We start from the raw sequence: 115,343 nt of genomic DNA, 5'->3' as shown, positions 1-115,343 counted from the left end.
ATCGCTGCCAGAGCCGGGGCTGGCGGTGCTGGGGTTTGGTAAACGCGATGCCGCCTTTGACGCCGGCTTGCCCCAGGCCATTGCCATTTACCGTAATGGGCAATTGCTAAGCGATAAACTCAGCCAGTGTGAAACCACCAAAGTAATGGATCAACATGCCTTCTGGTGCTACGACAATACCGTTCAGCCTCAGGTTGGTGACATGGTATTGCTGGGTACTTCACACCCCTGCCTGACATTTGATAAATGGCGTAGCCTGTGGCTGGCAGACGATAACTACAACCTGCTGCAAAGCCTGGAAACCTGTTTTTGATTTTTAATTAAGCAGCATACCGGCGCTAAATACCGGCTCTGCCAGTTGCGCCGGGTTAAGCATGCATAATTGCCGGGCTTGTTCTTCACCCACCAGCTGACAACTGTGCTGGTATGCCTGCTGTAGTTTAGGCGGACGGCGTTTAACAGAGTGAGCATCGCTGGCAATAACATGGTACAGCCCCTGTTTTAGCCATTGCTGCGCTAAGGCTTTAACATCCTGCCCCATATCACCGTCAAGCGCTGCAGCGGTTAACTGAAACAGGCAACCAGCTTTGATAAAAGGCTGAATTTTATCCGGTGCGGCCAGCAAATCGCGGTTTCGCTCCGGGTGTGCCAGCATAACTGTAATATCGTGCCGTGCCAGCCATGCCAAAAGTTTATCGCTCCCTGCCGGAATATGGCTGTGCGGCAACTCCAGTAATAACACCTTATTGCCCTGATAACGGCCAATAAAAGGCATTTGTTGCTGTTCAATCAGTGGCAATATTTCTGCGCCGATCCTAACCTCAGCAGCAGCAGCCAGCGTTATGTCGATACCGGCCATCGTTGCTGCTTGTTGCAGCGCTGCTATGGCTTCGTTTATCGAGGCAGCACTGTTGTTATAACGTCCGGCATGCAGGTGCGGAGTCGCCAGCATATGGCTGATCCCCTGCTGCTGTGCCAGTTGCAGCAAAGCCAGCGCTTCGGCCATATCTTTGGCGCCGTCATCAACGCCGGGTAATATATGGTTATGCAGATCAAACATACAGCCTGCCGACAACGTGTTTATACGCCATAGTTGGCATAATAAGGCTCGGCTTTATTCATTTTCATCTGGTTTAACACTACACCATACACCCTTGCATGTGCCTGATGTAATTGTCCCAGCGTATGTTGCACCAGCGGAATGCGAGTATGATCCGCTTTAACTACCAGCACCACGGCATCAGCGTGCGGTGCTACCAGCAGCGGATCGCTAACCGCCTGCACCGGTGCGGTATCAATAATAATTTTGTCGTAGCGCCCTTTTAACTCAGCCAACAAGCTTTGCAAGCCATTACCAGCCAGTAGCTCCATTGGGTTTAACGGTATGGCGCCAGCTGGCATAACATCGACGCCTTCCTGTACATTTTTAACAATACATTCGTCCAGTGTTGCGGTGCGCGACAATATATTCGCCAAACCACTTTGATACAGTGGTAAATTAAACCGTGATCCCACTGAAGGCTTACGCAAATCGGCATCAATTAACAGCACCCGCTCCAGCGCAGCAAAGGCAAACGCCAGATTGATACTCACGGTGGTTTTACCTTCCTGCGGCTGCGACGAGGTAATTTCAATCACCTGTAAAGGTTTATCCAGTGCCATTAATGATAAGGCAGTACGGATATTGCGCACCGACTCACTGTAACGGCGTTGTTTCGGATCAAAATACGCCAGGCTGCGCTGTTGATCATTTTTCTTTTTATGGCCTTTAGGTAAGTAACCCAACGCACATTGGGCCAGAGCTTGCTCTACGTCTGCAGTATTTTTAATGGTGTCGTTAAACATATCCTGCAATAAAGCGATGATGGCGCCAAGCAATAACGTTGTAATAAAAGTTAGCATCACTATCAGCTTTTTATTCGGCTTAACCGGCTCTGACGGTAATACGGCACGGTCAGTAAAACGGGCGATAGGCGCGTCAAAATCTCCGGTTACTTCAGTTTCTTTTTGCCGGGCGAAAAAGCTGTCAAACAGCAGTTGATTGGTTTCTACTTCACGCTGTAACCGGCGATAATCTGATTCCACCGAGCCCAGGCTGGAGAATGCCGTTTTGGTGCGGCTAAATTGCTGCTCCAGCGAAGACAAACGCCTCGCAGCGCTTTGTGCTTCTTTCTCAATACCTTCAATCAGGCGGTTTATTTGTTGGCGCAGGCTGTTATTTACCGTTAGCAGTTCGGCTTGTACAGCAATCATTTTCGGGTGTTTAGGCCCGTATACCTTATTCAGCTCCGAATACTTACGCTCTACCGCCATAACCTCACGCTTAACGTTTTGTACCGACGGGTGCGAGGTGATCTCTGGCAGGCTTTCCAGGCCCGATACATCATGTTGGTCAAACTGACGCACCAGCGCTAAAAAGCCTTCAGCTTTGGCTTTTTTTGACCGCGCATCGGTCAGCTCTTCATTCAGCCGCTCCAGCTCGCGGGCATCCAGCGCAGTTACGCCTTCTACATCAACCAGATTATGTTGTGCACGAAACGTTTCAAGCCGGGTTTCTGATTGCTCTAAGCGCTCACGCAGCTCACCAATGCGGCCACCCAGCCAGCTACTGGCTTTTTGCGTAATACCTAATCTGGCATCAAGCTGGCTGGCAATATAAGCATCGCCGATAGCATTCGCCACAGCCTGTGCCAGGCGTGGATCAGACGACTGATAACTCAGATTAACCAATTGGGTTTTACGTACCGGATTAATCTGAATGCCGCGGCTAAACTTGTCCAGCCTGCGTTTATGCGTTAAAGCACTGCTGAGCTCACTGTCAACCGGAGCTGCTTTTGGCGGGCTTAACAGCGATTTAATGTAGGCTTTGGCTTTGTTACTCCACGACGGTTTGCCCTGCAGCACAGGATGCCCGGCCAGTGACAGCTCATCAAATACCCGTTCAGCTATAGAGCGTGATTTTAAGATTTCAAACTGCGTCAGGTAGTATTCCTGCTGCGCCGAGTTAAAGCCGTACACTTCTTCAATTTTTATCGCTCTGGCCTGCTGTGCCTCAATAAGCAAGGTGGCAGTAGAGCGGTATATTGGTGTCATATTTTGCGCAATGCTGGCGGCTAAAATTGCGCTACTAACCGCCAGTATTAATATACGCCATTTAAAGCGGCCAATTACGCCAAACAGCTTACTGACATCAACCAGTTGCTCACCGGATGCCAGCGGTTTTTCATTCGAATATACAGCCATAATCAGAAAAATCTCTGTTCGATAGTAATAGTATCACCCGCCAGAATGCGGCTGCTCAGGCTGCCGCTTTCGTGCTGGTTTTTGTTACCTTCACGTGAAATACGGATTTTTTCTCTGGATGCACGCTCTGTCATGCCGCCAGCCAGCGCAATGGCCTGGTTTACCGTCATTCCCGGCTGGTATGGATAGGCGCCGGGCTGTTTTACTTCACCGTGAATATAAAACGGCCGGTACTCCACCATGCCAACAAACACATTAGGTTCAACCAGGTAATCGCCTTTGAGGCCCTGATAAATTAACGTTTCAACCTGTTTGATGCTTTTTCCGCTTAGCTGCAACTTACCCAGAAACGGATAGTTTATTGTGCCGCTGTCGGTTAACCGGGTTTCCAGCTCCAGATCATCCTGCCCATACACTTTAATGACGACGAGATCACCAGGCCCCAGCACGTATTGCTCTTGCGCACTTAACGGCCAGCCAATAAACAAACACAGTAGTACCGCGGCAATAACACGATTTGACATCTTTATCCTCATAACGCGAGCTGCACAGCGAAAAACACTTCATTTTTATCAAATTCAATGTTCGCCACTGAAGAATTGTTACGGTGTAGCCGGATACCGGCATTAAGCAGCAATTGCGGCAACAGCGAGTATTTACCACTTAATTGGTAGCTGGTTAGCCTGTCACGCCGATCAAAGCCGGTATAGTCGTCGTTTGTCCGTTTCACGCCAAGGCTGCTGCTGAACAACGGTTGCCACTGGTGAGTCCAGAACAGGCTGTAATGGGTTTCTTTAACAAAATCACCCTGGGTATCAGGCTCTTTTGACTGACGGCCGGTACTAAGATTAAAACGTGAATAACTTAGCGGCGCCCACTGCACGGCCATTTCCCAAGCCAGGCCAGAGAAATCCTGGCGCTGCGGGTTATCAAACTGGCGGTTCTGGTAGCCCAGCCGCAGCTCTGCGGAAGTTAGCTCACTGGGCTGCCAGCGCGCGCCCAAACGGTAATTCATGGTATCGCTATCCCGGCTGCCACTGATATCGGTATTATCGTACCGGGTATGTAAACGGCTGATTTCGGTGATCAGGCGGGTGTTGGCACCTGTGTTGTAATACAGCTCGGTGCCGAGTTTGATACTGTGGTAAGTACGAAACTGTGTCAGCGCTTCGTAGTTGCGATAATCCTTATCAAAATAGGATGTTGATAGACGAAGCCGGGTGCGGCTGCTTTGGGCGCCATATTCATACGCGCCCTGCACACTTAGCAGGCGTACATCGGCCGGTTCAGTAAGGGCATTACCCTGCCCTTCAGTTATGCCGGTACCTCTGGCCTCGTGTGCTGCAGCGTAACGGCCTTTAATATCAAACCGATGCCGGTCCGATAATTCTACTAACGCCGCTGTACTGAAATTCCAGTCCAGATAGCTATCATCACTGCTGCTAAGATAGCTGCCAGATGCCAATTCCAGTGCAGCCTGATACTCGTTGGGGCCAGATAATAACTGCGCAGTAAGCTTGGGCGTTAACAACGAAATCCAGCTACTGCGCTCAGCTTCGGGCGCATTGGCGATATTGTCATCGTGGCGCAGCTCAAAACGCAGCTCCGGAATAAAATCGATACCAGATTCAGTTCTGATGGCATTGCGTACCAGCTCTTGTGCAGATAAATCTATACTGCTAAACAACAACACCGCCAGCACCGACCGACACAAGATCACATTACAATACATCTGTCTTCCTGTTAGTACGCATTTTTATCAACAAAGCCTTTAAACACCGTTTTAAATACAATACGTACATCAAAAAACAGTGACCAGTTACGGATATAATCCAGATCGTATTTTACCCGCATCTCCATTTTTTCCAGGGTGTCGGTTTCGCCACGCCAGCCGTTGATCTGTGCCCAGCCGGTAATGCCAGGGCGAACTTTGTGGCGCAGCATGTAATACGCCACCTGCTTGCGGTACTCTTCGTTATGCGCCACAGCATGAGGCCTTGGCCCGACAACCGACATTTCGCCCAGCAGCACATTGAAAAACTGCGGCAGCTCATCCAGCGACGTGCGGCGTAAAAAGGCTCCTACAGCAGTAACCCGACTGTCATTGCGTTTGGCCTGGGTTACGGCACCGCCATTTTCCATCACTTTCATTGAGCGGAATTTGTATACGCCAATTCTCTTACCGTCCAGGCCGTAACGGTCCTGACGAAACAATACCGGCCCTTTGGACGTGAGCTTAATGGCTGCGGCAATCATCAGCAGCAGCGGCGAAATAAGTAACAACACAGTACCGCTGAACAACACATCGAAACTGCGCTTGTAAAAGCTCTGAAAACCAAACATGGGTGATTCAAACACACTGATGGTGTCAATACTGCCCACGTTACCGATACGGGCATGCATCAGGTTTTTAAACAGGAAGTCCGGCACTATTAGCACATCAGAAGTGGTGTCTCCCAGGCGGCTGATAATGTCGGCAATGCGTTTTTCCGCCATCATCGGTAAACAGATATAAATTTTAACCAGTTTACCGGTCCGGGCCATTTGTACCGCATCTTCCACACTGCCCAGCAGTGACTCTGTTGGCAGGCCGTCCAGACGCTCTGGCGCGCGATCATCAAAAAAGCCGATACAGTTAAAACCCAGTTCAAAGTGTTGTGCAATTTCATTATGCAGTGCTACGCCAGACGGGGTTAAACCAATAATCGCTACCTGTTGCAGGCTTAAACCGCGCTTACGGCGCCAGGTTTTTATCGCCCTGGCCGACACCCGCCACAACAGCAGTACCACCAGGCCGCCCAGATACCAGCTAACTAATGCCAGACGCGAAAAACTCTCAGCTTCTTTTAACAAAAACAAGCCGGCGACAATTAATAAGAATGACACAGTGTGAATCGTAGCAACGTGCATCAGCATCTGCGAAAACCGGCCCGCCCGCCACGAGCGGTAAAGCTGAACCGATTCTGCCAGATAGGAATATATTGCCAGCGAGACGCTGAGCAATATCAGATAATCTTTATCAAGTGGTATGCCATACAGATGCATACTGGCGAGAAATACGCCGCACAAAATCATCAGATCAATAAAACGGTATACCACTGATGAGCCCGGTTGCTCATAATGTAATATTGAGTTAGTCATCTCTGGTGCTCCGCATTCGCTGTTGTAGAAAGAAAAGTAACACGCCGCTACGGCTGGCAATTCACTTTGCTATTTTTACTAAACTACTGCGTCTGCGCTGCCTGTTACAAACGAACATTTATAACCCATTGGGTTAGAAAAATTCACCCGTAATTAATACTTTATTAATAGATTGGTTCACTTTTGATTCAGTTAAAGCATGCTACTACTTTGGTTTTTAGCAGGTGTTTTGGCGGTCAGATCACAAAACAGCAGCACCGTCATAACTAAGGCAGCACTTAGCATGATGGTTTTACCTGATATGCCGGTGCCAGAGCTCCAGGCGATAAAGGCATACAGCCAGGCAAACAGTAATAACGGCGACAACCGCTGATATAACTGCTGCAGGCAGCAATACAACGCATACAGTAACAACCCCGATAACACTGCACCATAAGTAAGCAGTAACGCAATCCAGCCTATTTCAATGCCATAGCGCGAGCCAAACAACAGCACTTTGCCGGACAAACTGCGATCAATATCTCCCAGCAGCAGGTTAAGCCAGGATGTATCCAGCATCAGTTCAATAGCAATCAGCCGGGTAGACGCACTGCCCTGATCATCTTCCAGCCGGCTAAGCACAGGTTCAAGCAAGCCAATACTGTATGCCAGATAAGACAGCAGCGGCAGCAACACCAGCGACAATAATAAGTACAACAGCGCCCGCTGTGTTAGTACGCGCCGCTGCATACTTTGCAAAGCTTTAAGCAGCAGCAGAAGCACAATAACAATGACCGCCGCCAGAATAGAGCCGCGCCCGCCAAATAACGGTAAAGCCGTTAACAGCAGCAAGGCGGTGACACTTTCGCTTAAGCTCACCCTGGCAAACAGCGCTCTGGCAACATAACAAACCAGATAAAAGCCGCTTAACATAGTGCTGATGAGCGGGTGACCAAGCAAACCGGCAGAGCGGATTTGCCCCCATTCTGAGGTGTCAATCACTTCACCACTGGCGGCATCAGTTAATACCAGAGGCGCAATTAAACCACCGCCGGCATACTCATAAATACCCACCAGCGCATTAGCAGATAACAATACTAACAGCAGCAATTTCAGTTGCTGCAACCGCGCCGGGCTAAGTGCCTTTAACAGCAACACAAATAACGCCGCGCTGACATAACTGACAATGGCCGACGATAACGGCCGGCCCAGCACCACATCGTGCAGCAATAAACACAATGCCGCAGCAAAAAGTAAAAAGTGGCTGCGCACAGTAAACAAATAATACAGTTGCGCCACCCCGCCCTGATACAGCGTCCAGCTGGCCAGCGACAACAGCAGCAGATAAAACGACGGGTGAATTTTATGCAGCGGATTACCGCCTGGCGAATCGTAAAAAATACCGGCCTGATACAATACATTGCCCGACAAACTAAACAGCGCCACTATCGCAAGCAACAGCAGCATAAAACTCAGTGCCGGCATCTGCCTTTGCATGATCAACCAGCCCCTGACTGACGCTGGCGGATAAACCCGGCCACGTCAGCACGAAACAACAACAACATTACGGCAATATAGGATAAGGCCCCAACGCCAATTTTCAGTAGCAACGACATTAGCGGCTGTGCTGCGCCCACTTTTTGCACCAGCAGATACATTACGCCCACCGCCAGCAGCATTTTTATAATACTCAGATAAGGCAGCGTTACACGTTTAGTGAGCAGCAGCCACAAGCCGATAATGGCAATACCCAGAGCCAACGCTACAGTACTGGCCATAGCGCCACCTTTAATACCAATAGCGCTGACTAAAAAGTAACTTAGCACCACAGCGGTAATCGCCATAGCGGCATCGTAGCCCAAAATGGCACCGGTGCGTTTGCGGATAAAAAAGTAATGGTTTAAATAACCGTTTTTAATCGCCTCAATACCCCCGGCCAGCAATGCCCATGGCATAACCAATAAGGCCGCATCAACAAACCGCTGTTCCACCAACAGCGGAATAAGCACCGGCATTACTGCATATAAGCCCACTAAGCCAGGTAACAACACCAGCAGCAACAACAACAGGTTTTGCTGCAGCTGCGCCACAGCAGCCGGCTCACCTTTTTCGTGTACCAGTTTAAACAATAAAGGTAACGCGGCCGGGGTCACCATCATGGTGATCAATGAGGCAATACGCAGGCCAAGGCCAACGCCGACAGCATACAGGCCGGCTTGTTCCAGGCTCATGCTGCTGGCAATAAAGTAACGCGGGTATTGCAGAATAAGCCAGGCAAACAGTGCCGAACCTATCATCGGAAAACCGTAATGTAGCGCCTGCATCACCGTACTGCGGTTAACGGACCAATGGCGCCAACTCACGCTACTGCGCCGGTACGCCAGAATGCTGGCCAGCATTTCGCCCAGCACATAACCCAGCAGCGGATAGACTGGATCAGCGCCAAACTGCTGTAATAACGCTACACCAATAAAAAGCCCGACAAAAGGCCCGACGCTGGTAAGAATGGAATACCGCACAATTTGCTGCTCAAGCGAAGCAATAGCAGCGTTAAAGTTATTGCTGGCCCTGAACATGGCGTAAAGTGCCACTAATACACAGGTAGTTAAGCTGGCTGCCTGGTCAATAAACAGCAACAGATTGGTAAGCGCGGCAATAACCATCAGCACAGATGAAATAGCAATAACACTGCGTGAACTTTGCCAGAATGCCGGCAGATCATTTTGCTGTTTAAAAGTGCCGTACTCGCGCATGGCGTAGTGCATCCACCAATTGACAAACATCGCCATCGCCAGCTCCTGAAACGCTGTGATTAACGTGATATAACCAATTAGCTTTTCATCACCAAAGTACGTCCACAAAATAATGGACAGAAATTGCGACAGCGGCGCCAGCACCTGGGAGGGTAAATATTTAAGCGTATTAGACAACAACATTATCTGGCAGCCTTCACACGAACTACACCGGGTTCAAAACAGTAACGCAATAACACTACCCGACGGATAAACCAGCCTGCAGCAATCGACAACACTATGCTGCCAAGCAAAATTGCCAGCTGCAATAATACCCCGCCCGAACCTGCCAGGCGCTGCAATACTTGCTGCAAAAACACGTGAAAAATAAGAATGTACAGGCTGTAACGGCCGCACAGAATAAAAGCATCGCTTAGCAGTGGCAGCTTACTGAGCAGTAAAGACCATTGCAGCAACATAAAGCAGCCGGTAACAATAATAAATGGCAGCCAAAGCGGCGGCGTATATAAGCGCAGGTTAAAATCAACAGCAGCGTTGAGTGTAAACAGCAGCACAGAAAATAACGCCGTTAACCCTAACAGCAGCAACGGGTTAAAGCGGGCATGAGTAAAGTGCTTCTTCAGCAGATACCCCAGGGCAAAAAAGCCCAGCGACAGCGGTAAAAAATCTATGCCCCACGGCAGGCCACTGCGTAATAACAATGATGCCGATTGCGAAAACTGTGGCTGCAAATAGGCCAGCACCACACCAAAGAGCATTAACCACAACAAAATAAGACTAAACTGCAAACCTCGTTGTAATGCGCCAAAACCGCCGGGGCGCAGCAATAGTGCCGCCGAGGTGTAGAGTAAAAACAAATGCGGTAAAAACCATAGCGGTGTCCAGGCTATGGTCTGACCATTGCCGTACAGTACACCGGCCATATAGGCAGCAAATTCGCCACCTGACAGCCATTGTTTAACGCCTATCGCCGTTAAAACAAAAAAATACGGCGTTAAAAGCGCGATACTTTTTTGTTTGCTGTAATGCAATACATCATGTTGCGAGCTGAAAAACAGCCCGGCCAGCAAAAAGAAAAATGGCATTCTGACCACACCCAATACATCAGCTGCAGCGTGCATATCGGCCAGAGCGCTGTGACCAAATGCTACCAGCACTATGCTCAGGCCTCTGGCCAGTGCAATATGTGGATAATGAGGTTTTGCCACAGCTTTGGCCAACATTTCAGCCATGGCGTGGTATAGCCAGCGTTGTTGCCAGCGCCTGATAAGCTGGTTTGGCACGCATATCGCGGTCAAAAGGTAATACTCTTACCAGCCGTTCCTGCCGGCCCTGATAAAACGAGTATTTGTCACTTAATTGCCAGGTTTGTACCATTTCTACCATAGGGTTTTGCAGCACTTCCTGTAAAAAATCGCGGTAGGTACTGGCAACCTGCTGATCCCGTTGTGCTTCATCATCGACAAAGCTCTGATCATTAACATCAAGCTCAGTAATGTAAACCGGTAGCTGGCGTTGTTGCAGCTGTTCGACTAACTGCAAAAATGCGTCCATATCAAGGTTGCCCGGTGCCAGATGGCATTGCAGACCAATAGCATCAATAGGTGTCCCCTGATCAAGCAATTTGTCCAGCAAGGGTAAAAAGGCCGCCCGGAGCCCGCGGCCCCAATGATCGGCGCGATCAAGCCAGGCTTCATTGAGTACCCGCTTTGCCGCAGGATCGGTACGTGCCGTGACATCAAAAGCCCGTTTTATATAATCCGGCCCCATTGCACGTAACCAGGGCCCTGCGCGCAAGCCAGATTCGCGGTTATGCCCCGGCCACATCGGCTCGTTTACCACATCCCAGGAGTGAAATTGCCCGGCATAGCGGCCAACTACTTCTTCAATATGGCGATCAAGCCAATAGGCTACCCGGCTGTCAGACGCTTGTTTTAGCCAATCCGGGTTCCACTCGTTCCAGATCAGCGTATGGCCCCGCACCGGTATACCTGCTGCACGGGCAAATGCCATTAGCTGATCGGTTTTAGTGAAACTGATCTCATTTTCGCGCCATCTTAAGGTGCCAAATTTAAACTGATAATCTGTCGTCAATACACCGCAGTGGTGTTTAAGCAAACTGCCGTATTGCGGGTCATTAATTGATGCCATATCAAAAGCGCTACCAAATAAGCGCCCGGCGGCACTGGCAATCTGGTTGAGCGAGGGCACCTCTGTGCCTGGCAGTAACGCTGCCATAGAACTGTTGCCTGGCAGCGTTGCGGCGGGCTTAGCCAGAGCAGCGGGCATCGCTGCCGCCACACCAAGCCCAAGCAGGCTCTGTACAAACTGTCTGCGCGATAACATAACACTATTCCTGTAACGGTTTATTTAGCGAATTGGTGCTTAACTTTGGGCAACCAGCCCGGCTGAGCGGCTTTGTAACTGAGCATGCTTATCAAACAGCACTCTCATCTGATTACTGGCTTTATAAGGTGCAACCTTCTGGTTAACCTGCTCTGGCTGGATCTGGCCACTGCGTATACTGTGCCAGGTGGCCAGCATCTGCTGCGCCAGTTGTTGCACCAGTTCAGCTGAGTCATTGTTTTGCTCCAGCAGCACACCGTTAACCGTGTTGTCTATTACCAGTGATAGTTGTGGCAGGTTAACCGAGCATACCGGGCGCCCTGCGCATAATGCTTCGAGCACATAAACCGGCATACCTTCAAATACCGAGGTAACAATGCCCATATGCCAGCCCTGCCACAACTGCGCTACCTGCGCCGAAGTTTTAAAGCCATGACACACAGATAGCGGTTCTATCGCGGCAAACTCGGCAAAGCTTTGTGGCTTAGCAGCACCGACATAATGAAATTCAACCTGGTTGTTGGTTTGCTTTGCTATTTCGGCAATAACCTTAAACATCATGCCCGGGCGTTTAAACGTATCAAGCCGGCCAACAAAGGCAATTTTTAACGGCCCTTCCAGGTTCTGGTAGGCTGTGGGTTTAAATAACTGATCGTCCACGCTTACCGTCATAAAGTCGGTTTTTGTCGCCACTTCCGGGTAATCACGGCGGATACGGTCTGTTTGCTGCTGATTGACCGAATAAACGTGGCGGGCGCTGCGCACGGCATGTTTTTCATTAAATTTATGCAAAAACCAGTAGCGGCTGAGTAAAGAGTCCATCGGTTGATCCGGATTGGCATCACCGTGCGTGGTTAACACATAGTCAAAGCCATATAACCGGCATAGCCAGGCAAACTCGTAACGCTGAATATCAAAGCTGCTTGGCATCTCTTTTGCCAGCGCCTTAATGCGTGAGCTAAAGCGGATAAAATTAACGAAAAACCTTAATGTCGTAGATTGAAACAGTGATTTGGCCGCCGCATTTACCTCGGCTTCATGGCAATGTAATATCGGCATAAACAGAAAACGGCCACCAAACATTTCTACTTCGGCCAGCTCACCCAGTTTGCGTTTACCACTGTCGTCTACCCCGATCAGGACAAGACGCATACCTGCAGGGCAATATTTCAGTAATTGCCGTACATGGGTTTCAATGCCCCCTACTTTGCTGCCAAAAGGGTCTATCGGGTGCACGGAAAAAAAAGTGGTTTTGTAAGTCATAATGGCACCTTAAATTAGTTTAACTGGCTTTGCGCTGCCAGGCTGTCACAAGCGAGCTGCTCAAATACCTGCTCGGTTTGGCGCGCGGCTTTAGGCCAGTTAAAACGCTGCTGATTTTGCAGGGCTTTAACTGACAGCGCACTGAATAGCGCATCATCATGCAACAGCGCATACATGTGTTCAGCCAGAGCGGCAGCATCTTCGGGGGCGAAAAATAACGCACCATCTCCGGCAACTTCACGCAATACCGGAATATCTGCGGCAATAACAGGAGTGCCGTGAGCCTGAGCTTCAACAACCGGCAAACCAAAACCTTCGTAACGGGACGGAAACGCCAAAAACCGCGCACGGCTGTATAATTCGCTAAGCTGACCATCGCTTAAGTATCCCAGCGAAACCGGCGCCGCTCCATGCGGGATTGCTGCCACAAAGCGGGCAAAGTTACCCTGGGTGTCAGCACCGACATGCTTAACGTCAATGTTGCGGCCGCTATGGCGTAATAGCCCAAGCGCCCTCACCAGGGTGTCGGCACCTTTATTCGGCGAGACATTGGCAACAAAAAGGCCAAAACTCTGGCGTTTTTGTACATCACTGTCGATATTTCCCGGTATTGTCAGGCAAGGCCCCTCACCAATGACTACCGTTTTATCGGCAAATTGCGGATAGTAACGCGCGACATCATTACGGGTATTTTGTGACACACAAATGATCTTGCTGGCACTGCGGCACGTCAGCGGATAAAACAACTGCCACCATAAGCGATGGTGCCGCTTGTAAGATGCCGGTGAGACATTGAAATACAGATCATGCGTTACAGTAACTCTGGGCCAGCTGCCGATAAAACCACCCAAGGGGTTGCAGTTAAATTCGGCATCGGCCTGGTGCTGCTTCATCTGCTGCGGCACTAACCAGAGCTGGCGTAACAGATTACGTGGTGTAGATTCAATATAAGGTACCGACACCACTGTTAACCCCGGATTGCGCAGCGCTACCGGCAGACATTCCTCTGACCAGGAGGTAAGCAGCACATACTGATGCTGCTCGGATTTAAGCAACTCGGCCAGTAACGAAAATAAATATTTGCTGATGCCGGAAATACGGTTGGATGGCTCCAGCAAATGATTTATCAGGATTTTCATGACGCCACCAGCAAGGCACTGATTTGCTCAGTGTAATAGCTCATCAGGGCTACATCGGCGCGGCTTTCCACGTTTAAGCGCACTACAGGCTCGGTGTTAGAGCTGCGCAGATTAAAACGCCATTCAGCAAACTCAAGGCTGATACCATCGGTGCGGTCAACCACCAGCGCCCCGGCAATATAATGTTGCAGTACCCGCTCAATAGCGGCTTTGGGATCAGTAAGTGTAAAGTTAATTTCGCCCGATGATGGAAACGCGGCAATACGTTCATTCACTAATTGCGATAACGGCTGTGCTTTAAGGCAAATTAGCTCTGCTACCAGTAACCAGGGGATCATGCCGCTGTCGCAATAAGCAAAATCGCGGAAGTAATGGTGCGCACTCATTTCGCCGCCATACACGGCATCTTCCAGGCGCATCCGCTCTTTAATAAAAGCATGGCCGGTTTTTGACTGGATGGGTTTACCGCCGGCCTGAATGGCCAGATCGATGGTATTCCAGGTTAACCGCGGGTCGTGGATCACACTGGCGCCTGCGTGCTTTTGTAAAAAAGCTTCAGCCAGTAAGCCGACAATATAGTAGCCCTCGATAAACTGGCCGCGTTCATCAAACAAGAAGCAGCGGTCAAAATCGCCGTCCCAGGCAATACCGAAGTCGGCTTTATGCTCCAGCACAGCAGCACGGGTGTCGGCACGGTTTTCTACCAACAGCGGGTTAGGAATACCATTGGGAAACGTCGCATCCGGCTGATGATGTACTTTAATAAAGCTAACAGGCACCTTTAGCCGGGCAAAAGCCTGCTCCAGCGCATCGACAACATGGCCGGCCGCACCGTTACCAGAGTTGGCAACAATGCGCAGCGGTTTAATATTTGCCAAATCGATATAGCCGAGTAAATGTTCAATATAGGCGTCAAGTACCGACTGTTTAGTGTAACTGCCCTTTTTCGCAACCGGCTGAAACTCGCCCTGCTCGGCCAGTTGCTGAATAGCAAACAAACCACTGTCGCCACTAATTGGCCGTGCGCCGCTTTGCACCAGCTTCATGCCGTTATAATCAATAGGGTTATGGCTGGCAGTCACTTCAATACCACCGTCTACCTGTAGATGAAAAGTGGCAAAATACACCTCTTCAGTGCCGGTCATACCGATATCGATAACATCACAACCGGCATCCATCAGGCCTTCAGCCAGTGCCAGTTTCAACTCCTCTGACGTAGCACGCACATCTGCGCCAAGCACAACCTGGCGCGGTTTAAGATAGTCGCCAAAAGCACGGCCAATACGATAAGCCACGTCGTTATTAAGCTGCTCGCCCAGCTTGCCGCGAATATCATAAGCTTTAAAACAGGTTATTTTTTGCATGGGCTTAAGCCCTCCCGTAGCGGTCGGCAAAACGCACAATATCGTCTTCGCCCAGGTAAGAGCCCGACTGCACTTCAATCAGCTCCAGTGGCACTTTGCCGGGATTCTCCAGCGCGTGTACAGCCGTGATGGGGATATAAACTGACTGATTTTCTGTGACAAACTGCTCTTTATCATCAATCGTGACCCGGGCCGTGCCCGATACCACTATCCAGTGTTCAGCGCGGTGATGGTGCATTTGTACCGACAGCTTGGCGCCGGGTTTTACCGTAATACGTTTAACCTGAAAACGCTCGCCATTATCGACAGAGTCATATTTACCCCAGGGCCGGTATACCTCACGGTGGAATACCGCTTCACTGCGACCCGCCTCGGCTAACTGGTTAACAATCTGTTTTACCTGTTGCGCTTTGTCTTTATGCGCCACCAGCACTGCATCTTTGGTGCTGATAACAATTAAGTCTTCAACCCCGATTGCCGCCACCAGCTTGTCTTCACTGTGAATATAAGTGCCATGGCTGTCCAGTGCCAGTACATCGCCGTTTAACACATTATCCTGGGCATCTTTTGCAGACACCTGCCACAGCGCCGCAAAGCCACCGACATCGTTCCAGCCGGCGTCCAGTGGCAATACCACTGCATGCTCTGTGCGCTCCATCACGGCATAATCAATCGAGTCTGCCGGGCAAGCTGCAAAGGCCGCTTTATCAACACGGACAAATTCTAAATCGGGAGTTTGCTCGGCCATCGCTGCTTCACAGGCAGTGTAGATATCCGGGCGGAACTGCTGCAGCTGCTGTAAATACACATCGGCGCGGAACATAAACATGCCGCTGTTCCAGTAATATTCACCGCTTTGCAAATACTGCTCTGCCGTGGATTGATCGGGTTTTTCAACAAAACGTTGCACTGTAAATGCCTGGCCTACCTGCTCGCCACGCTTGATATAACCATAACCGGTTTCGGCACTGGCAGGCACTATACCAAACGTCACCAGTTTGCCATCTTGTGCCAGCGGCAAGGCTTGCTCTGTCGCCTGCTGAAATGCTTTGGTATCGGTAATTACATGATCGGCTGCCAGTACCAGCAGTACCGTATCGGCATTGTTTTGCTGGCGCGCGCGCATAGCCGCCAGGGCAATAGCCGGTGCAGTGTTGCGGCCTACCGGTTCCAGCAGAATATCGGCTTTTTTCAGCCCGAGCTGGCGCACCTGCTCAGCGGCAATAAAGCGATGATCTTCGTTGCAAATAAACAACGGCGAGGCATGCTCAAGCCCCTTTAAGCGCAATACCGTTTGCTGCAACATCGTGTGTTCGCCGGTAAGTGGCAAAAACTGCTTGGGGAAATTACCACGAGACAACGGCCACAAACGGGTTCCTGAGCCTCCAGCCATAATTACAGGTGTAAACATAACAACTCCTTTAACATAATGCGTTACCAACCAATAACCCGTCTGCTGTATGAACCCAGAACTTTTTTTATGCTCCAGGCCAGCAGTAAGGTGGCAGAAAATACTGCCAGGGTGAGAATGTGCCAGTACAAAAAACCAGAAAATGTATTATTTAACAATCTCTTGAAAACAGCTATAACAATTGGATGTAAAAAGAAAATGGCAAAGCTGGCCGATGCAACCAAATCTATCAGCCGGTGGCGCTGCTGCCAGTAGCGCTCAAACAGCAACAGAACCGCTACCGCCTGCATGGTTTTTTCAATCACCTTTAAATCGGCACCGCCATAGGTAAAGAAGTATTTATGCGCATTGTGGGCAATGCCCAGATAAGCGCTCTGATACACCGATAACAGTATAGATGCCAGCAACAAGCACCAAGGCAACCATAAATAGCGTTCACGCAGCAGCGCAAAATGGCGGTTAAACACCATGCCAAACATAAACACCGGCAAAAAATAGACGAAGCTTTGCAGCGGGTTAAGATTATCTTCAGCCCGATGCACAAACATTGCCAGCAGCAGCAACAGCGCAACCATCATCAGTTGTACCCTGCTGGTAAGGTGATAAAACCGGACCAGCAACGGCGAAATAGCAAACACCAGCAAAATAAACGGAATATACCAGTAGCCGGTAAATACGCGGCCGGTTAGCAAATATTTAAAAAACGGCACCAGGTACTGATAATAAAAGCCGTCTCTGCTATCAACAAAGTACCCCGGATACTGCACGACTACCGCAAAGCAGATCACCGGCACCGATAACCACAAATAAGGTGATGCAATATTACGCCACTTTCTGGCGATAAAATCGGCATAGCGGAACGAGGTAACATTAAGATGGGCAAACAAAAAACCACTGATAAAGGCAAAAAAGAACGTGCCGCCTGGTATCATGTACAGATAGACATTTTGCCAGGTTTTATCCGGATACCAGTTTGAGATCCAGAAACAATGGCCAAACACGATCAGGAAAATAGACAACGCCCGAAAATTATTAATACCGTGATAAAACACTGGCGCTCCTACTCTCTGAAAAGCACACTGGCTGCTTGTTTATCTGCAGCGGCTAAAGCATTCCAGCGCTGAATATTTTGCCTGGCAAGCTCGCTTTGTCGCTGTATCTGCGCAGTATCGCTACAAAAGTCAATAATTTGCGTCGCGGCTTGCTCAGCGTCACTAACATCGACCAGCAACCCCGACTCGCCCAGCACTTCTGCAAACACCGGAATTTTTGCTGCCACTACGGCAATGCCGCTGTACTGTAGCTCCAGCAGCGGTAAGCCAAGCCCTTCATCATGAGAGGTAGACAGGTAAAATGTTGCGCTGTCGAGTAGTGTTTTTATCTCTTCGCCTGACAAATAGCCGCGGCAAAATACACCGGCGGTGTTTTGCAGTAAGCTGGCATCCGGGCCCCAGCCCAGCCGGCCAACAATATGCAGCTCAATGCTGTCGCCAAGGCGCTGTTTAAGCGCGTTAAAAATAGCGACAGCAGCAGTGTAGTTTTTGCGTGGCTCTACTGTGCCTAGCATGACAATTTTCAGTTTGCTTAAATCGACACTGTTATAACGCCCGCTATTGTGCGGCAACGCAAAAACGTTACGCACCTGTGGCCGGAACATAATAATGCGCGCATCGCTCTGGCAAAACTGCTGTAAATCCTGTTTGGTTTTTACGGAGTTAACAAAAAAGCTGTTAAGCCGCTTTACCGCAAAAGCAAATGACGGCCGCATATAGTAACGGGCGCGCGGGTTAAGTTCCTGCTCACGGGTTAGTAAAAATACATCGTGAATATAAGGCACCAGGCGTTTTTTTAATAACAATGTAGCCAGAATAGAAGGCGGAAAACCCGGCGTTATGATCAAGCTTTTCGGGTACTTAATTGCCGCATACAAAATACCGAACCACTGCTGAAACAACATGCCGCCAATGCTGCTGGCTTTTAACCGCACAACCTGACAACCACCCAGGGCTTCATCAGAAAACAGCTCTTCGGTAATGCGCTCAATACCCGTGGTTTTGCGCCCCAGATGAGAGCAGTCAATAATCGCGTCTGGCAGAGACATCTCAGGTGCAGACATCAACGGCTCTCCTTCACGGTAAGGCGGTGTTCTGTTAAAGCAATGCGTACAAAGGCCCATGAATCAATTAAATAGCGTTTGGCCAAACGACGCGGATCCGACAATAACCGCCATAGCCATTCCATACTGACACGTTGCACCCACTGCGGGGCCCGTTTTGCTGTACCGGCGAAGAAATCCAGCCCAGCACCAAAACCAAACCCGTACATACCCGAGAGCTGATCGCGGTGGCGTTGCATCCATAACTCAGACTTAGGCGCACCTACGCCAAAAAACAGATGCGTAGTACCCATAGCAGTTATTTTCTCCAGCATCTCGTTGCTATAAACACTGTCTTTTTCAAAACCAAACTTTGGTACCAGCACGCGTTGCTCTGGTGTGCTGTAACCCTGCTGTGCCAGCCAGTGCCGTAAATAATCGGCGGTAGCTTCATTTGCACAAACAAAAAACGGTGCATGCTGGCCCGGTATTAAGGCCGCTAAAATTGCCGGAAACAAATCAGCTCCGGTAATACGACCTGGCGTGGCAATACCAAGGGATTTAAGCAAGCGCACAACCGGAAAGCCATCTGCAGTTACCAGCCAGGCATTAGTACAGGCGTGTTTAAATTCATGATGCCGGCGCATGGTTACCATATGATCGACATTGGTTGTCACCACTAAGCGCAGCGGTTCATGTGACGGCGTTACTTGCCTGAGGCTTTGCACAATCTCGTTTTGTGGCAGCAGGCAAAAACGCAGCCCGGCTACCGGCTGGCTTTTTTTGAGCTGAATGGAGTGTTGCGTCATGGTTGCCACCTTTACACCGTTTTTAACAGTTGCAGGTGTTTTTTGTCTTTATTCAAATCAGCAAAGATACGCTCGATGCTGGCACGCAAAGGTTTGGCGTATAAGTCATGCTGCAGTGCGTATTCCAGATTGGCCTGAATTAACCCCAGCTTGGTGCCGCAATCATGGCTTTTACCGACGATATGATAGGCTTCAATCGTCTCACGCAGGCACAGTTGGTAAATGGCATCGGTCAGCTGAATTTCATCACCGGCACCGGGTGTGATATGCGCCAGTAAATCCCAAATGTGCTCTGACAACACATAACGGCCGGTAATAGCAAAGTTGCTTGGTGCCTCATCAACAGCTGGCTTTTCTACCATATCACTGATCACAGCACTGGTACCGGCACGCAAATTAACGTCTTGCAAATCTACCACACCGTACTGATCGACCATGTTGTGTGGCACTGGCTCTACCATAATCTGGCTGGCACCGGTTTCGCTGTAGCGCGCCATCATCGCCGCCAGGTTATCGACTTTAAGATTACTCTGATGCTGATCAATCAGCACATCCGGCAACAAAATAGCAAAAGGGTTATGCCCCACTACCGGATACGCACACATAATGGCGTTACCCAGCCCCAGCGCAACCGGCTGACGTACTGAAATCAGCGTGACATTTTTTGGCACTATACTGCGTACTTCATCGAGCAGCTGACGCTTTACCCGCTTTTCCAGCGTAGCCTCAAGCTCAAAGCTGGTATCAAAATGGTTTTCAATACTGTTTTTTGATGAATGGGTTACCAGCACTATTTCTGTCATGCCTGCGGCGATCGCTTCTTGCACCACATGCTGAATCAACGGTTTATCCAGCACCGGTAACATTTCTTTCGGAATAGCCTTGGTAGCGGGCAGCATCCGGGTGCCTAAACCGGCTACCGGGATCACCGCTTTGGTGATTTTAGCGCGACGAAGATCTGTGGGTGGTGTGACAGTTTTCATAGCCTGTGTGTCCTGTTTCTGACAGTAACAATTTACTGATTAATGCTTAACAGGGTTAAGCGTTCAGGGCAGACTACAGGCTAGCGAAGTTCGAAGTCAATTTTGTACAGGTGAAGTTTTTGTGATTAACGCGTTATGAAATTTCATCCGTAATATTCAGCAAGCGTTCAAGATAGTGCTGCTCTATACCATAAAATTGTTTTATTTCAGCAACTTGCTTCAGTAGATTTTCGCGGTTGTATTTTTGTTTACTTTTTGTTGCAAGTATCATCTTATTTTTACTGGTATGTTCCAGCGAAACGAACTCAAATACCTTGGTGTTATAGCCGGATGCCTCAAGCAATAAGGCGCGCAGACTGTCTGTTACCATTTCCGCTTCCTGGCCTAAATGTATACCATGTACCAACATGGGGGCCAGCACAGCAGGCATTTTCATTTGCGGGCGGATCTGTTTATGGCAGCATGGCGAGCACATAATAATATCTGCGCCAGTAGCAATGCCCATATGAATGGCGTAATCCGTAGCAATATCACAGGCATGCAACGCTATCATCACGTTAATACCCCGGGCTTTAAAATGCTTGACATCGCCCTGCTCAAAATCGATGCCGTTAAGGCCCAGCTTTGCTGCCGTTTCATTACACAGATCAACCAGATTTTGCCTTAGCTCCACCCCGGTAACTTTGGCATCCAACCCCAGCGTACCGGTAAGATAATCGTGCATAGCAAAGGTTAAATAGGCTTTGCCTGAGCCAAAATCAGCCACGTGCAGCTGTTTTTGTTTACTCAGGCCAGTGTCTTGCACAGCACCGGAGAAAATTTCAATAAACTTGTTAATTTGCTTCCACTTACGCGACATAGCAGGTATCAGTTGCTGCTGTGCGTCGGTAACGCCTAACTGCTGCAAAAACGGCCGTTCCAGTGTCAGATAGCGCTGTTTTTGCCGGTTATGGCTGCTATCCTGCTGCGGTGCAACCGGCGCGGTTAAACGTTTTTGCTGATACAGTACTTTGCCCTTTTTACTGATACTCAGCTGTGCTTCAAGCGCTGCAGTAAATAAATTAGCCGCATAAAACTGTTCACCTAACAGCGTTTTAATTTCAGCAATGGCCTGCTCAGGGCTGAAATTTCGGGTGACATCGTTGGTTTGATATTTATAGGTAAAACTAAGCTGCCATTGCTGTTTCAGCTCTACCGGCCTTATCTGCAACTGTTTTAACGGCTGCGGGCCCTGGTATTTACTCAGTACCAGTTTATGCAGCTGTTTTGCTGCAATAGCACTGCTAAGCTGGGCTAAAAAAGGCTCAAGTTCGGCTGAAGGAGTTTCAATGGCAGACATACGGGGTTCCGCGACAACAAAAATTGCCGCTAGTGTAGTCGGATCTGCACTGAAGAGAAAGAACGCCGCTAAAAATCAGGCGCTGTGACGATAAGGTAACACCACATCCAACGCACTGATACGATTGCGCAGCACACGTATTACCTGCAAACGTGGCAACACTTTACCGGCCAGCGTATTTATTTCACCCAGCAATAAACAGGTTACACAATCAGGTTCAGCAGCCAGCACCAACGCATATTGGTTAGTTAGGCCACGTAGTATTACCACATCCGACTGAACCGCATTGCACTGACTACCCTGCTGAAAATACCAGCTTTTATGCGCTAATTGCTGCAAAAACGGCGCGCACAGTGCGCTCAGGCATAATTCCAGCCGCACGGCTGCTGGCATATCCAGTTGCTGCAAACTCTCATCAATAGCCCAGAAAGTCTCAGCCTCTGCCATAGACAGCGCCTGCTGCTGAGGTTGCTGTATCAGCTGGCTTGCAGTAAAAGGCGAACAAAACTGTGCCTCATCGCTGATATCCAGCAATAAGCGGTCTTTGGATGGACAGTAAGTCCAGAACCAGCGTTCTGATGGCCTGAGCATAGGTTTCCTGTGGTGTATTAAGTCGGTTATTTATCAAACAGTTATAGGAATACACTAAGCTGATCAAGATGTTAAAGACTATTTTGTTCTAACAGAATAAGATCAGCTACTGATCCTTATAAGCTGGTTACGATCTGTTTTAGCAGTTGCGGACCTTTATAAATAAAGCCGGTATAAACCTGCAGCAAATTAGCCCCGGCATTCAGTTTATCCTGCGCTGACTGGGCATCGCTAATACCACCCACGCCAATAATCGGCATAGCTGTACCTACAGCGGCGCGTAACTGGCGCAGCACTTCAGTGCTTTTATCCCTTACCGGTAGCCCACTTAAGCCGCCGGCTTCATCGGCATAACGCTGGCCCTGCACCAGGCTTCTGTCCAGCGTGGTATTGGTAGCAATAACACCGTCCATTTTGCTTCTAAGCAGAGTTTCTGCCACCTGATTTACCGCCACCAGATCCATATCCGGCGCAATTTTTACAAACACCGGCACATATTTATCCTGCTGCGCCTGCAAATCCAGTTGTTCATTTTTTACACTTTGCAATAAATCGTACAGTGCATCGCCAAATTGCAGATCGCGTAAACCCGGCGTGTTGGGTGATGAAATATTTACAGTAATATAGCTGGCATGGGCATACACTTTGCGCATACAGTGCACGTAATCATCTTTACCCTGCTCGTTGGGTGTATCTTTATTTTTGCCGATATTAATGCCAAGCACGCCCTTATAACTGGCTTTTTTTACGTTTTCTACCAGATAGTCGACGCCTTTGTTATTAAACCCCATCCGGTTAATAATGGCTTGTGACTGCGGCAGGCGGAAAATACGTGGCTTATCATTTCCCAGTTGTGGTTTTGGCGTAACGGTACCCACCTCAATAAAACCAAAGCCCATCTGGCCAAAGGCATCGATACATTCAGCATTTTTATCCAGCCCGGCGGCTAAACCCAGCGGGTTATCAAAATGGATACCGGCCACGGTAACCGGCTTTAATGGCAGGGTCTGGCGCCATAACCCGGCAGCTGGCGTATGGGCTAAGTGTTTTAAGCTGCCAAGGGCAAAATTATGTGACCATTCGGCGTCACAGGCGAACATCAATTTCTGTGCTATTGGATAAAACATAAACAGCCTTATAAAAAAACAAAAAAATACCCCGGACAAGCCGGGGTATTGTAGCCACTAAGGTTATTATTTTACAGGGTCACAGTGGTGACTTAACAACATTAATTCACGTAATGCTACTGAGAACTTAGCAAACTCGTGGTTTTTCGTGGTTTTAAACTCAGCCAGCATCAAGCGCCAGCGTTCCAGTATCGCTTCATGCTCGGTCAGCCAGCTGTTAATCACCTCATCTGCGGCACAGGCTTTACCACAGCTGCGCACTACTACGGCAGATAATGCACGTTGCTGCCAGTCCAGCTCTTCACGGTAAGAAGCACGCGCCAACGCCTGCCAGTGGTTCGCCACCGGCTGATTGGTTATTTGCTCCAGGAACCAGTGCAGATCCAGTTTATCGCCCAGTTTAAAGTAGATTTCTGCTGCCATAGCCAGTGGTACTTTCTCGGCATCTACCACCTGAGCAATATCCATTACCGAGAATACCGTGCTCAGTTGTGCCAGGTATTGCGCGATATCTTCCGGTACGCCCTGCTCTGTCAGTACAGTTTGCTTTTGCTGTAACTGCTCAACTTCAGTTTGTGCCAGATAATTACTCAGTTCTTTATTCAGCTGCTGATAAGCAGGTTTGAAAAAGTCCAGTGTCTGCTGAATATCCAACGCCTTGTTGCGATGGCGCAGGAACCAGCGGGTAGCGCGGCGCATAGTACGGCGTAGCTGATGGAACAGTTTACTTTGTAGTGAAGCCGCAATAATGTTGTCCAGCTGTTCAATCTTGCGCCACATAGCCGATACATCAAACAGATCACGGGCAATAGCGTAGCACAATGTGACTTCACCAACACCGGCGCCGGTTTCTTCCAGCATACGCTGGGCAAAGTTCGGCCCCATTTCATTTACCATCATATTGGCCAGTTTAGTGGCAATAATTTCGGCTTTCAGTGGGTGTGTTTCCATCTCTGCTGCATATTTATCCTGCAGCATTTGCGGGAAAGCAGCAAACAACTGGCGCTTGAAGTAGTTGTTTTCATAGATTTCAGGCAGTACCAGGCGCTCTTTTAGCACCATCTTGCCGTAAGCTGTCAGAATAGACAGTTCTGGCCGCGTCAGGCCCTGGCCTTTTGCCATCCGATCAGCCAGCTCGTCGTCTGAGGGTAAAAACTCCAGCTCACGGTTTAACTTACCTTCTTTTTCCAGCGTATGAATAAAGCGGGTATATTCTTTTAACTGCTCAGCGCCCAGTAGCGACGACACACTGATGCTCTGTGTTTGACGGTAGCAATCTTTAATAACGATAGCGGCAACGTCATCTGTCATCTCAAACAGTATTTTGTTGCGCTGCTTAAGTGTCAGATCGCCGCCGGCAACCAGGGTGTTCAGCAAAATCTTAATGTTTACTTCGTTATCCGAGCAGGTTACGCCACCGACGTTATCAACGAAGTCGGTGTTAATCTGGCCACCATTCATGGCAAATTCAATACGGCCGCGTTGGGTACAACCTAAGTTACCGCCTTCACCGAAGATTTTTGCCTTAAGCTCTTTACCATTCACCCGCAACGGCTCTGAGCCACGATCACCTACTTCTGCATGGCTCTCGCTGGTGGCTTTAACGTAAGTACCGATACCGCCGTTCCAGATCAGATCAACCGGCATCATTAATGCCTCGCGGATCAGCTCATTCGGCGTCATGCTGGCTTTAGTCGTGCCAAGCATTTCTTTCATTTGTGCTGAAAGTTTAATGGCTTTAGCACTGCGCAGGAAAATACCACCACCGTCTGAAATCAATGACTTGTCATAGTCATCCCAGGTTGAAGTGGGCAGATTAAACATGCGGTTACGCTCTTCCCAGCTTTTTGCCGAATCCGGATTCGGATCAACAAAGATGTGCATATGGTTAAACGCTACCTGCAAGCGGATGTGTTTAGACAGCAACATACCATTACCGAATACGTCGCCGGCCATATCACCTATACCGACACAGGTAAAATCCGTGGTTTGGCAGTCAATGCCAATTTCGCGGAAGTGGCGTTTAACCGACTCCCAGCCACCGCGTGCGGTAATACCCATCTTCTTATGGTCATAACCGTTAGAGCCGCCGGAGGCAAAAGCGTCACCTAACCAGAAGTTATACTCTTCTGAAATACCATTAGAAATATCTGAGAAAGTAGCCGTGCCTTTGTCTGCTGCTACAACCAGATACGGGTCATCTTCGTCATGGCGTACCACCTCTTTTGGCGGCACTATAGCGCCTTGTACGATGTTGTCAGTAACATCCAGCAAACCACGGATAAAGGTACGGTAGCAGTCTTTGCCTTCATTGAGGAAAGCTTCACGGCCACCGGTTTCAGGCAGTTTTTTACAAACAAAACCACCTTTAGAGCCGGTGGGTACTATTACCGTGTTTTTAACCGTTTGTGCTTTTACCAGCCCCAGCACCTCAGTGCGGAAATCTTCACGTCGATCAGACCAGCGCAAACCGCCACGGGCAACCTTACCAAAGCGCAGATGCACACCTTCAACTCTGGGCGAGTACACGAAAATTTCAAACATTGGTGTTGGCAGTGGCATATCCGGAATTAAACCGGACTTAATTTTAAAAGAAATATAGGGTTTATCGTTACCCTCGGCATTCTTCTGGAAATAGTTGGTGCGCAGTATGGCTTTAATCATGTCGACAAAACGGCGAACAATGCGGTCATCATCCAGGTTAGCCACGTTTTCCAGCTGAGATGCGATCTGCTCTTCCAGTTTATCGGCCACTTTGCTGCTGGCCTTGGATTTGGGATCAAATTTGTTGTTAAACAGCTGCACCAGCAGATTAGCCAGCTCGGCATAACGGGCAAAAGTGCTTTCAACATAAGACTGGCTGAAAGTGCCGCCAATCTGACGTTTGTATTTAGCTAAGGCACGCAGTAAAGATGCCTCACGCCCGCTTAAACCTGCTCCCAGGATCAAACGGTTAAAGCCGTCGTCTTCCAGCTGGCCAGCCCATACTTTAGCAAAAGAATCCTGGAATGACTGCTGTGCGGCTTCAAAATCGGCCGGTATAGCGCAGTTAAGCTCCATAGCGAAGTTTAAAATCCAGCTTACACTGCCATCGGCACATTTAACTGCGTAGGGTGTTTCACCAATAACACGCAGGCCAAAGTTTTCCAGCATCGGCAATACATCAGATAAATGAATAGGATGATCTTTATGGAACAGGTTCAGCCGCACCGCTTTGCTATCGGCTTTTTCTTCCTGTGGCCGGTAAAACAGCATTTCCAGCTTGTGATCATCATTTAATGCTTCAAGTTTGCCAATATCAACCAGCGCGTCGTTTGGCAGCATTTCTTCTTTGTAGCTGCGCGGGAAAGCATTAACGTATTTGCCAATCAGCTCACGGCCGCGGGCTTCACCATAGACACCTAATAAGGCGCTTTCTAATTTATCTTCCCAGGTGCGGGCCGCTTCAACTAAATTACGCTCAATTTCTTTCACTTTATACTCGACATGGCTATCGTTGATCCGCACCAGATAATGGGTACGTGCCAACACAGATTCAGAGAAATAAGTTGTAAACTCAACCGGTTCTGCGCTTCCAAGCGCGCGTTGCAATATGGCCTGGGTTTCTTTACGCAGTTGGGTGTTGTAACGCTCGCGCGGCACATACACCATAGCAGTAACAAAGCGGCCAAAGCTGTCTTTGCGCATAAACAGGCGTGTCATATCACGCTCTTGCATTTGCAGCACCCCCATAGCCACATGCAGCAACTCATCTGCGGTTGCCTGAATAAGCTCATCGCGCGGATAGGTTTCCAGAATATTCAGCAGTGCCTTATAAGCGTGCGTGCCAGTGGCAAACTCAGACTTTTGCATTACGGTGGCAAGCTTGTTTTTCAGCAGAGGAATGTCTGCAGCACTGTTGTTATATAGCGAGGATGAGTACAAACCAATAAATCGGTCTTCACCAATTACCTTGCCGTCTTTATCAAATTTTTTCACACCGATGTAATCAATGTACGCCGGGCGGTGTACGCGTGACTTGTTATTAGTTTTAGTCAGAATCAACAAGCCGTTACTGATCGCTTGCTTACGGCCGGTTTCTGGCAGTTCAGACAACATCAGATCGCGCGCTGCGGAGCGGCGCATTAAACCCAGTGACGTGGCATCAATGCCACTGATTTTATAGTCACCCTTCACCGGGCCAATGGTGTATTCGCGGTAACCCAACAATGTAAAGTTATCTTTGGCCAGCCAGTTTAAAAACTCGCTGACGTCTTTAACATCATCGGCAGAAGCTTTACCGGCTTGCTTAGGCAGCGCTTTAATAACCTGTTGCAGCTTGTCCCGTGCGGGTTGCCAGTCTTGTACTGCCAGCGACACATCTTCCATTACCGAGTGCAGTTCATCGGTTAAGCTGTCAATGGCCGCTTTGCCTGTCAGGCGGTCAATTTCAATATGAAATACCGTTTGCTGGGTGCTGGCTTTAGCTTTGCTACCCAGTTTAAAGAAATCGGTGATTTGGCCTTTGCTGTCACGCTCAGTTTGCAATGGGTAGTGCAGCAGCAAGTGCGCGGCTATAGACTGGCGGTTTAATGCCATGCGTACCGAGTCCACCAAAAATGGCATGTCTTGTACCACTATTTCTACGATAGTGTGTTTAGACTCCCAGCCATGCTTGGCAATTTCCGGGTTAAAAACGCGGATCATCGACGCAGGTTCAGCATGACCGTTAAAAGTCTGCCATAAACTCAGCGCCGCGCCGTATAAATCACTGTCATTACGCCCAACTAAGTCTTCATTCGACATGTTGCCGTATAGGGTGTACGCGAATTTTTCGACCAGGCTCACCTGGTCTTTCACTTTTTGTTTAATCAGTTTGCTTACATTTTGTAGTAGAACAGAGGGTTGACCGTCTATCAGTGCCATTTTTATATCCTTTTTGCAGTCACCGCTTTAGCAGCAGGATGTACCGAACATACCGGATCGTGTCAGCTGCGCAGTGTAGTGCCAATTGTAGCGCTTTTCGAGTACTATTTGGGGCTTTTGTGCTGGTTAAACCAGTGATTTTTAAAGGCTCTGACAACTTATTCATCTACTTTAAATAGAAAATGGCCTTTCGGCCATTTTCGTGTTTATTCATGCAATAATTATTTAGTCTTATCCCGCCATAAAAACGCAGCCAGTGCTGGCAACACCAAAATGGCACCAAGCATATTAACAATAAACATAAATGTCAGCAAAATACCCATATCTACCTGAAACTTCAGTGCCGAAAATACCCAGGTGCTTACGCCGATGGCTAAGGTGATACCGGTAAATAACACCGCACTGCCGCGCTCTTTTAAGGCTTCAAAGTAGGCCTGGCGCACTGGCATACCGTCGCGCAGCATCTGTGTCATATTCGACAGGATATAGATGCCGTAATCAACACCGATACCAACCCCCAGCGCAATCACCGGTAATGTTGACACTGTTAAGCCTATCTGTAGTTTTGTCATTAATGCAGTAGCCAGCACAGACACCACATACAAGGGTAAGATCACTGAAATAGTGGCGCGTAGTGAACGGAAACTCAGCAAACATAACAAAATAACCGCACCATACACATACCACATCATCGGTTGCTGGGCTTCTGAGACCGCCTCGTTAGTTGCAGCCATTACCCCTGCAGGACCAGATGCCAACATAAAGCGGGTTTGCTCGTCACCGAGCTCAGCGCCATATTTCTTAGCCGCCGATACCACCCGCTCAATCGTCTCGGCTTTATGGTCTTGTAAAAACAGAATAACCGGCATTACAGAACAATCTGCATTTAGCAGGCCTGTGCTGGTTTCAACACGGGCTGATGCCTGAACCAGACTTTGCGTATTGCGCGGCAGCGATCGCCACTTAACATTGCCCTCATTAAACGCTGCGTTAATGGTTTTAGACACTGAAGGTAATGACACCGCTGACTGCACGCCTTCAACGTTTTCCATCAACCACTGGAAGGTATCAATTTTTGCCATAATGTCGTGTTCAGTGCAAGCACTGGGAATAGTCTCTACCATGACATTTAAGTAATCGACTGAAATGGCATAACGATCCGTTATTAAAAACGTATCTTGGTTATAGCGCGAATCTTCATGCAGTGCCGGCGCGCCTGCATGTAAATCCCCAATTTTAACCTGCTGGCTTTGCAGATAACCAAATACAAACAATGCAGCAGTAATCAGCAAAATAACAGCAGCATATTTACGGGTAGCAAAAGCCGACAGCGCAAACCAGATTTTATCTGTTTTAGGTGTTGGCGCCGCAGCACGCTCTTTATAACGGTTGCTGAATTTAACAAAAGACATTAGCACCGGCAGCAAAATCAGGTTAGTCAGGATAATAACTGCCACACCTAAGCTGGCGGTAATCGCTAATTCGCGGATAACCCCAATTTCAATAATCAGCAGAGTTAAAAAACCAACGGTATCAGATAACAGCGCCACCCCACCTGGGACCAGCAATTTTCTGAAGCTGGCCTGAGCCGCTGTTTTGGCGTTCATACCGGCAGCAACCCGTTTGCCGGTAGAGTTAATCATCTGTACGCCATGGCTGACACCAATGGCAAAAACCAGAAATGGCACCAATATAGACATTGGGTCAATGCCAAACCCGAGTGCTGATAACAAGCCCATTTGCCAGACTACGGCAATCAACGAACAGGCTATAGGTAGGATGGTCAGCATTACTGAACGACAGAAAAACAGCACCATTATTGAAGTTATAGCAATGGCGATGGCAAAGAACACCAACACACCTTTGGCGCCATCAGCCACATCGCCTACCATCTTGGCAAAGCCGATAATATGCACACTGGTGCTATCGCTTTGGTATTTACTGCGGATATTTTGCTCCAGCACTGACGCAAAATTAATAGTGTCCAGCTTTTCGCCGGTATCGGGGTCAACTTCAAGCAACTGGGCAGAAATCATGGCACAGCTATAATCATCAGCCACCATACGGCCCACTACACCGGCTTTTTCGGTATTTTCTTTTACTTTGGCCAAACCTGCTGCATCGGCGACAAAATCGGCGGGGATCACTGGCCCACCGGCAAAACCGTCCTCAACAACTTCAACAAAACGGGTGCTGGGGCTAAATAACGACTTTACCTGTACCCTGTCCACGCCAGAGGTATAAACCAACTCATCGTGGGTCTGGCGTAAAGTATTAAAAAAGCCGGCATTAAAAATATTTCCGCTTTCGTCGCATAATGAAATAAGAATATTATTCGCACCGCCAAAGTCTTGAGCATGGCGCAAATAAGTTTGCATATATTCATGTTTTAACGGGATATTTTTTGTAAAAGCTGCATCCAGCTTAATGCTGGTAGCTTTAAACAGTAAAAACAGTGTTGCCAGCAAAAACGCGACAATGACCAGAGCACGATGACGAAACAACGTGTACTCAAACTTATTAACCAAACGATTTAAACTCATCTTATTTCAGTTCACTCAGGTTGACTGTTCTGACACCGGTTTCGGTTACTAATATCAGCTGATTGTGCCATACCAGACCGTTGACTATGGCTTTACCATCAGCTTGGGAGTAATCAGTAAAGCTTGTTGCACCATCATGGCTGATAAACAGCGTGCCGGCGTTACCAACCAGATAAACCGAACCGTTGTCATCGGAAAACGCGCTGTTTAAGGTGGCATTTTTACTAAGTGTGATTTGTTGCCAGTGCATACCCTGGTCCTGGCTGATAAACGCATGCCCACGCAGGCCAACCGCCAGCAGCGCCCTTTGTGGCGTGCGGGTTATATCAAACAATGAACCATTATAAAACTCGTCCAGCCGCTGCCAGTTGTCGCCCAAATTAACACTTTTTGCCGCAAAGCCTGCTTCGCCAATCATATATAACGCATCACCATCGGCATAAAGCCGGTTAAAATGCGGCAGTAAGGCTTCGGTTTCAATTTGATAACTTTCGGGGTCTGTTTCTTTCAGCTCAGCTAAATACTCACGGTCTGCTTCAAGTAGTAACTCTTCATGAAAGTGCTTATGCCAACTTTCACCACCGTCATCCGTGCGATAGAAAATACCGTAGGCGCCTACGGCTATACCTTTTTTAGCATCCGCAAAGTAAATATCAAACAGCGGCTTATCTGTTTCTGGCGAGTAATGTTGTAGCTGCCAGCTTGCACCACCGTCTGCAGTTACCAAAATAGTGGCATCATGGCCAACGGCCCAGCCCTGCTGCGGATTAATAAAATAGACGCTGTTTAAATTTGTCTGCACCGGTACTTGTGCCTGTGTCCAGCTCTGGCCATCCTGACTAAGCAGAATATGTCCGCGTTCACCCACTGCAACCAGTTTCTGTCTATCCACCTTCACAAGATCTGTCAGCAGTGCCTTGCTTGCCTGCGGCATCTGATATGCTGCCTGGGGCTCTGTTGGCTGCGCTTGCAACATAAATGGTGTAACAGCAGCTACAGCACTGGCTGCCAATAACCAGATGAATTTATTCAACATAATCTGAGCATTTACTCTATTAAACTTTCTAAATAAAAACGGTTGGCACTAAGCCAACCGTAACCGGGTATCAACTTAACTTAACGTGTACCTTCACGACGCAGTGCTGCAGGCGTAAAATCAGCATCTGTCAGGTTAACGGAGAAGTTATACATTTTATCTTCGTTATCTAGACCCAAAGCAATATAACGCCGTGAGTTAAGGTCGTGATATACCTCTAACGTACTCCAGTGCGTTGGCACTTCATAGTAGTTTAGGCCATGAGCCACAGCGACACGGTACAATTCGTTGCGGTTGTCATACAGATCCGCAACGTGAATTTGCCAGCTGTCTTCGTCAATGTAAAACACACGTTTGCCATAGACATGACGGGTACCATCTTTCAATGCGGCTTCAACCACCCAAACACGGTGCTTTTCCCAGCGCACATATTCCGGATTAACATGACCGGCCATCAATAAGTCAGCATACTTCACGTCATTACCGTGTAGTTTGTAACTATTATAAGGAATATAAAGTTCCTGTTTACCTTTCAGCTCCCAGTTATAACGATCCGGTGAGCCGTTAAACATATCAAAATCATCTGTTGTACGCAGACCATCAGACGCTGTGCCCGGCGCATCATACGCAACGTTAGGCGCCCTGCGCACACGGCGTTGGCCGGTATTGTATGTCCAGGCCTGGCGTGGTGTTTTCACCTGATCCATGGTTTCATGCACCAGCAAAGCCGTACCGGCCAGGCGTGCCGGCGATGTTACACCCTGCTTAAAGCGGAACAGTATATTTTCGGCGGTCAGTGCTTCAGCAGTTGCGGTAGGCTCTGAGTACTTGAACATAATTTGCTCATCAAAACCGATAATCGTATAGGCTCCAGCTGCAGTAGGTGCGGCCTGGCCACCATTACGGCTGGCAGCTACACCACGAAAACGCAGCAAGTGGTTCCATACTGCTTCTAAACCATTTTGTGGTATTGGAAACGGAATACCAATAGCTGCGTTAATAATGCCGTTACCACCTTCAATCAGCTCGGCTTTAGTGGCAATATTTTTTGTTGCATCATAAACATACTGCGGATAGGAAGCAGTGCGGCGTGTTTGATAAATATTCATCTTGTAGGTATCAGGATAAATTTCAAACAGTTTTATCTGGCCCGGGCTTAACAAGCTTTTATGCTGTTCCAGATTAGATTTGTCGATAGTTAATACGATCTTGTCATCGGCAAATGGATCCGGATGGTGCATACCGGCAGAATAACCAGCAGGTGCAGCAGTAATACCACCACTCCATGCTGGGATAGAACCATCGGCATTACCTGCCTTTTCTGCACCAAGCGGTGTTAAGTCATTGCCCAGTCTGGCGGCCTGCTCGGGGGTGATTTTTGCTGTAACTGAACAGCTTAATACCAGAGCAATGGCTGACGAAATTAGGGTGAGTTTCTTCATAATTAGTGCTCGTCCCTTAAATAGAGTACTTAATGTTAAAAGAGATAAAGTCACGGTCTTCTACGTTATTTGTTGTGCCCTGACCGCCCCAGAATAGGTTATATGACACCTCACCTGACCACTTACTCAGATAGTCAAAACTGACGGCATACGCAAGCGATTTACGATCTTCAACAAACAAAAATAACGGATCAGGTGTAATACCGTTAACATCATGCGAAAACACAACACGTTGCGACAGGTTTACGCCGGCAAACACGTTGTTATAATCGGCTTTGGCCAATAAACGATACCCCCAGGCAGATGCCGTTGGGAACGGGTTGGTTTCAGCACCATTTGACAAACCGGTGTGTAAACCATCTTTATTAACCAGATTGCCATTGGCATCCAGACCTAATAATGGACCACCGCTACGATCAGTATTCGGGCCATTTAAACGTAATACGCTTTCATCCGGCATATCCTGAATGCGGATACCGCCTACTTCAGCCAGCATCGACAGGTTGTCAGCACCCAACGATGGGCCGAATAAATGCGTGAACGTCATCTGAGCCTGAACAGTGTCTCTCAAGATAAAACCATTAGCTTTCTGACCCGGCTGAACCTTAACGCCAATGTCACGGCCAATTTGAGAGATACCGGCTAAATCCGGGCGTAAGCCCGCGTTAGCAAGTTGCTCTGGCATACCGGCATACAAAATTTCTACATCGTCAATTTGTAGCGGCTCATCCTGACGATAAGCCAATTCACCGGCAACAGAGGTATTGCCTAAGGTAGTGTTAAAGCTAAAACCATAAAGCTGAATATCTTCAGGATATTCAACCAGCGCTTTTGAAAACGCCGCCAGGCTGGCAATGTTGTCTTTAGTTACACCACCGTTTGCAGCCATATTTACTAACCGACCGATATCGTCAGAAACCTTTGAAAAGTCTGAAGCGATACCAGAGATAACAGGAACCCGGCTATGGTAGTTCATATAATACAGAGCAAATTCAGTGTCATTCAGGTTCGGTGCGAAATACTCGAACTTGATACCATACTCACCACCGTCTTCAGGCTCTACTTCACCGGCACTGCCATAAGGGCGCAATGTCACTTTAGTTGGGTAAGCTAAATAAGCCTGCCCAGCCTGTGTAGGGCTAAGTGCACCGCCGGCAACAGCAGAGCCCAGCGCATTAAGATTGGCCAGTACATGAGCGAGATCAATATCCGGGTTACCGGCAAAACCTAACTGCACATTTTGTAAATAACCACCTTCACCGGCAAAATCATTGGTAGAGAAATAAGTGCCCGGCACCGGCAGATAGCTGTTTACCCACTGGTACTGATAAAACAACTCTGTTGACAGATTGTCGGTTAAACCGATATTGATTGTGGCCATACCAACCGGAATGTAGGCTTCTTTTAACTCGGCACCAGGCGCTCGCGCCACACCGACATCAATAGGCGTAATATTAATACCGTGCTGGATCAGCGTACTTTCACCCCAGCTTAACACCTGCTGGCCAACTTTAACCGTGACCGGGTTCATACCGTCGTTAAAACTGAAATTACCGTAAACGTAAGCATCCAGTAAGCGGATATCGCGACAGGTTAAATCACGGGCATCTTTGTCAGCACAAGGATCAACTTTCTGGTTGGATACCGGGTTGGTGTAAGCACCGTCTTTATCCATCAGCGCAAAGTCGTAAAAATACATAAAGCGGGTAAACAGGCCGATATTGTCTTTAGTAATAGACAGTTCATGCAAACCTTTAAACAGGCTGCTAAACATATCACCATTATCATAATTCAGATTACCTGCATCACCATTACTGGAGTAAGCGCCAGGCTCCTGCCAGATTTGCGAAGGCAGATAAATATTGTTCGTTGCGGCGTTATATCCGTCCCAGTCGAAACGGGGGTGATTAACTTTACTGATCGTATCCCAATTTCTGTCTTCGGCACGCCAGCTGCCGCCGTATGAAAATGTGGAATCGAAGGTAATATTTACGTCACCCAGACTCCAGGATGCTGCATGCACCGGTGCCATTGACAAGGCAAACAGCGCTGATGCAACACCTAAGGCTAAGGGATTCTTAGCAAAGGTTATTGACCTTTTATTCATCTCGTTATCTCCCCCTGTCCCGCAGGTTTTTATAAGTGTCTTTTTAGTTATATTATCAAGCCAACTGATCAGAGCTCAGCTTACTTCATTAAAATAATTACATCATTTCAAGCTGCAAGCAAGGCTTGCTGTTACGTAAATCTGTTGATTTTTATTCAGTTTTTTTCAAAAACGGCTATGTTTTAGGCTTTTTCGCTATGCTCTGGTTTAACCTTTATAGCACCGTACAGAATAAGCAGCTATAAGCTAATGAAATTAAAGGTCAAACCAGCAGTAACTGCAAGCTATTGTTTTAATTCACCGTTTAAAGTACATACTCTAATTAATTTTTTCCAACGCCACAAAACTATCATTGTCTGCCAGTGTTAAACGAAAACGCCCGCGCAAACCGTTCATGTCGACATAACGCTGAAAATGCCTAAACTGCAGCTGAATTCGCTCGCCGTTATCTGCAGTCACCACCACATACTTTATATCTCCGCGATAGTAACCATAGCACTGTTCAGCACTGAGGCTGGCATTAAAAAAATATCTGCGCATCAATCCAGACTTCGGTTAACCTTTTCATACACATCATTGCTAATGCTGCTTTGCCCTGCTATCAGCTGCAATGCACCACGCATCAATTGCTGACGTTCAGCGTCAAATCGCCGCCAGCTTAATAAGGGGGTTATCAGCCTTGCTGCGACCTGCGGATTCAGCGGGTCAAGCCGCACTATGGTATCTGCGAGTAGTTGATATCCTTTGCCATCAATACGATGAAACTGCTGCGGATTGCGTAAACTGAAAGCCGAAAACAATGCCCGTACACGATTAGGATTTTTCCAACTGAATAACGGATGAGTCAGCATGGTCTCTATAGCATCAAACACTTGTGCAGTCGGTTGCGATGCCACCAGTGCAAAACATTTATCCATCACTAAAGCATCGTGCTGCCAGCGCCTGGCGAAGTCAGTAATTAATTGGTTAAACAACGCCGCTTGTGACTGCTGAGCTGCAGCTAAAGCTGCCATAGTGTCGGTCATATTGTCTGAATTCAAATAGTGCGTATGCAGCAGTGGCTGGTTGGCATTGAGTTGTGCCAGATAACTCAGACAGATAGCGCGCAATCTGCGCAGGCCAACATCATTATCCTGATACTGATAAGGCCCGGTGTTAAGTGCGCGATAACAGCTGCTCAATGGCTTCGCCAATTGCTCTGCCAGCAACTGTTTAAACTGATTAAGGCTGCTGAGCAGTTTATCTACCGGAATAAGCTGATACTGCTCTGCCAGCGTATCAAAATCCGGTAGAGTCAGTAATTCTGCGGTCATGGCCATATCTGTGCCGGGCTGTTCCAGCCAGTGCTGCATCAGTTTAAATAGCGCTGCGGGCAATGCTACATCACTGGCTTTTGATGCTACTTGCTGCGCTATCTTGCGGCTCCAGAACTGTTGCATTGCATCCCAGCGCGCAACGCCGTCAGTTGCCTGGCTGGCAATTAATAATAAGTCGTCATCACTGTAATGCGCTGCCAGTTTCACCGGCGCGGAAAAATGCTCCAGCCATACTACAACTGGCGCCTCTGCTATCCCCTCGAACAGATACTGTTGTTCACTTTTGCTCAGCAACAATAAATGCCGCTGTGATGCCTTGCTGCTAAAGAGCAATTCAATTTGTACTGGTATCAGCAGTGGTTGCTTTTCGCTCTGATCAGCTGTTGCCGGAGTTTGCTGCGCAAGCGACAGTACCAACTGTGAGTTAACCGCATCATAATGCTGCACAGCCTTTAGCAGCGGAGTGCCAGATTGGCTGTACCATAAACGAAACTGTGATAAATCCTGCGCTGCAACGTCTTGCATCGATTGTAAAAAATCGTCACAGGTTGCCGCCTGGCCGTCATGCCGTTGAAGGTAGAGTGTCAGGCCTTTGGCAAACGTATCGCGCCCCAGCAGGGTTTGCAGCATACGGATCACTTCGGCGCCTTTATCGTACACAGTAACAGTGTAGAAGTTGTTCATCTCCAACACTTGCTCAGGTCTTATCGGGTGCGCCATCGGGCTGGCATCTTCAGCAAACTGGGCGGTGCGTATCAGCTTAACCGCATCGATGCGACACAACGTGGCAGAGCCCATATCAGCGCTGAATTCCTGATCGCGAAAAACCGTTAAACCTTCTTTCAGGCTAAGCTGAAACCAATCACGACAGGTAACACGATTGCCGGTCCAGTTATGGAAATATTCATGGCCGATAATTGACTCAATATTAAAGTAGTCGCGATCAGTAGCACTGGCGGCATCGGCTAAAACATATTTACTGTTAAAAATGTTCAGGCCTTTGTTTTCCATGGCTCCCATGTTAAAGAAATCCACCGCGACCACCATGTAGATATCCAGATCATATTCCAGACCGTAACGCTGCTCATCCCATTGCATGGCGCGTTTTAACGACTCCAGTGCAAAACTGCCTTTGGTTATCGCACCTTTATCGACAAACAGCTGTAAACTCACCTTACGGCCGGATTGCGTAATAAACTCATCCGTCAGAACATCAAAGTCTCCGGCAACCAAGGCAAACAAATAGCAGGGTTTGGGAAAAGGGTCGTGCCACTGCACTACTCTTAAGCCTTGTTCATCGATATGCTCAGATACCTTATTACCATTAGATAACAAATACGGATAACGTTTGGCATCTGCTTTAATGGTAACTTTGTATTCTGCCAGCACATCTGGCCGATCGGGGAAATAACTGATACGGCGAAAGCCTTCTGCCTCACATTGTGTGCAGTAAGTGTCGCCAGCCATATAGAGGCCTTCAAGCGCAGTATTGTGCAGCGGTGCAATATCACAAATGATTGTCAGCTCGCACTGCTGCCCAACAGTAAATAGGGTTAAGCTTTCAGCTTCAAGCTGATAATCGGCTGCCCCCAGTAACTGGCCGTCAATTGCCACACTGATCAACGTTAGCTGCTGTCCGTCCAGTTTTAATGGCACATCAGGCTGATTGCGGTTAATTTGCAGTACGGAAGTTACCCTGGTGGCCTCTGCGTCCAGTTCAAAACACAAATCAACGTGGCTAATGTTAAAGGCAGGTGCAGTGTAATCTGCCAGGCGCTTGGCCGTGCGCGGTAAACTATTCTGAGACATAGCAGGCTTCCGGTAAAATAAACAACGATACAGCTAAGTATAATGACGAAAAAGCCTGAACAAATCAGGCTTTTTTCCGGTTAAACTTTAGCAGTTTGTGGCCTGACTGAATCAGGAGGCGTCAGGCGCAATATTTTAATACCGCAATAAGCATAAATAATAGCTAACAGCGGGTTTATAAGGTTAAAGAAGGCATAAAATGCGTAATCCAGCGGGCTAACCTGCAGCACACTGTGCATGTAGGCACCACAGGTATTCCATGGGATCAACGGGCTGGTAATAGTACCGCCGTCTTCCAGAGTGCGGGACAAATTCACTGGTGCCAGGCCACGGCGCTCATATTCCTCTTTAAACATCCGTCCTGGCATAACAATAGACATATATTGATCAGCCGTTAGTACGTTAGTTACAAAACAGGTGGCAATGGTGCTGGTAATTAATGAGCCAGTACTGCGGGCAAAAAACAAGATTGATGTAACAAATTTGCGCAGCAGGCCTATTTTCTCAATAGTGGCACCAAACATCATCGCACTGAAAACCAACCACACGGTGTTAAGCATGCTGGACATGCCACCACCGCTGAGTAGGTCGTTCAAACTGGCATTGCCGGTATCAATACTAAAACCCGCATGCAGGGTATGCCAAAGCAATTTGGTAATGCCTAAAGCAGCAGGTATATCCTGCTCAACCAGCCTGCTTAATAATTCAGATTGGAAAAACACAGCCCACAAGCCACCTAACAAGGCACCGATAAATACGGTTGGAAACGCCGGCACCTTCTTTATAGCCATAACTAACAGCACAAACAGCGGCACCAGCGATACGAAGCTGATAGAAAAGTTCTGTTGTAGCACATTGCTGATTTGATCAATCCGCATTAAATCAGAGCTGACATCAGAGTTAAAACCAATAATAGTAAACAGCAGTAACGCCAGCACAAAACTGGGAATAGTTGTCCAGAGCATATGCCTGATATGGTCAAATAAATCAGCACCGGCAACCGCTGGAGCCAGATTGGTTGTTTCACTAAGTGGCGATAATTTGTCACCAAAATATGCGCCAGACACTATGGCACCTGCAGTAATCGCCGGAGAGAGCCCCAAACCGCCGGCAACACCAATTAAAGCAACACCGATAGTGGCTGCGGTAGTCCAGGAACTACCAATACTCATTGCGACTATGCCGCATAACAAGCAGCTTGCAGCATAAAACCAGCTTGGGCTTAAAATTTGTAAACCGTAATAGATAAGCGTGGGCACGGTACCGGACAGCATCCAGGTGCCAATTAATGCTCCGACCGACAACAGGATCAGTACCGCACCTAATGACAGTGAAATACCCTTCACCATGGCCTTTTCCATCACTGACCAGCGATAGCCGTTTTTAAGACCTATAACAACCGCGACGGCTGTTGCCATAAATAAAGCGATCTGGTTAGGACCGTAAGATGAGTTATCAGCAAACAGATATACCGATGCAGACAGCAACACGATCAGCACGACCAGAGGAATGGCAGCATCGAGAAAGCTGGGTTGTTTTTCAGACATGAATTGTGGCTCCCATTGGTAAAAGGCGCCCGAAGCGCCTCCCACTTTTATTATTGTTGTAAATGTTAGTCAGCTGAAACTTACAAAGACCGGTAGAACATCACCACTATAATCAGTGGGCAGACAAACTTAACGTACCATGGCCAGATCCGCCAGAACCAGCGGTACTGCGCATGTTCGTCTGCTTTTTTCAGCTCTTGCAAAATTTCGTTACGCTTCCATACCCAACCGGCAAATATACATAGCATCAAGCCAAGTAAAGGCTGACTGTAACGGGTAGTTAATGTGATAACGAAACCAAACAAGCTGTCAAAGTTGAAAATAATAACAAGGCTGGCAGCAAAAATGATGGCAGCAACTAACCAAACAGACTTTTGCCTGGCAATTTTACGGTGCTCCACCATGTATGACACCGGAACTTCCAGCATTGAGATAGATGAAGTCAGCGCAGCGATAGACATAAGTAGAAAAAAAGCCAGTGATACCAGCAACCCAACCATACCCATGGTACTAAATAATGACGGCAACACAGTAAAGATAAGCGTATCTTCGGCCAATAACTGCCCGCTTTCACTGAAAATTTGCACACCGTTATGCAAAGCAACGTACATTGCCGGAATAATCAGCAAACCTGCTAATACCGCCACACCAATATCAACTAAAGATACCGCAGCACCTAAGCGGGGTAGGTTTTCTTTCTGGCTAACATAAGAACCATAAATCAGCATAGTGCCAACACCCAGCGACATGGAGAAAAAAGCCTGCCCCATCGCACTAATCAGCAAATCTGGGTTCAGCGCTTCTGCAAAATCAGGTAAAAGATAAACTTTCAGCCCTTCCATCGCGCCTTGCTGAGTCATTACATAGGCAAATAGCAGCACCATAATAACAAACAGGGTTGGCATCAGCCTTACAGACCAACGCTCAATCCCGTTAACAACCCCGCCACTGACAATACCAACAGTGAGAAACATAAACAGTGCACAAAAAATGATATTGCGGCTTAGCGAAAACGAAATAAGCCACTGAGCTAGACTAGTAAAGCCCCCCAGGCTAGCAAGAGCCTCCAGTGCATGGGCCAGCATCCAGCCACCGACTATGCCATAAAAAGCCAGGATTAGTGATACGGTAATCAGGCCACAGATACCCACAAAACGGCCTGACCGGCCTTTGGATATCTGCCCCAGCGCATCAACTACATTAGACTTGGTTGCACGGCCAATCAATAACTCGGCCATCAGTACCGGATAGGCCAGTAAAAAAGCCAGGATTAGATACATCAATACAAAAGCAGCACCGCCATTGCTGGCAACCTGAGAAGGAAAGCCCCATATATTACCAAGCCCAACGGCAGAGCCTGATGCCGCCAGAACAAAGCCGATCCTCGATGAAAATTCACCGCGTGCACTCATAGTTAAACCTTTATAATTATTATGTTTTTCAAATTAACAAAAGGCGGTAATTAATACCGCCTTATAGGGTGTGTTATAGCTTAAGCTTATTTTTTAGCCAGCCGGGTTGCAGCTTTAAAATCTGCAGTAATGCTGGCAGCCTCTTCCAAAAACGCGTCTATTTTCTCTACCTGCTCCGGTACATCATCCAGTGACGTGACTTCTGGTAAGCCCAGACGTTTTAGCCGCTCGTTCGTGCGTACCAACTGCTTTGCTTTATTCTCATCACGTTCTGTAACGCGGTTAGCTTCACGCAAAGATACCGTTTTATCGTTCATCTGCTGCTTATAGTCAGTAATGTCCTGCATCAGATACTGAAATTCCACTTCTTTACTAATGCGGGCCTGATGTTTTTGCTGCAATGTAGGTATCAGCTGAGAAATATCGTTCATTGTGGTGTAGTTTGCCGCATTAATCGAATCCCATGGTAAAGCGTATTCCTCTTTACTCTCACCCCACTCGGCAGGATCTATGGCCGTAGGGAACTGAATATCGGGGATCACGCCTTTGTGCTGCGTACTGCCACCGTTAATACGGTAAAACTTGGCAATAGTGTACTGCACGCTGCCCAGCGGGCTTTCAAACATATCGTAAATACGCCCCAGCCCACGGTGTTGCTGCACTGTACCTTTACCAAAGGTTTGCTCACCAACAATTAACGCCCGGCCATAGTCCTGCATAGCTGCAGCAAAAATCTCTGAAGCTGAAGCACTGTAACGGTCGACCATCACGGTTAACGGGCCATCATAGTAACTGACACCGTCATTGTCCTGCGAGACTGAAACCTTACCATCGCCTTCGCGTATTTGTACTACCGGCCCCCGGTCAATAAATAACCCAGTCAGTAAGGTAGCTTCCTGTAAAGAGCCCCCGCCATTGCCGCGTAAATCGACAATAATGCCGTCGACTTTTTCTGTATTTAACTCAGCCAATAGCTTTTTAACATCGTCAGCAAGGTTATTATAAAAACCAGGGATGCTGATCACGCCGATTTTCTGATCCAGCTCAGATAACACCGGCTTAAGTACTTCAGCTTTTGCTGCACGATCCTCCAGCCGGATTTTGTCGCGCACTATGGTAATAACCTGTGCCTGACTGGTACCAATATCGTTTGCACCCACCACCTGCAGCCGCACTGTGCTACCTTTGGGGCCTTTGATAAGATCAACCACATCATCCAGACGCCAGCCGATAACATCAACAAATTCAGTTTTATCCTGCGCCACACCAATAATTTTATCTTTCGGTTTTAATTTTTGCGTTAAATCAGCCGGGCCGCCGGGTACCAGGCTTTGTATTACAGTGTAGTCTTCATCGGCACGCAACACAGCACCGATACCTTCAAGAGACAGGTTCATCTCCTGCTGAAAACGATCTGCGTTTCTGGGTGATAAATAAGAGGTGTGAGCTTCAATGCTGCGGGCAAAAGAATTCATTACCAGCTGAAATACATCTTCACTCTCGGTTTGTGCCAGACGCTTTTGTGTGTTGCGATAGCGCTTAGCCAGAATAGTGTTAATCTCCTCTGCTTCTTTGCCTGCCAATTTCAGGTTCAGCGCATCGAATTTAACTCTTTGCCGCCAAATTTCATTTAGCTCAGCGTCGTTGGCTGGCCAGGCTGCGTCTTCACGATCATAGGCGTACTGATCTTCAACGGTAAAATCAAAGCCTTTATCAAGCAGTTGCAGGGCGTAGTCGAAACGTTCTGAGCGCCGCTTTAACGTAAGGTTAAACATATCGAAAGCAAAACTCAGGTTACCTTTATTAATACCATCATCAAACTGATCGCGGTATTTCTCAAAGCTATCAACATCGGCTTTAGTTAATACGTTACGGTAGTAATCGAGGTTTTTAACATAGGTATCAAACATTCTGGAAGACAGTGCATCATCCAATTGCACATTTGTGTAATGGCCACGGGTGAACAGTGCGGAAATCCGCTTACTGGCAGTGGCATGTTGTGTATCCTGCGCCATAGTGGGCAGTACCAAAGGCTCTTGCGCTGCATCAGGAGCGGCATTAAGGCCAAAGGCAATAAGAAGTGCAATTGCTAGTGCTGAATGTTTTTTCATAAGCTACTCTGTGTTGTTCAGGCCAAAAACAAACTGTCCTGACGTGTTTTCACAACCATACCAGAACCCAGTTGCACAGTCACATCGTCTTTGTGTACTTCCAATACCGTTGCCGGCATTGGATTTTGTCCAAGTTTTATCAGCACTTTACTACCAACTATAACCTGGCCCGTTACCACCGGCTGCAAGGCAGTTGCTGGTGCAGGAGTTTTGTCTGTCTGTGATTGAGAAACAGGTTTCTGATTAACCTTAGTGCTTTTAGAGGGAAGAATTGCTTTTTTGTTCGGTGTTTTTTTGTAAGCAGGTTTGTCTGTCGTTACTGGCTGAGGATTTTTGGCCTTAGCTTCAGCCAGTTTGGCTTTACGCTTTTCAGCCGCTTTAGCCTTACTTTCATCCAGTAATTTGCTGGCATGTTCGGCCTGAGAAGCGTCAATCGGTTCGCCGGCTACACCATCTAAATCTACCCGGGTAACCCCCTCTTTAGTCGCTTCCAGATAACGCCAACTGGAAGTATAAATTCTCAGTGCCTGACGTAACTGGGTTTTACTGACAGTAGCATCGTTTTGCAAGCGCTCTGCCAGGTCCTGAAAAATACCAATTTTCAAAGGCTTGGCTTCGCCGGTCAGGCTAAAACATGCTGGAAACTGTGTTGCCAGATACGCCAGTACATCTTTTACTGTTGCCGCTTTTACATTTTGTTCAGTTGGGGTGGTCATTAACGCTTCACTCTTCTTCATCTGCGGCATCCGCATCCGGCTTGCCTTCTTCCAGCTGTTGGCGAACATAAGCCAACGCCCAATCTATTAGTTCATCTTCGTCCGCTTCCAACAGCACAGTGCCGCCGCGCAGTTCATCCCAAATAGCGGGTAATAACTGCTCAACCTGAGTGCTGCTGATATCCTCGGGTAAACTTTGCCATACAGCATGATAAACAGCGTTTATCTTATCAGTTACCAGTTCTTCTTCACCTTCCCAGTCACCGATATCTGCCTGGTCGAACAAATAGTCGTGAATAGAAATTGTATCTTTCATAGTGTTGCAGCCAGGTGCTGTTCAAACAATTCAATTAACTGTTCCAGCCCGGCTTGATCTTCTGCGTCAAACCGTTCCAGGCTGGGGCTGTCTATATCCAGCACAGCAATAATGTCACCGTTGTGGCGCAGTGGTAATACAATCTCTGAATTACTGGCGGCATCACAGGCAATATGGCCAGGAAATTCGTGCACATCTTTTACCAGTTGCACTTGCCCGGTTGCCACAGCTGTGCCGCAAACACCCTTTCCCACAGCAATACGCACACAGGCAACCTGGCCCTGAAATGGCCCTAATACTAATTCACCTGCACGCATAATATAAAAGCCAGCCCAGTTTAAATCCGGTAGCTGATTAAATAACAATGCACTGAGGTTTGCCATATTGGCAATCAGATCGGTTTCGCCGTCGATCAACGCCTGCGCCTGCTGGTTTAGCAAACGATATAACGCGGTTTTATCGGTAGACATGAAGTATAGGTTTCTGACTAATGCTCAAAACCCGTACATTACTCGTTTTACCCGAGAATTTAAACCACTTCAGGGCAAAGATTTCCCTGCCTGAGCTGTTTTAGCTGTGGACTGAGCCTGTTTGGCTGAGATTTATACAGTTAGCCAGCTGTCAGCTCATTATTTTATGTGGATTTGACGGATAGTAACACACCGGTTGCTGCGCCTGATGGCTGAAAAAACGGGTATCTTTATAAGGCAGCTTCATAAAGCCGCCAACCCCTTCACCACCAATTAACGTTACTTTTGTCAGAATACCTTGCAATAAGCGGTTAAATTCTGCCTCTGCTGCCGGATCCAGCAAACGGTAATAGCTATGGATTTTCATATACAAGGCGGTAACTTCAAAAATAATACAGCCGGTATGGCGGATTAAATTAAGCTGGGCAATGTCAGCCATAATGGCATCGGGCAACACTAGCTGCTCGTCAGGATCTCTGCCATCTTCAAAGTATGAGTGCTGTTTACTGGCATCTTCATTACTTAACACTGGCGCCAGCTGATAAGGAATAACCGCATCTGCCGGTGCCGTAAACGGCTCTGCAACACTGCTACGGCTGATATGAATAGTATTGCGGGCATTAAATAAACAGGCTTTGAAAATACCCACCTTGGCAATAGCACGGGCCAGCGTAACCACATTATTTACCGACAAAGCAAAAGACTGCGCCAAACGCTCGTCATACAAATTCAGACTGGAATCTATATAGATCCCGCCGGCTTGCCAGTGAATGGCCAGGCCTCCTACCACCGGAAAACGCGCCAACCGGCTTACCGCTGCAACAAAGGCTTTTTCTGTTTCGCCCATGCCCTGCAAATAATTTTTGTAATAGCGCTCCAGTTGCACATCGTCGACATAAGCAATGCCTTCTTCTTCGCTGTGCTCACGCAAAAACGACTTACGCGAAGAATAAACCACGGTATCCAGCTCCCGAACCTGCGGGCTTACCCAAACCGGCAACAGAGCAGTATCGTCAAATAACGCTAAAGCCGGCAATACCAGATGCTTTAGCCGCGGCATATGTTGTAAAAAATAATCACCAGCCTGGGCTCGTAACTGAGCATCGTCTGACAGCATACTGTCCAGCATCGTAGCAAACTCGACCGGCAAGCCGAGGCTGCGTGCAGGTATCGCTTTGCTACCAAAACGGCAAGACTGGCCGGAGGCCAGCGCATACAAAGTGCCAGCAACGCCCTGCTCATCAAAGCGCGGGCTGGACAGTGCGCCGACACGCTGCTCCGGGCCGATAAAATACACATCGCCCATCCGGGCATTAGTGCTTTGTAAGTCGGCCGACATCAGCTGCATCACGTTGTTGGATAAATACTGGCCCTGCGCATCAAGCTGGGCAAACACCGACGAGCCCCAATCAATTAAACTGACCAGGCCGCTTTGCTCGTCAAACACCAAATTCGACGGCTTAACGTCGCCGTGTACTATTGGTATTAGCTCGCCGTCTTTAACATGGCTGCGCAGCGCCAGCAGGACGTCTGCCAACTGGCAGGCAATATTAATTAACAGCCTGGCAGTTAAACGGCCGTGCTTTAAGCTGTAATGCTCCAAATCCATGCCCTTGCCGCGCTGCATCATCAGGATACCCTGCTTCTTTACCACCTGATAGGTGATATAGCGCGGTACATTCGGGTGTTGCACCTGTGACAACATATAGGCTTCATCGGCCAGTCGATCCTGAATATGCTGCGGCAAATTAATGCGTGAAAACTTAAATACACAAGCCTGGCCGCTGCCATCCAACCCGGCAAAGGCAAAACCATAAGCGCCCTTGCCTATCAGCTCTATTTGGCGATACCCCAATTTTTCCAGCTCAGAAATACACAGCGCCACCCAATCTTTCAGCTTTTTGGCATCATTGGCGTTAAGCAGATAAATTGACTGCTCTTCCGGAATATAGAAGTTTCGCAGCTGGTTTTTATATTGCATCTGCACTAGGCCTTAACACAGCGCTCAAGCGCCCATTGGCGCAGCGCATTTATCTGCTCTGCCATGACCACAGATAGCGGCTGGGTAGCAGACAGCTCTGCCACTAAGTGCACCAGGCTGAATTCAGCATTATCCGCACGGGCACGGAAACCGGCACCGACTACCGCCTGCTCCAGTTCCGCGCCGGAGAAACCACGGCATAGCGCCAGCGCCGACTGCAGCGCCTCGTCAGTTAAGTTAAGCTGACGTTTTGCCAGGTGCAGTTTAAGCAACTGTAAACATTCTTCTTCAGTGGGTAAATCAACAAAGAAAATTTCATCGAAGCGGCCTTTACGCAGCAGCTCCGGTGCCAGTTCATGAATGTTATTGGCCGTGGCAACCAGAAAAACCTGCGACTTACGCTCAGATAACCAGGTCAGAAAACTGCCCAGTAAACGCCGGGTAACGCCGTTATCGCTATCGCCACCGGACAAGCCTTTTTCAATTTCATCTATCCATAACACACAGGGCGACATCGCATCGGCCAGCGCCAGCGCCTGGGCGAGGTTTTTCTCTGTTTCGCCAATGTATTTGTTATACAGTCCGGCCATATCCAACCGCAGCAGCGGCAAGCCCCAACTGCCGGCAATGGCTTTGGCCGCCAGACTTTTGCCGGTGCCTTGCACCCCGGTTAGCAACAGCCCTTTGGGCGTGTCGGCTTGCTGCGCCACAAAGGCCTGATGGCGCTGCGCTATCCAATGTTTAAGGCTGGCCAGGCCAATCACGTTGTTAAAGCTAACGCTGTCAAATACCTGCGACAGCACACCGTCGGTTTGTAGCAAGCTGAACTTGGCACGGTTAATCCGCGGAATATCTGCGGCAGTAACAGCACCATCATCAGCAATGGCTTTGTAGGCTAAACGCTTTACCTCTTCAAAGGTTAAACCACGCAGATTTTGTACCAACAGCGTCAGATTATCCGGTGTCAGCTCTGCCGTTATGCCCTGTTTAACCGTATAGCTATCGGCCATTTCATGCACTAACTGGCGGATTTGTTGATCTGACGGCAAGCTTAGCTCAAAGCGATAACATAAACGGGCCAACTCAGACGGCACCGCTATCGCGTGGCTTAACAGCATAATAGTGTGGCCCAGTTGCTCATGCGCCTGAGCGATTTCCTTGATATAGCGTACATGCTTAGGCTCGACTAAAAACGGATGGAAATCGCACAACACAAAGATGCCGGGGTTGCGGGTAGCTTTAATTTGCGCCAACAAATTGGTCGGATCCGCATTAAAGGCCTGGGCACTGTGCTCAGTATCTAGCCGCTGCAGGCCTTCGGTGATGGTCCATTTAAACACCGGGCGCATTAAATTTACCGCCAGCCGTTTTATCAGCAACAGCGCGCGGGGTTCTTCATAACTTTCAATTACAATCAGCGGGCTGTGTGCCTGCACCAGTACCCGTAAATCATCAAATTCGTGCATAGCTGTCTCTGAGCAAAGAAAATAAAAAAACCCACTACAATGAGTGGGTTTTAGCAGAAAGCAGCTTAGCTGCCAAGTACAAACGGTTGTCTGTCAGCGCATTGCTACCAGCATGGCTGAAGGTTGCTCCAGATACTGTTTCCACAGGTTGGTAAAGCGCGCTATGGTGCCACCGTCGATAACCCGATGATCGCCCGACCAGCTGATTTGCATTAGTTGGCGTGCTTCCACCTCACCTTTAGCATTAAAGCGTGGCAAGGTTTGCACCTTACCCAGTGCTACTATCGCCAGCTCCGGCTTATTGATAATGGGCGTAGCAACAGTGCCGCCAATGGCGCCGATATTAGAGATACTGATAGTACCGCCTTTTAAATCAGCCGGGCTGACACGGCCTTCACGGGCTTGCTCGGTTAAGCGGGTTAAATCGTTAGCAATATCAATAATAGATTTACGCTGACAACCTTTGATATTCGGCACCAGTAAACCAATTTTCGAGTCTACTGCTATGCCGATATTGTGATCGTCAAAATAGGTCAACTCAGTGCAGTCCTGGTTCACTTTGGCATTCATAATCGGGAACTGATTAATCGCCAGCGACAAGGCCTTAATAAAAAACGGCATCATGGTCAGCTTGACGCCCTGTTTGGCGTACTGATCTTTTAAACCGGCACGCAGCGCTATCAGTTCAGTTAAATCAATCTCTTCACAGTAAGTAAAATGCGGAATGGTTGAAACCGACTCTACCATCTGCCGTGCCATCGCCGCTTTAATGCCTTTAATCGGCTCGGTACGGCTACCGCCTGATGTTACAGTTGCAGAGGCTGTTACTGTAGTTGTTGCAACATTGATTGATCCATTCTGCGCAGGTGCAGTTTGTACTTTGCCATCGGCAAAAGCACGGACATCGTCTTTATATACGCGGCCTTTGTCACCAGTGCCCGGTACTTTGCTGATATCAATACTCAGCTCACGGGCCAAACGGCGTACTGCCGGGCTGGCCAGTGCTTTACCATTAGAGCTGGCATTAGCGCTAACAGCGTCATTTTTTTGCTGTAGTGCACAGGCAGCTTTAGCCGGCGCAGCAGTTGCCGTTGCAGTAACAGCAGCTGCTTGCGGCGCTGATGCCAGGCCGGCATGTTGCATAGCAAACAGCGGCGCATGCACCTTGGCAATCTCGCCTTTGGCGTAATACAGCTTAGTCACTTTACCTGAGTACTTGGCCGGAATTTGTACCAGCGCTTTGTCGGTCATCACATCGCATACCGGCTGGTCTTCTGCGATGTCGTCGCCTTCTTTAACTAACCAGTCGACAATTTCACACTCAACAATGCCTTCGCCGATATCCGGCAAAATAAAATCTTCGCTACCGGCAGCAGCTACGGGCGCAGCAACAGCTTCCGGCTGCGCGATAACCGCTGTGTCGTCAGTGCCGGCCAGTTGCATTTCAAACAGCGGCGCATGCACTTTGGCAATATCGCCTTTGGCGTAATACAGCTTAGACACCACACCGTTATGCACGGCCGGAATTTGCACCAGAGCTTTATCGGTCATCACATCGCATACCGGTTGATCTTCGCTGATGGTGTCACCTTCAGCAACCAGCCAGTCAACAATTTCACACTCAACTATACCTTCACCGATATCCGGCAGAATAAAATCTTTTTTCATTGCTGCCTCCGTTAAAAGTTAACTGAGCGTTTTATCGCTTCATAGGTTTTTAAATGATCCGCCACATACTCTTTTTCCAGCGCCAGCGGGTACGGCGTGTCCATACCACAGACCCGTTCAATCGGACTTTCCAGGTGCAGGAAGCACATTTTTTGGATAGTGGCAGCAATTTCACCGGCAAAACCACCGGTTAACGGCGCTTCATGGTTAATCAGCAAACGGCCGGTTTTCTTCACCGACGCCGCTACGGTATCTGCATCCCACGGCAAGATGCTGCGCAGGTCTATCACTTCACAGGAAATGCCGTCTTTTTCGGCCATCTCAACCGCTTTTTGCACAATTTCCATCTGCGCGCCCCAGGCCAGCACGGTAATGTCTTTACCTTGCTGTGTTACCTCGGCTTTGCCCAGTTCAATTTCGTAGTACTCTTCCGGCACTTCGCCGGTGGAGGCACGGTACAGCTTTTTCGGTTCAAAGAAAATAACCGGATCCGGGCAGGCAATAGAGGCTAACAGCAGGCCTTTGGCCTGATACGGGTCACGCGGGATCACCACTTTTAAACCCGGCGTATGAGCAAAATACGCCTCCGGTGACTGGCTGTGATAATGACCACCGGCAATACCGCCGCCGTATGGGCTTCTGAACACCAAACCACCGACATTAAATTCATTACCTGAGCGGTAGCGGAACTTGGCGGTCTCGTTAACGATCTGGTCAAAGGCCGGGAAGATATAGTCGGCAAACTGAATTTCCGCTACCGGTTTCATGCCCTGCGCTGCCATACCGTTAGCAAAACCGGCAATGCCCTGCTCGGTTAACGGTGTATTAAAGCAGCGTGCTTTGCCGTATTTTTCCTGCAGTTTGCTGGTAGCACGAAACACGCCGCCAAAGTGGCCCACGTCTTCACCAAAACACACTACGCTGTCGTCTTTGGCCATGGCTAAATCAAGCGCATTATTAATGGCCTGCAACATGTTTATCTTTGCCATTAGTCTAGTCTCCCCGCCGTTACCGGATACGCTTCCGGGTAATTACGGATATGCGCTTTTAATTCATCTAATTGTTGTTGTAATGCTGGTATTGGCTCGGCGTATACGTCAGAAATAAGGTGCTCTATGCCGGGCTTAGCCACTTTTTCCGCCACTTTTAACGCATCGAGAATTTCGGTACGCAGCGCTTCAATAGTGGCTTTATCGTCGGCTTCGTTCAGCCAGCCTTTTTCTACCAGCCATAAACGGAAACGGGCGATAGGGTCGTTCTGACGCCACTTTTCTTCTTCTTCTTTTGAGCGATAGCCACTTGGATCGTCAGACGAAGAATGCGCGCCCAGGCGATAAGCAATAGATTCAATTAACACCGGCTCGTTATGCTTAAGTGCATGGTCACGCGCCATCTTAGTGGCCTGGTACACCGCTAAAATGTCGGCACCATCTACCCGCAGTGCTTTCATACCGTAACCGACTGCACGACAGGCAATACCATCGCCGACAAATTGCTCACTGGCCGGCGTGGAAATGGCATAGCCATTGTTGCGACAGAAGAAAATCACCGGAGCCTTGTGTACCGCGGCCATATTTAAGCCGGCGTGGAAATCGCCTTCTGAGGCCGCACCTTCACCGAAGTAACAAATAGTGGTGTTAGGTAAACCGCGCAGCTTTTGTGCATAGGCATAACCACTGGCCTGGGGGATCTGTGTGCCCAGCGGTGACGAAATGGTCATATAGTAAATGTCTTTACTGCCGTAATGCACCGGCATCTGCCGGCCTTTACCCAAATCCTTTTCATTGGAAAACAGCTGGTTCATAAACTGCTCCAGCGTAAAGCCACGATAACGCAACGCGCCCTGTTCGCGATACTGCGCCATGATCATATCTTGCTCTGCCAATGCCGCGGCGCTGCCTACCGTAGTAGCCTCTTCGCCTAAACACTGCATATAGAAGCTGATGCGGCCCTGACGCTGGGCAGCTAACATGCGTTCATCCAGTACACGGGTAAACACCATCGTATCGTACATTTTAATGGCGGTGGCTTTATCCAACTCCGGCGCTACCGCTCCTTCGTACAGGCTGCCATCGTCACGTAGAATGCGTAGTGTAGGAATTTTTAACGCATCACCGGCGGTAAACTCCGCAGTGTGCACCGTGGTAATGGTGGCGTTATTTGGGTTAGTCATAGGGTGTCTCTTGTTTGTTATACGTGTCAGACAGGTGGCAGCTCCGCCAGCCCGGCCTTGGTATCAGGCTGGCGGAACTTAGCTTCTACCGTCCAGTATAGCGGCTTTAACCGCTCTCCCCGTTTTGTGCCTGGCGTTAGCTGGCACCGGTGTGTTCTGATTATTATCGGCGGCAACTTTACCTTTACGTAAACTGCATTGCAACCGCCGGCCGGGTTTGGCCCGGCTGGCAGCGTCGACGACTGTCAGCTTAAATTTACTCTTTACAGCAGTTTATTACTGCGGTAATCAGCCGTTAAGCGATATTGTGCGCCACTGTAGTGGGCACTACCATCAACATAGCGCGCTGGCCTATGGCCACTTTGGCATTGGGGAAAATAATGGCTTCACCTTCGCGCTCTACTCTGTACTCAATATCACCGTCTGTTGCCAGTAAGGTGCCTTGCGGATAAGCCGTGAAGTTTTCTACGTCATCGGCAAAGTGCAGTTTAAACTCCTGCGTTTGTTTATTGATTGCGCGATACACCTGATACAGCTGAAATTGTTGCTCATCAAAATCTACTGTGCTCACCGCTGCTTCGCTAACCAATTGGCGCAGCGCGGCACGTGCTTTGCTAAAGCGGCGCATATTGTTCTGGCCAAACGGCTGCACCTTGCCCAGCTCAATGGTAAAGGCATTGGCACCATGCGTATTAGAAGCGTAATAGCTAAAAGTAGAAGCCGGGGTTTGCATTAACAGCACTGTCGTGACATCACAGGCCTGTAAAAACTCAAACTCAGCCTTTTGCCACGGTTTATTATGCAAAAACGGGTAAACCGCGAATTTCTCAAAACGGGAGCCGCGAATAGCGGTGTGTAAATCATATAAATAGCGGTTACGCGGCACCGAATTAGTTACGCGTGCCTCTTGATAGAAACGGCTGACATACACCTCCAACGCCTTAGCGCGCTTGCGTTCGGCGTTAATCAGGCCTGCCCCCATGCTGTAGTGGCCGGAAAACAGCCTGTTCAGGTTTTCGCTAATTTCGCGTGTACCGGCGTTGATAGCCGCAGGGTTGCCAAACAGCACTAACAGACGGTGTTTAAGTTGAAGTTGGCCGGTTAGCAGGTCTTTTACCAGCTCAGCGCAAATCTCTATCGGCGCCGTTTCATTGCCGTGCACACCACAGGACAGAACGATATCTTTGGTATTGCTTTCACAGAGTACCGGCTCAAAGCATATTACGCCGGTATCGAAAATACTGACGGCCGTGCCATCAGGTAAAGTAAACTGTGATGACGGCAAGCCATCAGGGTTTGAAAGAGTCAGTTGCAGAAATTCGCCATGTTGCAGCAGTTGGGCGTGTTGGGTAGATAATTGCGCCATGCGCCAGCTCCGGATTGTCATAATGCACTGATTCTACCGCAGTTAACGCACTCAGCCAAACCTGACGCTTGTTACACAGTAAATCAGCCCAGCTCTTCTGTATACATTGATACCTGATCCCGCCCGGACTGCTTCGCTTTGTACATTGCAAGATCAGCATCAGCCAGTAACTGTTTAAGCTGATAGCCAGACGTATCGGAAGAGCTGACACCAAAACTGGCACTAAGAGGAAACGTACAACCGCTGGCTTTTGTATCGATAGTAGCAATGGCATCACGGCATATTTCGGCCATCAATGCAGCTTTATCAGCATGGCAGCCCGGTAACACCACAGCAAACTCTTCCCCGCCAATGCGGCCAAATACATCATTATTGCGCATAAAATTACGACAGGTTTTTACCACCTGTTGCAGGGCCCAATCGCCTGTGGCGTGGCCGCATTGATCGTTTATATTTTTAAAGTGGTCCAGGTCAAACAAAATCAGTGCTGCAGGTTTCGCATCAAGCTCACAATAGTCCAGCGCTACTTTGGCCTGGTTGTTAAAGTGATAACGGTTACTAATACCGGTTAACTGATCATATTCGGCAATTTTTTTAAAGCGACTACGCCCGGACATACCGCGGTAAGCCATAAAACTGGCCAAAGCTACGATTAGCAGTAGCAACAGCATAATAAGACGGTTTTGTTTTACTTCTTGCTGATACAGGTTTTTTTGTAAAAAAAGTAATTCGTTATCTTTATCGAGTAAGGCTAAGCGCTGATCTTTCACTTCTATTTCCGCTTTAGCAACATGATAGGCTTGTTGTCTTACAAAGCGGTCATCGCTATTCGCTTTTAGAGCAGAAGTATACTTTACATGATATTCCAATGCCTTATTGAAATTTTGCCGTGTATAGTTAACCTGATATAACACATAATAAGCATTTAACACCGGTAAACTAAACTCTGAGGCGCCCGAGTGCTGTAAGGTGCGATTAGCCCGCTCTTCTGCAATGTCGTATTCTGCCAGTGCCAGACTGTTTTGCGCCCCTGCGCCTAAAACTCCTGCTAGCAGAAATGGGTAATTTGTTTTAGTAACTGAATCTATGAATGAATCATAATACTTGTCAGCCTGCTGGTACTGTTCTGTCTGTAATAAATAGTTAAAGTATTTAAGGCGGATAAGGTTAGCAAAAATCAGCTCCCGGTTATTAACACAATGACTTACTGATGATTCCACCGTAGTGCTGAAAAGCTCCCATTGCCCTAACCCGTACAACGATTCGATTAAATGATGCCTGCCATGGCACAGTGTTTTTTCTGATGTTGCGCTATCGATCAATACCTGAGCATAAAACCTGGCAATATCAAACTCTGACAGCTGATTATAAGTATAAGCCAGCACGCTCAGGCCGTGCTCTTTTGCCCGGGTTGATGTTACAGACTGAACTTCGCGGCTTATTTGTTCAAGATAAGAAAACGCATTGCGGTAATTTCTGGTTACTGCAAACACATTCACCAACAGTGCTTTAACCCGAAAAACAATTTCCGCTTCAGTATCACGGGCAAGCATTGACTCCAGCATCGCTGCTGCTCCGCCGAAATCACCACGCAGCGACATTTCATAGCTTTGCAGTAACTCTACATAGTCTTGTTCATACTGTGTCAGCTTCCCGGGGCTTTCAGCAATAGCTGCCAGTTTTTCACTAAACTGTGCTACATCAACGACTTTAAGATCATCCAGTGCGTCCAGTCGCTCGGTCATTTCACTGGCTGGTGCAATAGCAACGAAACCAGCAAAGATTATCAATGCTGGTTTTATAAGTTTAATTAGCAGTGGCTGAGCCAATCTAAAAGTTAGCGGCAACCGATGACTTTTCCTCAGTCTCGTCGTCATTCTCGGGCACATCTTGTGGCGGTTCTTCTGCCGGGCAAATTGCACATATCACTTTGTTCCGCACCTGTAACAAGGCTTCTAACTGAACGTGATCCCTGCTCAAGATAGCCTGCTGCACCTGAACATCCATATCTAACGGGTTAAATACTTTTTGTAAAGCTGCAGTATCCAGGCTGTGTAACGCAGCATTCTGGCCTAAAGTTTCAAGCAAGCTAATCACTTTATTCATTGTTAGTCCCTGTATAGTTGTTATATCACGGTGAAAGGTTTTAAATTAAATCAGAATTTAAATACCATCCTGCACCCGGCCGTAACGAATTACAACTACTACAGTAACGTTATAATACAGAACGACAATAAATTTTTAGTCTGCTTTATCCATAAGGTGGGTATAAGTTGCAATCTGATCCCGTCCTGATTGCTTGGCTCTGTACATTGCCAGATCTGCATCAGCTAACAACTGTTTAAGCTGATAGCCCGATATATCGGAAGAGCTGACACCAAAACTGGCACTAAGCGGGAACGTATAACCGCTTTCTGTCGTATCTATAGTAGCAATAGCATCACGGCATATCTCCGCCAGTAGTGCGGCTTTATCGGCGTGGCAGCCCGGCAACACCACAGCGAACTCTTCACCGCCAATACGGCCAAATACATCATTGTTGCGCATAAAGTTACGACAGGTTTTTACCACCTGTTGCAGCGCCCAGTCTCCGGTAGCATGACCATAGTTGTCATTAATAGTTTTAAAGTAATCCAGGTCAAACAGAATTAGTGCAGCGGGCTTAGCGTTAAGCTCGCAGTAATCCAGCGCGACTTTAGCCAAATTGTTAAAATGATAACGGTTGCTGATACCGGTTAATTGGTCAAACTCAGCAATTTTTTTAAAGCGTTTACGACCGCTCATACCGCGATAGGCTATAAAACTAGCGATAAGCAGCACGACAAATAGCAATAACATAAGTAACCTGTGTTGCCGAACCTCTTGCGCGTATATGTTTCTTTGTAATGATAGTAACTCGTTGTCTTTATCTAACAGCGCTATGCGTTGATTCTTAACTTCAATTTCTCCCCGAGCCAGGTGATAAGCCAGAAGCTGTGAAGATAACTCTTTTTCATACGACGTTTTAGCTGCGTTTAACAACTCCAGATATTTTAGTGATTCTTGAAATCTGTTTTGAGATTTAGCTATTTCATACAGCGACTTAGCAGCCAAAATAACAGGCAAACTAAAGGGGTGGGTATCTGAAAATAGCAGCGCTTCTTTTGCCAACGACTCTGCTTTTGGCATATTGTTCTCAGCAAAGTAGGCTTGTGATACTAACGCATTTACCTTGGCTATAAGGAAAGAGTAATTTGTTGTATTAAGTGTTTCGCGATAGTTCTCATAGCTGTTTATTGCAGCTGTAAACTGCTTTTGATTAATATTGTAACGAACGATTTCGGCAACAATAAAACCAGCAGCTATTTTCTCACCGGTACGTTGGCAAAGACTAAAACCAAACTCAGATTCTTTATCAAAATCCTGCTGTTTAGCCTGAGCAGACATTGCTTCAATTTTTTGCGTATACAAACGACAAAGGTTGATGTCAGATAAAGCTAAGGAGTGGATATCACGCAAGTAATACTGGGCTAAATCAAACTTTTCTAACTTAATGTATAGCAGCGCAATTACGCCAAGACGCTGCACCAGTGCTTTTTCATCAGTTAGCTGATGTCCTTCAGCCTGTAAGATTTCAAAATACTCAAAAGCATTAGCGTAGTTCTGAGCAAGAACATAAGAATTTACCAACAATGCCAGAGCTCGAACCCGAAGTACATCGTTCGCAGGACGGTAAAGCAGGTTTTGTAGTAAGGCCGGCGTTTCATGATAATTGCTAAGCAATGTCGCTTCGCTGGCTTTTAGTAAGTTCAGATAATCAGATTCATCTGCATCAAACCTGGAACTATATTTATCTAGTCTCTTTAGTTCATGCTGAAAGGCTCTAAAATTTGATAGTCTTAAATCATCAACTTTCTCAAGCTGGGGCAGATACCCATTCTCGGGAGGAGGCTCTGTCGCATAAAGAAAATTAGGGGCAAGCAATAACATTGCCCCCAAGAACATTTTTCGCAAAAAAAAGACCATAAATCTGATCGAATCAAACAGCTACACGCATTTTTACATCACCCGGCTCGTCATCGTCAGCTGGTTGGTTAGGTTGATCTTTAGGCTCTTCAACAGGAAAAACCATACAAACAATTTTATGCCTTACATTGAGCAGCATTTCCAGCTCTTCAATGTTCCCCTGGCTAATTAACGTTTTGGCTTCTGATAATGCCAAGCTAGTCTCATCAAATGCAGATTTAGCGCTGTAGCGTAGTTTACTGTCTGCTCCCAACCGCTCAATTAAACTGATAATGTTGTCCATTTCCCATCCTTGTTGTTATTAGGTTTAAGTATTACCTTGCCAAAATAAGCTGAAACCGATAAAGACGCAACTTTACTTCGCGTCCAAAACGCGGGTGGCTAATTTCAACTGATATTGCTCTGTTAATGTAGCCGGACAGGACTGCGATACGGCTTTAGTAAAACCTAATTTTTGAGCAGAGCAAACTGCGGCAAGATTACCAGCCTGGATCTGTTTAGTGATTGTCGTAATGCCCCACTTAGCTGCCAGCCAGCGGATAAGCATGCCACTAAGCTCTGTGCCCAGGCCTTTACTATGCCACTTTGGTAGTAACATCCGGCCAATTTCTGCGTATTTTTTTTCCAAATCCAGCTGATTAACAGAAGCAATACCAATACTCTGATTATTACTTTTTAAAGCTACCCTGAAATAACAACGTTGAATATGCCTTTGTTGGTTAGACTTAAGTGCAGCTTCAAAGCTACGGTGAGCTTTGTCTTCACTTAACGGGCTGCTGACATAACTCATACTTGCTTTATCCGTCATCAGCGAACAGTACAATGTTCTATCGCCTTCAGACAACAACGTCATGTGTAATCGCACAGAGCTGCTACAAATAGCCTGTAGTTTGGTAACATCCTCACCTTGTTGCACCTTATTGCTGCCTTGCTGATAATTTTTCCAGACGTTCCAACAGAGCATCGTTGAGTTGCATCGACATTGCAGGGGGAATTACTAAAGTAGTTTTCAAATCCATTAGCGCGTCAGGTAAAGCTGATAACGGCATCTGCTCGATACGTGTTTGTTGAATTGGTAAAGTAACAGCCTCGTACAAAATGACCTGATGCTCTGCCGGATAATATTGCCTCAGTAACTCGACCAGTATTTGCCTGTAAGCCGCGCTGGTTGAGAACTTTGCCAGCGATCTGTCGCCTGCCACACCAATTTGCCATAAGATCAGATAAGCAGCAGTATCGATATTACGTTTATAAAACATAAACTGGCTGGCTTCATAGTGCTGGCAGCCGTAAGTACCGGGGTCGATGCCTAAATCGGCATACAAACAATCTTCTGCAGAAATACCCGGCTCCATATGGGCGGTAAAACCCAGTTCACGGGCTTGCTTGATGGCATTGTGCGGCACCCAGGCAAATACGCCCGGATGACCGTAAAAGGCCCCTACCACCTTTTTGCCTGCTTTAACTTCAACCAGCATAGCAGCAACCATCTCGCGATAAGTAAGCATGCGGGATTTGCCTTCCAGATAGTAAGGCTGGAGTGAACGCACATCAGCATTCATCTGCTCTATCCACTTTTCGGTGATGCCATCGGCCACCAATACAAACACCACATCAGCCTGTTCGATATAGCTGCGGGAAAGTGGGCTGATATGCGAGCCCAGAGTCATGCCTGTGCCGACACAAACTAAACTACCTGTTTGCAAAATTACGTCCTTGATACTTTTTTTACACTATAAGGCGTTGCTAGCTTTGCTGGCAAGCCTATATTGCAGCCATAAAAAAGCCTGTCACTGACAGGCTTTTCAACAATAGCTTAATCGCGTCTGATATTACACTTCTCTAAATGCCATACCCGGCTTACATAGTCCTCGATGGAACGATCAGAGGTAAACTTACCTACCGAGGCTGTATTGAGTATGGCTTTTTTAGCCCACAGTGATTTATCGCGATACCACTGATCTATTTTCTGCTGGGCTTTAACGTAGCTTTCAAAATCTGCCAGCACCAGATAAGGGTCACCACCCTCCAGCAAACTACGTTTAATGGCCGCTAACTCGCCAGGTTTACCGGGTGTGAAATAGTCTGTTTCCAGCCAGTCCAGAATGGCTTTAATTTCCGGATTAGCATAGTAGTAATCCATACTGTTGTAGCCATCGGCATGTAAGGCTTTTACTTCATCTACCGTTAAACCAAAGATGGCGATATTATCGTCGCCCACTTCCTCAGCAATTTCGATATTGGCACCATCCAAAGTACCCACCGTAATAGCGCCGTTCAATGCCAGCTTCATATTACCGGTGCCTGATGCCTCTTTACCTGCAGTAGAAATTTGCTCAGATACGTCAGCAGCCGGTATCATTTTCTCGGCCAGAGTTACCCGATAATTAGGCATAAACACCACTTTTAAGCGGTTTTTCACCCGCTTATCGTGGTTAATTTTCTCAGCGACTTTATTAATGGCATAAATAATTTCTTTGGCTAGCTTATAACCCGGCGCAGCCTTGGCACCAAACAAAAATACGCGCGGCACCATGTCGTAATCCGGCTCCTGCAGAATACGGCGGTACAATGCCAGTATATGTAACAGGTTCAGGTGCTGACGCTTATACTCATGCAGCCGCTTAATCTGGATATCAAAGATGGCATGCGGATCAATATCAATATGCGTCAGCTTTTTCACCACCGTTGCCAGGTCAGCTTTATTCTGTTGCTTAATCGCCATAAAGGCGTCCTGAATTTTGGCGTCATCAGCAAAGGCAGCAAATTTAGACAGTTGCTTTAAATCAGTTGGCCATTCAGTGCCAATATTGTCGTCCAGTAATTTTGCCAGTTTCGGGTTACAGGCTTTTAACCAGCGTCTTGGCGTAACACCATTGGTTACATTAGTAAATTTATCCGGCCACAAGGCCACCATTTCCGGGAATAAATCTGACTTAACCAGTTTTGAGTGAATTTCAGCCACACCATTCACCCGGAACGACCCCACTACTGATAAGTGGCCCATCCGTACCATAGGATCATGGCCTTCTTCGATAATCGACAATTTACGCTTTTTATCGTTATCGCCCGGCCATAACACATCAACCTGTTCTACCAGGAAGCGACGGTTAATTTCGTAGATAATTTCCAGATGGCGCGGCAGTACTTTTTCGAACAACCGTACCGGCCATTTCTCCAGAGCTTCGGGCAACAGGGTATGGTTAGTGTAAGCAAAGACCTGCTGGCAGATATTCCAGGCTTGATCCCATTGCATTTCAGCACGGTCAACCAGAATACGCATCAGCTCCGGAATCGACACTGCCGGGTGTGTGTCATTCAGCTGAATAACCACCTGTTTGGCAAAGTCGCTCCAGTCGTCAGCATGAGTGCGTTTATAGCGGCGAATAATATCTTTTAATGAACAGGAAACAAAAAAGTACTGCTGAATTAAGCGTAGTTCTTTGCCGGCCTCGGTTTCATCATTCGGGTACAGCACTTTGGAAATAGTTTCTGCTTCGATATTCTCGCGCGAAGCGTCGATATAACCACCAGAGTTAAATACGTCCCAGTTAAAAAAGTCACTGGCCCGACTTTCCCATAATCGCAACACATTCACTGAGCTGCCGTTATAGCCTACAATCGGAATATCCCATGGCACACCTTTAATAATACGACCAGGGTGCCATACTTTCTTCATTTTACCCTGCAGGTCGTATACCGTTTCAACATAACCGTATACTGAAATTTCCTGCACAGATTCCGGCCGACAAATCTCCCAGGGGTTAGCATATTCGCGCCAGCTATCTGGCCGCTCTATCTGACGGCCGTCCTGAAAACTTTGTTGAAACAGACCATGCTCGTAATGAATACCGTAGCCAATTGCCGGATAATTCAGTGTGGCCAGAGAATCAATAAAACATGCCGCTAAACGCCCAAGGCCACCATTACCCAGCGCCATGTCTTCTTCCTGATCTTCCAGATCAGCAATATTCAGCCCCAGCTCGGACAGTGCCTGCTTGGCTTGCTCATACAACCCCAGGTTATGCAGGTTATTGCTGAACAAACGGCCCATCAGGTATTCCAGGCTGAAATAATGCAAAGCGCGGGTATTGTTTTCATAGTGCGTACGCTGAGTATTGCGCAGACCATCGTATACCTGCTCGTTTACCGCAGCACAGGTAGCACGCCACCATGCCTGTGGGCTGGCTTTATTTACATCGGTACCTAAGGTGGAATGTAGATGACGGATGATCTGATCTTTCAGCTGTTCGGTGTTAATTTGTGTTACACCAGTACTGGCAGTTGAGGTATGTTTTTTCATTACAAATCCTGATAGTTTTCTGCCTGTGATAGCTACATAATATCGCCAAGCGTAGAATTATTACAAAAAAATACCCTATCACAGTGCTCAAGGCAAAATCGAAGGCTATAAATGTAATTTAATTACAATGTAGATCATAGCCTTTTCAGCGCCTTATATCTGACTGAATACGTATTCAACAAATGCCTTAGCATCGTGCTCCAGTTGCAACAGGTGGCCCTGATCAACAAAGCTCTCCAGATAAATTTTATACGAGTTTTCCGTGCCTGATGGCCGGGCAGCAAACCAACCATTGCGGGTGACCACTTTTACCCCGCCTATATCAGCATTATTTCCGGGCGCTTTGGTTAGCACCGCTAAAATATCATCACCGGCTAAGGTGGTTTGCTTAACACTTTTTACATCGAGTTTTTTCAGGGCGGCTTTTTGCTCACTGCTGGCTGGGGCATCTAAACGGCGATACAATGGCGAACCAAGCTCTCGTGTAAGTGCCTGATACTGCTGATAAGGGTCTACGCCGGTTTTTGCCAGCATTTCTGCTGCTAATAACCCCAAAATAATACCGTCTTTATCGGTAGACCAGGCGCTTCCATCAAACCGTAAAAAACTAGCCCCTGCACTTTCTTCGCCACCAAAAGCAACGCTGCCGTTATGCAAACCCTCTACAAACCATTTAAAACCTACCGGTACTTCCAGTAAATTACGGCCGCGTGCAGCAACAACTCTGTCAATTAAAGCGCTGGATACCAGCGTTTTACCAATTGCCAGCTCTGCAGCCCAATCTGGCCGGTTAGCAAGTAAATAATTAATCGCCACTGCCAGATAATGATTAGGGTTCATCAGGCCGCCACTACGGGTAACTATGCCGTGGCGATCGAAATCCGGGTCATTACCAATGGCAATATCGAACTGATCTTTTAGCTGTATCAGATTAGCCATGGCATAGGCAGAGGAGCAATCCATACGAATTTGCCCGTCTTTATCCAACGGCATAAAGGCAAACGCCGGGTCAACCTTTTCATTTACCACAGTAATGTTCAGGCCATAGCGCTCAGCAATACGTGGCCAATACGCAATACCAGAGCCACCAAGCGGGTCAACACCAATTTTTATGCCTGCTTTGGCTATCGCGGCCATATCGATAACGTTTGCTAAATCATCAACATAGTGCTGAATATAATCAATATGCTGACAATAGCCAGATTGCAGCGCCAGAGCATAAGGCATCATTTTTACGCCTTCCAGATCTTTGGCTAGCAATTCATTGGCGCGTTGCTCTATCCAGTTAGTGACATCGGTATCCGCCGGGCCGCCGTGTGGCGGGTTGTACTTAATGCCGCCATCCTGTGGTGGATTATGTGATGGCGTAATCACAATACCGTCTGCCAGTTGGCTGGTTGCACCTTTATTTTGTGTCAAAATAGCGTGCGAAATAACAGGCGTTGGCGTGTAGCCCAAATCTTTTTGGATGCATACCTGAATTTTATTGGCAATCAGCACCTCAAGCGCCGTGGCAAATGCCGCTTCAGATAAAGCGTGGGTGTCTTTACCCAAAAATAATGGCCCGGTAATCGCATTTTTTTTACGGTAATCGGCTACAGCCTGACAGATTGCCAGCACATGTGGTTCATTAAACGAGCAGTTCAGTGCACTGCCGCGATGGCCCGAGGTACCAAAACTGACTTTATGCTCAGGTTGCGTATGCACATCGGGTTCCAGCACATAGTACGCCGTCATCAGACGGCTGATATTAGGCACTAACGATGTGGGCACCTGCTGCCCGGCCAGTGGGTGTAAAGACATAACTTTTCCTTTTATAACAAATCGCGAATACGTTCTGCATCCTGTTCACTATAGCCGAGTTTAATGGCTGTCTCAGTCAGCATCATTTTTTTGCGTGTGGTATTGGAGTTAGTGATCACCCAAAATTCAGTATTAGGAATTTGTTTTGGGTTGGTGCTGCTGCCAGCCTCTGACAGCTCTTCTGCACTGCGGCCAAAATACAGCCGGTTACGGCCCTTAATATCCAGCACTTTGTTGAACTGCTTTTTATGCGCCCGGGCCAGCGCTGACAAAATAAACAAAAAGCGGCCGACGACACTCGATTCAGCCGGTAAGTCCTGCTTATTTATTAAGTCGAAAATACTACTGCTGACTGGCGATGCAGGTGCTGATGCAGCAGGCTCAACGGCCTGTACTACAGTAGCAGTATCGTCACCAAGTAATAAGCGCCTTAAGATCTCTGAGGCACTCTCACCAATTTTTTGAGTCTGACCGGCAATGTATTGGTATAGCTCGTCATCTATTTCGATGGTTTTCATATATTTATTCCGCGCGCTAAAAGTGACCTCATTATATAAAGCCTTATCGACTGACGCCAGCGGCATGATTTGGTAGACTAGCCTGCCCGTTAACCAAATGAGCTTTCTATGCTTTTACATACCCATATCAGCGGCCTGCAAGATAGCAGCAAAGAGCCGGTAGTGCTTATTCATGGCTTATTTGGCAGTTATGAGAACCTCGGCGTTATCGAACGCAGTTTAAGTGAGCAATACCAGGTAATTAATGTTGATGTGCGCAATCACGGCCGCTCCGGCCATAGTGCCGACATGAATTATCAAATGATGGCTGAAGACCTTGCACAAACGCTGGATTCTCTTAGCGTTAGAAAAGCAGCAATACTCGGCCACTCTATGGGGGGCAAGCTCGCCATGGCCTATGCCGTTACCTACCCTGAGCGTGTAACCAGGCTTATTTTGGCTGATATTGCGCCAGTAGGGTATCCGCCGCGGCACAACAGCATTTTTACCGGCTTAAATTCAGTTGATTTAACACAGATTGAAAACCGGGCCGACGCCGATAAGCAACTGGCACAACACGTTAAAGAAAGTGGCGTATGTCAATTTTTGCTAAAAAGCCTGATAAAAGAGAATGACACGTTTCAGTGGCGCTTTAACCTCAGCGCACTTTACGACAACTATGCCGCGTTAATTGGTAATCCAATTGACAGCGGCAGTTACCATGGGCCGGTACTCTTTATTAAAGGTGGCGATTCTGATTACATCCTACCAGAACATAAAGCCACAATTACAAAAGTGTTTCCGGCAGCGCAGGCGAAAATTATCCAGGGCACCGGCCATTGGCTGCATGCTGAAAAACCGGCAGCCTTTACCAAGCTGGTGAAGGACTTTTTATTGAGCTAACGCACTAAATTTTGGTGAAGTTATGCTATAGTGCGCGCACTTTTTTTGCAGGTCAGGTAACGTGCTATGGCTATAGAGCAGTTTGAAGCGATAGGTTTGTGGCTTGGGCTTGGTATTTTGTACCTGTTTATTATAATGGCCATACGAGACGTGCTGAAAAAAAGTAACGCACCGAAGCTTGGACAGTTTTTTGTCTGGCTGGTGCTGTTTTTGTCGCCGGCGGTATTTATTATCAAAAGCGTAGTGCCCTATTTTATTGAGTAGTAAGGTTAGGATTAATGGCGAAGATAGCCACTGATCGCACCACGATTGATTTATTTGCCCAGGAAAAGCGCCCTGGCCGGCCGAAAACCAATCCGCTGCCCCGGGAAGAACAGCTGAAACTAAACAAACGTAATCAAATCAAACGTGATCGCAGTAAAGGTTTAAAACGCATTGAATTTAAAGTGTCTGACCAGCTATACGCAGCGCTGAGTCAGCAGGCAGATCAGGCTGAGATGACACGCAGTGCGTATATCGAACATATTTTGACACAAGCGTTAACCAGGTAAGAAGGTTAGATTAATGGCAACTGTAGGCATTTTTTTCGGTAGCGATACCGGTAACACTGAACATATCGCCAAGATGATCCAGAAAGAACTGGGCAAACACTTGTTCGACGTGCGTGATATCGCCAAAAGCAGCAAAGAGGACATTGCAGCCTTTGATTTGCTGTTACTGGGTATTCCGACCTGGTATTACGGCGAAGCACAGTGCGACTGGGATGATTTTTTCCCTGAGCTGGAAAACATCGACTTCAACAACAAATTAGTGGCTATTTTTGGCTGCGGTGATCAGGAAGACTACGCAGAGTACTTCCTTGATGCCATGGGTACCCTGCGCGATATTATCGAGCCAAAAGGCGCCATTATCGTCGGGCACTGGCCAACTGCCGGCTACAATTTTGTTGCCTCTAAAGCTCTGGTTGATAGCAACCACTTTGTTGGCCTGGGCGTAGATGAAGATCGCCAGCCAGAACTGACAGAGCCACGGGTTAAGCAGTGGTGTAAGCAGATTTATGAAGAAATGAGCTTAAAAGAGTTTGAAGGTCTATAAATAATCACCACAGCAAAACCGGCTTTACAGCCGGTTTTTTTATGCTGCAAAATTTAAACCGGCCGGTATTTGGCTTTTTTACGCACATAAACAGTACGGTTTACCTCTGCCACAATGTTGTTCTGGCTGTCTTTAATATGCACACTAAACTGAGGAAAATGCTTGTCGCCACTCTCTGTTGCGACCTTGATGGTATTAACGGTATCGTCTGACAACCAAAACTCTGCTGTTAGCCTGCCCTTGCCCGGTGTAATAAAATCAATATCTGCCTGTTTATCCCATACCAGATACTCTTTACCTAAAGCTCCCATCAGCATCAGCGGGTAAATAGGATCAGTCATAGCAAACATGGTGCCGCCAAATTGGGTATTATTAATATTCCGGGTCCACGGCCGCGATTTTAACTCAACACGGCAGTAGCGATAATCGCTGCTTAGCGCAGCAACCTTAATACCCGGAAATAAAAACGGCGGCCAAAAATTCAGTAAGTGGCGCATCACCGCCGGATTAAATGCCCATTTCATAAATACACTCTGGTATGACCTGTTTGAGCTATTGTACTTCGCTGTTTGCCAAGTACAAGCTTTGCTTTACGCACAACAGCGGAATATTGCCATTTCATTCTCGGGCCAATGTCTTTATAATCCTTTGCATATATAAGCCAGAGTTAGAGTTTTTATGTCAGATCACAATAGCGAATTACGTAAAGCCGGCCTGAAGGTTACCCTGCCACGGGTAAAAATCCTTGAGATCCTGCAGGATCCAAAGCACCAGCATATCAGTGCGGAAGACGTGTACAAATTGCTGCTGGAGCTGGGTGAAGATATTGGCCTGGCCACGGTTTACCGGGTACTGAACCAATTTGATGATGCTGGCATTTTAACCCGCCACCATTTCGAAGGTGGTAAGTCGGTGTTTGAGTTAACCGGCGGCAGTCACCACGACCATCTGGTGTGCTTAAAATGCGGCAAAGTCATTGAGTTTGAAGACGATGTGATTGAAGCAAAACAACTTGAGATTGCGCAAAAGAATGGTATTAAGCTGACACATCACAGTTTGTACCTGTATGGTGAATGTAAAGACACGGTGCAGTGTAAGAAAAACAGTGAAATGAATTAACAAATTAATCAGTTAATAGCTAATGGCAGTCAATGCTGACTGCCATTAGCTTCAGATACCTGCGATATAATCCAGTATTACTGGTGCCCTACTCAGCTTAAAGATACGAAAAGTACTCTGCCGGATCGGGTGTATGTCTTTTGGCTGGTTCTCCACTGGGTGTACCCAGGTATAAAAAGCCCACTATCTCGTCGTCCTCCCCCAGCTCCAGTGCTTGTTTAACAAAATCAAGCTGAGCGTAGGTACCAGTACGCCAAATTCCGCCAAACCCCTGAGCAAATGCAGCCTGCTGCATCGCCATGACTGCGCAGGCAGCTGATTGCTGTTGCTCAGTTAACGGTACCTTAGCGTGTGTTACAGCTTTGGCAATACACACCACCACCATAGGCGCTCGTAAAGGTAACTGGCGGGCACGTTCTAACAGTTCGTTAGCGATGGCAGGATCATCTTCTACAGCAGCTTCTGCAAAAATATCGCCTAAGCGGCATAACGCCTGACGCCCCTCGGCAATAACAAAACGCCAGGGCCGCAAATTACCATGATCCGGCACCTGCAATGCTGCGCGTTTAATGTTATCCAGTACCTCACCTGCAGGTGCAGGTTCAGTTAAACGGGCTGAAGAAAAACGGCTGGTGAGTAAAGTCAATGCATCCATAAAAAACCCCGATGGTGTTAGCTGTGAGCAGCCTAGCAAATTAACAGTAACCTTTACATCAGATTATGGCAAGGTCACGCCCGTATGACCGCCTTTCAACCATTCTGCTGATTTTTAATGCGCTTTTGCCCACAGCGCTTGCTGATACAACGCCTGATACTGCTCTGCAGCTCTGCGCCAGCTAAAGTTTTGTGCCATACCATTTTGTTGCACTCTTTTATAACTGGCCGTTTTAGCAAACAGCTGTTCGGCCTGTTTTAATGCTGCATCCACTGCAGCAATATCAGGTTCAGCAAAACCTATACCGGTTGCACTGCGGGTTGGCCAGGGTTTTACCGTGTCTTTTAAGCCGCCGGTTAAACGCACCAACGGAACAGTGCCATAGCGCAGACTGTATAGCTGGTTTAGCCCACAAGGCTCGAACAACGATGGCATCAGGAAAAAGTCTCCGGCAGCTTCCAACTGATGCGCCATTGCATCACTAAAGCCCTGCACAAAACGAAACTGCTCAGGATACTGCTGTTGCAACTGCGCCAGTGCACGGCAATAACGGCCTTCACCAGTGCCCATAACAACGACCTGAGCCTGTGTTGTGCCAAGCCAGTGTTTAAGCGCGGGGATCAGATAATCATAACCTTTTTGTCCGGTTAAGCGGCTTACTGCAACAAACAAGGGGGCTTTGCTGGATGCCAGCTCCAGCTGAGTGCGGATTATGGCTTTACACTGTGCTTTGCCAGTGAGGTTGTCGGCGTCATAATTAGCAGGTAAATATACATCCGTTGCCGGATGCCAGATATTGTAATCACAGCCATTTAAAATACCGATAAAATCAGCTGCGCGCTGCTGATACAGTGCTGACAACCCGGCGGCTTCCGGTTCATGCATTAACTCATCGCGGTAACCACGGCTTACGGTGTTAAGTTTATCGGCATATTGCAGTGCTATGGCCAGAAAATTAAGCTCATCATGGCGCTGCGGTTCAATGTCCAGCTCCTGATGCCAGTGAGGTGCGCATTTTTCCTGATAAGCACCGTTGTGAATGCTAAAGATAAACGGCACCTTTGCCAGCTCAGTTGCAGCATAATGCTGTTTCAGATAATAGGCTGCCGCTGCACTTTGCCAGTCATGGCCGTGGATCAAATCAAACTGTTGCCCGCTTTGCAGCGCCCACTCCAGCGCGGCTTTACACAGAAAAGCAAACCGCAACGGGTTATCCGTGTAGCCGTGCTCTCCATCGTCATAAGGCCGCTCACGGCGGAAAAAGTCGTGATGCTCTACCAGCGCAATATTGACGTTATCCAGTGCAAGCTGATGCACCGCACAACCAAAACCGCGCCCCGCCAACTGGAAATAAACCGGTTGCAGCTCTGTAGTAGGCTGCTGATACAAAACACCATAACGCGGTAATATCACTGTTACCTGATGGCCCTGTGTAACCAGGCTTTGTGCCAGACCACGACAGGCATCAGCCAGGCCACCGGTTTTAATCAGGCCTTCATACTCACTACATATAAACAGTATCCGCACTACTTATCCTTACTCAGCTTTATCAAAACCAATCATCGCGCCTTTGGGGATCACAATAACGCCACTTGCAGAGACATGAAAGCGTTGTTTATCCAACACCGGATCTTCACCAATGATAGTACCTGGCGCAATTTTCACATCTTTATCAATAATGGCGCGGCGGATGCGACAACCACGGCCAATATCGTTGTTGCCCATCAGCACACATTTTTCAATATAGCTGTGGCTGTGTACATGCACGTTATAGCCCAAAATAGACTGATACACGATAGAACCACTGACAATACAGCCTGACGCCACCATAGAGCTTATCGCCTGGCCGGTGCGGTTTGCTTCATCATGAACAAATTTTGCCGGCGGTACCGGGGGGGTATAGCCACGTAACGGCCAGTACTTATTATATAAATCAAATGGTGGCTCTACTGAGATCAGATCCATATTGGCTTCGTAGTAAGAATCTATCGTACCCACATCGCGCCAGTACCCACTGCTGCTCTGGCTTTCACCACGAATAACGTTAGATGAAAAATCATAAACATAAACATCTCCCGACGGATAAAGGCCAGGAATAATGTTGTGACCAAAATCATGCTTTGAATCAGCTTGCTTTGCATCTTCTTCCAATACATCTACCAGCGTTTTGGCTTCAAAAATGTAATTTCCCATAGACGCCAGTACAAAACCCGGCCTACCCGGAATGGTTTTAGGGTTAGTTTTGGGTTTTTCTTCAAAGCCGATCATGCGGCCACTGGCGTCTACTTCTATCACACCAAACTCATGTGCCTGCTCTACCGGTACCGGAATAGCTGCAACAGTAAGCTTAGCATTATGATGGCGGTGATAATCCAGCATCTGGCGCACATCCATTTTATAAATGTGGTCGCCACCAAACACACAGACATGCTCAGGATCTAAGCCCTGAATTAAGTGCAGGTTTTGATAAATAGCATCTGCCGTGCCCAAATACCAGTGTTTACCGGTCTGCATTTGTGCCGGTATCGGGTCAATAAAGCGGTTTGTCAGGCCGGTTACACGCCAGGCCCGGCTTAAATGCTTCATCAGAGAATGCGACTTAAACTGTGTAATAACAAAAATCTGCAGTAAATCTGAGTTAACAAAGTTATTCATAACAAAGTCAATAATGCGGTAATTACCGCCAAACGGTACCGCTGGTTTTGCTCTGATGCCGGTTAAAGGTGCCAAACGTGTACCTTCACCGCCAGCCAGAATCATGGTTAATACCCCGGACATAGAAACTCCCTGTTGTGATTGCTGTGTGTGCTTTTTTTATGCAATTTGCAAAGCTGATACCAGAATAGCAGCCTGCATGATGAAAAGACTAGCAGTCAATATGCATAACACTTTGCGCCAGCACAAGATAAAAACAGTAAATGTGTTAAACAGACCAAAGGCACCAAAATGGTGCCTTTGTTAGCAGCGGTTGCTAATGAGGTGCAGTACCGGCACCAGATAAGTGCCAGTGTTTAAATGGGTTCAGATAACTGCGGCTAGCTCTGCGCCTTGCCGGATAGCGCGTTTGGCATCCAGCTCTGCGGCAACATCAGCGCCGCCAATCAGGTGTGAGACTATGCCATGCTGCGCCAAACCTGCCACCAGCGTACGCTGTGGCTCCTGCCCGGCACAGATCACCACATGATCAACATTCAGGCAGCGCTCTTCACCGGCTATCTCAACCCAGAGGCCATTGTCATCTACTTTGAGATAATTAACTCCGGCGATCATTTCCACGCCTTTTTTCTTCAGTGAAGAACGGTGGATCCAGCCCGTGGTTTTGCCAAGGCCAGCGCCCACTTTGCTGGTTTTACGCTGCAGTAAATACACTTTGCGCTCTGCTGGTTGTGGCCGCTCATCAGGCAGCAACGCACCGCGGGCCTGATAGCTTTTATCAATGCCCCAGTCCTTTAACCAGGCTTCTGGTTGTAAAGTCAGTGAATGCTGCTCAGCCAGATACTCTGCAACATCAAAACCGATGCCACCAGCACCAATAATAGCGACATTTTTACCAACGGCTTTATGGTCGCGCAGTACATCTAAATAACTCAGTACCTTGGCATGCTCACTACCAGCCAGGCCAATATCACGCGGCACTATACCCGTTGCCAGCACCACTTCATCAAAGCCTGCCGCTTTGAGGCTGTCAGCGGTTTGCTCACTATTTAAAAACAGCTTTACTGCGTGCAACTCCAGCATACGGCCGAAATAACGCAGCGTTTCATGAAATTCTTCTTTACCGGGAATTTGCTTGGCGTAGTTAAACTGGCCACCTATTTGATGCGATTTATCAAACAGATGCACATCATGGCCACGCTGTGCAGCATAAACACTAAAAGCTAAACCGGCTGGGCCCGCGCCTATTACAGCAATTTTTTTGCGCTGTACTGCAGCAGTGAAATTTAATTCAGTTTCATAGCAGGCACGAGGGTTAACCAGGCAACTGGCGCGTTTATTCTGAAACACATGATCAAGGCACGCCTGATTACAGGCAATACAGGTGTTGATTAGCTCAGCTTTATTGGCCGCTGCTTTGTTAACAAAGTCAGCATCAGCCAGAAACGGCCGTGCCATACACACCATATCTGCCTGGCCGTTGGCGAGGATATCTTCTGCTACTTGCGGATCGTTGATACGGTTGGTAGCAATAACCGGAATATTCACCTGTGCTTTAACGCGCTCGGTGATCCAGCTAAATGCAGCTCGCGGCACCATAGTGCCGATAGTTGGCACCCGCGCTTCATGCCAGCCGATACCTGTATTGAGCAGCGTGGCACCGGCACTGGCAATGTCTTTCGCCAATGCGACTACTTCATCATAGCTATTGCCGTCCTCGACCAGATCCAGCATCGACAAACGGTAAATAATAATAAAATCATCACCACAAGCCTGGCGCACAGCTTTTACCGTTTCAATGGCAAAACGACAGCGCTTTTCAAAGCTACCGCCCCATTCATCTGTCCGCTGATTAGTGCGTGAACAAATGAACTGATTAATTAAATAGCCTTCTGAGCCCATTATCTCAACCCCATCGTAACCGGCATTTTTTGCCAGTTTGGCGGAGTGAGCAAAATCTTTAATTGTGCCGCGTACCTGACGGGCTGACATTTTCGCCGGTTTAAACGGCGTAATGGGCGACTTAATTTTACTTGGCGCCACACTAAACGGGTGATAACCATAACGGCCGGCATGTAATAACTGTAAGCAGATCTTCGCGCCGTGCTGATGCACAGCCTCTGTTACCTGCTTATGCTTGCCTGTTTGCCACCAAAAACTTAACTGGCTGCCAAAAGGTACCAGATTGCCGCGAAAGTTGGGGCTAATGCCACCGGTAATAATTAACCCCACGCCGCCTTTGGCGCGCTCGGCATAAAAAGCCGCCAGCTTGGCAAAGCCGTGCTTTTCCTCTTCCAGCCCGGTATGCATAGAGCCCATAATGACGCGGTTTCTAAGCGTAGTGAAACCTAAATCCAGTGGTTGTAATAATTTTTGGTATGCCACATCACCCTCTCTGGTCGTACCTGTTGTCCATGGCAGACTTTAGCTGCTTTGTCAGCCGATAGCAAGCCACCCACACTATGCCTGCAAGTGTTACACATTTACTTACAAATTCCACTTAGCCTTTATAGCCAAATTGGTTAGCATACCAACATGCACATACGCTGATCTAAAACAGGATACTTCCATGACTGATAAAAAACCCGGCCTGATCCGCCGGTTATTTGGGGCGATTGCCCGGGTTTACCGCGGTTTTCGCTCGGTAATTCTTAATTTGCTGTTTATTTGTATTGTTGTGCTGATTGCTGTCTCCATTTTCAGCGGTGACGATAAAGTTGACGTGCCCCCTACCGCCGCGCTGGTGCTTAATCTTACCGGCGATCTGGTAGAGGAAAAGCGCTGGACAGATCCTATCGCTACAGCAATAAACGAAAGCCTGGGTGGCCAGGAAGATGCACCTGAAGTACTGGTAAGCGATGTTGTTAGCGTAATTAAAAACGCCACCAGCGACAATCGCATTCAGGCGCTGGTGCTGGACTTATCTATGCTGGGCAGTGGCTCACTGGATAAAATGCAACTGATTGGCGCTGCCATTGAAGAATTTAAAGCCAGTGGTAAAAAAGTACTGGCATACGGTGGTTACTATGGCCAGGGCCAATATTATCTGGCCAGTTACGCCGATGAAATCAGCTTAAGCCCGATGGGCGCAGTTATTTTAGAAGGTTATGGCAGCTATCCGATGTATTACAAAAATGCGTTGGAAAAACTGAAAATTAATACTCATGTGTTCCGTGTTGGTACCTATAAATCTGCCGTAGAGCCTTTCCTGCGTAACGATATGTCAGACGAAGCCAAAGAGGCCAACGTTGCCTGGTTAAATGAGCTGTGGTCTGATTACAAACAGCAGGTTGCTGCCCGCCGTGGTTTCGCCGCAGACAACTTTGATGAAACCTATGCTGCTTTGCTGGAAAAACTGCAGGCCGCTGAAGGTGATTTAAGCCAGTATGCTGTTAATGCCGGTCTGGTGGATAACATTAAAACCCGTGAGGCTTTCCGCCGGGATCTTATTGCTATAGTCGGCGAAAATGACGAGCACACTTACAACCACGTGACCTTTGGCGACTACGCCGATTTAGTGATCCCCTCACAGCAATTTGATAACCCGCTGACAGACAAAGTCGCCATAGTGGTTGCCCGCGGTGTTATTGTTGACGGTGTAGCCAAAGCCGGCTCTATTGGCGGTGATTCAACTGCAGCGCTTCTGCGCCAGGCCCGCCATGACGATAAGGTAAAAGCCGTGGTATTGCGCATAGACAGCCCAGGCGGCAGTGCTTATGCCTCTGAAATTATCGGCCAGGAAATTCGTTTACTGCGCGAAGCAGGTAAACCTGTTATTGCCTCTATGGGTTCAGTTGCAGCTTCAGGCGGTTACTGGATTGCCGCGCCAGCCAATGAAATTTGGGCCGCTCCTACCACCATCACCGGCTCTATTGGTATCTTCGGTTTATTACATACCGCAGAAGACGCTCTGCCGGCGCTGGGCTTAAATGTCGATGGTGTTGGCACAACCGAACTGGCCGGATTATCAGCAGGCTTGCCGTTGTTTAAAGGCCTGGATCCAAGAGCTAAAGACTTATTTCAGTTACTGATTGAACGTGGCTATACAGAGTTTTTAACCATGGTCGGCGAAAACCGTAATATGACCAACACTGAAGTTGATGCTGTGGCACAAGGCCGGGTATGGACTGGCACCAAGGCACTGGAGCTTGGTCTGGTCGATAAACTGGGCAACATTGATGATGCCATTAAAGCCGCCGCAGACAAAGCCGGCCTTAGCCAGTACGACGTAAAAGTCGTTAAACAACAACTGACACCAAGTGAGCAGATGATTAAAGACTTGCTGGGTGAGGCAAAAGCACAGGGCTGGTTACCACAGGGTAGCGTAAGCGCCGAACAAAAACTGCTTGGCAAGCTGACAAAACAGCTGAAGCAGGATTTTGTATTGCTAAACCAGTTTAATGATCCAAACGGTGTTTATTCATACTGTGTCAGTTGCAGCATTAACTGACAGCAATAGCTAAGTCTATTACAATGCCCGGCTACTACCGGGCATTTTTATTTGAAATTTATGAGCAGAAAACGTATTTATGTCGCCTACACCGGCGGTACTATTGGTATGCAACATTCCGCACAGGGCTATGTACCAGTGCCGGGCTTTTTAACTGATACTGTAAAGCGCATGCCTGAGTTTTACCGGGCAGAAATGCCGGAGTTTGATATCCATGAGTATCACCCTGTTATAGACTCCTCTGATATGACGCCCGATCACTGGCGTAATATCGCCGAAGATATTCAGCAGCAATATGCCCGATATGACGGCTTTGTGGTGCTACATGGCACCGACACCATGGCTTACACCGCATCTGCCTTATCATTTATGCTGGAAAACCTGCAAAAGCCGGTGATTATTACCGGCTCACAAATCCCGTTGGCGCAAATGCGCTCAGATGGTCAGGTTAATCTGCTTAACGCACTTTATCTGGCGGCTAACTACCCTATTGCAGAGGTAGCACTGTTTTTTAATAATCAGCTGTTTCGTGGCAACCGGGCGACCAAAGCCGATGCTAATGGCTTTAACGCTTTTGCCTCACCCAATTTCCCGCCGCTGCTCGAAGCCGGTATTCATATTAATCTGGTGGCCGGCCGCCTGAGCCAAACTAAGCTGGCAGCGCCGCTGACGCTGGCTTCTGTCGTGCCGCAACCTATCAGCGTAGTAACGCTTTATCCTGGGATCAGCACTGATGTGATCCGTAATATGACAGCCACACCGGTGCGGGCTTTGATTATTAAGTCTTTTGGTGTGGGTAATGCACCACAGCGGCCGGAGTTACTGCAAATTCTGCGAGATGCCAGCGAACGCGGGTTAATTATCGTTAACTGCACCCAGTGCTTTAAAGGCACGGTAAATATGCAGGGCTATGCCACCGGTAATGCGTTAAAGCAATCAGGTGTAATAAGCGGTTACGACATGACACTGGAAGCTGCACTGACCAAACTGCACTATTTGCTCAGTAAGCCGCTTAATGCAGAACAAATTCGCCAGCAAATGCAGCAGGATTTACGCGGAGAATTAACCGCAGGCTAAGGCTGTTTCTTAAGATAACAACCGGCTTAAGTTTAAGCCGGTTCTAACAGATAACGGTTAAAACAGTGTTTTAACCCGTGCCAGCAATGGCAATTCCGCTTCTGTCAGCGCACCAAACTGCAACCAGCGTTTTAGCAGGCTGTGTTTGTCCAGTGTACTACCCTGATTGTGCTTATCGGATAGCAGTAGCAACTGTACCTGCTGGCGCGCACTTTGTTCACTTTGCGGCGATGGCGCATCGGCTATCAACTCCAGTGCCAGTGTCAGTTGAGCGCGGCTGAACTGTTGTTCCTGCTGCTTGTTAAAGCAATCACGGTATCCTGCCGGTAGCTGCTCTGCACTTATATCTGGGCTGGCCAGCAGCTCAAACATCTGGCTAAATTCACGTTGCTGCTGTTGCTGTTGCCACTGCTGTTGTTTTTGCTTCAGTTTATCCTGTAACTGGCGCACCGCTTGCTGTGCAGCGCTGCTGTCAGGTTGCAATGTCTGCAGCTGCTGTTGCAGTTCAGCCAGTGCTGTAAGCTCTGTTGCCGCATCCAACTGCGCGGACAGCTCAGTCAGTTGCATTTCAAACTGCTTCAGTTCTGCCTGCTCGGCTTGCTTTTGCTGTTCAAACTGCTCAGAGCGTGCATTAAAGAAACCATCACAGATGGCACGGAACTGCAGCCACAGCGCCTGATCCTGCTTACGGGCGGCATTGCCTGTTGTTTTCCACTGTTGCTGGCATTCCTTTAACACTTTCGCCGTCAGGTTAGCATCAGCCAAACCCAATGCAGCCTGAGCTTTATCCACAAGCTGCTGCTTGGCATCGGCTGCATGCTGTTGTAAGGCTTTTAACTGCTCACGCAGTGGCGAAAGCGCCTGATTAAAGCGCTCATTCAAGGCAGTAAACTGCTGTTTATCAACGGCACCAGCCTGCTGCCAGGCTTGCTTAAGCTGCTGCAGGCGGGTATCCAGTGCTTTGGCATCACTGCTTGGTGTAAACTCCAGCGCCTGAGTAATAATCTGTTCGCGTTGTATTACATGCTCTGCACGCAGTGCATCCTGTGCGGCAAAATAAACCCGACACGGCACAAATGCCTGCTCGCACGCCAGATCAAAAGCAGCATTAAGCTGTTCTTCCTGCGCCGGATCAGCCTTGCCCAGGCTGTTCCACTGCGCTCTGGCCTGTTTTACCTCATCGGCACGCTGGCGCATCAGGTTATCCGGCACTACGCTGTCCAGTTGCTGCATCTGTTGCAGCAATTGTTGTTTGCGCGGCGTGGCGATATATTCCTGCCAGTCTGCCAGCTCGGCCAGTTTGTCGCGGGCAAACTCGTAATCTTTCGCCAGCGCTAACTGCTGCTGTGTGCTTAATTGCTGATAATCCTGCTCTATGCCTTTAAACAGGCCAAATAGCACTTTGTATTTACCGGCATTATAGAGGCGCCGGTATTGCGCCAGTTTGCTACGACATTGCCTTTGAATTTTATCACTCTGTGCAGTAAAGCTTTTGGCCAGCTCTTGCCACTGTTGCTGCAGAGCATTTTTAGCCTCCAACAAGCTTGCCGGCACGGCAATCACCATCGCTTTGCTGATCTCACGGAAATCTTGCTGCCACTGCTTTAGCTGGGCAGATAACTGCTGATAATCGGTGGCATTATCTGGCACCGGCTGGGCCGCCCAATCTGCCACAATACGGGTTAGCCGGGTGAGCTGCTCGGCCAGTTCCGGTAAGCGGTTTAGCTGTTGCTGTAACTGGGCAAGGCGTTTGGTTAGCCCGGCTTTGTCGGTAATATCCGCGTTTGTCAGGGTGTCACTGAGCGTTGTTATTTGCTGTTCAAGTTGTTGCGCCGCACTGATATCTGTAGTTAACAATGCCTGCTGCAACGCTTGTTCCAGTTGATTAAACTGTTGCTGCAACGCCATTGTTCTTTCTGCTCTGGCCTCACGCAGTGCCTGCTCGGCCTGTAGTTTGCTTAGCTCTTCCAAACGGGGGGCTAACCACTGCTCAATCTGGCTGGTAATTTTCTGATATTTCGCCCGGAATTCTGCAGCTTCATCGCCCAGGTAATGTAGCTCGCCTTCAAGTTGCTGCCACTGTGTCTGGTAATCAGCAAGTAAAGCAGGCAAAGCCTCTACGCTGCTGCGATCGCGCGCGGCATTTAATTTTGACAGCATCAGGGTAAGCTGTTTACGCAACTGCAGCGGTTTTTGCTTTTGCTCGCTAAGCACGGCCAGTTTTTGCTGCACCTGAACCAGCATATCCCCATTGAGCTGTTTGCTGAGCTTTTCCAGTGTTTTTTCATCGTCAATTTGCGCCAGCAACTGCTGCTTTTGTACAGGTTGCAACACAGGATCTTGCAAGGCTTTGAGGTTAAGCTCGATTTTGTTTAAGCGCTGTAGCAGGCTAAATTTAATACCGGCATCAGTTTCAGTTTGTGCCAATTGCTCCAAAATACTGCTGCGGTTGCACTGAGCAATAAACTGTTGTTTTAGCTTCGGCTCAACCTGATTTTGCAACAACTGGCGAATCAGTGTTTGCTCGGCCAGCTGCTGTAAACGCTCGGCGCTGTCATGTTTACTGGCTTGCCACCAAAGTGAAAAATCATTCAGCTTAATCAGGGCCGCTTTGCGCACTGCTTCGGCGCCGTCGTTAAAGGCCAGTTCATGCAACACGCTTTTATGTGCCTGATCCTCGCTATTTAGTTCGTTAATTGCCTGTTGACGCACAGCAACGTCGGGATGCTGCCATTTGGGTTTAAAAAAACGTTTAAAGATCATCGTGCGAGAACCTTGCAATAGACGGCTGAGTTTCGAATTGTTTTTTAAGTTCGGCTTTGGATTTATGCACCATTTGGCCATCGGCGCCGATGGTAAAAAGCTCATCTGACTTTAAAACCTGTGCCTGATACGCCATCACCAGTTGTAAACTGTGCGCCCGCTGTGCTTCGCTCATCGGGTTACCGTCTGCCCAGCGGCCAGTGGCAACAGCATCTGAGAGCTTTTCATAAGTGTCTGGCGTCATAGCCTGCACTAAAGCATTGAAATTCATCTTATTTACGCTTTCTCATAAACATAATACGGGCGCGGCTGACAATATACCAGCAAAAGCCCAGGCCGATAGCGGCGCCGGCAATATATTGTTGCGGGCTGCCTGCCTGTGGGTCCCACCAGTACATCAAGCCAAAACCGGCCAGAAATAATACCAGCGCAAACATTGAATGGTTAACCAGACTTTGCGCCTGATCCAACGCCTTGCTGCGCTCCAGAGATTCGCGTTTTTCCGGCGTTAATCCGGCGATATCGCCGTTACATTTATTGCACTGCGCGCTTTTATCAGAAATTTTGTGCCCACAAAACGGACAGGAAATAATAGCCATAACACTCCAACCTTAATTCGGACGGCCAGATACCGCCTACTGCATTGCCTGGTATATTTTACTCATGATGCTGCCATACATACCAGTTTCAAACCGATCACCGGCAAAATAATAACTATTTTCACCTTCGGCCAGCACCGGGCTATGTTTTTTATTGGTTAGCAGTACCACTACCAAACCGTAATACGGGTCGACCAGCGTAGCGGTTCCGGTCCAGCCGGTATGACCAAACGCATAAGGACTGGCATAGGGGCCAAAGTGCCAGTTTAAATCGCCACCCACAGCGGTGCGCCACCCCAGGCCAACAGTATGATCTGTCACTGAAGGCCGGACAAACTGCTGAATAACTGCCTGGCTGAATACCGGTGTTAAACCATAACCGCCATGCAGCGCCAGCATCGCCAGGGTGGCAGTTTCACGCGCAGTGGAGAACAAACCAGCATGCCCCGCTACGCCATCAAAGGCATAACGGGCTTTCTCATCGTGCACATTGCCCCGCACCACACCGCGTATATCTGCCGGAAAGCTTACCCGCCCGCCACGGCTGTTACCATCAAGCTCTGTGGCCGCGATACGGCTTTGGGCTATGCCTTTACGCAACGGGTTAAATACTGTGCTGTTTAGTCCCATCGGCCGGTATAGCTGCTGTTCCAGATACTCATCCTGAGCCTGGCCGGTAATACGCTCAATCAGCAGGCCAAGCAGCATATAGTCAATATCACTGTATACCGCTTTACCGCCACGCTCGCGCTCAAATGGCACTTCGCTGGCAATCAGCTGCATGCTGCGCGCCCTGTCGAGCGAGTAAAACGCTGGCCCGTGACGGTTGTCCGGCCGGTGAAAATGCACCTCAGGCGCATAACCTGCACTGTGATACAACAAATCGCTGACCAGACGCTGCTCACGGCCGTTACCCTGATACTCTGTAAGGTAATGTTGCAGCGGCAGATTGATGTCCAGTTTGCCTGCACTGACCAACTGCATAATGGCATAGTTGGTGGCGTACATTTTAGTGTTAGACGCCAGGTCAAACACCGTATCGGTTTGCATCGGCTCGGGCTGACTCAGCTCAGTGCCATCACTGGCATAGCGGCTGGCATAACCATAGGCAGTTTCCTTAATAATTTTGCCATCTTTGGCAATCAGTAACACCGCACCGGGAAAACCCTGTTCGACTTCACGCTGAATAAGCTGGTCCAGTTCAGCCAGCACGGCTGCTGAAAACCCCGCATTATGCGCAGCCTTAGCGGTATTATCCTGCAGCACCGGGTAAGGCAGCACCACACGCACTTTAGCACCAAGTGGTTCTATATCAACAAGTTCCAGCTGGTTTATACCATTACGCGTAACGGCGCTGATATCCAAAGCCAAATGTTGCCCCAGCTTAGCATCCGGGCGTAAATGTAATATTTTGCCGTTAACACTGAGCGTTAACGCTGTGGTTGTCCCCAGCTCCAGCAGCAGTTCACCCTGGCCCTGATAGCCGATAAAACTGCGCCGGTTATTTACCCAGGCCCGCTGGCTTGCCGTTTCTGGCCACAGCACATCCAGTTGGCCCAGCGCATTCCTCTTGTTAAGCCCATTGCTCTGGCTAAGTGCAGCAAGTTGAGTTGCATTTTGGCTATGTAATGCCGACGCCGGCATCGCAGGCTGATACACCGCAACACAACTGCTTAGCGTCAGCAGAACTGACGCCAGCAGCAAAGGTTTAGCAGCTAAATACATAGGCAAAACTTAACGCAGCTTATCGGCAACGGCCAGAATAGCTGGCAGCATATCCTGCCCCAGCTTCATCGAGCGTATATCAGACCAGCCATAGGCATCATCCGGCAGGTTGGCATTATCTTTAAACGGCATTTCTACGGTGTACGCCAGGCAGTTAAATTGCTCACCGACCCAGGCGGTAGCAACTGTCATATTGGCTTTACCCGGCTCGTCTAAATCATAGCCAAACTCGGTTTGAAACTCAGGCGTTACTGCCAGCAAGGTTTGTTTAAACAGGTTTTCCAGATTTTTTATCCGCTCATCGTACGACGGCACACCTTCGCTGCCGGCAACAAAGTTATATGGCAGGTTTTCATCGCCGTGCATATCAAGGAATAAATCGACGCCGGTTTCCAGCATTTTTTGCCGTACCAGATACACTTCCGGGCTTTTTTCCATTGACGGGTTCAGCCACTCGCGGTTTAGGTTCATGCCGGCAGCGTTAGTACGTAAATGGCCGCGTACCGAGCCATCCGGGTTCATATTCGGCACTATGTAAAACACTGCTTTGTTCAGCAGCGCGCGGGATACACCGTCATCTTCGTCCAGTAAACGATCGAGCAAACCTTCAATCAGCCACTCGGCCATGGTTTCACCAGGGTGCTGGCGCGCCGTGATCCAGATTTTCTTTTTGCCTTCTTCCGGCTCACCGACAATTAACAGGCTCATATCACGGCCGTCTAAGGTTTCGCCCAGCTCAACCAACTGACAGTTGTAGTCAGACTGTGCCTGATGCAGTAAATCCATGTGGCGCTCGTAGCTGTATGGTGCAAAGTAGGCAAAATAAACAGATTGTGCTTCCGGGAAGTGCTTAATGGTTAGCGCTTTACCGTCATATTCGGTGTCTACCCGAAACCAGGTTTGGCGGTCGTACGAGGCTACGGCCTGATAATCTTTCCAGCCATCAGGATAAGCAGAATCACCGGCATTGGTAATAGTCAGCGTATGCAATTGCGCATGTTCAGTGCTTAAACGAAAATGAAACCACTGGTAAAAGTCGGATTGATTGTCTTTGCGAATGGCCAGCTGAATATTATCGGGAGAATCAGCCTGTAGTACTTCAATGTTACCGCTGTCAAAGTTGCTGGTAATTTTCATAAATCGGGTCCGTAGGCGTAAAGAGTGAAAGACTAACACAGGTGCTGCCTGGTGCAACTGACCTGAGCTACAGTGTAAAGGATTCTAACAGGTTAAGCGCAAAGAAAAAGCCGCTAAAAAGCGGCTTTTCGATAAAGACACAGATTAACGCGCTACCGGCAGGGTTGGATACTTAATTCCTGCCATATCATTCATTACCCGGATAACCTGAGTGCTGTAACCGAACTCGTTGTCATACCAAACGTACAACACACAACGATCACCATCAACAATAGTGGCCTGCGAGTCAACTACGCCGGCGTAGCGTGAGCCGACCAAATCTGACGATACAATTTCGGTAGAAGCGGTAAAATCAATCTGATCCTGCAGTTCAGAAAACAGAGACGTACGTTGTAAAAAGTTGTTCATCTCGTCACGGCTGGTTTCACGCTTTAAATTCAGCGATAAAATAGCCATAGACACATTTGGTGTAGGCACACGAATAGCATTACCGGTTAGCTTACCTTTTAATTGCGGTAACGCCTTGGCGACAGCGCTGGCAGCACCGGTAGAGGTTAACACCATGTTCAGCGGTGCAGCACGGCCACGGCGCTCGGCACTGTGGAAGTTATCGATCAGGTTTTGGTCATTTGTATACGAGTGTACGGTTTCCACATGGCCGTTACGGATACCAAACTCATCTTCCAGCGCTTTTAACACTGGTGTAATGGCATTGGTGGTGCAACTGGCGGCAGAAACAATTTTGTGCTCTGGCAAAATCATATGCTGGTTTACACCATAAACGATATTAGGCACATCGCCTTTGGCCGGCGCTGTCAGCAATACCTTGGCCGCACCTTTACTGCTAAAGTGAATGCTCAGCTCTTTGTCGTCTTTCCAGATACCGGTGTTATCTACCACCAGCGCATCGCTGATACCGTATTGGGTATAATCAACCAGCTCGGGTGAATTAGCGTAAATCACTTTAATAAAGGTGCCGTTGGCTTTAATACCCTGGTTTTCTTCATCTACCGTGATGCTGCCGTTAAAAGGGCCGTGGATAGAATCGCGGCGCAGCAGGCTGGCACGTTTTTCCAAATCACCTTTTTTACCGCCGCGCACTACTATGGCACGTAAACGCAGTTTAGTACTCGGGCCAGAGCGTTCCAGCATTAGGCGGGCTAACAAACGACCAATACGGCCAAAACCGTACAGCACCACATCAACCGGTTTAACCTGATCTTCGTGATCCAGCAGCTCGGTCAGTTCACGGGCTAAATACTGCTCCAGCTCAGTGCCGTTAGCGGCATTTTTATAAATATAGCCGTATGCCAGCTTACCAATATCCACCCGTCCCGGAGCCAGATTCATTTTGCTGATTGCTTCAAGCAGCGGAAAACTTTCGCGTAAACGCAGTTTTTGCCCTTCGAACCGCTCAACGCTTTTATGCGCTTTAATAATGTCGATAGTGGTGGCGTTTACCAGCGGGCGGCCATATACCACCACTTCAATACCTTTATTACGGTATAAGCGGCCAATAATGGGCTGCATGTTTTCGGCATATTCCTGGCGTTCCTGCCAGCTCTTCTGATACTGCTCTGCGTGCGATAGGGTCATGTGTAGAGGCCTTTTACTTCAGTAAGATGAATTAATCGGTGATGCCAAAGCACGGTCTGCGCCGCTGATTGCTCTAACGGCGCGTATTGTAATAGAAGTTGAAAGCTTACGACAACAGTTACAAAAATTTTATTCTGTTTTGTCACTGAAGGTTAAAGACACGGAGTTAACGCAGTAACGGTTGCCGGTAGGTGCCGGGCCATCTGTAAATACATGGCCTAAATGCGCATCGCAGTTGGCGCACATAATTTCGGTGCGTACCATGCCATGGCTGGTGTCACTCTGGTATTTTACCCTACCCTCCAGCGCTTGATAAAAGCTGGGCCAGCCACAACCGGCATCAAATTTAGTTGTTGATGAAAACAGCTCAGCCCCACAACAAACACAGTGATAACTGCCGGCTTGTTCATTATGCAGCAGCTCACCACTAAACGGATATTCTGTACCTTTAAGCCTGGTAACCCGGTATTGCTCGTCGGTTAAGCGCTCGCGCCATTGCTGATCTGTTAATTGCTCGGTTAGTTTCATTGTCGCTCCTCTCGCTGCTGTTGTTTCATTTCCAGCCGCCATTCACGGGTTAATTGCATACGCCGGCGTGGATAAGGATCACCGGGTACAATCAGGCTGCCAATTCTGTCCAGCCTGAAGTGGCGAAATTCATTGCGTAGCTCGCACCAGGCCACCAGCATACGGCGGCTATCGAAAAATGCCAGCATAATAGGCCAGACAATACGCTCGCTGGCGGTACCATCCTCCCGGATATAGCTTATATGCAAGCGCCGTTCGCGGCGAATAGCCTCGCGCACCTGGCGCAAAAATGCCGCACCTTTGTCAGCAAGGGCAGGAAAAGCCAGCAAACCAATGTCATTAATACGGTCACGTAAATCTGTTGGTGCTGCGGCCGCTACTTTTGCCAACACGTTACGCGCAGCTATTACCAGCTCGTCATCGCCCTGCACCTCTACCCAGCGTAAGCCCAGAGCCAATGCCTCAAGCTCGGCTTCATCAAACATTAACGGTGGCAGAAAAAAACCGCTGCGCAGTAAATAACCAATACCGGCTTCGCCATCAATACCGGCGCCCAGGGTGATCAGTGTTTGAATATCACGATACACAGTACGCACTGATACCTGTAATTGTGCGGCCAGTATCGCTGCCGTTACCGGGTGGCGGTAATGACGTAGTTTGTCCATTAAACGAAACAAGCGTTCAGTTTTATCCATAGCAGCATTTTTATCAGTGTTTTTTTCAGTATAACCTGCTCTACTGACAGAAGGTGTCAGCATAACGCCCTGGGTGAAAATACGCGATGACGCTATTGGGCAAATAATTTAGCAATGTTGCGATGGTAATGCGTGGCAGGTCTGGGTTTAGGCTGCTGCAATGCACTAATTATCTGCCGGGCGTGTGTATCGGTGTCTGCCAGTGTAAAGGCGTAACCGCCGCTAGCGGATGTTAAAATAGTCATGCTAAGCCGGCTGCTGCCATCATCGGAACGGATAAAGTTCAGGCTATCACGCACCCGGTAACGCTCAAGGCTGTAGTTAAAAAACTGCAGCGCAAATTCTTGCTGCTGAAAAGAAGTAGGAAACTCTGACCGGGCTGACAAATAGCGGCTAAATGCCCGGGAGGCTTCGTCTGTAGCGGCAAAAGCCAGCTCAGCATTACCGGCATGGGTAAAATGTAAACGACAGTGGCCTGTCGTTTTTTGCTCGATCAATTTTAAACAGGCTTTGTTTTGTTCAGTTGAAAAATCAACCGGCGAATTTGCCAGCACGGTAGAGGTTATCAAGGCTAAACCCAGCACAGCATAATGGCAGGCTCTTTGTATTACCGGCATAACCTCTCCGCTTCGTGACAACATTATTGAACAGCTACGGCATAAACACGCAGTGCAGACATTAGTTATAGATGTAAATAACCAGGCGTTCAATAAAGCAGTGAGCTATTGTGCCGGTAAAGCCGCCAATACTTTTGCTACCAGTTGGTTTAATTCATCCCCGTTACCGATCCAGCGTGCCACCAGCAAAACATCGTTTTGCTGGTCAATATAAATAATATTACGCCCGGCGCCCTGAAAAGTAACCGCAGTTTCCGGTGCGGCGGGCAAGGCTTTGCGGCCAGGGTTTAAAAACCAGTTGGCATAGCCGTAATCGGCTTTTGCAGCAATGCCGGTGCGTGCCTGTTTAATAAACTCGCGACTTACCAGTTGCTGCCCCTGCCACTGGCCATCACGTAAAAACAGGTAACCAAAGCGGGCCAGATCCCAGGCATTAATAAACATGCCACCGCCCCAGTGCCCGCCGCCTGATACGCTTTGAATTTTCTGGCCATCAAGTTCTATCCAGCTATTGTCGTAACCATACCAGCGCCAGCCAGCACTGGCACCAATAGGTTGCATAATCCGCTCGTTCAGTACCACAGGTAAGGGTTTACGCCAAACATAGGTGGTTACCAGTGCCAACAAATTAACACGCACATCATTATATTTGTATTTACTACCCGGTGCATGTAATGGCCGGTTGGGCCAGTTTTTTGGCTCACCTTCGGGGCGATCTGCCCAGTCGGGTTTTCCCCACAAGGTTCCCTGCCAGTCACTGGTTTGGCGTAATAAATGATCCCAGCGGATTTGCCGGTTATGCTCAGTAGCAAACAAGCTGCCATCTGGCACTGCATAAGGCCAGACTAGATCATCTGCGCTGCGGATTAAACCATCCTGCAGTGCCAGCCCGGTAACTGTAGTAAGAAAGGTTTTACTGATACTGTGTGTCATGTCCACACTTTGGGTATCACCCCACTGTGCAATCACCTTACCCCGGTACACAATCAGCCCGTTAGTCGCAGCGCGCACCGACATCGGGCCAATAATCTGATCATAGGGCTCGCGCGCACCAAAAGTTGTTGCCTGCACTATGGCTTGATCCTTTGCTGCTGGGTTTTCACTGGCAATGGCATAATCTACTGCCTGTTGCAGTTTTTCAGCGTTAACCCCCAGGCTTTGTGGTGTGGCTTGCTGCCAATGGCCGGCGGGCGGAAAATAGTGTTCAGCAGCTACGGCATTAACACTCAGTAATAAGGCACAAACTAACGGGTAACGCATATATCTTCCTGTAATATTATCTTACTCGGGCCACGGATATTGGCCCTGCCTAGTTGTTCAGAACTTAGCTATCCAGAACTTGATCACTGTCCAACAACCTGACCACTCTCGCCGGGCAGTCTTACTTAGCCGTCGGCTTAGCTGTGTCCAGTGTTGGCAGCGTTGCCAGCGGAATATCAGCTACATTAGTTATCACCTGCCGTTGTTTTAGGTAGGGCAACAGCAAATCTGTTTCTTTTTTTACCACGCCGTAGCATTCACAGCTAAGCGCTTCAAGCTTTTGCCGATCCAGCACTTTTATTAAACCACGCGAGTAGGAAATAACGCCCAATTGCTGCAATTTAGCTGCCGCCTGCGTAACGCCTTCGCGCCTTACCCCCAGCATATTGCCAATAAACTCCTGCGTCATCGTCAGATGATTGTGCGACAAGCGATCCATCGACAGCAACAGCCAGCGGCACAGCTGTTGGTCTATCGAATGATGCCGGTTGCACACAGCTGTTTGTGCCACCTGCGTGATCAGCGCCTGGGTATAACGCAGCATTAGCAACAACAACTGGCCATGGCGGTTAAATTCTTCTTTCACCCGCGGTCTTGGCAGACGATAAGCGTAACCTGCGCTTTGCACCACAGACCGGCTTGGCGTACTTTCACCGCCCATAAATAAAGTGATGCCAAGTAAGCCTTCATTCCCCACTACCAGAATGGCGGTTGATGCACCATTTTCCATCATGTACTGCAGTGACACTATTGAGTCAGTTGGAAAATACACATGTTCCATAGCGCTGCCAGACTCGTACATCAGCGCACGTAGCGGCAGCGGCACCAACTCTAAATGCGGAAACAGCCGGGCCTGTACTTCTGGCGACAACGCCGCCAACAGATGATTCTGCTGCGGATGAGGTTGAGGTTTTACGGACATGCAAATCCTTGGTAAATGAGAACACTGCTGACAAAGCGGCTAAAACCGCAACCGACGCTGGCGATAACGCAAGCAGCGTTAAAACCACCGGGCTTTACCTGGCTGAAATCAAACATTAATTGTGATAGCTACCGGTAGTGTCAAATTGGCGTTGGGTACAATTGTTAACATAACATAATACCAAGGTTCTCTGGCGACAATTTCAAACTGCCTGCTATCCCTTGTGGCAACTTGCAATTGGTTATTGTGTTTATTACCCACTGGCAGAGATTAATTGCGCCCCGGTTCAAAGCCATCAGAACGCGGCAGATTGGCGTCTAAATCCTCCCAATTGGCTTTAGAGCTGTAAAAATTATGCGATATCGGCCGCTCGCTGATATCGCTGCTTAAAATACCCAGCCGGATGCGGATACGGGCCGGGTCTTGTTCGTTACTGCTGTATACGGGGGAGCCGCAGTTACTGCAAAAATGCCGTAAACGCCCTGGTTTAAAGGCAAACTGGCTGAGCCGGTTAGCACCTTTTACTACTGAAAAATCCGCACTTTGCACAAAGCCATTAGTGGCAAAAGCCGTACCACTTGATTTACGGCACAATGAGCAATGGCAATGAATAATACTGCTGATAGGCCCGTTAATTTCAATTGCTACTTCACCGCACAAACAGGCGCCCTGATACATAATACTCCTTACCAATACATAACAGATTTAACTCAAGGATACATTCAGCTATAGCTAACTTAATTTACACGTAACCAGAGACAAATTCTTTAGCCACATTCTGAATCTCATGCAACACGCCACCATTAATAAACAGGTTGGCTCTTGATTCATCCACGTGCAATGTCCAGTACTTGCGACCACCGTTATTAACCTGAATACCAATTTCTACATGCGTTATATACAGCACATTGTGCTCTGTGTAGTTCGTAAAAAAGATAACGGAGTAATCAACTACTTTACCGTCATAAACCAATTGTTTAACTGCCGTCTCAAAAGGGATCATTGCGGTATTTAAAGAGTGTGGCCCGGCAGCAAGGTTAAGACTTTGATCAGCCCCGCCAAGCGAGTGCGCGATAGCATGCAACCATTCTGAGTGCTCAATTTTACTTATTTGTGCTGCACTGCCCCCCATCACAGTACCTAAATTACTTCTTGGTGCAATTTTAGCCAAATCAGCAGCCCTGATAGTGACGTCCTGCTCCTGAATACCGCCGCTAATCGGAAAGCGGCCTTCATCTATCATACTGATATTTTTCTCTTCCATAGGGCCATACATCGCATCGGCTCTCATATGAGTAGCACTGACGGGTGGGCGGCGTTTAACACTCGACAATCTGCCGGCACTATTCAGTTTTAATGCACGGTGGTGGCCAAACACCTGGATTTCAGTATTCCATGGGCTTTCTTCTAATTTTTGGGCATACGCATCAGCGTCTTCATATCCAATGTGAATTTTTCTGTTGGCAAGAATACGCAGAATGTTTTCTGCCAATGTTTCCTCTTCACGCTGAATAATATTTTTCTGTAACTGCGCAGGCTGTAACAGGTTTTTATTGTTTTGGCTGTTGTTTACTATTTGCTGTAATTTTTTAAGTTGGCTGGTTTCCCGGCGCTGATCAACAAATTGCAATGACGGCTTGCTACATACTGCAGGCTGCTGATTTACGCTACGTTCATGTTGTTTTTCAGAGTGCGTTTTCATGCTGCTCCTTACAGTAAGGTAAAATTCAGCGCGCCGTTTACGCTGTCTTTTAGTGCATTCATAGCGGCATTTATTGCCTGCTCTACCGCCACCAGGCTCAGGCCTTTAACAGCCAGCAAGACAGTGCGCGAGGCATTGCGCTGGATCTCATGGTGTAGCCTGGCTTGTTCCGGCGTAATATCACCAGCAAGCCTTAAGCGCTCTATCATGGCAAAATTTTCAGCCAGCTTTTGCGCTTCTGTTTCAGCATAGCCTTTTATTGCCGGCCATTTGTCAGACAATTCGCCTTTAAAAACCTGCAGCATTGTTGCTGTAAGTTCTGCTACATCTAAGCTCATGCTATGCCCTTTATATTAAATCCTTTACGGTAAACTCTAGCTGCCACGGCGTTTCGCCAGTTCAAGCTTTAAAATAGCCGTAATGCTACTATTAAAACTGGTGCGCAGGTTCTCTATCTGCGCCGGCGTAAAGCAACCCAGTTGGTGCAGTTGCTCCAGCATAGTAAGGCTGCTTTTCAATAACTCTACCTGCTCTACAGTAATGTCGTTATCAGGAATAGCCCTTGCCCGCACAGCAATAGAGCTTACAGCAACTTTAGACTGCTGATAAAAGCTAATATGGTTGCTATAAGCACATTCAGGCAAACCAGCCTGGCTTTCTGCAGTAACAAAAAACATTTCAACATTTTGCTGCAATGCGGTAACCGCGTTGTCGGTTTTTTCGTCATAGCTGCTAATCAGTTTTACTGTGCAGCCGGATAGCAGCAACAAGGCCAAAGCCAGCCACAGCTGCAGTGTATGGTGTTTGCGTAACGTCACCTTAATCTCCGTTATTGGCGAAGTGGCTGGATATCATAGCGTTATTTAATAGTGCTAGCCGTTTTTTCCATCTGCAGTGCCATTTAGCGTTTTATTAATAATTTGCGGCACAAAGCGCTCAGAGAAACCTGCAACAAAACACCAGAACAACAACTTAGCAAAGTCTTCTGTAGTTTTTGGGTAGGTTTTACTAAAAATATCCCACATAAACTGATCATCCGGCCCATTGTTACCGGCTTGTGGTACAAAAAACTCCGGAAATAAATGGCCTGAAACAATACCGGACAGAAATACGCAATATAGCACCAGTGCAAATACCCCGCCGAAGATCGGCACCAATAAAATCTGGAACCAGGACTTTGTTAACATACCAAGCTCGGCATTGCTCACTTTAGGCAGCCGCTGCTGGATACTGACAAAGCCACCCACTATACCGCAAAGAAAACAGGCACTGGTGAGCAAAAACCGTTGCTGTAGCACATAGCTGACAGCAAATATCGAGGCAAAAAGTAGTACACAAATCAGCGTCATTATAATTAAACGCCGGGTAACCGTATGGTACTGCTCTATTCTGCTCATTAATGACAAGCCTGCAAAGTGCCAACAATGTCATAGGTATAATCGCTGTTTCTCTATAGCGCCACCATATTGATACGACTCAGGTTAAAGCCGGATAGTTAACTTGAATAGCTCTGTGAGTTACAACCATACCAAGCCTGCATACGGCTTATGCTTTAATGCCTCTAACCGCGTTTGCAGATTACCGCAATGAGCTTCCAGTCTATGCCCGTCTGGATCGAGAAAATAAACCGATTGCCCTTCACTGCTGTTTTGCTGCCACTCTGGTACACCTGCTTTACGCTGTTTTGTTGCAAATTCAGCGAAGTTCTGCTCTGCAATATCTAAAGCAATATGCGAATAATCCAGGCTTGGTGACGGTTTATCGCAGGATAAACAAAACCAAACACCGCCAAGGCTAACATAAGCCCCGCCATCCCAGCGCACATGCGCTTTCATACCAAGCAACTCAGTGTAAAACGCCAGTGAGCGCTCTAAGTCACTAACAGCGATGGTGATATGGTTTAGTCCCTGCAACATAGTAGCTTCTTAAGTGGCATAAATATCCGGCCGGTAAATTTCCATAAAAGTCTCGGGTTTATTCAGCGCGGTAAAACCGTATTTGGCGTATAAACCGTGTGCATTTGAGGTGGCCAGCGTAAAGCGGCGCACGCTCGCTACGTTGGGGTGCTGCAGCACTGCTGCCATTAACTTTGCGGCGATGCCGTGGCCGCGATACTCCGGCCAGACAATAACGTCGACCAAATTCGCAAAGGTGGCCTGATCGGTAATAATGCGGCAAAAGCCCACTTGTTGGTTTGTGGTATAAGCCCCAAGACATATTGAATGCGCAATGCTGCGGCGCACAGTATCGAGCGAAATGCCTTTGGCCCAGGAGCTTTCTGTACTAAGAAAATGATGAATTTTTCCGATATCCAGCCGCGATTTATCATCGCTGAGGGTTATTTCCTGCATCTGATCTCCCTATCCTTACAATCATCCAGCTTACTTTTTATCAAAACCAAACATTTGACGAAACTGGTTGGCAAAACTGCTGAATTTTTCTTTCATCGTCTGCTTTAGCTTCACATCCAATGAACCCAGAATGGAGTAGCCTTCTATTACAATCTGCGGCGCCTGACGCTCCCCCATAGATTGCGCCTGGTTATTGGTACTGCCGATAATATTAAACATATTCGATACCACATTAACCTGCTCGGGTACCAGAATATTCAGGCTGCCAATCCAGTTATTTACCCGGATAACAATATGCTGGTGCTGGAAAACCGCTTCGGTAAAGTCCAGTTCAACCGAACCCAGCACATTGATAATATTGATTTCTGCAGGCACCAGCCACTGGCCACGCTGCTGATTGGATGACAGCACACATAACATCTTCTCGTTGCGGGTATCATTGCCGGATTGATAACGGGGAGAAAAACTACGCTCTCGCTGCTGTTGATACTGACTGTCTGGCAGCAAGGTTAAATCGGCCACTACGTCTATCAGTTCCTGGTGGCTTTTGGCGTCAGTAGCAATATCCAGTCGTCGCTCAAAGGCTTCTGCCGATATAATGCCGTGGCTGTAATTCATAATCAGCTGATCTATTGCTTCCTGCCGCACCTGGTCAAACGGCCGATCTTCTATTTTTACTCCACTGGCATCAATGGCCATAACTAAGCTCCTGCTCATATTATTTATGAGCTAAAACGTTAGCACAGACTTAGCAAGCAGGTGGCGGTATTTGGTATCAAAATGTTAATGGTGTTTCTCAGGCCGGCATTAAAAAACCACCCGCAGGTGGTTTTTCTAAAACGCTTTGCAGCCTTACTTAAGTGTGACGCTAAGCTTGTTAATCACGTTAAGTGCTTTTTGCGTAGCGGCTTCTACCGTATCACTTAACGCCAGCGCCACACCCATACGGCGCTCGCCCTGAACTTCGGGTTTGGCGAAGATACGTAACTCGGTATCGGGCTCGGCTAAGGCTTCTGCCAGGCCATGGTACTGAATATCAGCGCTATTGCCGGGCACCAGTAGCACGGCAGATGCCGCCGGGCCGTATTGTTTAATATGCGGAATCGGCAGGCCTAAAATGGCGCGGGCGTGCAGCGAAAATTCGCTTAGTTGCTGTGAAATCAGCGTTACCATACCGGTATCGTGTGGCCGTGGTGATACTTCAGAAAACCACACTGTATCGCCTTTAATAAACAGTTCTACGCCAAATAAACCGCGCCCGCCTAAAGCCTCTACTACCGCTTTAGCGTAGCTTTTGGCCGTTTCAAAAGCCTTGTCGCTCATGGCTTGTGGCTGCCAGCTTTCGCGGTAATCGCCTTTTTCCTGGCGATGACCAATAGGTGCACAATATTGAATACCGAACAGCGAATTTACCGTTAATAAGGTAATTTCGTAATCAAAGTCGATAAAACCTTCCACGATAACCCTGCCCTTACCGGCACGGCCACCTTCCTGGGCATAAAGCCAGGCGGCGCCAAGATCTGCATCTGAGCGCAATACACTCTGGCCTTTGCCACTGGATGACATGATCGGTTTTACTACGCAAGGGTAACCAACGGCGTTTACTGCCGCGGTAAAGCTGTCTTTGTCGCTGGCAAACTGAAATGGCGAGGTCGCCAGTTTTAGCTCCTCGGCCGCTAAGCGGCGGATGCCTTCGCGGTTCATCGTCAGGTTAACTGCTTTGGCGCTGGGCACCACATTGAAGCCGCAGTCTTCCAGTTCAATTAATACTGAGGTAGCTATCGCTTCCAGCTCCGGCACAATTAAGGCTGGCTTTTCGCTGATCACCAGTTGGCGCAGCGCAGCGTTATCCAGCATCGACATCACTACCGCTTTATCGGCTACCTGCATTGCCGGTGCATTGGGGTAACGGTCTACGGCTATGACTTCACAACCGTAACGTTTAAGTTCAATACACAGCTCTTTACCCAGTTCGCCGGCACCTAATAACAGTACTTTAGTGCTGCTGGCAGTACCCGGGGTACCTATGTGTTGTATGTTATGTTGAGTGGTCATTTTACTTTCACCATTGGCCGTTTCGGGTTGCTCCAGTCGACATGGAACATTTTACCTTTGGCTTTGTCGGTACGTTCAAAGGTGTGGGCGCCAAAATAGTCGCGCTGGCCCTGTAACAGGTTTGCCGGTAATACCGCAGTGCGGTAAGAATCGTAGTAACTGAGTGCGGAGCTAAGTGCCGCTACCGGAATACCCGACAACGTAGCGTTGGCAACGGCTTTACGCCAGTTTTGCTGGTAAACCGAAATTTGTTTGGCGAAAAACGGGTCAAGCAGCAGGTTTTCCAGCTCGTCGTTGCGCTCGTACGCGCCGGTAATAGATTGCAAAAATACCGCGCGGATAATACAGCCGGCGCGCCAGATTTTGGCAATTTCAGCAAAGTTTAGCTGCCAGCCATGTTCATCGGCCGCGGTTTTCATTAAATGGAACCCCTGAGCATACACACAGATTTTGGCGCAGTACAACGCATCATGCAGGGCCTGAATAATCTCGTCTTTTTGCTCTGGCGAAATTAAATTTTGCGCCGGGCCAGCCAATACCGTAGCGGCTTTCACCCGTTCGCTTTTTAGCGCAGATAAAGAGCGGGCATATACGGCCTCAGCAATAGTTGGCGATGGGCTGCCAAGTTGCAGGCTGCTTACGGCTGTCCACAAGCCGGTGCCCTTTTGGCCGGCTTTGTCCATAATAACATCTACCAGCGGCAGGCCGGTTTCTGAGTCTTTGGTGGCCAGCACATCGGCGCTGATGCCAATTAAATAGCTGTTGAGCAGCCCTTCATTCCAGTGCTTAAACACCCCGGCAATTTCAGCAGCAGGCATGCCAAGAATGTCACGCATAACCTGATAGGCTTCGCAAATCAGCTGCATATCAGCGTATTCAATACCATTGTGCACCATTTTGACATAGTGGCCCGAGCCGCTGGGGCCAATATAGGTGGCGCATGGATCTCCTTCGGTAACCGGGTTACCCGGCTCAAAGCGTTCTATCGGTTTGCCGGTGGCCGGGTCGACCTTGGCGGCGATGGCTTCCCACAGTGGTTTAATGCGGGTCCAGGCGTATGGATCGCCACTTGGCATTAACGACGGGCCAAACCGTGCGCCTACTTCGCCACCCGATACGGCAGTAGAGAAGAAAATAAACTTACCTTCAAAATCTTTTTCCCGCGCAACGGTATCTGTCCACAGGCTGTTGCCGGTATCAACAATAATGTCATCGGCCTGAATGCCGGCATCGATTAATTTATGACAGACATCATCCACCGGTTTACCGGCGGGTACGGATAACACCACCAAATGCGGTGCCGATAAACGTGACAGTAATTCAGTGTACGAGCTGCAGGCAATAACGCGGGCCGGTTTGTCGCCACGTTCGGCTTTGTCCTGCGCCAGCACGGCTTCCAGCTTCTGATGGTCCAGATCAAAGGCGGCAACGCGGTAGCCGTTGTCTGCCAGGTTCAGGATCAGGTTTTTACCCATTACACCGGCGCCGACAAAACCAATATCACAAAGTGCAGCTGTGTCTGTCATCTGACATTCCTTCATTATTTTTCATTTTTGCGTGCTGCCAGCTCGCCAGCAGTAGCTTGTAAACGGCGCGCATTATACTGAAAACATGCTGATAAACCTACTGCCACACCGAGATACTGTGCGCATTCTGCTCATATTCTGTAAGCTTTGTGCTGCGGTTTTGCAGCAAACCTTTGTCTACACTGGTGTCGAACAGTAACTGCCAGCTGTGCTCCGGCAGGGTTAATGGCTGCACTTTGGCTTCGGCATTAAAGACAAACAACAAGCTGGCCTGATTAGCTTTATTTGTGATGCGGAAAATACAACCGGAGCGCTCAGGATCATGCCAGTCGTGCTGTTGTTTCTCAGTGCCATCAGGCAAATACCACTGGATCTGATGTTTATCGCCGTGCAGCTGATAGCTGTCGTCCAGCAGCGATAATTGCTGTAAACAGCGAAACTTTCGGCGAAACACCAGCATTTGCTGAACAAAATGCAGGAAATCTTCTTCGTCGCTGTCAAGGTGCCAGTCGAGCCAGCTGATATCGTTATCCTGACAATACGCATTATTATTGCCACGTTGTGTGTGGCTTAGCTCGTCACCACCGAGCCAGTGGATCATGCCCTGGCTAAGCAGTAAGGTGGCAACCAGATTACGTTTGTGTAAGTAGCGGCTGGCACGCACTGACGCGTCTTTACTGGGGCCTTCCACGCCGTGGTTACAACTTAAATTGTGGTTATGACCATCGCGGTTTTCTTCGCCGTTTAGCCAGTTATGTTTATCTTTATAGCTAACCACATCGTGCAGGGTAAAACCATCATGGTAGGTTAAATAGTTAACACTGCAGCAGGCCGGTTTATGGTGTTTCTGGAAGATATCGCGCGAGCCCAGTAAACGGGTGGTAAATTCCGGCAGTACACCTTTATCACCACGCCAGAAGGCACGAAAGGTATCACGGCATTTATCATTTAATTCAGACCAATGCGCCGGAAACTGCCCTAACTGATAACCACCGGGGCCAACATCCCACGGCTCGGCAATCAGTTTTACCTGCGATAATACCGGGTCTTGCGCAATAATTTGAAAAAACGCGGCATAAGGGTTAAAGCGTTTATGCTCGCGCGCCAGCGTCGTGGCTAAGTCAAAGCGAAAACCGTCTACCTGCATCTCAACAACCCAGTAACGCAGTGCATCCATCACCAGCTTTTGTGTTGCCGGGTGCGCCACGTTTAAGGTATTGCCACAGCCGGTGTAATTACAATGCTGGCTAAAATCGGTAATATCAGCATGGCTTTCAAACAGGTAATAGTGCTTATTAGCCAGCCCGCGTAAGCTTAATACCGGGCCGTCTTCGCCGGCTTCTGCCGAGTGGTTAAACACCACATCTAAAATAACTTCGATGCCAGCCTGATGATAGCTACGCACCAGGGTTTTAAACTCAGTTACAGAGTCCTGATATTGATAGCGTGGCTCTGGGGCAAAAAAACTTATCGGGTTATAACCCCAGTAATTACTCAGCTGTAACTTGTTTAACCGCGGCTCACTTAAAAATGCCGCTACCGGCAGTAACTGTAAGGTGGTAATGCCCAGTTTTTGTAAGTGCTTGATAACTGAAGGATGACATAAACCCAGATAGGTTCCGCGTAACTCTTCTGGCACCTCAGGGTGTTGCATAGTCATGCCCCTGACATGGGCTTCATAGATGACCGTTTTTTCCCGCGGAATTTTCGGTTTTACGCTGTCTTGCCAGTCAAACTGCTGTTGCGCCAGTACGCCTTTGGCCAGCATATAATGGCTTTTAGCGTTATATAACCGCTCGTTAAAACTCAAGGTACGGTTTAGCTGCTTTACGTAAGGGTCGAGCAACAGGCGGTCTTTATCAAATACCAGCCCTAAATCAGTGTCGTTCGGGCCATCTGCTTTTAACGCATACAAGGTGCCCGCTTCAATACCGGCCACCGCTATGTGCCAGATATCACCGGTGCGGCCGCTAAAGTTCAGCTCGCCCAGTAACTCCTCAGTGTCGGGCTGGTATAAGCAGAGTATTAAGCTGCGGGCGTCAGGGGCAAAGACAGCAAAGTTCCAGCTGCCAGAGCCCTCTTGGTCGGTAGTGTAAGTTGCGCCCAGTGGCGATGCGGTACCAAATGACAGCTTTAACAAGGGAATATGGTTACTCATCGCGTTGCTCTGTTTAGGTATTAATATTGTTTATGCTAACCGGCCTGGCCCTTTTTACGCAAATACAGGGTGGCCAGCGGCGGCAATTGCAAACAAATATGCTGCGCCAAACCATGATATGGCATGGCGATACTGTGTAAGGCTGCTCCCACTGTGTAGTTACTACCCCAGTAATAACTGCTATCGGTATTCAGAATCACCTCGTACTCGCCGCCCTGTTCTACTCCCAGTAAAAAGTTGTTACGCGGCAACGGGGTAAAGTTACACACCACATACACCGCATTGCCACTGCTGTCGCGGCGTAAAAAACTCAGGGTGCTGTTATCGGCGTCCTGATGATCCAGCCAGCGGAAACCGTCGTGCGCATAATCCAGTTCATACAGCGGTGCACAGCGCCGGTAGGTGTGGTTTAAATCGCGCAGCAGTTGCTGCATGCCACGGTGTTTATCATAATCCAGCAAGTGCCAGTCCAGGCTTTGGGTATGGCTCCACTCGCGTCCCTGAGCAAACTCGTTACCCATAAAATTCAGTTTTTTGCCTGGATGCGCAAACATAAAAGCGTAATAAGCGCGCAGGTTTGCTGCCTGCTGCCATTCATCGCCGGGCATTTTATTCAGTAAACTGCCTTTGCCGTGCACCACTTCGTCGTGCGATAGCGGCAAAATAAAGTTTTCGTTGTAGGCGTACACCATAGAAAACGTCAGATCGTTATGGTGATAACGCCGGTACGCCGGATCTTTACTGATATAACGCAGGCTGTCGTTCATCCAGCCCATATTCCATTTAAAGCCAAAGCCCAGCCCACCCATATCAACCGGGCGCGACACCATAGGAAAGGAGGTAGATTCTTCTGCAATAGTCATCGTATGCGGAAACTTGCGGTACACCTCGCTGTTAAACCAGCGGAAAAAGCTGATCGCCTCGTAATTATGGTTGCCACCATCAACATTGGGGATCCACTCGCCTTCTTTACGCGAATAATCCCAGTACAGCATTGAGGCTACGGCATCAACGCGCAGGCCGTCGATATGGAAATGCTCCAGCCAGTACAGTGCGCTGGCCACCAGAAACTGACGCACATAGTCTTTGCCGTAATCATAAATACAGGAGTTCCAGTCCGGGTGCCAGCCGCGACGCGGATCGGCATATTCATACAGATGGCTGCCATCGAACCGGGCTAAGCCGTGGCCGTCTTCCGGGAAATGCGCCGGAACCCAGTCCAGAATAACGCCAATACCGGCCTGGTGGCAGGCGTCAACAAAGTATTTAAAATCATCCGGTGTACCAAAGCGTGACGTAGGTGCAAATAACCCTAGCGGCTGATAGCCCCAGGAACCATCAAACGGATGCTCCATTACCGGCAACAATTCAATATGGGTGTAGCCCATATCCTGAATGTAAGGAATAAGCTGGGCGGCCAGTTCACGATAACTCACTGGCTGGTTGTCATCGCTGCGGCGCCAGGAGCCAGCCTGCAGCTCGTAGATACTCATCGGGCTGTTAAGCGGATTGGTTAGTTTACGGCTGCGCCAGCTATCGTCCTGCCACTGGTAACGGCTGTGGTCATATACTAAAGAGGCATGCGACGGATACTGCTCGGCATAAAATGCCATAGGATCAGCCTTATGCGGCAGCAAATGGCCGTTGCGGTCTTTAATTTCAAATTTATAGCGTACCCCGGCAGCCACCTCTGGCACCACTAATACCCAGTGGCCACAGTATGTGCGCTGCATTGGGTGTATCCGGCCATCCCAGCTGTTCATATCACCAATCAGGCTAACACTGGAGGCATCGGGCGCAAACACCGCAAAACGGGTGGCATTAACACTTTTACCGGCTAAATCCAGCGTAATTAACTGGGCACCCAACTGGCGGTACAGGTTTTCCGGCTCATTGGCAACATAGTGCACGGCGTAAAAAGCTTCATCGGTAAACTGGTAAGGGTCAAACAACGGGTATTGATGCTCGCCGTGTTTTACTGTCAGACGATAAGCTTCGGTTTTGCGCTTTTTGCTCAGCACCAGCTCAAATACGCCCGGATAATCGCTGTTTGCTGTCAGTTCACCCAGTAATTTACCGGTTTTAACAGAGTATGCGCTCACAGCAGTAGCCTGTGGCAGATATACCCGCAGCAACAACCCTGCGCTGCTGTCATCTTTCAGAGGTTGCCAGCCTAATAACGAAAAGGGTTCTGCACAGCTAACCTGTTGTAATAACGCTAAACTCATCGCCTGTCCTTTTTAGTTTTTCTGTCTCTACCTTAACAGCCACAGCCACAAAGGCTATGGCTTTTTACGCCAAAGCTTAGTTTGCAGCTTTACGCTGCTTGCTGATCTCTGTAAACAACTGCCTGATATCGTGGTTCTGGCTCCACTGCTCTATCGGCTCAGACAGCTTACGCCGCCAGTTCGGGTATTCGTTGCTGGTACCGGGAATATTTACCGGCTGTGTCATTTGCAATGCATCTTCCAGTTGTAAACATAATAGCTGGCTGGATGTCGCCGCCAGATGCCGCTGCATGGCGTAGTTCAGCGTTTGATCCATACCGAGGTTCTCGGCGCTGCGGCTGTAATCACCGGGTAAGCTTTGGTGGCCGTGTAATGAATCAAGAATACGCTGTTTATTGGCATGGCGCTGTGCATACAGGTCCTGGAACTGGGCTTTATCTTTATACAGGCCCAACTCTTTACCCAGACGTAAATCTTCGCAATGCCAAAAACCAATTAACGTAGGTAAATCATGGGTTGTCAGCGTGGCCATGGCCTGCACCGGGTAATGCTTTGGCGAGATATAGCCGCCATCGGCTGCGGTTTCAAAAAAGAACACCCGGTAAGAATACACATTGTACTGTGCCAATAACTCGCGGATACCGTCAGGCACGGTACCTAAATCTTCACCGATAATCACCGCCTGGTTACGCTGGCTTTCCAGCGCCAGTATACCGAGTAAGTCCATGATCGGGTAATACACATAAGCGCCACCACCGGCGTTTTCGGCTGTTTTGGGCACCCACCATAAACGCAGCAGTGCCATAACATGGTCGATACGCAGTGCACCGGCATGCTGCATATTGGCACGCAGCAGATCAATCATCGGTTGATAGCCCTGTTTATACAGCTGATACGGATACATCGGCGGCAAGCCCCAGTTTTGCCCGGCAGGCCCCAGCGGATCCGGCGGCGCTCCCACACTGGCATCGCGGCAGTATAAATCCGGGTTGCCCCAAATCTCGGTTGAGGCTTCACTGACACCTACCGCTAAATCACGGTACAGCCCCAGCAACATACCCGCATCCTTTGCTACTTGTTGTGCTTGTGCCAGTTGCTGCTGGGCCATAAACTGCAAGTAACAGTAAAAATCCAGTTCAGCCTGATGTTTAACGGCAAACGCCTGCACAGCGTCCGATTGCGGATCGCGGTATTCTTCCGGCCAGTTTGGCCAACCCCAGTGCATGCTGTCTTGCTGATACAAATATGCATGCAAGGCGTCATATAGTGCCAGTTGCTGTAAGCTGGCACCGCCATCGGTTTTAAACTGCTTAAAAGCTTTAGTCAGCGCTTTGTTATTATTACCTTTTTGCTCGGCAAACCATTGATACAGGCTTTTCATTACCGGCAGCTTTAACTGCATTACACCGCTGTAATCAACAAAATTCTTGCTGCGCTGCTGCGTAAGCTGCTGCACAAAAGCCGGTGCACTTACCAGGCTTTGCGTGCGGGCACACAAGCTAAAGCCCGGCATTGCCGTAACATCGATATAGCTGACATTAAGCCAGCGCCGTGACGACGGGCTATACGGGCTGGCACTTTCCGGCATCGCCGGATACAGCGCATGAATAGGGTTAAGGCCAATAAAATCGGCGCCAACACCAGCCAGATAGTTAACGGTATTGCTAAGATCGGTAAAATCGCCAATCCCCCAGTTGCGCTCTGAGCGCAGGCCATATAGCTGTAACGCTATGCCCCATTGCTTTTGGCTGTTAAAGTTTTGCGGCACAAAACACTGCCCCGGTGTAATGATCAGCTTTTGGGTAAAGGCAGTGTCGTTAAGGCTAAGCTGATGATAGCCCGCCGTCAGTTGTTGTGGCAGCAGATGCTGATACTGATGGTATTCCACCTCATCCAGCACCACGACCTGCACCAGCTCACCTTCTACCGGTGTCAGGTTAAATACCTGCTTAGCGCCATCTTCTGTCGTCAGGGTAAACGCAAGCTCCATATTGGCTTGCTCAAGCGTTACCTGCAGCAACAGTTGTAAAGGTTCATCAACACGCTGCACCGATACGGCCTGCAGTGGCTGTAGCCAGAAATCCAGTTGCCGTTCAAGTAATTGCAGGCGGGCTGTTTCGTCATCTTCAATGTCAAAGCCTTGTGCGGCCAACAGTTGCAGTTGATGCTGCTGCGTTACCATGCTGGGATTTCCCCAGGCATCATTAAAATCGGTTTCAATGCCACAAAATGCAATCAGTTCAGCCTGTAAGGTGGCGTCCATGAGAAATCCTTAGTCTAGTCAGTTGGCTACCGCTCATTCTAGGCGGCATTGCTGTTAAAGTCATTGTTCATTTATGTCATTAAATTACAGAAAAAACGCTTTACCCCCGTTTTAAACTTGAAAAATCCACTAAATAATGTAATTTTACTACACAACTTGTTTGTCTCATTTCAGAACATCTATCTAACGGGGTTAATATGACTATTCGTGTCGCGATTAACGGCTTTGGCCGCATTGGCCGCAACGTGCTGCGCGCTTTGTATGAAAGCAGCAAAAATTACGATATTAAAGTGGTTGCCATTAATGATTTAGGCGATGCCGCTATTAATGCTCACCTGCTGAAGTATGACACTGCGCACGGCATTTTTGCTGCCAATGTTGAGCACAACGACAAAGCTATTTATGTTAATCAGGACGAGATCCTGACATTAAGCGAGCGCAACCCGGCTAACTTACCGTGGAAACAACTTAATGTAGACGTAGTGCTGGAGTGTACCGGCCTGTTTACCGACCGTAAAACGGCAGGTGCGCACTTAGAAGCCGGCGCGAAAAAAGTTATCATTTCAGCTCCGGCTAAAGATGTTGATGCCACTATAGTGTATGGCGTAAACCATCAGATTTTAACGCCGCAAATGAACATTATTTCCAACGCGTCGTGCACCACTAACTGCTTAGCGCCGATTGCCAAGCCGTTAAACGATGCGCTGGGTATTGAATCCGGCCTGATGACCACTATCCATGCTTACACCAACGATCAGCGCTTAAGCGATGTGTATCACACAGATGTACGCCGTGCCCGTGCTGCTGCTATGTCGATGATCCCAACTAAAACCGGCGCTGCCGCTGCTGTTGGTTTAGTGGTACCTGAGCTGGTAGGCAAGTTTGATGGCTTAGCCGTGCGGGTTCCTACCCTTAATGTGTCGCTGGTAGATTTAACCTTTATTGCCGGTCGTAATACTTCTATTGACGAAGTTAACGATATTATCCGTAAAGCTGCAGCATCCGGCACTATGGCTGAAGTACTGGCCGTAAACGACTTACCGCTGGTATCGGTTGATTTTAACCACAATCCGAAATCATCTATTTTTGATGCGACTGAAACCCGCGTTAATGGCCGCTTAGTAAAAGTGATGAGCTGGTACGATAACGAATGGGGCTTTAGCAACCGTATGCTGGATAACACCGTTGAGTTTATGAAGCACGCTTAAAGCGTTGCATACGCAAACAGCCAGCTTTATGCTGGCTGTTTTGTTTATAGCTGCTTTTTGCTGCCCCACTCACTGGCAACAACGTCGAGGATACCATGCTAAATACCGCAATTAACCTGCAAACCGGTTTTGGCCATTTAACTGATCTGCCCTGCATTAGATTACAATTTGGCGAAGCTTCTGCCGTGATTTCTTTATACGGCGCTCAGGTGCTGTCTTATCAGCCAATACCGGGTAAAGACATCTTATGGCTGTCGCCACTGGCACAGTGGCATAACGAAATACCCATTCGTGGCGGTGTGCCGGTATGCTGGCCCTGGTTTGGCCCGGTCGATGCCCGGCTAAACCCACAGCAGCAGTCATTACCGAACCACGGTGTGGTAAGAACCCGGCTTTGGCAGTTAACCGGACAAACTGAAACAGAACAAGGCGTCAGCCTGACGCTGGCTGTTACAGTAAACGATTTACCGTTTTATAAAGGTGAAGTCACAGTTGAATTCAAACTAACACTCTCTGATACCCTTAGCATGACTTTGCAGTGCAGCACGTCTATGTTGCAACAAGCCGCACTGCATAGCTACTTTGCCGTGGATAATATCGGACAGACTGATGTTGCGTCTTTACCACTGGCTTATATTGATAAACTGACCGGCGAAACCGTGCAAACACACACTGACAAAGCGCAATTTAGCATGGAGGTAGATCGGATTTATCCATTAACAGGTGATGAGCTTAAGATTGGAGGTACCCAAACAGCTATCTTAGTTAGTCAGCAAGGACAGGATGCTACGGTAGTATGGAATCCTTGGCAGCAAAAAAGCATCCAAACCAAAGACTTGCCTGACGACAGCTATCAGCAGTTTATTTGTGTTGAAACGGCCCACCTGCAACTGAATAGCGCATTTACACTTGAGCTAACACAAAAACTGCAGTGCAGTTAATAGTGCAGATTTTTTAAGAACTGTTTCAAATCCTGCTGCGGGTAGCCAAGCTGCCCCAGCAGTTCCGGCACTTCATCCATTGGCATAAAAACATTCTCAAAATGCTCGATAATACCATATAAATCAGCACCCTTTTCTTTCAAACTCTGGGCTGTCGCCAAGTGTATATTGCGCACAAACTCGCTGGTCATATTCTTTACTCCAACTTAATTTTGCCGCCTGATAGTGGCGATTTTTTAAGCAAACCTCAAGCGATAAATTTGCTCTCTAACGCCAACTTGATTGAAGCTGTTGTTTTAAGATACGTTTTTTTCCATCGGCAAACTGAACTTCCAGTTGCAGTTGCCACAACATATCCGGATCGCTGCAGGCTCCGAGCAAAAATTCGGCCTGCCACATTCCCTGGTGCTGACTGAACCGCAGCGGCACTTTTCCCATATACATGGATACGCCGGTTAGCTCGCCGCTGACACTAAACACATCAGCGGCGGTCAGCTGCAGTAGCAGCGGCGTTTCAACCGGCGCATGCCCCGGGCTTAGCTCAAGCTGTATTGTGCTGTCATTTAATAGTGTAAGCGATGAGCCGGGTACTTTATCAGGCGGCTTGCAGGCGCAGAGGCAGCATAACAACAGTAAAAAAAGATAAAATACACGCATAACTAGCCAGATAAATGCTCAGGGTTGCCATATTGTACGCTGTTTTGATGAAATGCCTCAAACAGCAGCTACACTTGGTTACTTAATGAGCAGCGACTTTGTTCTAAATCATAAAACGGGCTGCTTTACCTATCTTTTTTGGGGTAAAACCCTTAAGATGCAGCCCCAAATTGGTAGGGTTAAACATTGCAAATACTGGATGTTAAACCTGCCTATAACAAGAATGGCTGCGCAAACAGCCTGTATCAGTAACCAGTATAAACTGCAGCGGAACTCAACATGAGCCAGACAAAATCGTTAAATGTTGACTACAACTATAGCGTTGTCCGCCTCTTTGCCTTAACCACCGTTCTTTGGGGGATTGTAGGCATGGCGGTGGGCGTGTTAATTGCGGCGCAACTCTATTGGCCAGCATTAAACTTTGACACTCCTTGGTTGACTTATAGTCGTCTTCGTCCTTTACATACCAATGCGGTAATCTTCGCTTTTGGTACCAGCGCCCTGTTCGCTACCAGCTATTACATAGTACAGCGTACTTGTCAGGTGCGGTTATTTGCAGAAAAACTGGCCATGTTTACTTTCTGGGGCTGGCAGGCTGTTATTGTCTCGGCCATCATTACCCTGCCAATGGGCTTAACCAGCAGCAAGGAATACGCTGAGTTGGAATGGCCAATTGATATTCTGATCACTCTGGTATGGGTATCTTACGCTATCGTGTTCTTCGGCACTTTAGTTAAGCGCAAAACCAGCCATATCTATGTCGCTAACTGGTTTTTAGGCGGCTTTATCCTTACGGTTGCGGCACTGCACATTGTAAACAGTATGGCCATGCCGGTAAGCGCGTTTAAATCTTACTCAATATACGCCGGTGCTGTGGATGCCATGATCCAGTGGTGGTACGGCCATAATGCGGTTGGCTTTCTGTTAACGGCTGGTTTCCTGGGTATGATGTACTACTTTGTACCTAAGCAGGCAGGTCGGCCGGTGTATTCATACCGCTTATCTATCGTGCATTTCTGGGCGCTGATTGCACTGTATATCTGGGCCGGCCCACACCATTTACACTACACTGCCCTGCCAGACTGGACTCAGTCTTTGGGTATGGTGATGTCCGTTGTGTTATTCGTGCCAAGCTGGGGCGGCATGATTAACGGTATTATGACGTTGTCAGGTGCCTGGCATAAGCTGAAAACCGACCCTATTCTGCGGTTCTTAATTGTTTCTCTGTCGTTCTATGGTATGTCTACCTTCGAAGGCCCGATGATGGCAATCAAATCAGTAAATGCACTGTCGCATTACACTGACTGGACTATCGGCCACGTGCACTCTGGTGCCTTAGGCTGGGTTGCGATGATTTCTATCGGCGCGATTTATCACCTGATCCCTGTGCTGTATAACCAGGGCCGGATGTACAGTATTTCGCTGATTAACACCCACTTCTGGCTACACACTATCGGTGTGGTGCTGTACATCGTGGCGATGTGGATCTCCGGTATTACCCAGGGCATGATGTGGCGTGCAGTTAACACTGACGGCACCCTGACTTACAGCTTTGTGCAAAGCTTAGAGGCGTCTAAACCTTTCTACCTGATGCGTTTTATCGGTGGTGTGTTTGTAGTAGCGGGTATGTTGCTGATGGCGTACAACGTTTATAAAACAGTGCGCGCTAAAGATGAAACATTACAACCTGTGCCAGCGGCAGCGTAAGAGGTAAATCATGTCAAACAAGAATCATCATGACAAAATTGAAAGAAGTGTTGGCCTGTTAGCAATATTAACGATTGTTGCCATCAGTTTCGGCACTCTGGTACTGATTACACCGCTGTTTTTTCTGGACGAAACCACGCAACCGGTTGACGGTATGACACCTTACACTGCGCTGCAGCTGGAAGGCCGTGATATCTATGTCCGCGAAGGTTGTGTCGGTTGTCATAGCCAGATGATCCGCCCTTTTCGGGCAGAAGTTGAACGCTATGGCCACTACTCTGTTGCCGGTGAAAGCGTATGGGATCACCCGTTCCTGTGGGGTTCTAAACGTACCGGCCCTGATCTGGCCCGCGTAGGCGAGCGCTACAGTGACGACTGGCATCACGCCCATTTAATGGACCCACGCTCAGTGGTGCCACAATCTAATATGCCAGCTTTTCCATGGTTAGATAAAAATGTGCTGGATGGTAAATATACAGCTAAAAAAATGCAGGTATTACAGCGCTATGGTGTGCCATACAGCGATGAAGATATCGCCGGCGCAGCGGCGGCTGTGCAGGGTAAAACTGAAATGCAAGCGCTGATAGCTTATCTGCAGTCGCTTGGCACGCACCTGAAGTAATGCCCATGGAATACGCAACGATACACAGTATTTTTACCGTCATTTTGTTTGTCGCCTTTATTGCCTTCGTGATCTGGGCATACAGCAAGAAACGCAAAACTGATTTCGATCAGGCTGCCAACCTGGTGTTTGAAGACGAACAAAAAGCACAACAAAAAACCAAACAGGAGTCGGATCATGAGTAGCTTTTGGAGTGCTTGGATCATAGTGTTAACCCTTCCGGTGCTGATCGGCTGTGCGATACTGCTGACCTGGAACCTGAAAAATTATGTCGGTGTACCTGAAGACGAAACTACCGGCCATGAAGTAGACGGTATTGAAGAAATAAACAACCCGTTACCGCGCTGGTGGACCTATATGTTCATTCTGACGCTGGTATGGTCAGTGTTTTATCTGGCAGCGTATCCGGGTCTGGGTAACTGGAAAGGCTTTTTAGGCTGGACCAGCTCAAACCAGGGTATTAAATCGCTGGAAGAGTCGCAATTAGCTGTAACAAAAGCAGTAGAAGAAGGCCGTAACGTTGAGCTGGACCGCGAAATGGTGCGGGCTGACGAAGTTTATGGCCCGGTATTCCAGCAGTTTGCCAAACGTGATGTGTTAGATCTGGCTTACGACGATGACGCCATCAAAATCGGCCAGCGGTTATTTTTGCAAAACTGTTCATTGTGTCACGGCTCTGACGCCCGTGGCCAGCACGGCTTCCCTAACCTGACTGACAACGACTGGTTATACGGCGGCACCCCGGACAAAATCAAAGAAACTCTGCTACATGGCCGTAAAGCGGCAATGCCAGGCTGGTTTGATGCGCTGGGCGAGCAAGGCATTAAAGAAATGACAGCTTATGTGCTTAGCTTGTCAGGCCGCTCGGTAAATGAACGTGACGCTGAAGCCGGTAAAACTAAATTTGCCTTGTGTGCTGCCTGTCATGGCCCGGATGGTAAAGGTAGTCTGGCGCACAATCTGCCATTCGGTGCGCCGAACCTGACAGACAATATCTGGTTATACGGCGGATCAGCCCGTGCGGTAGAAGAGACGCTGACTAAAGGTCGCAATGGTGTGATGCCAGCCTTTAAGCAAACTTTAGGCGAAGATAAAGTACATATTCTTACTGCCTACGTATACCGTTTAGCTCATCCGGAAAAACCTGCAGAGCAGCAATAAGCTTGTTTCGCTGTTCTGTACTTATAAGCCCCGATTCGGGGCTTATTGTTATTAGTGTTAAGGAAAGTTATGCAGCAAGATACAAAACCCTGGTATAAGCAGCTGTGGCCGTGGATTTTAATTGCTATTCCTGTTGCCACAGCATTAAAAGCCGTGCACACCGTATATATAATGCAGCAGCATACCCCTGATCTGGTGGTAGACGACTACTACAAAGAAGGCCGGGCTATTAATATGCAACTGGCAAAATACCGTGAGGCAGCGCTGCGTAACCTTAATGCAAAAGTATTAATTGCCGGCGATACGGCTGTAGTGCATTTTGCTGAAAACACCGTGCTGGATGGCGCGATACATTTAGATTTTTACCACCCTACTCTGGCCGAACGTGATTTTGCGCTGGATGCCGAGCGCAGCGGTGAGCTGGTTTATATTGCCAAATTACCTGTTACACCAACAGGAAAGTGGCAATTAGTGGTATCTGATGCATCCAGAGAGTGGAAGCTTCGGGCCACACTGGAATTGCCTGCGCAAACCGAAATTAAGCTTGGTTACTGACAGGGCGAATAAGTGAGTGCAGTCTATTGCTTTCATTGCCATGAACCTGTGCCATCTGGCACCTCATTTCAACTTGAGTTTGATGCTAAGCAGCGCCATTTTTGCTGTGCCGGCTGCCTGGCGGTCGCCGATACTATCATTAGCAGCAATTTAGCCGACTACTACCGCTTTCGTACTGAACCTGCCAGCCGCGCTAACGCTATACCTAAAGAGCTTGCAGTTGAGCTTAGCAGTTTTGACGCGCCGCAGGTGCTGGAAGATATCAGCACCCGGCAAGGCGAGCTGACTGAGCTGGAGCTGTCAATAAGCGGTATGAGCTGTGCCGCCTGTGCCTGGTTAATTGAAAAACAGCTGCGCCAGTTACCGGCCGTGCATCAGGTTAATGTCAATTCCACCACCCAGCGCTGCCATCTGCTGTGGCGCGCTGATGCCACACCACTTAGCGGTATTTTGAAGAGCCTCGCCGGTATTGGCTATCAGGCCAGCCCTTTTATTGCGGATCAGGAAGAGCAGGTATTTAAGCTTGAACTTAGCCGCTACCTAAAACGGCTGGCTGTATCGGGCATTATGACCATGCAGGTAATGATGCTGGCCGTAGCCCTGTATTTTGGCGAATATACCGGCATAGACGCGTCGCATCAGGGGTATATGCGCTGGATAAGCCTGCTGCTAACTCTGCCAGTTGTGCTTTATGCTGCCCTACCTTTTGTCAGTAGCGCCTGGCGCAGTATCAAAGCCCAGCAAATGAATATGGATGTGCCGGTTAGCCTGGCTATTTACTACACCTTTTTTGCTTCCGCCTATGCCACAGCATTTAACACCGGCGAAGTGTATTTTGAATCGGTTTGTATGTTTACCTTTTTGCTGCAGCTGGGTAAGTTTTTTGAATACCGCGCCCGTTCACGCGCGCGCGATGCTACCAGCAACTTGCTGAAAATCATGCCGGTAACCGCTACGCTGTTAAAAGACGGCGAACAGCAAGCCGTATCAGCCAGAAGATTGCAAAGCGGTGACTGCATTTTGATAAAGCCGGGCGAAACCATAGCAGCAGACGGCCAAATTATCAGCGGCCAAAGCTCAGCTGATGAATCAATGCTGACCGGTGAATATGCGCCGGTAAGTAAAAACATCGGCAGCCTGGTAATGGCCGGCAGTATTAACCATGACGGCTTGCTTAAGGTGGATGTCAGCCAACCTTTAGCATCATCCCGGCTGGGGCAGATTATTGCGTTGCAACAGCGCACGCTAAGCCAAAAGCCCGCAGTATTGCAACGTACTGACCGGCTGGCAAAATACTTTGTTGAGCGCCTGCTTATTATTGCCGCCGCGACTTTTGTGCTTTGGTACTTCTGGCTTGATGCCGATCGCGCGTTTTGGGTAACGCTATCAGTACTGGTGGCAACCTGCCCCTGTGCGCTAAGCCTTGCTACACCTACGGCCATTACCTGTGCATTGGCAAAGCTTAACCGTAGCGGCATCTTAATCAAAAATGCACAGGTGCTGGATGTACTGCCTGAGCTGACCCACATTGTGTTTGATAAAACCGGTACCCTGACCGAAGGGCGGTTTTCGATATCAGACATTATGCTGTTTAACCGCGACTACAGCGAAGCGCAGGCTCTGAACCTGATAGCAAACCTTGAAATATATTCCGAACATCCTATAGGCCGCGCTTTTGCCGATAAGCTGACAAATAAACTACCGCTTGAACAGGTTAATATTGTTGTTGGCAGCGGCATCAGCGCACAAGTTAATACAGTAACCATAAAAGTAGGTAGTGCAGCCTTTTGTGCTGTAGCCCCTCAGGCTAATGCCATGGTATATCTAAGTGCTGATAACCAGCTTATTGCCGCAGTTAGCCTGCATGATGCTGTACGCCAGGAAGTGCCGGCACTGATAAGTCAGTTGCAACAACAAGGTTACAAGCTGCTGATGCTGACCGGCGACAGTTCAGAACAGGCAGACATACTGCGGCAACAACTTGGTTTTGAGCAGATGGTCAAAGGCTGCTCTCCCGAGCAAAAAGTAGCTGAAATAACAGCCTTGGTTAGCGCCGGGCATAAAGTATTAATGCTCGGTGATGGCATAAATGACAGCCCAAGCTTCCATGCTGCACATGTATCAGTGGCGATGCAATCGGGGACAGACTTATCAAAAAATCAGGCTGATGTGGTATTGTTACAACATGACATTGGCTTAATTGCTGCACTGTTGCAGGGCAGCAAAGCAGCACAACGTGGCATCAGGCAGAATCTGGCCTGGTCAGTTGGCTACAACCTGATCATTATTCCACTGGCGGTTGCCGGTTTTGTTTCACCTTACATCGCTGTTATTGGCATGTCGTTCAGCTCGTTGCTGGTGGTATCAAATTCATTAAGGCTGCTTAAATAATGAGTGTTATTTATGTACTAATCCCGATTGCTATTTTGTTTGTATTGATTGGCCTGGCAGTGTTTTTCTGGGCAGTTCGCAGCAAACAGTTTGAGGATCTGGATAAAGAAGGTTTCAGCATACTGTTTGATGAAAAAACAGCCGCCAATAAAGATAAACAAGACCCTCCTGCCCCATGAGCAACGATCTGCTTGCCGCATTATTAATAGGCTTTTTGGGTAGCGGCCATTGCCTGGTAATGTGCGGTGGCATTGTTGGTGCCTTGCAACTGGCGATGCCGGCACAAAGCTCGACTAAAAAATTATTTCTGCAACTGACATTAAGCGCGGGCCGGCTAACAACCTATGCGGTGTTTGGCGCTATTGTCGGCTATGCCGGAGTCAGTGCGATGCAGCTGGCTGGTGCTTCAATGCTTTGGCTGCGCTTAGTAGCCGGTATTTTACTGATTATGATGGCGTTGTATATCAGCCGGTTATGGTTTGGTTTACTGCTGCTGGAAAAAGCCGGCCAGACTCTATGGCAGTATGTACAGCCGGTGTCGCGCCGCTTTTTGCCACTAGACTCATTAACCAAAGCCTATGCTTATGGCCTGTGCTGGGGCGCATTGCCTTGCGGTCTGGTGTACAGTGCCTTAGGCTGGAGCCTGGCCAGTGGCAGTGCTTCTGCCGGTGCAGCATTGATGCTGGCATTTGGCCTGGGCACTTTGCCGGCCATCTTATTAACCGGCAGCGCCGCACAACTAATGAGCAAGTTGAAAAGCCACACGGCTGTGCGATATACCGCTGCGGCCATGCTGGCTATTTACGGCAGCTATACGATATGGCTTGCTATAAAACGTATGGTTTTTTAAGCTGTTACTATTATCTATAAAAGGCAAGGATACCGCTATGCAACGCTCTGCTATTAACTGTCAGGACTGTGGTTTCAGCCAGCTATGTTTACCCTTTAGTTTGAACGAAAACGAGCTAACCCGGCTGGATGACATTATTCAGCGTAAAAAACCGATGCATAAAGGAGATATGCTGTTTGAAGCCGGCCAGGCACAAAAATGCCTGTATGCCATTCGTACCGGTTCGTTTAAAACCTTTACCCTGACCGATCAGGGCGAGCAGCAAATTACCGGTTTTCATCTGCCCGGCGATATTGTAGGCTTTGACGGTTTAAGTAAACAGCTGCACCCCAGCTATGCGGAAACACTGGAAACCGCGATGGTATGCGAAATTCCACTGCCAAACCTGGAAACCTTACTCGATCAATTGCCTCGCTTACGCCAGCAAATAATGCGCCTGATGAGTGAAGATATTCAGGCTGATCAGCAAATGATGCTGTTGTTAAACCGCAAAACCGCTGAGCAAAAACTAGCCACCTTTTTATCTCAGCTGGGCCAGCGTTATGCCAGCCGTGGTTTTTCAGCCAATGAGTTTCGTTTAACCATGACACGCAGCGATATTGGCAATTATCTGGGGCTGACAGTAGAAACCATTAGCCGCTTACTGAGCAAACTGGATAAAGAGCAGTTAATTCAGGTAGACGGTAAACTGATTAGTATTAAAGACCAACCCGCCTTATCCAAACTGGCCGCCCTTACAGCGCATTGCTGAAATACACCGCGTTTAACTTGCGCTGGCGCAAGTTAAACGCAGGCAAACAGTGCTAATTTGACTACACTTAAAGGCGAAGTCGCAAAGTGGAGCAGTTTATGTCAGCTTACAATAATGTGTTGGTTGTACTGGACCCCAGTGTAGAACAACAGAAAGCCCTTAACCGGGCCATAGAGCTAACCCGGTTACAGGGTGGCAAACTTACCGCCTTTTTATCGGTGTACGACTTTTCCTACGAAATGACCACTATGCTATCCGGCGAAGAGCGCGAGTCTATGCGCCAGGCAGTTATTAAAGATCGCGAGCTGTGGATCAGTGAACTGACAGAGCGTCATCGTGCTGCCGGATTAAATATCGTTATTAAAGTGGTGTGGCACAGCCGCCCTTTTGAAGCCATTGTGCATGCGGTACTGGAAGATAACTACGATCTGGTGATTAAAGGCACCCATGATCATGACGTACTTAAATCGATGATTTTCACCCCCACCGACTGGCATGTACTGCGTAAATGCCCCTGCCCGGTGCTGATGGTTAAAGATCATGACTGGCCGCAAGGCGGTAATATTATTGCGGCGGTAAATGCCGGCAGTGAGCAGGAACATCATTTATCACTAAATCAGCGGGTAATCGCCAAAGCAATGCAAATGGCAACAATGCTTGATGCCAGCACCCATCTGGTTAATGCCTTTCCGGGTACACCGGTAAATATCGCGATAGAAATTCCCGAGTTTAATCCGCAGGAATATAACAGCACGATGAAACACCATCATGCTGATGCAGTAGCCGCCCTGGCCAAACAGTTTGATATCGACAGCCAGCACTGTCATGTGCTGGAAGGTATGCCTGAAGATGTATTACCGCAAATAGCCACTAAACTGGATGCCGAAATGGTGGTTATTGGTACTATTGGCCGCACCGGCCTGTCGGCTGCCATTATTGGCAACACTGCAGAGCACGTTATAGATCGGCTGGATTGTGACGTACTGGCGGTAAAACCGGCCAACTTTGTTTGCCCGTTGCAGAAAGACTGAGTTTTATCCTGCAGCACAGCTTTGGTATTGGCGCACCTTTGGCTATAATGTGCGCCATTTTTGTTTCTGGTAGTAGTGTTTATGACTCACGCAGCGCAAGCTAAAGCTCAATATAATCTGAATAAACTGCATAAACGCCTGCGTCGTGGTGTTGGTCAGGCCATCGCTGATTTCAATATGATTGAAGAAGGCGACAAAATCATGGTGTGTTTGTCCGGCGGCAAAGATTCGTACACTATGCTGGATATTTTACTTAACCTGCAGCAATCTGCCCCAATCAACTTCTCTGTGGTTGCGGTTAATCTGGATCAAAAGCAGCCAGGCTTTCCGGCAGATGTGTTACCGGCATATCTGAGCGGCATCGGTGTTGACTATAAAATAGTCACTGAAGATACCTACTCTATTGTTAAAGACAAAATCCCTGAGGGTAAAACCACCTGCTCGCTGTGCTCCCGCCTGCGCCGCGGCATTTTGTACCGTACCGCCAAAGAACTGGGTGCGACCAAAATAGCACTGGGCCACCACCGTGATGACATGCTCGAAACGCTGTTTTTAAATATGTTTTATGGCGGCAAGATGAAGTCTATGCCAGCTAAGCTGGTTAGCGATAATGGCGAACATATTGTGATCCGGCCGCTGGCATACTGCAAAGAAAAAGACATTGAAAAATACTCAGTAGCGCGCCAGTTTCCGATTATCCCGTGTAATTTGTGTGGCTCTCAGGATGGCTTGCAGCGTCAGGTGGTGAAAGAAATGCTGCAAGACTGGGACAAACGCTTTCCGGGGCGAATTGAAACCATGTTTCAGGCCATGCA

General features: G+C 48.3%; 99 protein-coding genes and 1 pseudogene (2 of these 100 cut by a window edge). 21 read left to right on the top strand and 79 right to left on the bottom strand.

Annotated features, from left to right (window positions below):
• Positions 1-313 carry the end of an amino acid deaminase gene (locus tag AR688_RS08560; RefSeq protein WP_068232002.1) on the top strand. Its footprint begins 911 nt before the window's first position, so only the last 313 of its 1,224 coding nucleotides appear in the window; its start codon lies off the left edge, out of view; its stop codon occupies positions 311-313.
• A gap of 3 nt (positions 314-316) precedes the next feature.
• Here AR688_RS08560 and AR688_RS08555 read toward each other — a convergent pair whose 3' ends face one another.
• The 48 genes from AR688_RS08555 to seqA all read right to left on the bottom strand — a co-directional run bounded on the left by AR688_RS08555 (position 317) and on the right by seqA (position 64,596).
• Entirely contained in the window at positions 317-1,060 is a 744-nt protein-coding gene (locus tag AR688_RS08555; RefSeq protein WP_068232001.1) for a tyrosine-protein phosphatase, read from the bottom strand.
• 20 nt (positions 1,061-1,080) lie between these two features.
• Positions 1,081-3,243 (bottom strand): GumC family protein, encoded by a 2,163-nt coding sequence (locus AR688_RS08550; protein WP_068232000.1) that lies wholly within the window; start codon positions 3,241-3,243, stop codon positions 1,081-1,083.
• A 2-nt stretch (positions 3,244-3,245) separates the two neighbouring features.
• Positions 3,246-3,767, bottom strand: a complete 522-nt coding sequence (locus tag AR688_RS08545; protein WP_068231999.1) for a polysaccharide biosynthesis/export family protein — start codon at positions 3,765-3,767, stop codon at positions 3,246-3,248.
• A gap of 8 nt (positions 3,768-3,775) precedes the next feature.
• Complete coding sequence (locus AR688_RS08540; protein WP_068231996.1) at positions 3,776-4,975, bottom strand: outer membrane beta-barrel protein; 1,200 nt, start codon at positions 4,973-4,975, stop codon at positions 3,776-3,778.
• 11 nt (positions 4,976-4,986) lie between these two features.
• Complete coding sequence (locus tag AR688_RS08535) at positions 4,987-6,384, bottom strand: undecaprenyl-phosphate glucose phosphotransferase (RefSeq protein ID WP_068231993.1); 1,398 nt, start codon at positions 6,382-6,384, stop codon at positions 4,987-4,989.
• A gap of 192 nt (positions 6,385-6,576) precedes the next feature.
• Positions 6,577-7,860 (bottom strand): VpsF family polysaccharide biosynthesis protein, encoded by a 1,284-nt coding sequence (locus AR688_RS08530; protein WP_068231990.1) that lies wholly within the window; start codon positions 7,858-7,860, stop codon positions 6,577-6,579.
• Between the two features lie 2 nt (positions 7,861-7,862).
• On the bottom strand, positions 7,863-9,299 hold the full coding sequence (locus tag AR688_RS08525; protein WP_068231989.1) for an oligosaccharide flippase family protein: 1,437 nt from the start codon (positions 9,297-9,299) through the stop codon (positions 7,863-7,865).
• Positions 9,299-10,348 carry an acyltransferase family protein gene (locus AR688_RS08520; RefSeq protein ID WP_068231988.1) on the bottom strand — a complete coding sequence of 350 codons (1,050 nt, stop codon included), beginning with the start codon at positions 10,346-10,348 and terminating at the stop codon, positions 9,299-9,301. The genes AR688_RS08525 and AR688_RS08520 overlap by 1 nt, the downstream gene beginning before the upstream one ends.
• A complete protein-coding gene (locus AR688_RS08515) occupies positions 10,341-11,462 on the bottom strand; it encodes an endo-1,4-beta-xylanase (RefSeq protein ID WP_068231985.1) in 1,122 nt (373 codons plus the stop codon). Before AR688_RS08515 ends, AR688_RS08520 begins: the two co-directional genes overlap by 8 nt.
• A gap of 39 nt (positions 11,463-11,501) precedes the next feature.
• Complete coding sequence (locus AR688_RS08510; RefSeq protein ID WP_068231982.1) at positions 11,502-12,725, bottom strand: glycosyltransferase family 4 protein; 1,224 nt, start codon at positions 12,723-12,725, stop codon at positions 11,502-11,504.
• Between the two features lie 14 nt (positions 12,726-12,739).
• Positions 12,740-13,864 carry a glycosyltransferase family 4 protein gene (locus tag AR688_RS08505; RefSeq protein ID WP_068231979.1) on the bottom strand — a complete coding sequence of 375 codons (1,125 nt, stop codon included), beginning with the start codon at positions 13,862-13,864 and terminating at the stop codon, positions 12,740-12,742.
• Positions 13,861-15,228: a phosphomannomutase/phosphoglucomutase gene (locus AR688_RS08500; protein ID WP_068231976.1), complete on the bottom strand. Its 1,368-nt coding sequence runs from the start codon at positions 15,226-15,228 to the stop codon at positions 13,861-13,863. The genes AR688_RS08505 and AR688_RS08500 overlap by 4 nt, the downstream gene beginning before the upstream one ends.
• Positions 15,229-15,232: 4 nt before the next feature.
• Entirely contained in the window at positions 15,233-16,639 is a 1,407-nt protein-coding gene (locus AR688_RS08495; RefSeq protein ID WP_068231974.1) for a mannose-1-phosphate guanylyltransferase/mannose-6-phosphate isomerase, read from the bottom strand.
• A 23-nt stretch (positions 16,640-16,662) separates the two neighbouring features.
• The gene (locus AR688_RS08490; RefSeq protein ID WP_068231972.1) at positions 16,663-17,691 is read right to left on the bottom strand and encodes an acyltransferase family protein; all 1,029 of its coding nucleotides are present in this window, start codon (positions 17,689-17,691) and stop codon (positions 16,663-16,665) included.
• Positions 17,692-17,699: 8 nt separating this feature from the next.
• On the bottom strand, positions 17,700-18,755 hold the full coding sequence (locus AR688_RS08485) for a glycosyltransferase (RefSeq protein ID WP_068231971.1): 1,056 nt from the start codon (positions 18,753-18,755) through the stop codon (positions 17,700-17,702).
• Complete coding sequence (locus AR688_RS08480) at positions 18,755-19,543, bottom strand: WecB/TagA/CpsF family glycosyltransferase (protein ID WP_068231969.1); 789 nt, start codon at positions 19,541-19,543, stop codon at positions 18,755-18,757. The genes AR688_RS08485 and AR688_RS08480 overlap by 1 nt, the downstream gene beginning before the upstream one ends.
• Positions 19,544-19,554: 11 nt before the next feature.
• Positions 19,555-20,526 carry a UTP--glucose-1-phosphate uridylyltransferase GalU gene (gene galU, locus AR688_RS08475; protein WP_068231965.1) on the bottom strand — a complete coding sequence of 324 codons (972 nt, stop codon included), beginning with the start codon at positions 20,524-20,526 and terminating at the stop codon, positions 19,555-19,557.
• A gap of 133 nt (positions 20,527-20,659) precedes the next feature.
• On the bottom strand, positions 20,660-21,865 hold the full coding sequence (locus AR688_RS08470) for a class I SAM-dependent methyltransferase (RefSeq protein WP_068231964.1): 1,206 nt from the start codon (positions 21,863-21,865) through the stop codon (positions 20,660-20,662).
• A 75-nt stretch (positions 21,866-21,940) separates the two neighbouring features.
• Positions 21,941-22,456, bottom strand: a complete 516-nt coding sequence (locus tag AR688_RS08465) for a cell division protein ZapC domain-containing protein (protein WP_068231963.1) — start codon at positions 22,454-22,456, stop codon at positions 21,941-21,943.
• Between the two features lie 116 nt (positions 22,457-22,572).
• On the bottom strand, positions 22,573-23,583 hold the full coding sequence (gene pyrD / locus AR688_RS08460; RefSeq protein ID WP_068231962.1) for a quinone-dependent dihydroorotate dehydrogenase: 1,011 nt from the start codon (positions 23,581-23,583) through the stop codon (positions 22,573-22,575).
• A 66-nt stretch (positions 23,584-23,649) separates the two neighbouring features.
• The gene (locus tag AR688_RS08455; RefSeq protein ID WP_068231960.1) at positions 23,650-28,488 is read right to left on the bottom strand and encodes an NAD-glutamate dehydrogenase; all 4,839 of its coding nucleotides are present in this window, start codon (positions 28,486-28,488) and stop codon (positions 23,650-23,652) included.
• Positions 28,489-28,709: 221 nt separating this feature from the next.
• Positions 28,710-31,031 (bottom strand): efflux RND transporter permease subunit, encoded by a 2,322-nt coding sequence (locus tag AR688_RS08450; RefSeq protein ID WP_068231950.1) that lies wholly within the window; start codon positions 31,029-31,031, stop codon positions 28,710-28,712.
• Between the two features lies 1 nt (position 31,032).
• On the bottom strand, positions 31,033-32,067 hold the full coding sequence (locus AR688_RS08445; RefSeq protein ID WP_156420258.1) for a WD40/YVTN/BNR-like repeat-containing protein: 1,035 nt from the start codon (positions 32,065-32,067) through the stop codon (positions 31,033-31,035).
• 80 nt (positions 32,068-32,147) lie between these two features.
• Entirely contained in the window at positions 32,148-33,509 is a 1,362-nt protein-coding gene (locus AR688_RS08440) for a DUF1329 domain-containing protein (protein WP_068231947.1), read from the bottom strand.
• 16 nt (positions 33,510-33,525) lie between these two features.
• Positions 33,526-35,616 carry a DUF1302 domain-containing protein gene (locus AR688_RS08435; protein WP_068231944.1) on the bottom strand — a complete coding sequence of 697 codons (2,091 nt, stop codon included), beginning with the start codon at positions 35,614-35,616 and terminating at the stop codon, positions 33,526-33,528.
• A 318-nt stretch (positions 35,617-35,934) separates the two neighbouring features.
• Positions 35,935-36,156: a DUF2835 family protein gene (locus AR688_RS08430; protein ID WP_197412172.1), complete on the bottom strand. Its 222-nt coding sequence runs from the start codon at positions 36,154-36,156 to the stop codon at positions 35,935-35,937.
• Positions 36,156-38,741 (bottom strand): aminopeptidase N, encoded by a 2,586-nt coding sequence (gene pepN, locus AR688_RS08425; RefSeq protein WP_068231936.1) that lies wholly within the window; start codon positions 38,739-38,741, stop codon positions 36,156-36,158. The genes AR688_RS08430 and pepN overlap by 1 nt, the downstream gene beginning before the upstream one ends.
• An 80-nt stretch (positions 38,742-38,821) precedes the next feature.
• The gene (nhaC, locus tag AR688_RS08420; RefSeq protein ID WP_068231934.1) at positions 38,822-40,288 is read right to left on the bottom strand and encodes a Na+/H+ antiporter NhaC; all 1,467 of its coding nucleotides are present in this window, start codon (positions 40,286-40,288) and stop codon (positions 38,822-38,824) included.
• A gap of 80 nt (positions 40,289-40,368) precedes the next feature.
• Positions 40,369-41,700 carry a sodium-dependent transporter gene (locus tag AR688_RS08415; RefSeq protein WP_068231932.1) on the bottom strand — a complete coding sequence of 444 codons (1,332 nt, stop codon included), beginning with the start codon at positions 41,698-41,700 and terminating at the stop codon, positions 40,369-40,371.
• An 86-nt stretch (positions 41,701-41,786) separates the two neighbouring features.
• Complete coding sequence (prc, locus tag AR688_RS08410) at positions 41,787-43,811, bottom strand: carboxy terminal-processing peptidase (RefSeq protein ID WP_068231929.1); 2,025 nt, start codon at positions 43,809-43,811, stop codon at positions 41,787-41,789.
• A 17-nt stretch (positions 43,812-43,828) separates the two neighbouring features.
• On the bottom strand, positions 43,829-44,548 hold the full coding sequence (gene proQ / locus AR688_RS08405) for an RNA chaperone ProQ (RefSeq protein WP_231732019.1): 720 nt from the start codon (positions 44,546-44,548) through the stop codon (positions 43,829-43,831).
• Entirely contained in the window at positions 44,535-44,843 is a 309-nt protein-coding gene (locus tag AR688_RS08400; RefSeq protein ID WP_068231922.1) for a hypothetical protein, read from the bottom strand. Before AR688_RS08400 ends, proQ begins: the two co-directional genes overlap by 14 nt.
• Entirely contained in the window at positions 44,840-45,313 is a 474-nt protein-coding gene (locus AR688_RS08395) for a GAF domain-containing protein (protein ID WP_068231919.1), read from the bottom strand. Before AR688_RS08395 ends, AR688_RS08400 begins: the two co-directional genes overlap by 4 nt.
• A gap of 151 nt (positions 45,314-45,464) precedes the next feature.
• Positions 45,465-47,294 carry a protein kinase domain-containing protein gene (locus AR688_RS08390; RefSeq protein ID WP_068231914.1) on the bottom strand — a complete coding sequence of 610 codons (1,830 nt, stop codon included), beginning with the start codon at positions 47,292-47,294 and terminating at the stop codon, positions 45,465-45,467.
• A gap of 5 nt (positions 47,295-47,299) precedes the next feature.
• A complete protein-coding gene (locus AR688_RS08385) occupies positions 47,300-48,760 on the bottom strand; it encodes an AAA family ATPase (RefSeq protein ID WP_068231913.1) in 1,461 nt (486 codons plus the stop codon).
• Positions 48,761-48,853: 93 nt separating this feature from the next.
• Entirely contained in the window at positions 48,854-50,428 is a 1,575-nt protein-coding gene (locus AR688_RS08380; protein ID WP_068231912.1) for a dihydrolipoyllysine-residue acetyltransferase, read from the bottom strand.
• A gap of 11 nt (positions 50,429-50,439) precedes the next feature.
• Complete coding sequence (locus AR688_RS08375) at positions 50,440-51,417, bottom strand: alpha-ketoacid dehydrogenase subunit beta (RefSeq protein WP_068231911.1); 978 nt, start codon at positions 51,415-51,417, stop codon at positions 50,440-50,442.
• Entirely contained in the window at positions 51,417-52,601 is a 1,185-nt protein-coding gene (locus AR688_RS08370; RefSeq protein ID WP_068231910.1) for a thiamine pyrophosphate-dependent dehydrogenase E1 component subunit alpha, read from the bottom strand. The genes AR688_RS08375 and AR688_RS08370 overlap by 1 nt, the downstream gene beginning before the upstream one ends.
• Before the next feature lie 295 nt (positions 52,602-52,896).
• A complete protein-coding gene (gene astE, locus AR688_RS08365) occupies positions 52,897-53,967 on the bottom strand; it encodes a succinylglutamate desuccinylase (protein ID WP_068231907.1) in 1,071 nt (356 codons plus the stop codon).
• 83 nt (positions 53,968-54,050) lie between these two features.
• Positions 54,051-55,712, bottom strand: coding sequence for a GGDEF domain-containing protein (locus AR688_RS08360; RefSeq protein WP_197412171.1), 1,662 nt, complete (start codon positions 55,710-55,712; stop codon positions 54,051-54,053).
• Between the two features lie 85 nt (positions 55,713-55,797).
• Positions 55,798-56,073 (bottom strand): hypothetical protein, encoded by a 276-nt coding sequence (locus tag AR688_RS08355; RefSeq protein ID WP_068231902.1) that lies wholly within the window; start codon positions 56,071-56,073, stop codon positions 55,798-55,800.
• Between the two features lie 135 nt (positions 56,074-56,208).
• Complete coding sequence (locus AR688_RS08350) at positions 56,209-57,936, bottom strand: GGDEF domain-containing protein (protein WP_197412169.1); 1,728 nt, start codon at positions 57,934-57,936, stop codon at positions 56,209-56,211.
• A gap of 49 nt (positions 57,937-57,985) precedes the next feature.
• Positions 57,986-58,255: a hypothetical protein gene (locus AR688_RS08345; protein ID WP_068231896.1), complete on the bottom strand. Its 270-nt coding sequence runs from the start codon at positions 58,253-58,255 to the stop codon at positions 57,986-57,988.
• A 72-nt stretch (positions 58,256-58,327) separates the two neighbouring features.
• The gene (locus tag AR688_RS08340) at positions 58,328-58,888 is read right to left on the bottom strand and encodes a GNAT family N-acetyltransferase (RefSeq protein ID WP_197412168.1); all 561 of its coding nucleotides are present in this window, start codon (positions 58,886-58,888) and stop codon (positions 58,328-58,330) included.
• Between the two features lies 1 nt (position 58,889).
• A complete protein-coding gene (locus AR688_RS08335; RefSeq protein WP_082694713.1) occupies positions 58,890-59,678 on the bottom strand; it encodes an SAM-dependent methyltransferase in 789 nt (262 codons plus the stop codon).
• Positions 59,679-59,788: 110 nt separating this feature from the next.
• Complete coding sequence (locus AR688_RS08330) at positions 59,789-62,275, bottom strand: glycogen/starch/alpha-glucan phosphorylase (protein WP_068231887.1); 2,487 nt, start codon at positions 62,273-62,275, stop codon at positions 59,789-59,791.
• 153 nt (positions 62,276-62,428) lie between these two features.
• Entirely contained in the window at positions 62,429-64,078 is a 1,650-nt protein-coding gene (gene pgm / locus AR688_RS08325; protein WP_068231884.1) for a phosphoglucomutase (alpha-D-glucose-1,6-bisphosphate-dependent), read from the bottom strand.
• 11 nt (positions 64,079-64,089) lie between these two features.
• Positions 64,090-64,596 (bottom strand): replication initiation negative regulator SeqA, encoded by a 507-nt coding sequence (gene seqA, locus AR688_RS08320; protein ID WP_068232114.1) that lies wholly within the window; start codon positions 64,594-64,596, stop codon positions 64,090-64,092.
• 108 nt (positions 64,597-64,704) lie between these two features.
• On the opposite strand from seqA, the gene AR688_RS08315 reads away from it, so the two are divergent.
• The 4 genes from AR688_RS08315 (at position 64,705) to fldA (ending at position 66,573) form a co-directional block, all read left to right on the top strand.
• Positions 64,705-65,478, top strand: coding sequence for an alpha/beta fold hydrolase (locus AR688_RS08315; protein WP_068231881.1), 774 nt, complete (start codon positions 64,705-64,707; stop codon positions 65,476-65,478).
• Between the two features lie 66 nt (positions 65,479-65,544).
• Positions 65,545-65,742, top strand: a complete 198-nt coding sequence (locus AR688_RS08310; RefSeq protein ID WP_068231878.1) for a DUF2788 domain-containing protein — start codon at positions 65,545-65,547, stop codon at positions 65,740-65,742.
• Positions 65,743-65,756: 14 nt separating this feature from the next.
• Positions 65,757-66,029 carry a LexA regulated protein gene (gene ybfE, locus AR688_RS08305; RefSeq protein WP_068231876.1) on the top strand — a complete coding sequence of 91 codons (273 nt, stop codon included), beginning with the start codon at positions 65,757-65,759 and terminating at the stop codon, positions 66,027-66,029.
• 13 nt (positions 66,030-66,042) lie between these two features.
• Positions 66,043-66,573 (top strand): flavodoxin FldA, encoded by a 531-nt coding sequence (gene fldA, locus AR688_RS08300; RefSeq protein ID WP_068231875.1) that lies wholly within the window; start codon positions 66,043-66,045, stop codon positions 66,571-66,573.
• A gap of 53 nt (positions 66,574-66,626) precedes the next feature.
• Here the strand turns inward: fldA and AR688_RS08295 are convergent, their stop codons facing one another.
• Positions 66,627-67,097 (bottom strand): DUF4442 domain-containing protein, encoded by a 471-nt coding sequence (locus tag AR688_RS08295; RefSeq protein WP_068231874.1) that lies wholly within the window; start codon positions 67,095-67,097, stop codon positions 66,627-66,629.
• A 154-nt stretch (positions 67,098-67,251) separates the two neighbouring features.
• Between AR688_RS08295 and fur the strand changes: the two genes are divergently transcribed.
• Entirely contained in the window at positions 67,252-67,692 is a 441-nt protein-coding gene (gene fur, locus AR688_RS08290) for a ferric iron uptake transcriptional regulator (protein WP_068231872.1), read from the top strand.
• A gap of 97 nt (positions 67,693-67,789) precedes the next feature.
• Here the strand turns inward: fur and AR688_RS08285 are convergent, their stop codons facing one another.
• From AR688_RS08285 to AR688_RS08270, 4 genes and pseudogenes are all read right to left on the bottom strand, one after another.
• Positions 67,790-68,347, bottom strand: coding sequence for an NAD(P)H nitroreductase (locus AR688_RS08285; RefSeq protein ID WP_068231870.1), 558 nt, complete (start codon positions 68,345-68,347; stop codon positions 67,790-67,792).
• Between the two features lie 114 nt (positions 68,348-68,461).
• Positions 68,462-69,874, bottom strand: coding sequence for a glycogen synthase (locus tag AR688_RS08280; protein ID WP_068231869.1), 1,413 nt, complete (start codon positions 69,872-69,874; stop codon positions 68,462-68,464).
• Positions 69,875-69,883: 9 nt separating this feature from the next.
• Positions 69,884-71,128, bottom strand: a pseudogene (glgC, locus tag AR688_RS08275) (glucose-1-phosphate adenylyltransferase); the annotation flags it as partial.
• A 240-nt stretch (positions 71,129-71,368) separates the two neighbouring features.
• Positions 71,369-73,387, bottom strand: coding sequence for an NADPH-dependent 2,4-dienoyl-CoA reductase (locus tag AR688_RS08270; RefSeq protein WP_068231864.1), 2,019 nt, complete (start codon positions 73,385-73,387; stop codon positions 71,369-71,371).
• Positions 73,388-73,571: 184 nt separating this feature from the next.
• On the opposite strand from AR688_RS08270, the gene sppA reads away from it, so the two are divergent.
• Together sppA and ansA are read left to right on the top strand one after the other, a co-directional pair.
• Entirely contained in the window at positions 73,572-75,452 is a 1,881-nt protein-coding gene (gene sppA, locus AR688_RS08265) for a signal peptide peptidase SppA (RefSeq protein ID WP_068231861.1), read from the top strand.
• Between the two features lie 60 nt (positions 75,453-75,512).
• A complete protein-coding gene (gene ansA, locus AR688_RS08260; protein WP_068231858.1) occupies positions 75,513-76,529 on the top strand; it encodes an asparaginase in 1,017 nt (338 codons plus the stop codon).
• Between the two features lie 57 nt (positions 76,530-76,586).
• Here ansA and AR688_RS08255 read toward each other — a convergent pair whose 3' ends face one another.
• From AR688_RS08255 to malQ, 24 genes are all read right to left on the bottom strand, one after another.
• Positions 76,587-79,292 (bottom strand): DUF349 domain-containing protein, encoded by a 2,706-nt coding sequence (locus tag AR688_RS08255; RefSeq protein WP_068231855.1) that lies wholly within the window; start codon positions 79,290-79,292, stop codon positions 76,587-76,589.
• Positions 79,282-79,563, bottom strand: coding sequence for a YeaC family protein (locus tag AR688_RS08250; RefSeq protein WP_068231854.1), 282 nt, complete (start codon positions 79,561-79,563; stop codon positions 79,282-79,284). The genes AR688_RS08255 and AR688_RS08250 overlap by 11 nt, the downstream gene beginning before the upstream one ends.
• Position 79,564: 1 nt before the next feature.
• The gene (locus AR688_RS08245) at positions 79,565-79,891 is read right to left on the bottom strand and encodes a hypothetical protein (RefSeq protein ID WP_068231853.1); all 327 of its coding nucleotides are present in this window, start codon (positions 79,889-79,891) and stop codon (positions 79,565-79,567) included.
• A gap of 36 nt (positions 79,892-79,927) precedes the next feature.
• Positions 79,928-81,616 carry a penicillin binding protein PBP4B gene (gene pbp4b, locus AR688_RS08240; protein ID WP_068231850.1) on the bottom strand — a complete coding sequence of 563 codons (1,689 nt, stop codon included), beginning with the start codon at positions 81,614-81,616 and terminating at the stop codon, positions 79,928-79,930.
• 9 nt (positions 81,617-81,625) lie between these two features.
• Positions 81,626-82,753 carry a M14 family metallopeptidase gene (locus AR688_RS08235; RefSeq protein WP_068231847.1) on the bottom strand — a complete coding sequence of 376 codons (1,128 nt, stop codon included), beginning with the start codon at positions 82,751-82,753 and terminating at the stop codon, positions 81,626-81,628.
• Between the two features lie 144 nt (positions 82,754-82,897).
• On the bottom strand, positions 82,898-84,349 hold the full coding sequence (locus AR688_RS08230) for a glyceraldehyde-3-phosphate dehydrogenase (protein ID WP_068231844.1): 1,452 nt from the start codon (positions 84,347-84,349) through the stop codon (positions 82,898-82,900).
• A 129-nt stretch (positions 84,350-84,478) separates the two neighbouring features.
• Positions 84,479-84,877, bottom strand: coding sequence for a peptide-methionine (R)-S-oxide reductase MsrB (gene msrB, locus AR688_RS08225; RefSeq protein ID WP_068231843.1), 399 nt, complete (start codon positions 84,875-84,877; stop codon positions 84,479-84,481).
• Entirely contained in the window at positions 84,874-85,572 is a 699-nt protein-coding gene (locus tag AR688_RS08220; RefSeq protein WP_068232111.1) for a helix-turn-helix transcriptional regulator, read from the bottom strand. Before AR688_RS08220 ends, msrB begins: the two co-directional genes overlap by 4 nt.
• Positions 85,573-85,664: 92 nt before the next feature.
• Positions 85,665-86,189, bottom strand: a complete 525-nt coding sequence (locus AR688_RS08215) for a hypothetical protein (protein WP_068231842.1) — start codon at positions 86,187-86,189, stop codon at positions 85,665-85,667.
• Between the two features lie 105 nt (positions 86,190-86,294).
• The gene (locus AR688_RS08210; RefSeq protein ID WP_068231839.1) at positions 86,295-87,449 is read right to left on the bottom strand and encodes a serine hydrolase domain-containing protein; all 1,155 of its coding nucleotides are present in this window, start codon (positions 87,447-87,449) and stop codon (positions 86,295-86,297) included.
• 121 nt (positions 87,450-87,570) lie between these two features.
• Positions 87,571-88,371: a Crp/Fnr family transcriptional regulator gene (locus AR688_RS08205; RefSeq protein ID WP_068231836.1), complete on the bottom strand. Its 801-nt coding sequence runs from the start codon at positions 88,369-88,371 to the stop codon at positions 87,571-87,573.
• A gap of 270 nt (positions 88,372-88,641) precedes the next feature.
• On the bottom strand, positions 88,642-89,049 hold the full coding sequence (locus AR688_RS08200; protein WP_197412166.1) for a GFA family protein: 408 nt from the start codon (positions 89,047-89,049) through the stop codon (positions 88,642-88,644).
• Positions 89,050-89,113: 64 nt separating this feature from the next.
• Positions 89,114-90,073 carry a hypothetical protein gene (locus tag AR688_RS08195; protein ID WP_068231834.1) on the bottom strand — a complete coding sequence of 320 codons (960 nt, stop codon included), beginning with the start codon at positions 90,071-90,073 and terminating at the stop codon, positions 89,114-89,116.
• Positions 90,074-90,081: 8 nt separating this feature from the next.
• Positions 90,082-90,411, bottom strand: coding sequence for a hypothetical protein (locus tag AR688_RS08190; RefSeq protein WP_068231831.1), 330 nt, complete (start codon positions 90,409-90,411; stop codon positions 90,082-90,084).
• 36 nt (positions 90,412-90,447) lie between these two features.
• Positions 90,448-90,891, bottom strand: coding sequence for a hypothetical protein (locus AR688_RS08185; protein WP_068231828.1), 444 nt, complete (start codon positions 90,889-90,891; stop codon positions 90,448-90,450).
• 54 nt (positions 90,892-90,945) lie between these two features.
• Positions 90,946-91,470, bottom strand: a complete 525-nt coding sequence (locus tag AR688_RS08180; RefSeq protein ID WP_068231825.1) for a hypothetical protein — start codon at positions 91,468-91,470, stop codon at positions 90,946-90,948.
• Between the two features lie 120 nt (positions 91,471-91,590).
• Complete coding sequence (fos, locus tag AR688_RS08175) at positions 91,591-91,989, bottom strand: fosfomycin resistance glutathione transferase (RefSeq protein WP_068231822.1); 399 nt, start codon at positions 91,987-91,989, stop codon at positions 91,591-91,593.
• A 9-nt stretch (positions 91,990-91,998) separates the two neighbouring features.
• A complete protein-coding gene (locus AR688_RS08170) occupies positions 91,999-92,424 on the bottom strand; it encodes a GNAT family N-acetyltransferase (protein ID WP_068231819.1) in 426 nt (141 codons plus the stop codon).
• A gap of 30 nt (positions 92,425-92,454) precedes the next feature.
• Positions 92,455-93,123 carry a DUF1707 SHOCT-like domain-containing protein gene (locus tag AR688_RS08165; RefSeq protein ID WP_068231817.1) on the bottom strand — a complete coding sequence of 223 codons (669 nt, stop codon included), beginning with the start codon at positions 93,121-93,123 and terminating at the stop codon, positions 92,455-92,457.
• A 153-nt stretch (positions 93,124-93,276) separates the two neighbouring features.
• Positions 93,277-94,479, bottom strand: a complete 1,203-nt coding sequence (gene purT, locus AR688_RS08160; protein WP_068231815.1) for a formate-dependent phosphoribosylglycinamide formyltransferase — start codon at positions 94,477-94,479, stop codon at positions 93,277-93,279.
• Positions 94,476-96,005, bottom strand: coding sequence for an NADP-dependent phosphogluconate dehydrogenase (gndA, locus tag AR688_RS08155; protein ID WP_068231813.1), 1,530 nt, complete (start codon positions 96,003-96,005; stop codon positions 94,476-94,478). The genes purT and gndA overlap by 4 nt, the downstream gene beginning before the upstream one ends.
• A gap of 97 nt (positions 96,006-96,102) precedes the next feature.
• Positions 96,103-98,163: a glycogen debranching protein GlgX gene (gene glgX / locus AR688_RS08150; protein ID WP_068231810.1), complete on the bottom strand. Its 2,061-nt coding sequence runs from the start codon at positions 98,161-98,163 to the stop codon at positions 96,103-96,105.
• Positions 98,164-98,198: 35 nt separating this feature from the next.
• Positions 98,199-100,391 (bottom strand): 1,4-alpha-glucan branching protein GlgB, encoded by a 2,193-nt coding sequence (glgB, locus tag AR688_RS08145; RefSeq protein ID WP_068231807.1) that lies wholly within the window; start codon positions 100,389-100,391, stop codon positions 98,199-98,201.
• A 76-nt stretch (positions 100,392-100,467) separates the two neighbouring features.
• The gene (malQ, locus tag AR688_RS08140) at positions 100,468-102,654 is read right to left on the bottom strand and encodes a 4-alpha-glucanotransferase (protein ID WP_068231804.1); all 2,187 of its coding nucleotides are present in this window, start codon (positions 102,652-102,654) and stop codon (positions 100,468-100,470) included.
• A gap of 197 nt (positions 102,655-102,851) precedes the next feature.
• Here malQ and gap point away from each other — a divergent pair, with 197 nt between their 5' ends.
• Both gap and AR688_RS08130 read left to right on the top strand, forming a co-directional pair.
• Positions 102,852-103,862 carry a type I glyceraldehyde-3-phosphate dehydrogenase gene (gap, locus tag AR688_RS08135; RefSeq protein WP_068231801.1) on the top strand — a complete coding sequence of 337 codons (1,011 nt, stop codon included), beginning with the start codon at positions 102,852-102,854 and terminating at the stop codon, positions 103,860-103,862.
• Between the two features lie 95 nt (positions 103,863-103,957).
• A complete protein-coding gene (locus tag AR688_RS08130) occupies positions 103,958-104,803 on the top strand; it encodes a D-hexose-6-phosphate mutarotase (RefSeq protein ID WP_068231799.1) in 846 nt (281 codons plus the stop codon).
• On the opposite strand, the gene AR688_RS08125 is transcribed toward AR688_RS08130, so the two are convergent.
• Together AR688_RS08125 and AR688_RS08120 are read right to left on the bottom strand one after the other, a co-directional pair.
• Positions 104,800-104,994, bottom strand: a complete 195-nt coding sequence (locus AR688_RS08125; RefSeq protein ID WP_068231796.1) for a hypothetical protein — start codon at positions 104,992-104,994, stop codon at positions 104,800-104,802. The genes AR688_RS08130 and AR688_RS08125 overlap by 4 nt on opposite strands.
• A 76-nt stretch (positions 104,995-105,070) precedes the next feature.
• Entirely contained in the window at positions 105,071-105,460 is a 390-nt protein-coding gene (locus tag AR688_RS08120; RefSeq protein WP_068231793.1) for a hypothetical protein, read from the bottom strand.
• A 279-nt stretch (positions 105,461-105,739) separates the two neighbouring features.
• Between AR688_RS08120 and ccoN the strand changes: the two genes are divergently transcribed.
• From ccoN to ttcA, 11 genes are all read left to right on the top strand, one after another.
• On the top strand, positions 105,740-107,167 hold the full coding sequence (gene ccoN / locus AR688_RS08110; protein WP_068231789.1) for a cytochrome-c oxidase, cbb3-type subunit I: 1,428 nt from the start codon (positions 105,740-105,742) through the stop codon (positions 107,165-107,167).
• A 10-nt stretch (positions 107,168-107,177) separates the two neighbouring features.
• Entirely contained in the window at positions 107,178-107,789 is a 612-nt protein-coding gene (gene ccoO, locus AR688_RS08105) for a cytochrome-c oxidase, cbb3-type subunit II (protein ID WP_068231786.1), read from the top strand.
• Positions 107,790-107,794: 5 nt separating this feature from the next.
• Entirely contained in the window at positions 107,795-107,974 is a 180-nt protein-coding gene (locus AR688_RS08100) for a cbb3-type cytochrome oxidase subunit 3 (RefSeq protein WP_068232105.1), read from the top strand.
• Entirely contained in the window at positions 107,967-108,950 is a 984-nt protein-coding gene (gene ccoP / locus AR688_RS08095) for a cytochrome-c oxidase, cbb3-type subunit III (RefSeq protein WP_068231783.1), read from the top strand. Before AR688_RS08100 ends, ccoP begins: the two co-directional genes overlap by 8 nt.
• Positions 108,951-109,019: 69 nt before the next feature.
• Complete coding sequence (locus AR688_RS08090) at positions 109,020-109,505, top strand: FixH family protein (RefSeq protein WP_068231778.1); 486 nt, start codon at positions 109,020-109,022, stop codon at positions 109,503-109,505.
• Positions 109,506-109,517: 12 nt separating this feature from the next.
• Entirely contained in the window at positions 109,518-111,896 is a 2,379-nt protein-coding gene (locus AR688_RS08085) for a heavy metal translocating P-type ATPase (RefSeq protein ID WP_068231775.1), read from the top strand.
• Positions 111,896-112,075: a cbb3-type cytochrome oxidase assembly protein CcoS gene (ccoS, locus tag AR688_RS08080; RefSeq protein ID WP_068231773.1), complete on the top strand. Its 180-nt coding sequence runs from the start codon at positions 111,896-111,898 to the stop codon at positions 112,073-112,075. Before AR688_RS08085 ends, ccoS begins: the two co-directional genes overlap by 1 nt.
• Positions 112,072-112,746, top strand: a complete 675-nt coding sequence (locus AR688_RS08075) for a sulfite exporter TauE/SafE family protein (RefSeq protein ID WP_068231770.1) — start codon at positions 112,072-112,074, stop codon at positions 112,744-112,746. Before ccoS ends, AR688_RS08075 begins: the two co-directional genes overlap by 4 nt.
• A 37-nt stretch (positions 112,747-112,783) precedes the next feature.
• Complete coding sequence (gene fnr / locus AR688_RS08070) at positions 112,784-113,497, top strand: fumarate/nitrate reduction transcriptional regulator Fnr (RefSeq protein WP_068231767.1); 714 nt, start codon at positions 112,784-112,786, stop codon at positions 113,495-113,497.
• 98 nt (positions 113,498-113,595) lie between these two features.
• Entirely contained in the window at positions 113,596-114,528 is a 933-nt protein-coding gene (gene uspE, locus AR688_RS08065; RefSeq protein ID WP_068232103.1) for a universal stress protein UspE, read from the top strand.
• An 81-nt stretch (positions 114,529-114,609) separates the two neighbouring features.
• Positions 114,610-115,343 carry the 5' portion of a tRNA 2-thiocytidine(32) synthetase TtcA gene (gene ttcA, locus AR688_RS08060; RefSeq protein ID WP_068231764.1) on the top strand. 193 nt of this gene lie beyond the right edge of the window, so the window shows 734 of its 927 coding nt (coding positions 1-734); the start codon lies at positions 114,610-114,612; the stop codon falls past the right edge of the window.

It is taken from the genome of Rheinheimera sp. EpRS3, from assembly GCF_001513785.1.
Classification (GTDB): Bacteria; Pseudomonadota; Gammaproteobacteria; order Enterobacterales; family Alteromonadaceae; genus Alishewanella.
This window is presented reverse-complemented; position numbering and strand designations above follow the sequence as displayed.

Coding starts and splice junctions, on each gene's coding strand:
- ccoN (WP_068231789.1), top strand. CDS start 105,740: ATGAGCCAGACAAAATCGTTAAATGTTGACTACAACTATAGCGTTGTC.
- uspE (WP_068232103.1), top strand. CDS start 113,596: ATGTCAGCTTACAATAATGTGTTGGTTGTACTGGACCCCAGTGTAGAA.
- pyrD (WP_068231962.1), bottom strand. CDS start 23,583: ATGTTTTATCCAATAGCACAGAAATTGATGTTCGCCTGTGACGCCGAA.
- AR688_RS08545 (WP_068231999.1), bottom strand. CDS start 3,767: ATGTCAAATCGTGTTATTGCCGCGGTACTACTGTGTTTGTTTATTGGC.
- ccoS (WP_068231773.1), top strand. CDS start 111,896: ATGAGTGTTATTTATGTACTAATCCCGATTGCTATTTTGTTTGTATTG.
- AR688_RS08120 (WP_068231793.1), bottom strand. CDS start 105,460: ATGCGTGTATTTTATCTTTTTTTACTGTTGTTATGCTGCCTCTGCGCC.
- AR688_RS08090 (WP_068231778.1), top strand. CDS start 109,020: ATGCAGCAAGATACAAAACCCTGGTATAAGCAGCTGTGGCCGTGGATT.
- AR688_RS08500 (WP_068231976.1), bottom strand. CDS start 15,228: ATGCAAAAAATAACCTGTTTTAAAGCTTATGATATTCGCGGCAAGCTG.
- AR688_RS08245 (WP_068231853.1), bottom strand. CDS start 79,891: ATGGCTATTATTTCCTGTCCGTTTTGTGGGCACAAAATTTCTGATAAA.
- malQ (WP_068231804.1), bottom strand. CDS start 102,654: ATGGACGCCACCTTACAGGCTGAACTGATTGCATTTTGTGGCATTGAA.
- AR688_RS08510 (WP_068231982.1), bottom strand. CDS start 12,725: ATGACTTACAAAACCACTTTTTTTTCCGTGCACCCGATAGACCCTTTT.
- AR688_RS08200 (WP_197412166.1), bottom strand. CDS start 89,049: ATGTATCAGGGCGCCTGTTTGTGCGGTGAAGTAGCAATTGAAATTAAC.
- AR688_RS08515 (WP_068231985.1), bottom strand. CDS start 11,462: ATGTTATCGCGCAGACAGTTTGTACAGAGCCTGCTTGGGCTTGGTGTG.
- fos (WP_068231822.1), bottom strand. CDS start 91,989: ATGTTGCAGGGACTAAACCATATCACCATCGCTGTTAGTGACTTAGAG.
- AR688_RS08450 (WP_068231950.1), bottom strand. CDS start 31,031: ATGAGTTTAAATCGTTTGGTTAATAAGTTTGAGTACACGTTGTTTCGT.
- AR688_RS08235 (WP_068231847.1), bottom strand. CDS start 82,753: ATGAAAATTACCAGCAACTTTGACAGCGGTAACATTGAAGTACTACAG.
- AR688_RS08295 (WP_068231874.1), bottom strand. CDS start 67,097: ATGAAATGGGCATTTAATCCGGCGGTGATGCGCCACTTACTGAATTTT.
- AR688_RS08520 (WP_068231988.1), bottom strand. CDS start 10,348: ATGGCTGAAATGTTGGCCAAAGCTGTGGCAAAACCTCATTATCCACAT.
- AR688_RS08165 (WP_068231817.1), bottom strand. CDS start 93,123: ATGGCCATTGATGCCAGTGGAGTAAAAATAGAAGATCGGCCGTTTGAC.
- prc (WP_068231929.1), bottom strand. CDS start 43,811: ATGAAAAAACATTCAGCACTAGCAATTGCACTTCTTATTGCCTTTGGC.
- AR688_RS08435 (WP_068231944.1), bottom strand. CDS start 35,616: ATGAATAAAAGGTCAATAACCTTTGCTAAGAATCCCTTAGCCTTAGGT.
- AR688_RS08535 (WP_068231993.1), bottom strand. CDS start 6,384: ATGACTAACTCAATATTACATTATGAGCAACCGGGCTCATCAGTGGTA.
- AR688_RS08210 (WP_068231839.1), bottom strand. CDS start 87,449: ATGCGTTACCCGTTAGTTTGTGCCTTATTACTGAGTGTTAATGCCGTA.
- AR688_RS08370 (WP_068231910.1), bottom strand. CDS start 52,601: ATGACTAACCCAAATAACGCCACCATTACCACGGTGCACACTGCGGAG.
- AR688_RS08380 (WP_068231912.1), bottom strand. CDS start 50,428: ATGAAAAAAGATTTTATTCTGCCGGATATCGGTGAAGGTATAGTTGAG.
- AR688_RS08360 (WP_197412171.1), bottom strand. CDS start 55,712: ATGACCGAGCGACTGGACGCACTGGATGATCTTAAAGTCGTTGATGTA.
- AR688_RS08445 (WP_156420258.1), bottom strand. CDS start 32,067: ATGTTGAATAAATTCATCTGGTTATTGGCAGCCAGTGCTGTAGCTGCT.
- seqA (WP_068232114.1), bottom strand. CDS start 64,596: ATGAAAACCATCGAAATAGATGACGAGCTATACCAATACATTGCCGGT.
- AR688_RS08465 (WP_068231963.1), bottom strand. CDS start 22,456: ATGCTCAGGCCATCAGAACGCTGGTTCTGGACTTACTGTCCATCCAAA.
- ccoO (WP_068231786.1), top strand. CDS start 107,178: ATGTCAAACAAGAATCATCATGACAAAATTGAAAGAAGTGTTGGCCTG.
- AR688_RS08505 (WP_068231979.1), bottom strand. CDS start 13,864: ATGAAAATCCTGATAAATCATTTGCTGGAGCCATCCAACCGTATTTCC.
- AR688_RS08385 (WP_068231913.1), bottom strand. CDS start 48,760: ATGCACGAATTTGATGATTTACGGGTACTGGTGCAGGCACACAGCCCG.
- AR688_RS08075 (WP_068231770.1), top strand. CDS start 112,072: ATGAGCAACGATCTGCTTGCCGCATTATTAATAGGCTTTTTGGGTAGC.
- ccoP (WP_068231783.1), top strand. CDS start 107,967: ATGAGTAGCTTTTGGAGTGCTTGGATCATAGTGTTAACCCTTCCGGTG.
- AR688_RS08345 (WP_068231896.1), bottom strand. CDS start 58,255: ATGGACAACATTATCAGTTTAATTGAGCGGTTGGGAGCAGACAGTAAA.
- AR688_RS08205 (WP_068231836.1), bottom strand. CDS start 88,371: ATGTCCGTAAAACCTCAACCTCATCCGCAGCAGAATCATCTGTTGGCG.
- fnr (WP_068231767.1), top strand. CDS start 112,784: ATGCAACGCTCTGCTATTAACTGTCAGGACTGTGGTTTCAGCCAGCTA.
- AR688_RS08190 (WP_068231831.1), bottom strand. CDS start 90,411: ATGAGCTTAGATGTAGCAGAACTTACAGCAACAATGCTGCAGGTTTTT.
- AR688_RS08480 (WP_068231969.1), bottom strand. CDS start 19,543: ATGACGCAACACTCCATTCAGCTCAAAAAAAGCCAGCCGGTAGCCGGG.
- ansA (WP_068231858.1), top strand. CDS start 75,513: ATGAGCAGAAAACGTATTTATGTCGCCTACACCGGCGGTACTATTGGT.
- pgm (WP_068231884.1), bottom strand. CDS start 64,078: ATGTCTTTACACCCACTGGCCGGGCAGCAGGTGCCCACATCGTTAGTG.
- AR688_RS08455 (WP_068231960.1), bottom strand. CDS start 28,488: ATGGCACTGATAGACGGTCAACCCTCTGTTCTACTACAAAATGTAAGC.
- AR688_RS08285 (WP_068231870.1), bottom strand. CDS start 68,347: ATGGATGCATTGACTTTACTCACCAGCCGTTTTTCTTCAGCCCGTTTA.
- ybfE (WP_068231876.1), top strand. CDS start 65,757: ATGGCGAAGATAGCCACTGATCGCACCACGATTGATTTATTTGCCCAG.
- pbp4b (WP_068231850.1), bottom strand. CDS start 81,616: ATGTATTTAGCTGCTAAACCTTTGCTGCTGGCGTCAGTTCTGCTGACG.
- AR688_RS08170 (WP_068231819.1), bottom strand. CDS start 92,424: ATGCAGGAAATAACCCTCAGCGATGATAAATCGCGGCTGGATATCGGA.
- AR688_RS08540 (WP_068231996.1), bottom strand. CDS start 4,975: ATGTATTGTAATGTGATCTTGTGTCGGTCGGTGCTGGCGGTGTTGTTG.
- AR688_RS08230 (WP_068231844.1), bottom strand. CDS start 84,349: ATGACCCTATCGCACGCAGAGCAGTATCAGAAGAGCTGGCAGGAACGC.
- fldA (WP_068231875.1), top strand. CDS start 66,043: ATGGCAACTGTAGGCATTTTTTTCGGTAGCGATACCGGTAACACTGAA.
- gap (WP_068231801.1), top strand. CDS start 102,852: ATGACTATTCGTGTCGCGATTAACGGCTTTGGCCGCATTGGCCGCAAC.
- AR688_RS08555 (WP_068232001.1), bottom strand. CDS start 1,060: ATGTTTGATCTGCATAACCATATATTACCCGGCGTTGATGACGGCGCC.
- pepN (WP_068231936.1), bottom strand. CDS start 38,741: ATGTCTCAGAATAGTTTACCGCGCACGGCCAAGCGCCTGGCAGATTAC.
- AR688_RS08415 (WP_068231932.1), bottom strand. CDS start 41,700: ATGAGTGCACGCGGTGAATTTTCATCGAGGATCGGCTTTGTTCTGGCG.
- glgB (WP_068231807.1), bottom strand. CDS start 100,391: ATGAGTTTAGCGTTATTACAACAGGTTAGCTGTGCAGAACCCTTTTCG.
- AR688_RS08440 (WP_068231947.1), bottom strand. CDS start 33,509: ATGAAGAAACTCACCCTAATTTCGTCAGCCATTGCTCTGGTATTAAGC.
- AR688_RS08125 (WP_068231796.1), bottom strand. CDS start 104,994: ATGACCAGCGAGTTTGTGCGCAATATACACTTGGCGACAGCCCAGAGT.
- AR688_RS08400 (WP_068231922.1), bottom strand. CDS start 44,843: ATGAAAGATACAATTTCTATTCACGACTATTTGTTCGACCAGGCAGAT.
- AR688_RS08430 (WP_197412172.1), bottom strand. CDS start 36,156: ATGCGCAGATATTTTTTTAATGCCAGCCTCAGTGCTGAACAGTGCTAT.
- AR688_RS08350 (WP_197412169.1), bottom strand. CDS start 57,936: ATGTTATTGCTTGCCCCTAATTTTCTTTATGCGACAGAGCCTCCTCCC.
- AR688_RS08485 (WP_068231971.1), bottom strand. CDS start 18,755: ATGTCTGCACCTGAGATGTCTCTGCCAGACGCGATTATTGACTGCTCT.
- glgX (WP_068231810.1), bottom strand. CDS start 98,163: ATGAGTAACCATATTCCCTTGTTAAAGCTGTCATTTGGTACCGCATCG.
- AR688_RS08390 (WP_068231914.1), bottom strand. CDS start 47,294: ATGCAATATAAAAACCAGCTGCGAAACTTCTATATTCCGGAAGAGCAG.
- AR688_RS08255 (WP_068231855.1), bottom strand. CDS start 79,292: ATGATCTTTAAACGTTTTTTTAAACCCAAATGGCAGCATCCCGACGTT.
- AR688_RS08310 (WP_068231878.1), top strand. CDS start 65,545: ATGGCTATAGAGCAGTTTGAAGCGATAGGTTTGTGGCTTGGGCTTGGT.
- AR688_RS08375 (WP_068231911.1), bottom strand. CDS start 51,417: ATGGCAAAGATAAACATGTTGCAGGCCATTAATAATGCGCTTGATTTA.
- AR688_RS08355 (WP_068231902.1), bottom strand. CDS start 56,073: ATGAATAAAGTGATTAGCTTGCTTGAAACTTTAGGCCAGAATGCTGCG.
- AR688_RS08100 (WP_068232105.1), top strand. CDS start 107,795: ATGGAATACGCAACGATACACAGTATTTTTACCGTCATTTTGTTTGTC.
- AR688_RS08470 (WP_068231964.1), bottom strand. CDS start 21,865: ATGTCTGCCATTGAAACTCCTTCAGCCGAACTTGAGCCTTTTTTAGCC.
- AR688_RS08315 (WP_068231881.1), top strand. CDS start 64,705: ATGCTTTTACATACCCATATCAGCGGCCTGCAAGATAGCAGCAAAGAG.
- purT (WP_068231815.1), bottom strand. CDS start 94,479: ATGACCACTCAACATAACATACAACACATAGGTACCCCGGGTACTGCC.
- astE (WP_068231907.1), bottom strand. CDS start 53,967: ATGGCGCAATTATCTACCCAACACGCCCAACTGCTGCAACATGGCGAA.
- AR688_RS08195 (WP_068231834.1), bottom strand. CDS start 90,073: ATGAAAACGCACTCTGAAAAACAACATGAACGTAGCGTAAATCAGCAG.
- galU (WP_068231965.1), bottom strand. CDS start 20,526: ATGAAAACTGTCACACCACCCACAGATCTTCGTCGCGCTAAAATCACC.
- AR688_RS08525 (WP_068231989.1), bottom strand. CDS start 9,299: ATGTTGTTGTCTAATACGCTTAAATATTTACCCTCCCAGGTGCTGGCG.
- AR688_RS08495 (WP_068231974.1), bottom strand. CDS start 16,639: ATGTTTACACCTGTAATTATGGCTGGAGGCTCAGGAACCCGTTTGTGG.
- gndA (WP_068231813.1), bottom strand. CDS start 96,005: ATGACAGACACAGCTGCACTTTGTGATATTGGTTTTGTCGGCGCCGGT.
- fur (WP_068231872.1), top strand. CDS start 67,252: ATGTCAGATCACAATAGCGAATTACGTAAAGCCGGCCTGAAGGTTACC.
- proQ (WP_231732019.1), bottom strand. CDS start 44,548: ATGAAGAAGAGTGAAGCGTTAATGACCACCCCAACTGAACAAAATGTA.
- AR688_RS08215 (WP_068231842.1), bottom strand. CDS start 86,189: ATGCCGGTAATACAAAGAGCCTGCCATTATGCTGTGCTGGGTTTAGCC.
- AR688_RS08530 (WP_068231990.1), bottom strand. CDS start 7,860: ATGCAAAGGCAGATGCCGGCACTGAGTTTTATGCTGCTGTTGCTTGCG.
- AR688_RS08395 (WP_068231919.1), bottom strand. CDS start 45,313: ATGTCTACCGATAAAACCGCGTTATATCGTTTGCTAAACCAGCAGGCG.
- AR688_RS08180 (WP_068231825.1), bottom strand. CDS start 91,470: ATGAGCAGAATAGAGCAGTACCATACGGTTACCCGGCGTTTAATTATA.
- AR688_RS08220 (WP_068232111.1), bottom strand. CDS start 85,572: ATGGATAAAACTGAACGCTTGTTTCGTTTAATGGACAAACTACGTCAT.
- AR688_RS08130 (WP_068231799.1), top strand. CDS start 103,958: ATGCTAAATACCGCAATTAACCTGCAAACCGGTTTTGGCCATTTAACT.
- AR688_RS08330 (WP_068231887.1), bottom strand. CDS start 62,275: ATGAAAAAACATACCTCAACTGCCAGTACTGGTGTAACACAAATTAAC.
- msrB (WP_068231843.1), bottom strand. CDS start 84,877: ATGAAACTAACCGAGCAATTAACAGATCAGCAATGGCGCGAGCGCTTA.
- AR688_RS08250 (WP_068231854.1), bottom strand. CDS start 79,563: ATGAATTTCAATGCTTTAGTGCAGGCTATGACGCCAGACACTTATGAA.
- nhaC (WP_068231934.1), bottom strand. CDS start 40,288: ATGTCTGAAAAACAACCCAGCTTTCTCGATGCTGCCATTCCTCTGGTC.
- AR688_RS08550 (WP_068232000.1), bottom strand. CDS start 3,243: ATGGCTGTATATTCGAATGAAAAACCGCTGGCATCCGGTGAGCAACTG.
- sppA (WP_068231861.1), top strand. CDS start 73,572: ATGACTGATAAAAAACCCGGCCTGATCCGCCGGTTATTTGGGGCGATT.